This window comes from Clostridium sp. KNHs205 (assembly GCF_000702945.1).
Taxonomy (GTDB): Bacteria; Bacillota; Clostridia; order Lachnospirales; family Lachnospiraceae; genus Anaerocolumna.
On record NZ_JNLE01000003.1, the window covers coordinates 3630391 to 3745733 of the forward strand.

92 protein-coding genes, 2 pseudogenes, 1 riboswitch and 1 other annotated feature (2 of these 96 only partly in view) are annotated in these 115343 nt (G+C 37.7%); of the genes and pseudogenes, 66 read left to right on the top strand and 28 right to left on the bottom strand.

What is annotated here, in order from left to right:
- Together BR73_RS0114940 and BR73_RS0114945 are read left to right on the top strand one after the other, a co-directional pair.
- On the top strand, positions 1-200 hold the 3' end of the coding sequence (locus tag BR73_RS0114940) for a DegV family protein (protein ID WP_033166186.1). It extends 649 nt beyond the left edge of the window; 200 of the gene's 849 nt are visible here — the last part of the coding sequence; its start codon lies off the left edge, out of view; its stop codon occupies positions 198-200.
- A 171-nt stretch (positions 201-371) separates the two neighbouring features.
- On the top strand, positions 372-1277 hold the full coding sequence (locus BR73_RS0114945; protein WP_033166187.1) for an AEC family transporter: 906 nt from the start codon (positions 372-374) through the stop codon (positions 1275-1277).
- A gap of 17 nt (positions 1278-1294) precedes the next feature.
- Here BR73_RS0114945 and BR73_RS0114950 read toward each other — a convergent pair whose 3' ends face one another.
- Complete coding sequence (locus tag BR73_RS0114950) at positions 1295-1630, bottom strand: helix-turn-helix domain-containing protein (protein ID WP_033166188.1); 336 nt, start codon at positions 1628-1630, stop codon at positions 1295-1297.
- A 138-nt stretch (positions 1631-1768) separates the two neighbouring features.
- Here BR73_RS0114950 and BR73_RS0114955 point away from each other — a divergent pair, with 138 nt between their 5' ends.
- The 5 genes from BR73_RS0114955 to BR73_RS0114975 all read left to right on the top strand — a co-directional run bounded on the left by BR73_RS0114955 (position 1769) and on the right by BR73_RS0114975 (position 8033).
- Positions 1769-2476 (top strand): SDR family oxidoreductase, encoded by a 708-nt coding sequence (locus BR73_RS0114955; RefSeq protein WP_242860729.1) that lies wholly within the window; start codon positions 1769-1771, stop codon positions 2474-2476.
- A gap of 178 nt (positions 2477-2654) precedes the next feature.
- Positions 2655-3383 (top strand): histidine phosphatase family protein, encoded by a 729-nt coding sequence (locus BR73_RS0114960; protein ID WP_033166189.1) that lies wholly within the window; start codon positions 2655-2657, stop codon positions 3381-3383.
- Positions 3384-3648: 265 nt separating this feature from the next.
- Positions 3649-4656, top strand: a complete 1008-nt coding sequence (locus BR73_RS0114965; protein ID WP_033166190.1) for a Gfo/Idh/MocA family oxidoreductase — start codon at positions 3649-3651, stop codon at positions 4654-4656.
- Positions 4657-5033: 377 nt separating this feature from the next.
- On the top strand, positions 5034-7208 hold the full coding sequence (locus BR73_RS0114970) for a DNA topoisomerase III (RefSeq protein WP_033166191.1): 2175 nt from the start codon (positions 5034-5036) through the stop codon (positions 7206-7208).
- Positions 7209-7715: 507 nt separating this feature from the next.
- Positions 7716-8033, top strand: coding sequence for an RNHCP domain-containing protein (locus BR73_RS0114975; protein WP_197032670.1), 318 nt, complete (start codon positions 7716-7718; stop codon positions 8031-8033).
- 102 nt (positions 8034-8135) lie between these two features.
- Here BR73_RS0114975 and BR73_RS0114980 read toward each other — a convergent pair whose 3' ends face one another.
- Positions 8136-8546, bottom strand: a complete 411-nt coding sequence (locus BR73_RS0114980; protein WP_033166192.1) for a hypothetical protein — start codon at positions 8544-8546, stop codon at positions 8136-8138.
- A 184-nt stretch (positions 8547-8730) separates the two neighbouring features.
- Between BR73_RS0114980 and BR73_RS0114985 the strand changes: the two genes are divergently transcribed.
- The 15 genes from BR73_RS0114985 (at position 8731) to BR73_RS0115050 (ending at position 23716) form a co-directional block, all read left to right on the top strand.
- Positions 8731-9267 (top strand): hypothetical protein, encoded by a 537-nt coding sequence (locus tag BR73_RS0114985; RefSeq protein WP_033166193.1) that lies wholly within the window; start codon positions 8731-8733, stop codon positions 9265-9267.
- Positions 9268-9709: 442 nt separating this feature from the next.
- Entirely contained in the window at positions 9710-11602 is a 1893-nt protein-coding gene (locus BR73_RS0114990) for a TetM/TetW/TetO/TetS family tetracycline resistance ribosomal protection protein (RefSeq protein WP_051685219.1), read from the top strand.
- A gap of 99 nt (positions 11603-11701) precedes the next feature.
- Positions 11702-11863 (top strand): hypothetical protein, encoded by a 162-nt coding sequence (locus BR73_RS28820; RefSeq protein WP_156034729.1) that lies wholly within the window; start codon positions 11702-11704, stop codon positions 11861-11863.
- A 307-nt stretch (positions 11864-12170) separates the two neighbouring features.
- Complete coding sequence (uvsE, locus tag BR73_RS0114995) at positions 12171-13433, top strand: UV DNA damage repair endonuclease UvsE (protein WP_033166194.1); 1263 nt, start codon at positions 12171-12173, stop codon at positions 13431-13433.
- A 166-nt stretch (positions 13434-13599) separates the two neighbouring features.
- Positions 13600-14118 (top strand): hypothetical protein, encoded by a 519-nt coding sequence (locus BR73_RS0115000; protein ID WP_033166195.1) that lies wholly within the window; start codon positions 13600-13602, stop codon positions 14116-14118.
- Between the two features lie 107 nt (positions 14119-14225).
- Positions 14226-14693, top strand: a complete 468-nt coding sequence (locus BR73_RS0115005; RefSeq protein WP_033166196.1) for a cupin domain-containing protein — start codon at positions 14226-14228, stop codon at positions 14691-14693.
- Positions 14694-14756: 63 nt separating this feature from the next.
- Positions 14757-15548 carry a DUF5301 domain-containing protein gene (locus BR73_RS0115010; protein ID WP_033166197.1) on the top strand — a complete coding sequence of 264 codons (792 nt, stop codon included), beginning with the start codon at positions 14757-14759 and terminating at the stop codon, positions 15546-15548.
- Positions 15549-15699: 151 nt separating this feature from the next.
- Positions 15700-15954 (top strand): TIGR04076 family protein, encoded by a 255-nt coding sequence (locus BR73_RS0115015; protein WP_033166198.1) that lies wholly within the window; start codon positions 15700-15702, stop codon positions 15952-15954.
- Between the two features lie 275 nt (positions 15955-16229).
- Positions 16230-19262, top strand: coding sequence for a glycoside hydrolase family 2 TIM barrel-domain containing protein (locus BR73_RS0115020; protein WP_347463468.1), 3033 nt, complete (start codon positions 16230-16232; stop codon positions 19260-19262).
- A 933-nt stretch (positions 19263-20195) separates the two neighbouring features.
- Positions 20196-21092 carry a YicC/YloC family endoribonuclease gene (locus tag BR73_RS0115025; RefSeq protein WP_347463443.1) on the top strand — a complete coding sequence of 299 codons (897 nt, stop codon included), beginning with the start codon at positions 20196-20198 and terminating at the stop codon, positions 21090-21092.
- An 18-nt stretch (positions 21093-21110) separates the two neighbouring features.
- Positions 21111-21365: a DUF370 domain-containing protein gene (locus tag BR73_RS0115030; RefSeq protein WP_033166200.1), complete on the top strand. Its 255-nt coding sequence runs from the start codon at positions 21111-21113 to the stop codon at positions 21363-21365.
- 39 nt (positions 21366-21404) lie between these two features.
- A complete protein-coding gene (gene rpoZ / locus BR73_RS0115035; RefSeq protein ID WP_033166201.1) occupies positions 21405-21662 on the top strand; it encodes a DNA-directed RNA polymerase subunit omega in 258 nt (85 codons plus the stop codon).
- Between the two features lie 101 nt (positions 21663-21763).
- Complete coding sequence (gene lepB / locus BR73_RS0115040; RefSeq protein ID WP_081848781.1) at positions 21764-22462, top strand: signal peptidase I; 699 nt, start codon at positions 21764-21766, stop codon at positions 22460-22462.
- A gap of 27 nt (positions 22463-22489) precedes the next feature.
- Positions 22490-23116 carry a signal peptidase I gene (gene lepB / locus BR73_RS0115045; protein WP_081848674.1) on the top strand — a complete coding sequence of 209 codons (627 nt, stop codon included), beginning with the start codon at positions 22490-22492 and terminating at the stop codon, positions 23114-23116.
- Between the two features lie 30 nt (positions 23117-23146).
- Positions 23147-23716: an Ig-like domain-containing protein gene (locus BR73_RS0115050; protein WP_033166202.1), complete on the top strand. Its 570-nt coding sequence runs from the start codon at positions 23147-23149 to the stop codon at positions 23714-23716.
- A 202-nt stretch (positions 23717-23918) separates the two neighbouring features.
- On the opposite strand, the gene BR73_RS28825 is transcribed toward BR73_RS0115050, so the two are convergent.
- Complete coding sequence (locus BR73_RS28825; protein ID WP_156034731.1) at positions 23919-24095, bottom strand: hypothetical protein; 177 nt, start codon at positions 24093-24095, stop codon at positions 23919-23921.
- Positions 24096-24457: 362 nt separating this feature from the next.
- Here BR73_RS28825 and BR73_RS0115055 point away from each other — a divergent pair, with 362 nt between their 5' ends.
- From BR73_RS0115055 to BR73_RS0115105, 11 genes are all read left to right on the top strand, one after another.
- Positions 24458-26323, top strand: a complete 1866-nt coding sequence (locus BR73_RS0115055) for an S-layer homology domain-containing protein (protein WP_033166203.1) — start codon at positions 24458-24460, stop codon at positions 26321-26323.
- A gap of 26 nt (positions 26324-26349) precedes the next feature.
- Positions 26350-28281: an efflux RND transporter periplasmic adaptor subunit gene (locus BR73_RS0115060; protein ID WP_033166204.1), complete on the top strand. Its 1932-nt coding sequence runs from the start codon at positions 26350-26352 to the stop codon at positions 28279-28281.
- 14 nt (positions 28282-28295) lie between these two features.
- Positions 28296-29006 carry an ABC transporter ATP-binding protein gene (locus tag BR73_RS0115065; protein WP_033166205.1) on the top strand — a complete coding sequence of 237 codons (711 nt, stop codon included), beginning with the start codon at positions 28296-28298 and terminating at the stop codon, positions 29004-29006.
- Positions 29003-30172, top strand: coding sequence for an ABC transporter permease (locus tag BR73_RS0115070; protein ID WP_347463444.1), 1170 nt, complete (start codon positions 29003-29005; stop codon positions 30170-30172). Before BR73_RS0115065 ends, BR73_RS0115070 begins: the two co-directional genes overlap by 4 nt.
- A gap of 263 nt (positions 30173-30435) precedes the next feature.
- Positions 30436-31788 carry a D-alanyl-D-alanine carboxypeptidase family protein gene (locus BR73_RS0115075; RefSeq protein WP_051685220.1) on the top strand — a complete coding sequence of 451 codons (1353 nt, stop codon included), beginning with the start codon at positions 30436-30438 and terminating at the stop codon, positions 31786-31788.
- 212 nt (positions 31789-32000) lie between these two features.
- A complete protein-coding gene (locus BR73_RS0115080; RefSeq protein WP_033166206.1) occupies positions 32001-32879 on the top strand; it encodes a metallophosphoesterase in 879 nt (292 codons plus the stop codon).
- 128 nt (positions 32880-33007) lie between these two features.
- Entirely contained in the window at positions 33008-33652 is a 645-nt protein-coding gene (locus tag BR73_RS0115085) for a hypothetical protein (RefSeq protein WP_033166207.1), read from the top strand.
- 57 nt (positions 33653-33709) lie between these two features.
- A complete protein-coding gene (locus BR73_RS0115090) occupies positions 33710-34462 on the top strand; it encodes a segregation/condensation protein A (protein WP_033166208.1) in 753 nt (250 codons plus the stop codon).
- A gap of 41 nt (positions 34463-34503) precedes the next feature.
- Positions 34504-35073 (top strand): SMC-Scp complex subunit ScpB, encoded by a 570-nt coding sequence (gene scpB, locus BR73_RS0115095; RefSeq protein ID WP_033166209.1) that lies wholly within the window; start codon positions 34504-34506, stop codon positions 35071-35073.
- Positions 35074-35315: 242 nt separating this feature from the next.
- Positions 35316-36860 carry a spore germination protein gene (locus BR73_RS0115100; protein WP_033166210.1) on the top strand — a complete coding sequence of 515 codons (1545 nt, stop codon included), beginning with the start codon at positions 35316-35318 and terminating at the stop codon, positions 36858-36860.
- 2 nt (positions 36861-36862) lie between these two features.
- Positions 36863-39088, top strand: a complete 2226-nt coding sequence (locus BR73_RS0115105; RefSeq protein WP_033166211.1) for an endospore germination permease — start codon at positions 36863-36865, stop codon at positions 39086-39088.
- Between the two features lie 74 nt (positions 39089-39162).
- On the opposite strand, the gene BR73_RS0115110 is transcribed toward BR73_RS0115105, so the two are convergent.
- Together BR73_RS0115110 and srtB are read right to left on the bottom strand one after the other, a co-directional pair.
- Positions 39163-40824 carry a bifunctional diguanylate cyclase/phosphodiesterase gene (locus tag BR73_RS0115110; RefSeq protein ID WP_051685221.1) on the bottom strand — a complete coding sequence of 554 codons (1662 nt, stop codon included), beginning with the start codon at positions 40822-40824 and terminating at the stop codon, positions 39163-39165.
- Positions 40825-40977: 153 nt separating this feature from the next.
- On the bottom strand, positions 40978-42003 hold the full coding sequence (gene srtB, locus BR73_RS27490; RefSeq protein WP_051685222.1) for a class B sortase: 1026 nt from the start codon (positions 42001-42003) through the stop codon (positions 40978-40980).
- Positions 42004-42342: 339 nt separating this feature from the next.
- On the opposite strand from srtB, the gene BR73_RS0115120 reads away from it, so the two are divergent.
- Positions 42343-42927 (top strand): AAA family ATPase, encoded by a 585-nt coding sequence (locus BR73_RS0115120; protein WP_033166212.1) that lies wholly within the window; start codon positions 42343-42345, stop codon positions 42925-42927.
- Positions 42928-43222: 295 nt separating this feature from the next.
- Positions 43223-44035 carry a DNA glycosylase gene (locus BR73_RS0115125; RefSeq protein WP_033166213.1) on the top strand — a complete coding sequence of 271 codons (813 nt, stop codon included), beginning with the start codon at positions 43223-43225 and terminating at the stop codon, positions 44033-44035.
- On the opposite strand, the gene BR73_RS0115130 is transcribed toward BR73_RS0115125, so the two are convergent.
- Complete coding sequence (locus tag BR73_RS0115130) at positions 44017-45033, bottom strand: phosphotransferase (protein ID WP_033166214.1); 1017 nt, start codon at positions 45031-45033, stop codon at positions 44017-44019. The two genes, BR73_RS0115125 and BR73_RS0115130, sit on opposite strands and share 19 nt — an antisense overlap.
- A 52-nt stretch (positions 45034-45085) precedes the next feature.
- A complete protein-coding gene (locus BR73_RS0115135; RefSeq protein WP_033166215.1) occupies positions 45086-45649 on the bottom strand; it encodes a GPR1/FUN34/YaaH family transporter in 564 nt (187 codons plus the stop codon).
- A 252-nt stretch (positions 45650-45901) separates the two neighbouring features.
- On the opposite strand from BR73_RS0115135, the gene BR73_RS0115140 reads away from it, so the two are divergent.
- Together BR73_RS0115140 and BR73_RS0115145 are read left to right on the top strand one after the other, a co-directional pair.
- Positions 45902-46471 (top strand): hypothetical protein, encoded by a 570-nt coding sequence (locus BR73_RS0115140; RefSeq protein ID WP_033166216.1) that lies wholly within the window; start codon positions 45902-45904, stop codon positions 46469-46471.
- A 178-nt stretch (positions 46472-46649) separates the two neighbouring features.
- Positions 46650-50882 (top strand): 2-hydroxyacyl-CoA dehydratase, encoded by a 4233-nt coding sequence (locus BR73_RS0115145; protein WP_033166217.1) that lies wholly within the window; start codon positions 46650-46652, stop codon positions 50880-50882.
- Here the strand turns inward: BR73_RS0115145 and BR73_RS0115150 are convergent.
- Positions 50845-51591: a D-alanyl-D-alanine carboxypeptidase family protein gene (locus tag BR73_RS0115150; RefSeq protein WP_033166218.1), complete on the bottom strand. Its 747-nt coding sequence runs from the start codon at positions 51589-51591 to the stop codon at positions 50845-50847. The genes BR73_RS0115145 and BR73_RS0115150 overlap by 38 nt on opposite strands.
- A 929-nt stretch (positions 51592-52520) precedes the next feature.
- On the opposite strand from BR73_RS0115150, the gene BR73_RS0115155 reads away from it, so the two are divergent.
- From BR73_RS0115155 to BR73_RS0115175, 5 genes are all read left to right on the top strand, one after another.
- Positions 52521-53558 carry an asparaginase gene (locus tag BR73_RS0115155; protein WP_033166219.1) on the top strand — a complete coding sequence of 346 codons (1038 nt, stop codon included), beginning with the start codon at positions 52521-52523 and terminating at the stop codon, positions 53556-53558.
- 13 nt (positions 53559-53571) lie between these two features.
- Positions 53572-53913, top strand: coding sequence for a hypothetical protein (locus BR73_RS0115160; RefSeq protein ID WP_033166220.1), 342 nt, complete (start codon positions 53572-53574; stop codon positions 53911-53913).
- Between the two features lie 296 nt (positions 53914-54209).
- Positions 54210-55532, top strand: a complete 1323-nt coding sequence (locus BR73_RS0115165; protein ID WP_081848676.1) for a D-alanyl-D-alanine carboxypeptidase family protein — start codon at positions 54210-54212, stop codon at positions 55530-55532.
- A gap of 121 nt (positions 55533-55653) precedes the next feature.
- Positions 55654-55998 (top strand): hypothetical protein, encoded by a 345-nt coding sequence (locus BR73_RS0115170; protein ID WP_156034733.1) that lies wholly within the window; start codon positions 55654-55656, stop codon positions 55996-55998.
- Between the two features lie 122 nt (positions 55999-56120).
- On the top strand, positions 56121-59324 hold the full coding sequence (locus BR73_RS0115175; RefSeq protein WP_033166222.1) for a DEAD/DEAH box helicase: 3204 nt from the start codon (positions 56121-56123) through the stop codon (positions 59322-59324).
- 162 nt (positions 59325-59486) lie between these two features.
- Here BR73_RS0115175 and BR73_RS0115180 read toward each other — a convergent pair whose 3' ends face one another.
- Together BR73_RS0115180 and tyrS are read right to left on the bottom strand one after the other, a co-directional pair.
- A complete protein-coding gene (locus BR73_RS0115180) occupies positions 59487-60476 on the bottom strand; it encodes a hypothetical protein (protein WP_033166223.1) in 990 nt (329 codons plus the stop codon).
- Between the two features lie 30 nt (positions 60477-60506).
- Positions 60507-61742, bottom strand: coding sequence for a tyrosine--tRNA ligase (gene tyrS, locus BR73_RS0115185; RefSeq protein ID WP_033166224.1), 1236 nt, complete (start codon positions 61740-61742; stop codon positions 60507-60509).
- 512 nt (positions 61743-62254) lie between these two features.
- Here tyrS and BR73_RS29425 point away from each other — a divergent pair.
- Both BR73_RS29425 and ltrA read left to right on the top strand, forming a co-directional pair.
- Positions 62255-64066: a family 43 glycosylhydrolase gene (locus BR73_RS29425; protein ID WP_033166225.1), complete on the top strand. Its 1812-nt coding sequence runs from the start codon at positions 62255-62257 to the stop codon at positions 64064-64066.
- A gap of 559 nt (positions 64067-64625) precedes the next feature.
- Positions 64626-65906 carry a group II intron reverse transcriptase/maturase gene (gene ltrA, locus BR73_RS0115195; RefSeq protein WP_035297516.1) on the top strand — a complete coding sequence of 427 codons (1281 nt, stop codon included), beginning with the start codon at positions 64626-64628 and terminating at the stop codon, positions 65904-65906.
- Positions 65907-66020: 114 nt separating this feature from the next.
- Here ltrA and BR73_RS0115200 read toward each other — a convergent pair whose 3' ends face one another.
- Positions 66021-66575, bottom strand: coding sequence for a folate family ECF transporter S component (locus BR73_RS0115200; protein ID WP_033166227.1), 555 nt, complete (start codon positions 66573-66575; stop codon positions 66021-66023).
- A 68-nt stretch (positions 66576-66643) separates the two neighbouring features.
- A riboswitch (THF riboswitch) is annotated at positions 66644-66742 on the bottom strand.
- A gap of 322 nt (positions 66743-67064) precedes the next feature.
- Here BR73_RS0115200 and BR73_RS0115205 point away from each other — a divergent pair.
- From BR73_RS0115205 to BR73_RS0115250, 9 genes are all read left to right on the top strand, one after another.
- Positions 67065-67454 (top strand): hypothetical protein, encoded by a 390-nt coding sequence (locus tag BR73_RS0115205; RefSeq protein WP_033166228.1) that lies wholly within the window; start codon positions 67065-67067, stop codon positions 67452-67454.
- 452 nt (positions 67455-67906) lie between these two features.
- Positions 67907-69790, top strand: coding sequence for a TIGR03960 family B12-binding radical SAM protein (locus BR73_RS0115210; protein ID WP_033167493.1), 1884 nt, complete (start codon positions 67907-67909; stop codon positions 69788-69790).
- Positions 69787-70539, top strand: coding sequence for a TIGR03936 family radical SAM-associated protein (locus BR73_RS0115215; RefSeq protein ID WP_033166229.1), 753 nt, complete (start codon positions 69787-69789; stop codon positions 70537-70539). The genes BR73_RS0115210 and BR73_RS0115215 overlap by 4 nt, the downstream gene beginning before the upstream one ends.
- A 1-nt stretch (position 70540) precedes the next feature.
- Positions 70541-71731, top strand: a complete 1191-nt coding sequence (locus BR73_RS0115220) for a ribonuclease E/G (protein WP_033166230.1) — start codon at positions 70541-70543, stop codon at positions 71729-71731.
- Positions 71709-72191, top strand: a complete 483-nt coding sequence (gene ybaK / locus BR73_RS0115225; RefSeq protein WP_033166231.1) for a Cys-tRNA(Pro) deacylase — start codon at positions 71709-71711, stop codon at positions 72189-72191. The genes BR73_RS0115220 and ybaK overlap by 23 nt, the downstream gene beginning before the upstream one ends.
- 525 nt (positions 72192-72716) lie before the next feature.
- Positions 72717-74069 carry a metallophosphoesterase gene (locus BR73_RS0115235; protein WP_051685223.1) on the top strand — a complete coding sequence of 451 codons (1353 nt, stop codon included), beginning with the start codon at positions 72717-72719 and terminating at the stop codon, positions 74067-74069.
- A gap of 46 nt (positions 74070-74115) precedes the next feature.
- Positions 74116-74440, top strand: a binding site (T-box leader).
- Between the two features lie 66 nt (positions 74441-74506).
- On the top strand, positions 74507-76945 hold the full coding sequence (gene leuS, locus BR73_RS0115240) for a leucine--tRNA ligase (protein ID WP_033166233.1): 2439 nt from the start codon (positions 74507-74509) through the stop codon (positions 76943-76945).
- 191 nt (positions 76946-77136) lie between these two features.
- Positions 77137-77451 carry a hypothetical protein gene (locus BR73_RS0115245; RefSeq protein ID WP_033166234.1) on the top strand — a complete coding sequence of 105 codons (315 nt, stop codon included), beginning with the start codon at positions 77137-77139 and terminating at the stop codon, positions 77449-77451.
- Positions 77452-77680: 229 nt separating this feature from the next.
- Positions 77681-78397, top strand: a complete 717-nt coding sequence (locus BR73_RS0115250; protein ID WP_033166235.1) for an N-acetylmuramoyl-L-alanine amidase — start codon at positions 77681-77683, stop codon at positions 78395-78397.
- Positions 78398-78473: 76 nt separating this feature from the next.
- Here the strand turns inward: BR73_RS0115250 and BR73_RS0115255 are convergent, their stop codons facing one another.
- A complete protein-coding gene (locus tag BR73_RS0115255; protein WP_033166236.1) occupies positions 78474-79301 on the bottom strand; it encodes an AraC family transcriptional regulator in 828 nt (275 codons plus the stop codon).
- Between the two features lie 184 nt (positions 79302-79485).
- Here BR73_RS0115255 and BR73_RS0115260 point away from each other — a divergent pair, with 184 nt between their 5' ends.
- From BR73_RS0115260 to BR73_RS0115320, 13 genes are all read left to right on the top strand, one after another.
- Positions 79486-81057, top strand: a complete 1572-nt coding sequence (locus BR73_RS0115260) for a glycoside hydrolase 43 family protein (protein ID WP_033166237.1) — start codon at positions 79486-79488, stop codon at positions 81055-81057.
- A gap of 736 nt (positions 81058-81793) precedes the next feature.
- Positions 81794-84205: an AraC family transcriptional regulator gene (locus BR73_RS0115265; protein ID WP_033166238.1), complete on the top strand. Its 2412-nt coding sequence runs from the start codon at positions 81794-81796 to the stop codon at positions 84203-84205.
- Positions 84206-84486: 281 nt separating this feature from the next.
- Positions 84487-85506, top strand: a complete 1020-nt coding sequence (locus BR73_RS0115270) for a pectinesterase family protein (RefSeq protein WP_051685224.1) — start codon at positions 84487-84489, stop codon at positions 85504-85506.
- A 174-nt stretch (positions 85507-85680) separates the two neighbouring features.
- Positions 85681-87261 carry an extracellular solute-binding protein gene (locus tag BR73_RS0115275; RefSeq protein ID WP_033166239.1) on the top strand — a complete coding sequence of 527 codons (1581 nt, stop codon included), beginning with the start codon at positions 85681-85683 and terminating at the stop codon, positions 87259-87261.
- 90 nt (positions 87262-87351) lie between these two features.
- Positions 87352-88284: an ABC transporter permease subunit gene (locus BR73_RS0115280; protein ID WP_033166240.1), complete on the top strand. Its 933-nt coding sequence runs from the start codon at positions 87352-87354 to the stop codon at positions 88282-88284.
- 84 nt (positions 88285-88368) lie between these two features.
- Complete coding sequence (locus BR73_RS0115285; RefSeq protein WP_033166241.1) at positions 88369-89244, top strand: carbohydrate ABC transporter permease; 876 nt, start codon at positions 88369-88371, stop codon at positions 89242-89244.
- Positions 89245-89258: 14 nt separating this feature from the next.
- A complete protein-coding gene (locus tag BR73_RS0115290) occupies positions 89259-90353 on the top strand; it encodes a glycoside hydrolase family 88 protein (RefSeq protein ID WP_033166242.1) in 1095 nt (364 codons plus the stop codon).
- A gap of 33 nt (positions 90354-90386) precedes the next feature.
- Positions 90387-91955, top strand: a complete 1569-nt coding sequence (locus tag BR73_RS0115295; RefSeq protein WP_033166243.1) for a glycoside hydrolase family 28 protein — start codon at positions 90387-90389, stop codon at positions 91953-91955.
- A 263-nt stretch (positions 91956-92218) separates the two neighbouring features.
- Complete coding sequence (locus BR73_RS0115300) at positions 92219-92509, top strand: putative quinol monooxygenase (RefSeq protein WP_033166244.1); 291 nt, start codon at positions 92219-92221, stop codon at positions 92507-92509.
- Positions 92510-92887: 378 nt separating this feature from the next.
- Positions 92888-93841 (top strand): EamA family transporter, encoded by a 954-nt coding sequence (locus BR73_RS0115305; RefSeq protein WP_242860682.1) that lies wholly within the window; start codon positions 92888-92890, stop codon positions 93839-93841.
- Positions 93807-94604 (top strand): carbon-nitrogen hydrolase family protein, encoded by a 798-nt coding sequence (locus tag BR73_RS0115310; RefSeq protein ID WP_033166245.1) that lies wholly within the window; start codon positions 93807-93809, stop codon positions 94602-94604. The genes BR73_RS0115305 and BR73_RS0115310 overlap by 35 nt, the downstream gene beginning before the upstream one ends.
- 427 nt (positions 94605-95031) lie before the next feature.
- Positions 95032-95874, top strand: coding sequence for an SAM-dependent chlorinase/fluorinase (locus BR73_RS0115315; protein WP_033166246.1), 843 nt, complete (start codon positions 95032-95034; stop codon positions 95872-95874).
- Positions 95875-96002: 128 nt separating this feature from the next.
- Positions 96003-97943: an AraC family transcriptional regulator gene (locus tag BR73_RS0115320; protein WP_033166247.1), complete on the top strand. Its 1941-nt coding sequence runs from the start codon at positions 96003-96005 to the stop codon at positions 97941-97943.
- A 1404-nt stretch (positions 97944-99347) separates the two neighbouring features.
- Here BR73_RS0115320 and arsB read toward each other — a convergent pair.
- The 16 genes and pseudogenes from arsB to BR73_RS0115395 form a co-directional block, all read right to left on the bottom strand.
- Positions 99348-100409 carry an ACR3 family arsenite efflux transporter gene (gene arsB, locus BR73_RS0115325; protein ID WP_033166248.1) on the bottom strand — a complete coding sequence of 354 codons (1062 nt, stop codon included), beginning with the start codon at positions 100407-100409 and terminating at the stop codon, positions 99348-99350.
- A gap of 4 nt (positions 100410-100413) precedes the next feature.
- On the bottom strand, positions 100414-100770 hold the full coding sequence (locus tag BR73_RS0115330; protein ID WP_033166249.1) for a metalloregulator ArsR/SmtB family transcription factor: 357 nt from the start codon (positions 100768-100770) through the stop codon (positions 100414-100416).
- Between the two features lie 99 nt (positions 100771-100869).
- On the bottom strand, positions 100870-102519 hold the full coding sequence (locus BR73_RS0115335; RefSeq protein ID WP_033166250.1) for an FAD-dependent oxidoreductase: 1650 nt from the start codon (positions 102517-102519) through the stop codon (positions 100870-100872).
- A gap of 16 nt (positions 102520-102535) precedes the next feature.
- Complete coding sequence (locus BR73_RS0115340; RefSeq protein WP_033166251.1) at positions 102536-102859, bottom strand: metalloregulator ArsR/SmtB family transcription factor; 324 nt, start codon at positions 102857-102859, stop codon at positions 102536-102538.
- Positions 102860-102980: 121 nt separating this feature from the next.
- Positions 102981-103478, bottom strand: a complete 498-nt coding sequence (locus BR73_RS0115345) for a GNAT family N-acetyltransferase (RefSeq protein ID WP_033166252.1) — start codon at positions 103476-103478, stop codon at positions 102981-102983.
- A gap of 13 nt (positions 103479-103491) precedes the next feature.
- A complete protein-coding gene (locus BR73_RS29795; protein ID WP_347463469.1) occupies positions 103492-103773 on the bottom strand; it encodes a hypothetical protein in 282 nt (93 codons plus the stop codon).
- The gene (locus tag BR73_RS29800) at positions 103766-104146 is read right to left on the bottom strand and encodes a methyltransferase domain-containing protein (RefSeq protein ID WP_347463445.1); all 381 of its coding nucleotides are present in this window, start codon (positions 104144-104146) and stop codon (positions 103766-103768) included. Before BR73_RS29800 ends, BR73_RS29795 begins: the two co-directional genes overlap by 8 nt.
- Before the next feature lie 199 nt (positions 104147-104345).
- Positions 104346-104786, bottom strand: a complete 441-nt coding sequence (locus BR73_RS0115355) for a MarR family transcriptional regulator (RefSeq protein WP_033166253.1) — start codon at positions 104784-104786, stop codon at positions 104346-104348.
- Positions 104787-105143: 357 nt separating this feature from the next.
- A complete protein-coding gene (locus BR73_RS0115360) occupies positions 105144-105902 on the bottom strand; it encodes an MBL fold metallo-hydrolase (protein WP_033166254.1) in 759 nt (252 codons plus the stop codon).
- A 488-nt stretch (positions 105903-106390) separates the two neighbouring features.
- Positions 106391-108097: a helix-turn-helix domain-containing protein gene (locus tag BR73_RS0115370; RefSeq protein ID WP_033166256.1), complete on the bottom strand. Its 1707-nt coding sequence runs from the start codon at positions 108095-108097 to the stop codon at positions 106391-106393.
- Positions 108098-109177: 1080 nt separating this feature from the next.
- On the bottom strand, positions 109178-109486 hold the full coding sequence (locus BR73_RS29805) for a recombinase family protein (RefSeq protein WP_347463446.1): 309 nt from the start codon (positions 109484-109486) through the stop codon (positions 109178-109180).
- 4 nt (positions 109487-109490) lie between these two features.
- Positions 109491-109646: a hypothetical protein gene (locus tag BR73_RS28830; protein ID WP_156034735.1), complete on the bottom strand. Its 156-nt coding sequence runs from the start codon at positions 109644-109646 to the stop codon at positions 109491-109493.
- 189 nt (positions 109647-109835) lie between these two features.
- A pseudogene (locus BR73_RS26810) lies at positions 109836-111235 on the bottom strand (carbohydrate-binding protein).
- Positions 111236-111383: 148 nt separating this feature from the next.
- Positions 111384-113633, bottom strand: coding sequence for a family 43 glycosylhydrolase (locus BR73_RS0115385; RefSeq protein ID WP_033166257.1), 2250 nt, complete (start codon positions 113631-113633; stop codon positions 111384-111386).
- Between the two features lie 137 nt (positions 113634-113770).
- Positions 113771-114180: pseudogene (locus tag BR73_RS29645) on the bottom strand (family 43 glycosylhydrolase); the annotation flags it as partial.
- Positions 114181-114278: 98 nt separating this feature from the next.
- On the bottom strand, positions 114279-115343 hold the end of the coding sequence (locus tag BR73_RS0115395; RefSeq protein WP_033166259.1) for a non-reducing end alpha-L-arabinofuranosidase family hydrolase. It continues 1302 nt past the right edge of the window; only the last 1065 of its 2367 coding nucleotides appear in the window; the start codon falls outside the window, past its right edge — the gene reads right to left on this strand; it ends in the stop codon at positions 114279-114281.

Here is a 115343-nt window from a genome sequence, read left to right on the forward strand (position 1 = left end):
TAGGAGAGAAAATCAGTGATAAGAACAGCTGCGATGCCTATGTCATTCACGGTAATGTAGAGGAAGAAGCCCTTAAGGTATGTGAAAAATTACGTAGGAATCCTCGTATCAGGAATGTATACCTTATAGGTCAGATAAGTGCTATCGTGGGAGTATATTGCGGCCCCGGTACAGTTGGCGTTTGTTATTCCGAAATCTAAGATTAGAATAGATTATTAAAACAGGCACTGGATCCAACAGGATTTTCAGCTGCCTTTTTTATATCTGACTGACAATACCCAAAATATGAATATGTTGATTTGACTAATTCTATAAATAAAGGTACAATAAAAAACATTCAAATAATATTCAGGCAGAAAGAAGCGAATCAGATGCAGCAATTGATTAATCTGCAGTTTACCATGTTCACAATGGTAGCTGCTGGTGTTATCTTAAAGAAAAAGGGTATCATTGGAGCTCAGGGGCAGGAAAATATTACAGACTTGGTATTGTATTTAATACTTCCCTGTAATATCATTAAATCTTTTATGGTAGAATTCTCGGCAAGCATCCTTGTAACTTTTGCAGGTGTACTTATCATATCGGTACTTATACAGCTTGTCTGCACAATGCTTGGTCATTTACTGTACAATAAAATAGAACCCCCAAAGAAGAAATGTCTCCAATACGGTACAATCTGTTCAAATGCTGGTTTTCTGGGAAATCCGGTAGCAGAAGGAGTATTTGGTACTATGGGGCTGACACTGGCCTCCATCTATCTGATACCCCAGCGGATTGTTATGTGGTCAGCCGGAATATCCGTATTTACCGAATCACCGGATAAGAAAACATTAGTCAAAAAGGTAATTACCCATCCGTGTATCATCGCCTGTATTCTTGGTATTATGCTAATGATTTCGCAAATCAGCTTGCCCGTATATCTGGAATCCTCCCTCTTAACCTTAAGCAGCTGTAATACGGCACTCTCAATGATGATCATAGGAATGATTCTGGCAGATATTAATATAAAACAAATGTTTGATAAACGAGTATTCCTCTTTACAGTAATCCGGCTTATTGCAATACCGGTTCTTGTGTATATACCCTGTTATTTATTACATATAGATTCACTTGTAACAGGCGTTTGTGTGCTTTTGGCTGCAATGCCTGCCGGAGCAACAACCAGTATTCTTGCCTCTAAATACAATGGAGATGCAGCTTTTGCTACTAATCTGGTTATTTTCTCAACCTTAGCTTCCTTAATTACTACACCTATTTGGAGCTTTATATTATTATAAGTAATAAAAAAGAGTATTTATTCATTTTCTTCATGCTTCTGAAGAACTAAACCCCATTCTTTTATATCTAACAGAGATGGTATAAGCAATTCCCCTTGCTTCGTTAAGTAATATACAACGTGAGGAGGATTTTCAGAATACTGGACACGTTTTACAATATTATCCTCCTCCAGCTCTCTTAATGCTCTTGTCAACATAATATTAGTTATTCCAACTACTTTTCTTTTTAATTCATTATAACGTATACCTTGTTTGGAATTAGCCAGATGCCATAACAGCGGTAGCTTCCATTTACCTCCAATAATATTCAATGCGTATATAATTGGACAATTACCTTCATAAATTATGCTCATATTATCTCCTCATAACAGGGCACAAAAATGTGCGTACTTACGATTTAGTTATTTTAGTTTATAATCATTATAAGCAAGCTTGTGAAATCTGTAAATTGTTAATTACATGTATTAAAGGAGGCTATACTGTTGAAAACTATGGTAATTGTAGGCGCAGGAAGATTACTTGGTATGTCTTTGGCCCGGCAATTTGGTGGGAATGGCTATCAAGTTATACTAATTGCCCGTAATGAAAGTAAATTGATTGAGATGACTGTGGAGCTACAGAAACATAACATAAAAGCAGCTTATTATAGTGCTGACATCTACGAAAAAAATCAAATCAGTGAAGTCATTAATGAAATCTATTCTATATATGGTAATATTGATATATTAGAATTTAGCCCGAGAATAGATCATTATGCCCCATCTCCGGTGCTTAGTTTAACTGCTGAACAAGTTAAAGATACATTTACAGGTAATGTTCTTGGAGCAATTCATTGTATTAATGAAGTGTTGCCTGTTATGTTAGAGAAAAAAAGCGGGGCCTTGTTATTTACTTCCGGTCTCTCAGCTGTTTATCCCAACCCTCAAATGGCAGATGCAAGTATTGCTAAAGCCGGTCTTAGAAGTTATATCTTAAGTCTTGAGAAGGAATTAGTATTAAAAGGAATATTTGTAGGACATATTATTTTAGGATTATTTCTAAAATCAGATACTGGCGGTATAGATGACCCTGATATTCTTGCAAAATATTGGTATGATAAATACACCATGAGCATATATGGGGAAGTAATATATCCGCAGAGTGCTACTTCCGAATCAGTTATACGTACCTTAGATTTAAATGATAGAGTACAGTTGTAAGTTTATAGATTTTAAATTATACTTAGAATAAGTAATAATTAATTAGCTTACATCATAATAAGTAAAAAATATTTAAAAGCTATTATTACAGATACAATTCTAAATAAGTATAAAATAAAATCTTTACAAAGTTCATCCAAAAGACTTGCTGCTATTAGCGGCAGAACGAGAGGAAATAATGAAACTAATTATAATTCGACATGGAGATCCCGATTATTCGATAGATTCTCTTACAAAAAAAGGCTGGATAGAAGCAGAGCTTCTATCAAACAGGATACTGCCAATGGATATTAATGCTTTCTACGTATCACCGTTAGGACGGGCAAAAGATACTGCTTCCATAACCTTAAATAAGCTAAAGCGAGAGGCAGAAGTCCTTCCCTGGCTAAGAGAATTTCATGCTCCAATACTGGATGTTAACACAGGAGAAGAAAGAGTTCCCTGGGACTGGCTTCCGGCTGACTGGACAGCAGTTAATGAATTCTATGACAAACAGCTATGGCATACAGCAGAGATTATGAAGAAGGGACATGTCTATGAAGAAGCAATGCGGGTATATTCAGGACTTGACGAAATTCTTAAGAAACATGGTTATGAGCGTGAAGGCAAAATATACCGGGCAGTAAGAGCGAATACTGATTCAATAGTTCTGTTCTGCCATTTTGGAGTTGAATGTGTAATGTTAGGCCATCTGCTGGGAATCTCACCCATGGTTTTATGGCATGGCTTCTGTGCTGCACCTACCTCAGTAACTACACTCATCACTGAAGAACGGAGAAAAGGAATAGCTTATTTTAGAATGGGCTCCTTTGGAGATATTTCTCATCTGTATGCAGGCGGAGAAGAGCCTGCTTTTGCTGCAAGATTCTGTGAAACCTATGATAATATGGATGAACGACATGACTAGGTAACATGGAAATGAGGAAATATAAATACCAAATGCCAGCCAATTTCATTTGTTTATTTACAAGTAATTCTTTTATGTGTCTGTTACATGTAGAAGTAAGCTTTAGACTTGTAACAGGTCTTATAACTTAAATGGGCTTTACACTGAAAAGAGTCCCTTATCTCTAACTGAGTAAGTAAAATAATAATCGAAAGGAAGCCACATTAATATTTACACTTCATGTGGCAGTCTCACAGACTGGTATGTGAGAATTAAAGGTCAAATAATGAAATTAGGAATTGCAGGTTCAGGAATGATAGTGCAGGAATTCCTGTCCATAGCACCATTTCTGCACAATACAGAAGTGTCCGCCATATGCGGCAGAAAAACCAGCGAAAAGAAGGTTATGGAGCTGGCTGGAGCGAACAACATAGACAATGTGTATTTTGATTACGAGGAGTTTCTTAATAGCTCAATTGATACGGTATATGTTGCAGTCACCAATAGTCTGCACTATATATATACCTTAAGAGCTTTGGAAGCGGGTAAAAATGTTATTTTGGAAAAGCCCATAACCACAAATTACAAAGAAGCTCTTGAGCTTGGCAGAATAGCGCGAGAGAAGAAGCTTTTTCTTCTTGAGGCCATCACGACCTTATATCTGCCAAACTTTATGAAAATACGAGAAATGTTACCTTCTATAGGTAATGTTAAAATTGTTCAATGTAATTATTCCCAGTACTCAAAAAGGTATGACAGCTTTAAAGAAGGGGTCATACTGCCGGCATTTGACCCGGCGCAGTCAGGCGGAGCGCTGATGGATATCAATATCTACAATCTTCACTATGTAACTGCTCTGTTTGGAAGACCTAAAGATATTGCTTATTATCCTAATATTGAAAGGGGGATCGATACCTCCGGAATATTGATTTTAGATTATGATACCTTTAAATGCACCTGCATCGGTGCTAAAGATTGTAAAGCTCCCATTGCCTATAATATTCAGGGAGATAAGGGATGTATACATCAAAGCTCTCCCGCCAATGTATGTGAAGGCTTCGAAGTTCTGCTAAACAATGGGGAAAATACATCAATAAATGAGAATAAGCATACACATCGCATGGTAAATGAATTTCTTACATTTGAAAAGATGATAGCAGAAAATAAATTACAAGAGAGTTATCAAATACTTGAACACAGCTTGATGGTCAGCGAGTTGTTAACAGAAGCAAGAGAAAAAACAGGAATTATATTTCCTTCTGATTTTAATGAAGAACTATTAACGATATATTAAGCAATATAAGCAGCTAAAAAGACAGGCTGGTGATACGTTAAAATCTGTTTCAATTACCGATTATCTTAAGATTATCCCAGAAGATGGAAAGACAACAATAGATTTACACTCATGCAAGTTATAAATAGTAAATACGAAAAAGAAAAAAATAAAAGGTAGAAGACAGACTTGATAACTTAAACATGTTTAGTGCCGTAAAAAAGGGTATGTACAGAAGCATCGTATGTATCCTTTTTTATTTTATTAAGGTTAATAACAGTCAGAGAAGACTTATTGGTTATTTTATGTTAAAATATATGGGAATAAAATCAATAGTTATAAAAGGGACTGTTATTAACATAATGGTTCCTATTAGATAAGACAGATAGGAGTCAGACATGAAATCATTAGTAATTGCAGAAAAGCCTTCTGTAGGAAGAGATATTGCAAGAGTTTTAAAATGTTCTAAGAATCTGAATGGTGCTTTAGAGGGTGATAAATATATTGTTACCTGGGGATTGGGACATCTTGTAACCTTGGCAGATCCCGAGGAATACGATGTTAAATACAAGGAATGGAGAATGGATCATCTGCCCATGCTGCCCCAGAAATTTGAACTGGTGGTAATGAAACAGACCGGCAAGCAATATCACACGGTAAAGACCCAGCTTCATAGAAAAGATGTAACTGATATTATTATAGCTACCGATGCAGGACGTGAAGGAGAGCTTGTTGCAAGATGGATTCTTGAAAAAGCTGGCAGCAAAAAGCCGGTTAAGAGATTATGGATATCCTCCGTTACGGATAAAGCAATCAGAGAAGGATTTGCTCATTTAAAAGACGGAAGAGAATATGAGAACCTCTATCATGCAGCTGTAGCTAGGGCTGAATCAGACTGGATCGTTGGTATGAATGCAACAAGAGCACTTACCTGCAAATACAATGCCAGCCTTTCCTGCGGCCGTGTTCAGACACCTACTCTTGCCATGATAGCAAAAAGAGAAGAGGATATCAGACAGTTTAAGCCTGTTCCCTATTATGGACTGACGGGTAAGGTAAACGGTATGACACTTACCTGGAGAGATTCAAAGACTCAAAATAGTACCACAGGTGATAAGAATAGAATAGAGGAACTTTTAAGGAAGCTGGAGGGAAAAGAAGGAGTGGTTACAGAGGTAAATACAACCCTTAAAAAGTCTTATTCCCCAGGATTATATGATTTGACAGAGCTGCAAAGAGACGCTAACCTGCGCTTTGATTTCTCTGCAAAAGAAACCTTAAATATCATGCAGCGTTTATATGAAAATCATAAGGTCTTAACATATCCCCGAACAGATTCCAGATATCTGACAACAGATATAGTAGGAACTTTAAAGGAAAGACTGGAGTCTGTCAGTACAGGACCTTATAAGAAATTAGCTGCTGTATTAACGAGGAAGCCAATATCGGCTAATTCTTCCTTTGTTGATAATCAGAAAGTAAACGATCACCATGCAATTATCCCCACGGAGCAGTATGTGAATCTGGAAAATATGAGTTCCGATGAACGAAAGATTTATGATTTGGTAGTTAGAAGATTTCTGGCGGTATTATATCCTCCTTACGAATATGAAGAAGCCTCAATTAAAGTAAAGATAGAGAATGAAGAATTTACAGCAAAGGGTAAAATTACAAAAAATCTGGGTTACAAAGAGGTTTATGATAACACATCCGAGGATGACAAAGAAAATGAAAGTTTACCGAAAGTGAATAAAAATGATACCTTAAAAGCTATTGTGTTTGTTAAGACAGAAGGAAAAACAAAACCCCCAGCACCTTTTAACGAAGCAACACTACTTTCCGCTATGGAGAATCCTGTTCATTTTCTTGAGCAAAAGGACAAAGAACTTGTTAAAACGCTGGGTGAAACCGGCGGACTTGGAACAGTAGCTACAAGAGCTGATATCATAGAGAAACTGTTTAACTCCTTTTTGATGGAGAAAAAGGGGAAAGACATCCTTATAACCTCTAAGGGAAAGCAGCTGCTGGAGCTGGTACCGGAGGATCTAAAGAAACCGGAGCTTACAGCCTCCCTTGAAATGAAGCTTGCAAAAATTGCAAAAGGAAGCTTAAAGAAACAGGATTTGATGAATGAGATGACAGCATATACAAAAGAAATTGTAGCTGAAATCAAAGACGGAGAAGGTAAATTCAGGCATGACAATCTGACGAATAAAAAGTGTCCGGTCTGCGGTAAGAATCTCCTTGCGGTTAACGGAAAGAATAGCAGGATGCTGGTATGCCAGGACCGTGAATGCGGACATAGAGAGACAATTGCAAGAACCAGTAATGCCAGATGTCCGGTATGTCATAAACGTATGGAACTGGTTGGACAGGGAGATGCTCAAACTTTTGTATGTGCCTGCGGTCACAAAGAGAAACTGGCTGCTTTTCAGGACCGTCGTAAAAAGGAAGGTGCCGGTGTCAGTAAAAAAGATGTGGTAAAATATATGAATCAGGCCAAGAAAGAGGAACAGTTACCTCTTAATACAGCATTTGCAGATGCTTTTGCAAAAATCAAGTTAGATAAATAATTGCATTATAGTGTTGCATTTTAACACTTAAGTATAATTTAGTTATATTAGTTTCTTACCGATACAGATAGACAAAGAAATGTTATAATCAGTTACTATAAGCAGAAGCTGAGACGAGATTTCATAATACAGAGGAATAGACATATATATCTGTTAAGTTATTACTCAGCTAAACAAAGTAAGGAGGTATTATGAACAAGAGTACTACCTGTTTTCATTTCACATACTAACGGGGGATGACGCCGAGTTCGGTGAGATTCCAGATACACCTACTGCCGGATGGTGGTTAAGACCGCCATACATTGACCGATACAAAAACATAAAGTCGGTAATAGTTCGGATAAAGGGATGAAAGAGGTCCTTTTGAAGCAGGAGGCAGAAGTATTCGTTGTTTCCAGAGAATGACGGAGAATAGGTCAATACTTTTATCAAGCCCGAAGAATAAATAGAGAACAAACAGAACCCCGCCTTTTTAATATTTGAAATCAAATATTAGGAGGGTTCGGTGTGAGCAGAAGAACAGAAAATATATCTTTTATATGTATGAATTGCGGCAGAAAGGTTCTGCCCTTATCAAACGGCAGTTACAGGAATCACTGCCCTCACTGTCTGCATTCCTTGCATGTTGATAATATGCCAGGTGACAGAAGCAGTGATTGCGGTGGGATCATGAAGCCTGTAAAGCTCATCCATAACAGCCAGAAAGGCTATCAAATACTGCATAAATGCAGCAAATGCGGATTTGAAAAAGCCAATATTATTGCCGAAGATACTGTTATGCCAGATGATTACCGGATAATTTTAGCACTCAGCAGTAAACACTAATAAATTAAATGTAGTTAAACGAAAAAAGGACGTATTGCAGACCGACTAAAGAGTGTAGGTTGAAATACGTCTTTTATAATTATTCATCTTACTTCCTGATATCTAACAGTTGTAAGGTTTATCGGGATAAGGTTTATCGGGATAGGGTTTATCAGGGTAAGGTTTGTCAGGGTGAGGTTTGTCGGGATAAGGCTTTTTCGAGTCATTTTCTTCTAATTCACTACCACAATTCTCGGATTTTACTTCGCCGTCCTGGTTAGCATTCTGACCGCATTTTTCTGCAATCTGGCCACCCTGGTTTGCATTCTGACCTTCTTTACCGGAAATCTGACCACCTTCAGAGGCTCTCTGATTCAGACCGGCTTCACTGCCTTCATTTGCATTATTATTCGTATTGTAAATAGTGATGTAAATAGAAAGTCCGTCTTTGTCATGTTTAAAAACCACGTTATCTTCCTTTTTATCATCTTTTTTATCATCCTTTGGGGGTTTCAAGCTGTCAAAATCACTCATTAATGTTCCTCCATTTTTTATTTGATGCATTAATATTCTATGATTTGAACTTCTATATTGTGACATAATACGACATGTAATTGTTATTTGATTGAAGAGAAAATACTGTAAATGTCTGGTTGAAACTATAATACTGATAATGTAAAATAAATAAAAACTCTTTATGCAATTGGGAGGAATACTTATGCATGCAGATAATAAAGATAAGTTTTTAAACAAGCATTTGAATAAATATTTGAATACTTTTATTGCAGGTATTTTACTGCTAATGTTAATGTCCATGCTTATGTTTAAAAGTCCTGTTGAAGACCCTGAAATAAATGTGAGCTTTCATGTAACAGATTTGTCCGAGGAAGAATATGATTCTGTAGGTACAACAGGACTTAACAATCCTCAAATTCAAGACTTCAAGAAGGTTAATTTTTCCTTTGAATTCAAACAAAGTGATAACATTGTCAGCAGAAACCTATCTATTCCTGACATACCGGCTATACTCCGGTCCAAGGATGAAACCAGGTACTGGTATGGCAGCAATACAAAACAGGACAACAAGAATATTGTCTTGTATCAGTATGATTTCGTTATGTATACGAAAGGATTAGATAAGAACGGTATTATCGAGTACTTTAAAACAGCTAAAATTCAGACCTCCTGGGTAACGAAAAAAGAAGAACATATAGAAAAAGAGATAGCACTAAAAGACATCATTCAGTATAATTGAAGTGTTTATCTGAATATAATTGAAGTGTTTATCTGAATATAATTGAAGTGTTTATTGGATATAAGAATACTTAAAATGGAAATTTATAGTTGACTTTTGTGGTTTTATATTGTATAAATTAAAATAGATTAAAAAAAGGAGGCTGATTTAAATATGCGTAAGCTTAATAATTCCGAGAACAGAATAATAAAGATGCAATCAGCCGACCTTGGTACTTGTCTTTAGCTAATTATTAATGGTTATGTATATTAATAATTAATTTATGATAGTAAATTATTTGACCACAGTCGATGACTGTGGTTTTTTGCGCTTAAAATTATCAAGATTACCTATGTCAGGCGACCCGCCCGTTCTCAGAAGGGAAGCTGCTGATTACCTGAATTAAACAGATAGGGTTGTTTTGGCAAACTGAAACAATCGCTAAGAAGAAAAGGTGATCATAATGAAAATATTAAATATAGGTATAATGGCACATGTAGATGCCGGTAAGACAACAGTAACAGAAGGTTTTCTATATCATAGCGGAATTAAAAATTTCATGGGTAATGTTGATAATGGAACAACAACTACAGATTCCATGGAACTGGAAAAACAGCGAGGAATGACAATCCGTTCAGCAACAGTGTCTTTTATGATAGAAGAGAATAAAATCAATCTGATTGACACTCCTGGACATATGGACTTTATTGCAGAAGTGGAGAGATCTCTGTCAGTACTTGATGGAGTGATTCTGGTTATTTCAGCAAAGGAAGGCGTACAACCGCAGACACGTGCCATCTTTCATAAAATACAGCAAATGAAAATACCGGCTATTTTATTTATAAATAAAATAGACCGAATAGGCGTTGATTTAACAGAGGTCTACGAACAGATAAAACAGCAGTTGTCAGAACATTTTCTTTTGATGCAGGAGGTCAGATACAGTTATGGAGCTGTTGAACAGACCTATGAAATCCTTCCTAGAAAATACAGTGATACAGAATTTTCAGAACAGATTATTGTACAGTCTGAAAAACTGCTGGAAAAATATATGGACGGAGAAGAAGTTACACAAGAAGAGTATGAGAAAGTTATAAGATCCCGTAATCGCTATGGTAAACTTTATCCTGTTTATCATGGTACTGCTCTTCAGAATATAGGTATCTCAGAGCTTATGGAGGCAGTGGGGAAATGGTTTATGCCAAGGGTTGATAATAAACAGCAATTATCTGCCTATGTATACAAAGTATTATTTGATGACCATAATCATAAACTCACCTTTATCCGTGTGTTTTCAGGGGAACTTATTCTAAGACAAAGGACCTGTGTTGAGAGAGACAGCCAGGATATAATTATCCGTAATCTTTTCGGATTGGAGAAGGGAAGGTTAGTTCCGAAAAATTCAATAACTGCTGGGGATGTGGCAGTAATTATGGATGCAAAGGAACTTAATAGCGGTGACTGGATTGGTGAACGGATTAAATTACCTATGCTATCCCAGACAGAACCATTGCTGAAAGTCGGTGTAAGACCAATTCCTGCAGCCAATAGAAGAGAACTTTTAGAGGCTCTGCAAAAACTAGCTATGGAGGATTCTTATCTGGATCTGAGTATTGATGAAGAAACAGAAGAAATCAAGTTAAAGCTCTTTGGAAATCTGCAAAGAGAGATTTTACAGTCTCTTTTAAAAGAACGATTTCAGCTGGAAACAGAATTTGATAGTGTTTCAACCGTTAAAAAAGATAAACCAATGGATAAAGTAACTTGTATCGTTCCAATCTACAGCCCCGGAAATCTATTGGCAGCCGGAGTAGGCTTGACATTGGAACCCCTGGCAGAAGGCAGCGGATATCAGTATGAGAATAGAGTGTCCTTTGGAGATCTGAGTAAATCTTTTCAAAACGCTGTAGCGGAAGGCGTTGAAAAGGGTATAAGAAAAGGAATTTACGGTGAAGTGGTAGATACCAAGGTTACTTTCATGTATTCTGATTATGACAGTGTTAACAGCACGCCTGCGGATTACAGAAAGCTTGCCGAAAGGATAATTTATCAGGCGTTAAAAGAAATCGGGACCTGTACCATGGAACCAGTTATGAAATATACACTGACAGCACCCCAGGGCTATGAGAAAAGAATTATAACAGAATTGGTACGTATGGATGCCCTAATGGAAGAGACAGAGTATACTCAGACGGAAATGATTATGAAAGGCAAAGTAACCTTAGAAGCCTGTAAAGATTTTTCTGTAGTATTATTTACTTTAACAGAAGGAAGAGGAATATTTGAAACTGCCTTCTGGCAGTACCGGCAGGTGAAGGAAGCAAAAAAAGGAATGAACAGCTTGGTTGAAAATTAATATATTTATGGAATGGAGAACAGAGAAAATGCCTGAGTCATTTTAACCGGGGGCATAAAGACAATGGAGGAAATATGAAGAGATTAAGACTTTGGATGTGTGGATTTATTTGAACATCGCTTTGAAATGGAAAGGATATTATTGGACAGCAATATTATGTCCAAATTAACCATCAAAGTTGTAGAAGATGACAGGACTCTTGGTAAGGAGATAATTATGAACAATTTGTTTTCCTTTAAGGATTTAAATTCAGATATTTAATGGTATCCTAATACTGTAAAAATTAAATTGTTACATGGGGTTTAGAATTACAGAAACATTATACTGAATCACCAATGTCATTGGTTTACAAGCTTGGCATGCAACACCTGAGTTTGTAAACCAAATCACAAAGTTAATACACGGCTGATAGTCAGATATATTAAAATTTGTACCAGGCTTACTAGCTTGTCAAAGATTAGTTTAAGCTTGGAATAATAAAACCCTGGAATTAAAACCTGTATAAATTGAAAATAAGCTCATGGAAAGGTTGCTGTACCATTATTAGTAAGGTACATTAGGTGAAACGATGAGAATAGGTTATGCTTGTCAGACTATAGGTATACCGGGAACAGACTTTAAGAGCTGTATCCTTAGAAATGCAGATGAAACCAATCTAAGAAGCATTATCTCACATAACCTGGAATCCCTTGAGAGGATTCTGGATTATAATATATTTTCAGGAATCAGGTTATTTCGAATTACTTCAGACCTGATTCCATTTGGCTCTAGTCCGGCAAATAAATTAGAATGGTGGAAACTATACGAAGAAAAGTTTGATTTGCTGGGGGATAAGATCAGGCAAAGCAATATGCGGGTTTCTTTGCATCCCGGACAATATACGGTGCTTAATTCACCATCAGAGGACGTGGTAAAAAGGGCAATAGAAGATCTGGAATACCATACAAAAATCTTAAAGGCTTTGGGGATGGATAAGAAGAATAAACTGGTGCTTCATATAGGCGGTGCTTATAATGACAGACAAGAAGCCATACAGAGATTTATTAATAATTTCAAAAATCTTGGTGAACATCTGAAAGATCGTTTAGTATTGGAAAATGATGACAGGATATTTCGAATAGAAGAAGTACTAAACATCGGGGAAAAGGTCGGTGCACCCGTTATTTTTGATAATCTTCACAATAAGATCAATCCAAGCAGCGGGAATTATGACGAGATTAAGTGGATTAACTTATGTCAGGCAACCTGGAAGCAGGCTGACGGACCCCAGAAAATACATTACTCAGATCAGCATCCAAATAAGAAGCCGGGTTCTCATTCAGATACTATTGATGGCGAAATTTTTATGGACTTCTGCCAGCGGCTTAACAGAGAGGATATTGATATAATGCTTGAGGTAAAGGATAAGAATTTATCAGCAATTAAATGCTGCAATATCGTTGCTACAAAACCTTCTGTCAATTTATTAGAAAGGGAATGGAGCCGCTATAAATACCTTGTTCTTGAAAAATCACCGAAAGACTATAATCATATAAGGCAGCTGTTGAAGGTGAAAGAGGAGTATAATGCAGTTGAGTTCTATAAGTACTTAGATCATGCTATGGAACAGGAGATTATAACCGGCAACGGGCTCAATGCTGCTTTGCATGTCTGGGGGTATTTTAAAGAATGTGCTGATGAAAAGGAAAAGATAGCTTTCGGAAAAAGATGCAGTAATTATAAAGCAGGAAAATTATCGTTGAATGGACTAAAGAAATATCTGTGGCAGTTATCCTGTAAATACCAGGAAGAATATCTCTTGAATTCCTATTATTTTTCAGAAGTTATGTAAAGTTGTGGTGTTTGATTCGACATCATTGGTAGTATATGGTATATTATAGGCAGTAGATAATAATATTTATATTAACACATTTTCTAAGTGTGCATAAGCACACAGATAGAATATTTTAATTCACACATTTTCTAAGTGTGCTAAAGTACACAGATAGGAGCCGAACATGAAATTCTCCGCAAGCTATATAGACGCTGTCAAGGATCAAACAAACAGAACCCTGTGGAGTCTTAATAATGTTATTGACAGTATTCCTGATGCCTACTGGGATAAGCTATATTGTGATATGCCCTTATGGAAGCATGTATATCATACGCTTCATTCACTGGATATGTGGTATATAAATCCTTTAAGTTATGAAGAACCAGAGTTTCATAAGCCTGGTTTAAATGATTTGGATGCTGAGACCAAGGGGTATCTGTCAAGAGAGTTACTTAAGGATTATTATGGCAAGGTAAAAGTGAAAATAACCGCTTATCTTCAGACTTTAAATGATGTAAAGCTTCTGGAATACCCGGAAAAATGTCCTTATACAAGGTTTCATCTAATTCTTGCACAACACAGGCATCTGGATATGCATATCGGCATGATTATGGGATATATCATAGCAGGTGAGAATCTTTGGCCTCGTATTCTGGGACTGCAATCAGAATTTCCGGAAGGAGAATATTCTTTGTATTTTTAACTATAACACAAGAGAATATTTATTTTATTTAAGCTATAACAGAAGAGTATTTTTATAACAGAAGAGTATTTTAATGAATTTTAACTATAACCTAAGGAGAGTAGGCTATGAGTGATATTATTCATATTAAAGCAGCGGAAGTAACACCAAAACACAAGAACGAGCATATTGGGTATGAGTACTTGAAACGAGAACTGGTGCCAAAGGGGTATGGGGAGCAAAGTGCCGTATCCCTCTATGAAATACCACCAGGTCAAGCTGCATATCCTTATCATTACCATACGAAAAATGAAGAATCCTTCTATATTATTAGCGGAATCGGATTACTGAAAACTCCTTTAGGAGAGAAGCTTGTATCTGCGGGAGATTTTTTGTTTTTTCCTGCTGATGAAAAGGGAGCTCACAAATTAACAAATGCATCAGATACAGAAGTATTGGTGTATATGGATTTTGATTCCTATAATGATGTGGATGTGGCAATATATCCTGATTCGGGAAAGATAGGAATATGGGGGAAAGGTATCGATAAAGTCTACCGTATTGCAGAGGAAGCAGATTATTATGACGGTGAATAATTACAGGCTTCATCTTTTTTGAAGCAGCACTTTAACCCTATGGGTTCAGGAGGAGGTTTCTAAGTGAGACGGTTTAGATTTCCTAAGGCTAAAGTTATTAAAACAGCCGCTATATTATTGTGTTTATTTGGAATATTATTTGTTATTATTACTTCTACAGGTTTTTATCAGAGAATAATACTCCCAGATAGTGGAGATGTAAAGGTACTGTACCTGTCATTTGTTAAGGAGGGTACAGATAAAGGTAATGTTGAAGTTAATGATAAACAGGTTATTAGTAATATTCTTAAACTGCTGGCGGGGGCAAGAAAATCTTTACAATCATCTGTACAGGATACCCCGTTAACAAAGAGCTATTTTAAAATAAATATAAAAATGCCTTCTGAAAACCAGATTATTTATCTATACAAATATAAGAATTCTTATTATCTGGAAGAACCCTACCTGGCCGTATATAGAATAGCAAAGGCAGATTATAAGAAGCTGTCCGCAACTTATATTTCATTAGCAGACCCTCTTACCCAAGCTGTAGAAACAAGGTATGAAATCAATAGAATGAAATACGGCAAAAATAATGAAACCAATGACGAATTATCAAAGGAAGAAATTGAGTTAGTCGAAGCAGTTATACTAAACGGACTGTTAAAATCGGCAGCTTGGCAAGGGGAAGATATAACTAAAATTGATGAATGTTATGCAATACATAAAGTGTTTACAGATATAGATATAAAAAATAGCTATTATGCTTACTTAATAGAAGATGATATAAGTGTTCTTCAGAACGGAAGTAACGGTTATTATAGTATATTGGACCGTAAGCTTTATGATAAGCTCACAGAGGCATTTGAAAAATAAGTATGATATTAGGGATCCTAATATTCTTTGAAAACTCCATAAAAGTAAAACAACAGATAATAAAAAAATCAGGTTGAAGAGTAAAAGCTTGTCTGGTAACTACGAGTTTAGGAACAAAAGATTGAAGTTCAGATATTTACGTGAGGTTAAGATGGATAAAGTGAAATTAACAATAACAAAATCCTCCTGCAGAAGCGGTTATCATAAGCAGGGAGATGTATTCCTTGTAACAGATATATGTCCTCCCTTATGCCATGAGTTATGGCATTTAATTTATCCTAATGTATATACACTGCTTAATGGTGGAGAGCTGGATTATGGTAATGAAAGAACTAAGTGCTTTGACAGTATCTGCCCTGATGGGGGAAGAGTGCATATTCATGGTGAAGTGTTAAAAGAGAACTGAAAATCTCTTGATATTTCAATTAATGATAATCGGTTATATATTTTATAGAAACTTACTCAGGGAGCAGTGAGATATATTAGTAAAGTAAATCATTGTACTGACAAATGGTAATAGAAGAAGTAAAAATGAATCTGTATATAATTTGACAAGTCAAACTGTATTTAATACATGGAAATAAAACTTTTAACGGGATATAATAGTAATGAATTATAGAAGCTGACCTTTGATTATTACCGTTATTGTGTATACCGATAAAGGAAGCAGAATGAGAGGAAATTATGGAATTCGATTACAGTAAATTAAAAAATCCGGAATTCTTTGCGGAGAACCGTATTAGGGCACACTCCGACCATAAGTATTATGCATCTGAGGAGGAAGTTTTAGAAGGAGTGTCCAGTTATAAATATAATTTAAACGGACTCTGGAAGTTTCATTATGCCCAAAATCTTGAATTATTTATCAAAGGCTTTGAAAAGGAAGAATATAATTGTAAGACCTGGGAGGATATCAAGGTTCCTGCACATATTCAGATGGAAGGCTACGACAGCCCTCAATATGTAAATATTCAATATCCCTGGGATGGACACGAGGAAATAAAACCAGGCGAAATTCCGGTGGAGTTCAATCCAACAGCAAGTTATGTAAAATATTTTAATGTACCGTCTAATATGAAGCAAAATCGTACTTTTATTTCTTTTCAAGGTGTTGAAAGCGGTTTCGCAGTCTGGCTTAATGGTAAATATATAGGCTACAGCGAGGATACCTTTACCCCTTCAGAATTTGAACTTACAGAAAATCTGAAAACAGGGGAAAATAAACTGGCGGTACAGGTATTTAAATGGACCAGCAGCAGCTGGCTGGAGGATCAGGATTTCTTCCGTTTCTCTGGTATATTCCGAGACGTATACCTGTATAGCATTCCTGAAATCCATGTGTCGGATTTGAAAGTTGAGACACTGCTCAAAGATAATTATACCAATGCCGAGCTGGTAATCAGCCTTAAGATTACCGGTCAAACAGAAGGTACTGCAGAAATCAGCCTGTCAAGGGACGGCACTCAGCTGGTAAACAGCAGAGAAACCATAAAAGAAGATATGCTCATTACCATACCAGTAAGAGAACCGAAGCTTTGGAGTGCAGAAAATCCGAATCTATACGAGCTGCATTTAAATATAAAAGACAGCAATGGCAATATACAGGAAGTTATCGTTCAAAAAGTAGGTTTCAGACAGTTTGAAATGAAGAATTCCATCATGCATTTAAACGGAAAACGAATTGTTTTTAAAGGGGTGAACCGCCATGAATTCAGCTGCCGTTCCGGCAGGGTTGTATCAGAAGAGGAAATGCTCCTGGACATTATTACGATGAAGCAGAATAATATCAATGCCATTCGAACCAGCCATTATCCTAACAGCTCAAGACTCTACGAACTCTGTGATGAATACGGTTTATACCTGATAGATGAGACCAATCTGGAGACCCATGGCACCTGGCAGTTGTATTTAAGTAACAGAGGTTCACTTGATACTATCATACCTGGAGACCATCCCGAATGGCTTGAAGTATTGCTTGACCGGGTAAATTCCGTCTATCAAAGAGACAAGAATCATCCGGCTATCCTCATTTGGTCCTGTGGCAATGAATCCTTCGGAGGAGTGAATATCTATAAGATGTCTGAGAAATTCCGAGCCCTTGATAGAACCAGACTGGTACACTATGAAGGAATCGTTAACGATCGCAGATATCCTGAGACCAGTGATATGGAAAGTCAGATGTACCCTTCCGTAGAAGCTATCAAAAAGTTCCTGGCAGAACACAGAGACAAGCCTTTTATCTGCTGTGAATATACACATGCTATGGGAAACTCCTGTGGAGCCATGCATAAATACACAGATCTGACAGATACAGACCCCTTATATCAGGGAGGATTTATCTGGGATTATATCGATCAGAGTATCTTAAAGAAAGACCGCTATGGTAAAGAGTTTCAGGCCTTTGGCGGTGATTTTGACGACAGGCCAAGTGACTATAATTTTAGTGGAAACGGAATCGTCTATGGAGACAGAACACCTTCTCCTAAAATGCAGGAAGTTAAATTCAACTATCAGAATATCAGTATTCACGTAGAAAAAAATAAAGCAACCATAAAGAATAAGAGCTTATTTACAAATACCTCAGAATATAACTGTACAGTATCTCTCTTAAAAAACGGAAAACTAACAGAAGAAACAGTCATGCTAACAAACATAGAGCCTTTAACAGAAGCTGTATATGAGCTTCCGATAAAAGAATATGAGACCCCGGGGGAATATACTGTAACTGTAAGCTTTTGCTTAAAACAGGATACCAGGTGGGCACAGACCGGGCATGAAGTAGCCTTTGGACAGAATGTTTATAAAATTAAAGAACAAGAACAACCTATCATAGGGACAATAAAGGTAATAAAGGGTATATCTAACATCGGTGTAAAAGGAGAGAACTTTGAGGTATTATTTTCCAGGGATATGGGACTATCCTCTTATAAATTTGCCGGAAGAGAAATGCTGAAGGATATTCCAAGACCAAATTTCTGGAGAGCTCCTACAGATAACGATAACGGCAGTAAGATGCCCTTCCGCTACAGACAGTGGAAGCTGGCAAGCCTCTATCAATCACTTCAGAATCCAGAGGGCAGCGTAAATACTGATAACCCTAAGCTTGAAGAAAAGAAGGATTCTGCAGTCGTAACCTATACCTATTACCTGCACACTATGCCCATAACCTCCTGTAACCTTGGTTATGAGGTATTTTCTGACGGAACAATAGAGGTAACCTTATCGTATGATCCGGTTGTAGAACTAAAGGATATGCCGGAGTTTGGTGTAATCATGAAATTATCAGCCGATTATGATAACCTTGAGTGGTATGGAATGGGTCCTGAAGAAAATTATGCAGACCGCAAAAAAGGAGCACGTCTTGGAATCTATCAAAATAAAGTTCAGGATAACATGGCCAAATACCTGGTACCTCAGGAATGCGGAAACAAAACCGGTGTAAGATATGCTAACATCACAGACCATACCGGAAAAGGACTAATAATCAGCGGAGACAATATTGAATTTTCGGCACTCCCTTATACACCGCATGAACTGGAAAATGCAAGACATGCCTATGAACTTCCCCAGGTACATTATACAGTCCTTCGGATGTCAAAAATGCAGATGGGTATAGCAGGTGATGACAGCTGGGGCTCCAAAACCCATGATGAGTATTTGCTGGATGTAACCAAAAAACTGGAGTTTAAATTCAGAATGAAGGGGATCGTATAGCATTATAGGATTTGGGAGTCGAAAGTAAGTTTATTACAAGGGGACGGCAAAATACACACCTCAGAAAGACGAATGCTTCGATTACAAGGTATAAGAAGTCCTAATTCACTGAAGTTTTTGTGCTGGACATATTATAAAACAGATAACTCGCTTGCGCTCAAACAATCTGTTTTAATATAGCACAAAAGCTTCAGTGAAAAGGACTTCTAATACCTTTCCATAGGCGCATTCGTTCTTTCTGAGGTGTGTATTTTGCCTGCGTACTTATATTATATTAAAACATGGCTCTCGATTCGAGGCATAAATCATTCTATTATTAAGAAATATTAATCCGCAAATTGATATAACAAGTTATACTAATAAGGTTGGCGATTAAATCATAACACAGATACATCCAATAATGTTTATTTAGTTTAATTTCAGTTTACAAAGGGCTTAAATTATTAGTCAAAGAAGGAATAAAGATAATATAGTATAAGAAAAAATCTATCTGGAATATCAAAAGAATACTTGATAATGACCGATACCGATAATGAGTTAATATCAGTCCTGTTTATTGGCCCAGTTTATAGTAATTTAGCAGATACACAGATGATTAGGCGGGCTGTTTAGGCGTTTTGCATTGAGAGGTTCCTTATGACACTTAAGCGCCAGAAACTGTGAATAGGATATACAGTGCCACTGTTTGAGCTTGGCAGCTATACCCTGCCATAAAGTTACAGCGAGTTTGGCACTGTATAGCCTGCCAAGAACAGTTTTTGGCGCTTTAGTGGAATAAGGGTTCTCGAACAGCAAAATGAATAAACAGCCCGCCTAATCATCGTCCGTTGCCACAACACCCCCTAATATTCCAAATTCAAACCTTGACTTGTACCCCCGTTTCCATTATAATTAGTTGTAATGCCTTAAAAAGGCAATAATGAAAAATGAATAATGAAAGAACGTGAAAACATGTTAAAGAGTATGACTGGCTTCGGGCGTTGTGAAAAGGCAGATGCAGAACGCAAAGTAGTTGTAGAGATGAAAGCAGTTAACCACAGGTACCTGGATATTAATGTCAAGATACCGAAAAAACTGAGCTTTTATGAGGCTGGGATTCGAAGTATTTTAAAGAAATACATTAGCCGCGGTAAGGCTGACGTGTTTATTAGTTTTGAAGAGCTGAAAAGTAACAATGTCTGTGTGAAATACAATGAAGCTATTGCCAAAGAGTATTATGACAGTCTTAAGAAAATGGCAGAGACCTTTGAGGTGAAAGATGATATTTCGGTTTCCTTGTTATCGAATTATCCGGAAGTCTTAACCTTAGAGGAAGAGGAATCCGATGAACAGGAATTGTGGCACCTTATTGAAGAGGCAGTAACCGGAGCAAGTATTCAATTAGTGGAATCCCGCAGTCAGGAAGGTGAGAACCTAAGCCGTGACCTGTGTGATAAGCTGAATGCCATGTTACAGGTTGTTCACACCATAGAAGGCATGTCACCGCAGATTCTTAATGAATATCGTGATAAGCTGAGAAATAAGGTAGAAGAGCTTTTAGGTGATACCAAGATAGATGAGAGCATTCTTGCTACTGAAGTTACTATTTTTGCAGATAAAATCTGTGTGGATGAAGAAACTGTGAGACTGAAAAGTCATATTGAAAATATGCTTTCCTGTTTAAAGCAGGGAGAAGAAGTCGGCAGAAGACTGGATTTCATAGCACAGGAAATGAACAGAGAAGCGAATACTATCTTATCAAAGGCCAATAATATTGATATTACCAATATGGCCATTGATTTAAAGACAGAAATAGAGAAAATCAGAGAACAGATTCAAAATATAGAGTAATTATAGTGGGGAAGGAAAATGAATCGATTAATTAATATTGGTTTTGGAAATGTGGTAAACTCTAATAAAATAGTCGGTATTATCAGTCCTGAAGCAGCCCCTATAAAGAGATTGGTGCAAAATGCAAAAGATACAGGCAATGCTATTGATGCAACCTGCGGAAGAAAGACCAAAGCCGTGCTGGTAATGGACAGCGGTCATTTGATATTATCCTCTCTGCTTCCCGATACCATAGCAAATCGAATAAATTCCAGGGAAGAAAATAATGATTAAGTATAAAGCATAACTACAAATTGAAAGGCGGAAATAAAAATGTTACATCCATCTTATACCGATTTAATGAAAGTAGTAAACAGTGACGTAGAACCAGGCGAACAGCCGGTTGTAAACAGCCGTTATTCCATCGTACTTGCAACAGCAAAAAGAGCAAGACAGTTAATCAGCGGCTCCGATGCCATGGTTCGTACAGCAACCTCTAAGCCCTTATCCATTGCTGTGGAAGAAATGTATCAGTCAAAAGTAAAAATACTGAATGATGAAGACGCGGGAAAGGAAAGCAAATCCGAATAAATCATATGAGCATTCTCGTTTTTTTTCTCATGTCCGGTTATAATACTAGGCATACAGGAAGAAAAGCGGGAGTGTTTTTATTTACGGGAGCTGTTAAAAAAATGGATGAAGAATTAAAATACGACAGGAATGAAACTGCAGCTGCATTAACTGCAGATGAAATAGAGAACGAAACAGACGTAAGTTCAAATGATAAAGTAAAGGAAGAACTTGATACAGATAATAAGAGGGAAGGTAAAAAATCAGCAACCAATGGTGAGAAATCTTCCTATGGCAAGGATATCCGGGATATGCTCATATATTTTGCCATAATCATTGCAGCTGTATTATTGGTACATAATTTTGTCGGTCAGCAGATTGAAGTAAGTGGGAGCTCAATGGAAGGAACCCTCCATAATGAAGATCATCTCATTCTGGAGAAGATATCCTATGAAACCGGCGATCCACAGAGATATGATATTGTAGTCTTCAGACCATATACGGAAGAAAAGAACACTTTTTACATAAAGCGAATAATTGGTCTGCCTGGTGAGACTGTTCAGATCATAGGCAGTGATATTTATATTAACAATGAAATATTAACCGAGGATTATGGGAATGCTCTCATTGAAGAGGCTGGTATTGCAGCGGAGCCTATTACACTTAATGCGGATGAGTATTTTGTATTAGGTGATAATCGAAATAACAGCAAAGACAGCAGAAATCCTGTTGTAGGTGTAGTTCATAGAAATAGTATTTTAGGCAGGGCCTGGGTCAGAATATGGCCCCTTGATGATTTCGGTGTGCTAAGACACCAGTAGAATCAATGGGATGGAAGGAATACTGATATGAAGGAAGAGAAATACGAAGATAAAGATGTTTCCGTAAAAGGAAAGGAAGAATCGGATAATAACCTCCAGGAAGAAAATAAGAAAGAAAAGAAGTCTTCTAAGACAACAATTATTAAAGATTTTATTTTTTATGCACTCTTATTCATCTTCTGCCTGTATGTCATACCTACATTTATTATACAGAAAACCATTGTAGACGGTCCTTCCATGGAAGATACCCTGCAGGACAGAGATCAGCTTATGGTAGAGAAGATAAGTTACCACTTCGATAACTTAAAAAGGTTTGATATCGTTGTATTCTATCCATACGGCAGAGAAGAGAAAGAGTATTATATAAAACGTATTATTGGGCTTCCCGGTGAGACAGTCCAGATTAAGGGCAAGGATATCTATATCAATGGAGAGATACTGAAAGAGAATTATGGTAAAGATCCAATAACGAAAGCTGGTATGGCAGCTAACCCAATTACCTTGGCAGATGATGAATATTTCGTTATGGGTGATAACAGGAAAGTCAGCTTTGACAGCCGATATGAAGAGGTAGGGCCTGTTCATAAGAAAGATATTGGCGGCAAGGCTATCCTTCGTGTATGGCCGTTGAATAAATTCGGGCTTCTGGAATAGTATATAGTAAAAAGCGAAAAGGAATGAAAGATGAAGAAGCTTTTCCTTCGCTTGTTTCGTTTTCAGGGACCTGTCTCAATTATTTATTATATAGCTTTTGCAGCGTTGCTCTGGTATTTGATAATACCACATACTTCCATTTTTTATAGAACAAATCTTTTCGATCCTTTTAATGCACGTTTGAATATTGAAGACATCACCTTAAGAAAAGGTGATGAATTCAGCCTCTACACTTACAGACTGAATACCAGAGTCTCGTATTCCTCCACAGATATTAAGGTTGCTGATGTCAGTCTTTTTGGTACAGTAACCGCTTACAGGCCGGGTACAACGATAATAAGAGTAAGGTATAGTGATAAAGAACTTAAATGTCGTGTTAAAGTAGTGGCTATGAGCAAGACCAGACTAACACTTACAAAAGGCAGGTCAGCAAGACTTTATATAAAAGGTCCAAACGGCAAGGTAAAATGGTACAGCGGCAATAAAAAGATTGCCACAGTTAGCAGATTTGGCAAAATTACTGCCAAATCAAAAGGCAGGGTTATAATCTACGCTAAGGTTGATGGTAAAGTCTTAACCTGTCAGGTTAGAATAAAATAAAAAGAATGTAAATAGGAGCATTATACTGCAATTATCCCTAATGGTTGATAAAAGCATACCTTTTGGGTAATTTCAGTATAAGCTCCTATTTTGACAATCAGGCAAGTTAATTCTGGGAATTATTCTAGCTTAATTGCTTGTTATATACCTCTGGAGTGTTATTACATCCAGGATTCAACCTCGGAATTTAATATTTTTTTATCTACTCCATTAATATCAAATTCATACTCCAGACCATTATGGATAAAGCTGATCTCGTAGATATATTGATCGGCATTGCTGTCATTATACTCAGAATCTTCATTAGTACTTCTATTTTTAATTTCTTGGTTATTACTCTATTTAAATCTTTTTCATCTTCAACAACTAAAACTCGCATATCATACCTCCTTGATTCATGTAGTAACACTTATTTATATATTAATTTTACACATTCTCTTCTAAAAATCCCTGCAAGGACGAAACCTGCTGCCAATAAAGCATCATGAAAGTATATAAAAAAATTCAACCTATATAGTAGCAAGGAAAAGTGAAAATAATATTAAAATTTTAAGATACCAAAGGATCACTGGATTTATTTTCTTAATTATTTACGTTTTTATTACAGTAAGCTTTCAAAATTCTTAATTTATCCTTAAAAAATTCACCGTTTCTTCACAGAAAAATCACTGTTTGTTTTTAGAATTAGAGTGTATTTTACTGATTGATACTATTTAAGTTGAATGAAAAAGGAGACATCCAATGCATCGAAAACTACTTATGGTTATACTTATTGCTGCAATACTGGCAGCAACGGCTTACCCTGCAGTATCTGTTAAGGCGGACAGCAGTAATGCACAGAAAGTCATTAATGAACTTGGAATTATGAAAACGGATAAAGGCAGCAGTAATGCTTTAACGGCGAAAGTATCAAGAGCAGAGTTTGCTCAAATGCTGATAAATTTATCCGCTAAAAAAGATTACATAACAGCTGAAGCAAATGTATCTCTCTTCAGTGACGTGAAAAAAAGTCACTGGGCTGCCGGTTACATACAAGCTGTAATTGAACAGGGCTATATGTCCGGTTACATAAACGGTTCCTTTAAACCGTCTCAATCAGTTACCTTAAAAGAAGCTGTATATGGGGTAGTAAAATTACTGGGCTACACTAATACAGATTTTACAGGGAATGTCTATACAGGAATGCTGAAATTATATACCAGCAAAGGAATGAATGAAAATATTGCAAAAACTGCCGCTCAAGCGTTAACAAGAAATGACTGCAGTAACCTTTTTTACAATGTGTTAACCACTACAAACAAAGAGGGAAAAGTATATGGAAGTTCATTGGGCTATACCGTGGATTCAAGCGGTGAAATTAATTATCTTACACTGGTAAGCTCTGCCTTAAAGGGACCTGTTATTGTAAAAGATGACTGGAAAGCTCAGATTCCTTTCTCTTTAGCACAGGCGAAATTTTATAAGAACGATAAGACCTCCAGCTTAACTGCCATTGATCAGTATGACGTTGTTTATTACTCTCAAAGCCAGAAAACCCTTTGGGTCTATGACACGAAAGTAACCGGTTCAATACAGTCTGTAGGTACAAATTCACTGGTGCCGGATTCGGTAACCGTAGCCGGTACACAATATACTCTAAGTACATCAGCTGCCAAAGAACAGTTAGCCTCAGGCGGCACCTTTAAAACCGGTGATACGGTAACCCTTTTACTCGGAAACGACAATACAGTGGTATATGTTCTGGGCCTGGATGAACTTAATGTGGATGTAACCGGCCTGGTAATATCAACCGGACGTCATTCTGTAACAAATACAAAAGGAGAGTATGTTAACACCGCGTATATGACAGTGGTAGATGCAAGTGGTGGTACCTTTGAACAGGATTATGACAGTTCCAGTATAAGTTACACAACCGGACAGCTGGTTCGAATAACTTATACCGGCGGAGTTTCCACAGCTGCTTCCTATACACCTGTGATTGCCTTGCCTTCCAGTGTATCCTTTTCAGCAGACGGAACTTCGCTGGGTGACTACAAACTGTCCTCCGGTGTTAAGATATTAGATTATAAGAATGGTTCCTATAACTCTCTGTATTCCAATCGTCTTGCAGGTGCGATGATATCCTCCGGTAATGTAATCTATTACAAATTAAATACCAGAAACGAAATTACGGAGCTTATACTTAACAATGCCAGCGGAGATCTCTATGAATACGGTATAAATCTTGGACTTAAGAGTGGTTCCGGTTCTACCTTTACCTATCAATATCTGCTGAACGGTAAATCCGGTACAGCTTCTTCTTCTGACTTTATCCCAGTGGATTCAGGTCCTTTAGGCTTCTTATTGAACGGAACAGAAATTTCCTCAACTATGAATCTGGTATCTACGGTTGTTAAGTCTGTAGGAACCACTTATATTCAGGATTCATCCGCTAAGTACCTTCTGTCTGAGAAATTACAGGTTTATTTTTATGATGGAGCAGATTACTCTCAGACAACATTAAGCAAGGTGTCCAACTTAACAAAATATAAATTGACTGCTTATTATGATAAGAGCACAGCCCTGGGAGGACGTGTGCGAGTAATTATTGCCCAAAACGCAGAATAACTGACACCGGTTTAGGAGGATAGAAGATGAGCCTGTTTAAGAAAGTAAAAACAGAACAAGGAAACAGTTTAACCAACAGAAAGAAAAATAGAAGAAAAAAACTGATTAAGATAATAATTATTTTAATTATAGTTGCTGTAGTTGTAATAATTGGATACCAGAAATTCATTGCCGGTAAGGTTAGAAAGTCTGATTCTGAGAATACGGTTCAAACCGCAAAGGTTGAGACCAGAGATATTCAGAATGTATTAACTTCCTCTGGTACGATTCAACCGCTTAATACATATGACGTTAAAACGCTGGTTGAAGGTGAAGTGATATCTGCAGAATTTGAAGAAGGGGAGGAAGTAAAGGAAGGGCAGGTACTATACCAGATCACAACTGATACGCTGGATAAAAAAATTGAAACTGCCAGGACTTCTGTTACCAGAGCTGAAAAAAATTACGATAAAGCAGTTGATAATTACGATAAAGCAAAAGCAAGTTATGAAGAAGCACAAAGTGATTATAAGGAAGCAGCAGCGAAATATAAGGATTTAAGCCTTACCTCTGCTGCCGGTGGCATCATAACGGAGCTTATGGTAAAAGAAGGTGATACCGTACAAAAAGGCAGTCAGCTTGCAAAAATCTATGATAACAGCTATATGCTCCTTGATATTTATTTTAACTCTTCCGACGTTACCTCATCCTTGGTAGGAAAGAGTGCTTCCATTAGTATAGAAGACAGTACGGAAAATTTAAAGGGTACTGTAACAAAGATCAGCAGTGTGGAAGAGGTCTTAAGCGGAAACCGTCTTGTGAAGAAAGTTACCATTAAAGTAAAGAATCCGGGCGGTATTACTACAACAACTATGGCTGCAGCAACCATTGGCAGTCTTTCCTCCAGTGAAGAAGGTACTTTTAAGGTTTTAGAAGACAGTGTAATCACAGCGGATAAAGCCGGTGAGATTTCAAAGCTTCTGGTCAAAGAAGGAGATAAGGTCACAGAGGGCGAAACCATAGGTGTATTGGATAAAGAAACCTATAGTGACCAATTAGAATCCTATGAAAAAGCTGTTGAGAATGCCAAAGACTCTATGGAAAATATGGCTGACTCCGTTGAAAGTGCAAAAGAAAGCATTGAAGATGCTGAAAGTTCTCTGGAGGAAGTAATAGATACCAAAACCGATTACAGCATAACCGCTCCAATTTCCGGTAAGGTTATCCGAAAGGATGCACTGGAAGGTGATACGATTAATTCACAAAGCAGTCTTTGTGTAATATATGATCTTTCTTCCGTTACATTTGAGATGTATGTAGATGAGCTGGATGTAAAATCCGTCGCTGTTAACCAGGAGGTCAATATTACAGCCGATGCTCTGGAAAATACTGAAATACATGGAGTTGTAACTAACATCAGCCTTGAGAGTACGACTAGCGGCGGTGTAACCCAATATCCCGTTACCGTAAGAATTGATGAGGTAGGTGAACTGCTTCCTGGAATGAATGTAACCGGTGAGATTGTTATTGAAAAAGCAGAAGGAGTACTTGCAATACCTGCTGATGCTTTAATGCGCGGAGATGTTGTATATGTAAAAGACGCTACAGCGGCAGCCACCGGTAATACAAAAGCAGAAGACGCTGAAGAGGCAGACCAATCATCAAAAGAAAACCTATTTGCAAGCAATATACCGGATGGCTTTAAGGCTGTTCAGGTCGAAACCGGGCTTACAGATGGAGATTATATTGAGATTAAGAGCGGCCTTACTGCAAATGATGAGGTCTATGTTCAGAGAAACAGCTCCGGTGAGACACAGACTATGATGCCCGGTATGTTTAATATTGAAGGTGGCCAAGGGATGCCTGGCGGTGGTCAAGGCGGCAATTGGCAGGGTGGAACCAGCGGCGGAAGCGGCAGAGGAAGTCAGGGTGGTCAAGGCAGCATTGGTGGCGGCTCATTTGGCGGAGGCGGCAGATAAGGAGGTATTGCCCTATGAACGATCCATTAATAAAACTGATAGATATTTATAAAATATATGAAATGGGCAATACGGAAGTAAGAGCCAATGATGGTATCAACTTAACGATATTCAGTGGTGAGTTTGTTGCCATCGTCGGTAAATCCGGCAGTGGCAAATCTACCATAATGAATATTATCGGAGCTTTGGATGTACCAACAAAAGGCCAGTATATTTTAAACGGAGAGGATGTCAGTACTTTAAGAGGTGACGAACTGGCAGAAATCAGAAATAAAACCATTGGTTTTATATTTCAGCAATATAATCTTCTTGCCAGACAAACCTTACTGGAAAATGTAGAACTCCCGCTGTTATATGCGGGAGTCTCCAGAAAGCAGAGGAAAGAACTGGCCCTTGGGGCATTGGAGAGAGTTGGGATAAGGGATAAATGGAAGAATTATCCCAATCAGCTCTCCGGAGGCCAGCAGCAAAGAGGCTCTATAGCAAGGGCACTGGTTGGAAATCCTTCTTTGATACTTGCCGATGAACCTACGGGAGCTCTGGATTCCAAAACCAGCAGAGAAGTCCTTGACTTCTTAAAACAGCTTAATCAAGAAGGTAATACCATAGTGCTGATAACCCATGACCAGTCTATTGCCCTGGAAGCGAACAGAGTAGTAACCTTAAAGGATGGGAAAATCGATTTTGATGGCAGTACCGAGGACTACAGGAGGAATCATACATGAGTATATTTCAGACTTTTAAGCTTGCCATCAGAAGTATTGTGGGGAATAAACTGCGTTCATTTCTGACAATGCTTGGTATGATTATCGGTGTTACCTCAGTTATTACTCTTATGGGTTTAATGAACGGTGTAACCAATTATGTGCTTTCCACCTTTTCCGGCATGGGAACCAATATGCTGACAGTAACCGTAACCAATACAGATACCAGATATGTGGAGGTTGACGAAGTTTATGACTTTGTAAAGGAAAACAACAGTTATTTTAAAGGGGTAACACCTACAGTAACAGGACGGTATACCTTAAAAAACGGAACCACCTCTATAACCTCAACCGTTACAGGAATAGGTGAGGATTATGCAGATTTAAATGACTTTAAAATGTCCTCCGGAAGATTTATCAGTTATGCAGATATAAAAAACAGATATAAAGGAGCCGTTATCGGAACCTATATAGCCAACGAGCTCTTTGACGGTTCAGTAAAAACCGGAGATAATATCCGTATCAACGGTTCTGTTTATACAATAGTAGGTATAAAAGAAGAGGAAGCGGATTCGGAAGAGGGATCTGCAGATGACTGTGTGTATATTCCTTACTCAAACGCTGTAAGAATGGGCAGTACCGGTATTTCCAGCTATTCCTTTGCGGCTGCCTCTGATGATAAAGTAAATGAATGCAAAGAACTGCTTGATAATTATCTTTATGATATCATGAAAGATGAGGATCTTTATACCATTTCTACCATGGCTCAACTTCTTGAGACTGTTACGGATATGACGAATATGTTAGGCTCCATACTGGGAGGTATTGCGGGTATTTCTTTGCTGGTTGCCGGTATCGGTATTATGAATATTATGCTTGTATCCGTCGTGGAAAGAACAAAAGAAATTGGTATCAGAAAATCTCTGGGAGCTAAGAAAAAAGATATTCTCTTACAGTTTGTCATGGAAGCAGCAACCATTAGTATACTGGGAGGTACAATGGGGATTCTGCTTGGCTGGGTTGCAACCACTAACATTGGAACTGCTTTCGGGCTGGAAGCATATCCATCAAAAAGTGCCATAATACTGGCATTTTCCGTATCCGCAGCAATTGGTGTGGGTTTCGGGTTTATGCCTGCCAATAAAGCTGCAAAACTAAACCCCATAGATGCCCTTAGAAGTGAATAAAGTTGGTCTAAAAATAAGAGTTTCATACTAATAATATACAAATAGGATATGGACTAGAGAAATTATATAAGTTGAAGAACGTTTTTTCCTTTGTCAGCTGAAAGCAGATATTTAAGCAAAGAAAAGGAAAAACAGGATTCAGCTTGTATAAATGTGTGTCAAGTCACACAGTCAGGCATTAGTTGAAAAAGATAAGGCGATTTTTTCAACTACGTATTCAGTAATATCAAATTCAAGATTTGATATTCACGAAAGGAGTTAGTATGAAACTTTTCTTTAATTTATCCCCTGGAGCTGGTAAAAGGTCCAAATTATATACAAGGCTCATTTGCTTTGTATTGATTACTGTACTTCTCTTCTCTTATGGGCAGGGATTAAATACTTATGCAGAGACCTCACAGGATACGCAAAAGAGTCAGGAGGCACAGAATAATCAGGATACAGAAAATAATCAGGAACAGAAAAGTGATCAAAACACACAGAATAACCAGAATACAAGTAATCAGAATGCCGCGGCAACGGCAGATGCAGCCGCTCTTGATATTTCCTCTGAATCTGCAGTTCTTATCGAAGGCTCAACTGGAACAATCATTTATGAGAAGAACAAAGATCAAAAAAGAAATCCGGCCAGTATCACTAAGATAATGACCTTACTGCTTATATTCGAAGCATTGGCATCTGGTAAGATTAAATTAGAGGACCAGGTTTCCGTCAGTGAATATGCAGCCTCAATGGGGGGATCTCAGGTTTATCTGGAACCATTTGAAACCCAGGACGTAAACACGATGATAAAATGCATCAGTATAGCCAGTGCCAATGATGCTTCGGTAGCAATGGCAGAGTACATAGCAGGCTCGGAAGAATCCTTTGTAAATATGATGAATGCCAAAGCAAAGGAACTTGGTATGAACAATACCAACTTTGTTAACAGCTGCGGTCTGGATGTCGATAATCATTATTCTACTGCCTATGATGTTGCCTTAATGTCCAGAGAATTGATAACCAAATATCCGCAAATCAGTGAGTATTCTACAGTCTGGATGGATACCATAACTCATACCACTAAAAAAGGTCAGAGCGAGTTCGGACTTACCAATACAAATAAACTGATTAAGAGTTATAATGGAATCACAGGCCTTAAAACCGGTTCTACCAGTCTGGCCAAGTACTGTTTTTCAGCAACTGCCAAAAGAGATGGAATGGATATGATAGCAGTAGTAATGGCTGCACCGGAAACAAAGGTGCGTTTTAGAGAAGCGGCTAAGATGATGGATTATGGCTTCGCGAACTGCAGTATTTATTCCGATGAGAATACGGATCTGGCTGTCACACCCATACCTGTTAAAAAAGGTGTGGCAGACACTTTGAATTACCGCGTAAATGATAAGTTTTCATATCTGTGTCTGAAAGGAACAAATCCTGCCGAAATCACGAAAACAGTAACTATAAATGAAAGTGTTTCAGCACCTGTTAAAGAGAATGACAAAGTGGGAGAGGTTACGTATCAGTTGGATGGCAAGACCCTTGGAAAAGTTGATATCGTAGCAGCTGAAAACATTGCTGAAGCAAAATTTAAAGATTATTTTAAAGCTGCTTTTAAGAAATTATTACTATAAGAAAAAACCGTTATATATAATCCGACAAAATGAGTACAGCTACAGGTTTTTTAAACTATAGACCGCAGAGGAAGTCTGTGTTATAATTGATAACAGGCTTTCTGGCGGTCTATCCTTTTTATGGAAAACCAAAGAAAGGCTTAATGAATGTAAGACAGTAAATATAGACTTAAAGTTCGTAAATATATATAATGAATGAAATGAGGGTTTGAATGCTTAAAATAATTGGAGTCATAATTCTACTCCTTTTACTGATTGAATACCTGAGGAATCTAAGACCTGAAATCACAGAAGAAATAATAAGTTCAGATAAAATACCCGTTTCCTTTGACGGCTGCCGGATCGTTATTATAGCAGATTTACATAACTACAGTTATGGTAAGAACAATGAGATATTAAAAAAGCAGATAGACCAGGTCAAACCGGACTTCATACTGGTTGCCGGAGATATGCTGGTACGAAAAGCAAAAAATAAATACGAAACAGCATACTCACTGCTTAAAAGTCTATCAAAGAAATATCCAATCTATTATGGGATGGGGAATCATGAGCAAAGTCTTGCTTCCCAGCAGGAGGAATATGCAAAGCTATACAGGGAATATGAAAAGAACTTAAAAAAAGAAGGCATTATGTTTCTTGATAATGAGAAAATAACCTTAAGAAGAAAAGGTGAAGATATCAGGATTACAGGTTTATCCATTGGAAAACCCTACTATGGTAAATACAAAAAAGTTATAATGCCGGAAGATTATATTGAAAAATCAGTAGGAAAATGTGACAGGCAATGTTATAATATATTGATTGCCCATAATCCAATGTATTTTACTGATTATGTTGCATATGGAGCGGATCTGGTTATTTCAGGGCATGTTCATGGTGGTATTATAAGGCTTCCTTTTTTAGGAGGAATGCTGTCTCCCCAATACAGGTTCTTTCCGAAATACGATGCCGGACGATTTGAAACTGGTGATTGTACCATGCTGATATCCAGAGGTCTGGGACTTCATACCTTAAAATTCCGTATTGGTAACAGACCGGAATTAATGACTGTAATACTAAAAGTAAAACAAAATATAGAACAAAATAAGTAAATTTACTTATATCTCCCAGGCTTTAAAGTACTGAATATTCATTCTTGTCTTATGCAGTTAAGGGAAACGAAATCAACTTATATAGAAACATCTATGGTAAAATGCAAAAAGCAGGAGGAAATACATTTATGAGAATTGAGTTAATAAGGCTTTTGGCTTCTTTTATAGCAGGTTGTGTCGTAATGATACTTCATGAGTTTCCGAAAGCCTTATTATATAACAGATTAAATCCCAATCAGGATCCTAAAAAAAAGAGAAATATATATAAAATATATCAATATATTGATCCCATAGGTATGCTATTCTGTTTCACCAACCAGATTGGTTTTTCTAAGCCCTATATGTACAGGCTTAAGAACAGAAAGAGTAATCTGATGCTTGGAATCTGCGGATTCTCCAGTCTGTTCCTTGTATTTGCAGCAAGTATGATTTACCTCTATCTTTCAGGTGATTTTACGGCACAGCTCACCATTAATTCAAATGACAGTATACCCACGCTGTTATATCAGATGAGTGTAATATATACTGCACTTATCAGTTTTAGCATGCTGCTGATTAATTTATTTCCTGTATCGACCTTTGATATGGGTTTATGTATAGCTGCGAAATCACCCTCAAGATATTTTACAATTATTAAAAATGATTATTTTATTAAGGTATTATTGATATTTACTATTATCTTTGGATTTCTGTACGATGTATCTATCAGCATTATATTATTTATTCTGCAAATTGCGGACAACCTTAGTAAGGGTTTGCTGCTGATATTTTAGTGTATTAGATTTGTATTATTATTTAATTCGTATTTAATTCTGCCACGAGAGGTATATATGGATATTTCATTTAAGCTGGAAGTCTTTGAAGGTCCACTGGATCTGTTATTACATCTTATTGAAAAAAATAAGGTGAACATTCATGACATTCCGATTGCTCTTATAACGGAACAGTATCTGGATTATGTAAATCATATGGAAACAAAGGACTTGAATGTCATGAGCGAGTTTTTGGTTATGGCAGCTACCCTTTTGAACATAAAATCAAAAATGCTTCTGCCAAAGGATGAAAAACTTGGAAAAGAAGAAGAGGATCCGAGACAGGAACTGGTTGAAAGACTTTTGGAATATAAGATGTATAAATATATTTCTTTGGAACTAAAAGACCGTGAACTGGATGCAGGACGAGCATTCTATAAGAATCCAAGTATTCCGGAGGAAATTAAGAGTTATGAGGAGAAAGTGGATGTTTCACTTCTTCTTTCAGACTTAACCCTTGCCAAGCTGCATCGTATTTTTGAAACTGTTATAAAGCGGCAGGTGGATAAGATTGACCCTATTCGTAGTAAATTCGGACGTATTGAAAAAGAAGAAGGTAATCTCTCTGATAAAATGGATGAAATTCAAAAGTATGCCAGATTGCATAAGACTTTTTCCTTTTATCAGCTGCTCATGGGGCAGAGGGATAAGATTGAAATCATTGTTACGTTCCTTGGAATACTTGAACTTATGAAGACAGGTGAGATCCATATTCAGCAAGACAATCTATTTGATGATATTATGATTACATATAAAGAAGTGGTAGTGTGAGGTAGCCGGTACCAGGCCGGATACACAGAAAAGAGGTTATAATGGAAATTAATCAGGTGAAGGCAGCTATAGAAGCCATTCTGTTTACCATGGGCGAGGCTGTGGAACTGGATAGGTTATCTGCAGCTTTAGGGCATGATAAAGATACCATTCGTAAAATTGTGCATTCCATGATGGATGAATATAGCGCTGAAGAGAGAGGTATTCAAATTATTGAATTAGACGATTCTTTTCAGTTATGTACCAAAACTCAGCTTTATGATTATCTGATAAAGATTACACATGTGCCGAAGAAGCACATTCTGACAGATGTTTTGTTAGAAACCTTATCTATCATCGCCTACAAGCAGCCTATAACAAAACTGGAGATTGAAGCAATAAGAGGAGTAAAGTCCGATCATGCTGTTAATAAACTCATTGAGTATAGTCTGGTGGGTGAAGTAGGCAGAATGGATGCACCGGGACGCCCAATTCTCTTTGGTACAACAGAGGAATTCTTAAGAAGTTTTGGAATTCATTCCTTAGAGGATCTGCCGGTTATTGCTACAGATAAGGTGGAAGACTTTAAGCTGGAAGCCGAGGAAGAGGTTCAGCTAAAACTTGATATATAATATATAAAAGTACCTTATAAGAAGGAAAGAGGCTGGTTTTATAAACCCGGCACATGTATCCTTCAAACACACTCAGGTGCTAACTTGCAGAAGCTGCAGGATTTTCTCAAAGTAATTGACTTTGAAAATCCGACAGCTTTTTTATTTTTGACTTCAGCAAATTAATGACCTTCTGAGTAATCAGCGTATCTTTGGATATAATACCAGATATATGAAAATGATGAAAACCTAAGGAGGCATAAATGACCCTTTTGCATGACGATTATAACCGCATAACGGCACTTTTTTCCAAGAAACTGGATGAAAATATAGATACCCTCTGCGCATTGTTCGAGGACTGTGCCGATGTGGTAAAGAGAAAACTGAGTGTGGGTTCCGTTAATATGGTGGATATATATGTTATCTATGTTGACAACATGATTGACAAAGAATTACTTGAAATGAATACTCTTCAGCAGATATTCAGGGATTTGGAGGATATGCCTGCCACAGGGCAATTTGAATATATCAAGGAAAAGGGTATTCAGACAGTAGATCTAACCGAAGTATCTACAATTCCAGAGATAGTAGGGCAGATACTTTCGGGTGATACTATTATACTGGTAGACGGCTATGATAAGGCACTTAAAGTATCTGTAAGAAAAATGCCCAACCGTGGTGTTCCCACCAGTGAAAACGAAGTTGCTGTGAGAGGCTCCAAAGAAAGTTTTAGTGAAGCTTTCTTTATAAACCGGGTGTTGTTAAGAAGAAGAATAAAAGATACAAATCTTAAGATAAAACAGACGAAAGTGGGTACAAGAACTGCTACTGATGTAGCTATCTGCTATCTGGAAGGAGTAGCAAGACCGGAAGTAGTAGCAGAAATTGAACGCAGATTAAAGAAATATACAATTGACGGTATATTTGACAGCGGAATGTTGGAACAGCTTACTGAACGCAATACCTATTCTCCCTTTCCGGAATTCCAATCCACAGAAAGGCCTGATAAAGCAGCCTCCGCTATTTTGGAAGGCAGAGTCGTTCTAATCGTGGATAATTCACCTATTGTACTGTTGCTGCCCACCACCTTAAATTCCTTTTTCCAGGCTTCTGACGATGCCTATACCAGATGGGAAGTAGCTACCTTTTTAAGGCTTCTCCGTTATATAGGTGCATTTATAACCATTGCCTTACCCGGACTTTATGTGGCAGTAATTAACTTTAATGCAGAACTTTTATCCCCTGCCATGGCCTTGTCCTTTGCAGCTGCCAGAGGTGGTGTTCCTTTTTCGGTGCTGGTGGAAGTAATTATTATGGAAATCAGTTTTCAGATGTTATTGGAAGCCGGTATCAGATTGCCCGGGCCTATGGGCGGAACTCTTGGTATCGTTGGTGGCTTGATTATCGGTGATGCAGCAGTAAATGCCAATATTGTCAGCCCAATTGTCGTTATTGTAATTGCCTTAACAGCAATCTCTGCATTTACGGTTCCCAATGAGCCTTTTGCTTCTGCCTTTCGAATAGTTCGGTATTTTATTTTGATCTTATCATCTTTCCTGGGGCTTTTCGGATTTATCATGGGAGTTATTTTGTTACTGATACATCTGGGCGGATTAAAAAGCTTTGGCATTCCTTATCTGGTTCCTTTTGCTGCTTCAGGAATCAATCAGGGCTCCGATACAAAGGATGGAATGGTGCGGTTCCCTTTTCGAAACCTTAAGAGACGCCCCTTATTTGCCATGAAAGACGAAAGAACCCGGCTGGTTACCAATGAAAACGATGATAATAAGGAGAAGGGAGCGGAGTAATAATGTTTGCAGAAAACGATAAGATATCTTTAAGACAGTTTAACAGGCTTCTTATATTTGAACTTTTCAGCGTATCCGGAATAGTGATACCTAATATTGCGGCAGGTGCGGCGGGAAGGGATGGTTTGCTCTCAATTTGCCTGGGAACACTATATGCTTTTCTTTATGGTTATGTAATTCTTTATCTATGCAGACAGACAGGTGGACGTTATCTTAATTTCTGTGATGATAATTTTGGAAGGTTCGTGACCTTTTTTGTAGGTATACCATACATTATTAAGCTCTTTTTCTGCCTTGTATTCTCTGCACGGCTGTTCGGGCAGATTATTAACCAGACCTTATTGGCTGATACCGATAACAGAATTATCATTTTGTTTCTTTTAATCGTTTCTGCCTATGCCGCTTCAAAAGGGTTAGAAGTAAGAGCAAGGATTACAGAAGTAATTTTCTTTCTGGTAATTGTACCAATCTTCCTCTTTTTGCTTTTAGGACTGCGTAAAGTTGATCCGGGTAATCTTACACCTCTTTTCACGGAGAGTTTTGAAGATATAGGGTTTGGCAGTTATCAAATCCTTATCGCTTATAGTGCTTTGGAATTGATGATATTTTCCATACCTTTGATACACTTTAGACAAGGAGATATTAAGAGAGGGAAGAAGCTCTACAGTTATGTTGCAAAAGCACTTACAATAACCGGAATATTAAATATCCTTATGTATATAGTTACAATGGGTATGTTAGGCAGAATCGAAACAGGCGGCAAACTGTGGTCAGCAATTTATACTTTCCAGATGGTAAGGCTGCCCGGTGGCTTTCTGCAGAGACAGGATGCGTTTATACTTTCTTTATGGCTTCTTGGAATCTTTACCTTAACCGGTGGGTTATTCTATTATTTAAGTTATATTACCGGACATATTACGAAACTATCCAACCGCAACTATTTATTGGTGCCATTTATACTACTAGTCTTTGGAGCCTCCGTCATACCAATTGAAACAGAACAGTTTTTTATGTATTTTAAGAAATATATGATGTACATTGGGATGCCTCAATCCATCATAATACCCTTACTGGTGGCAGGTACTGGTAAGTTGAAGAAATTTATCAATAGAAAAGTTGTTGCCAATACGATCTTAGTTTTATTTATATCCCTTACCGGCTTTACCTTAACAGGCTGCAGTGATATGACAGAAATAGAAGACAGGAACTTTATACAGGCTGTTGGAATTGATATACTGGGTGAGGATATGTTAGAGGTTTATTATATCCTTCCGGATTTAAAAGCACTTACAGAGCAGGGTGCGGAAGACCCAAAGAAACTAACCTTGAATTTTAAGAACAAAGATTTCTCCGAAATAGAAGAAGATTATGGGAGAGAAAATAATAAACGACTTGATTTCAGCCAGCTTAAAACGATAATACTTGGAGAAAGCATAACAAAAAACCAAGAGATTATGTCATCCTTTCTCTCCTATGTAGAGAATAAGTATGAAATCGGACGCAATACATTAGTATTTCTCTCAGATAGTACCGCGAAGAGCATTATTGAGCTAAATGGTGATGTTGAAGGAGGAATTGGTGATTATCTGTCCCAGTTAAGCAGAGTTAATTTAAGAAACAACGGTATTAAAGAAATAGATATAGGCGATTTGATTCTGGCAAGAAATGAAGGTGATTTAAGCGTAATTATTCCGGTGCTTAAAAATGCTGACAAGAAGGTAGTTGTATCCGGCCTTGGAATCTTCTCAGAGGGATCAATCAACTATCTTGCAAATGAAAAAGAAAGTGATTTCATTTATTATGCCAGCGGTTTTGGTAAAAATAAAATCCTGTATCTGCCGCCGGATGAAAAAGACGGACCTCCTAAGTATGTTATAAAAATAAACAGGCTTATACGTACTATGGAATTTTACGAAGAAGCAGGAAAACCTTACCTGTCCATGTTGGTAGAAGGATATGCGTCTATTCAGAAAGGTGCACAACAGCAACAGGATGAAAGTAAGAGTGACACTATTGAGAGAATTGAAGAGGAATGCAATTCCTATGTCAGAGATAATATCGGAACCACAATAAAAGCAATAAGTCTGGGCAATGGTATTGATTTCATTAATTTATACCGAATGACAGGTTACCGGGATCGAAGTATCTGGTTAAATTACCGCGATAAGCAAAAGGAATTCTTAAAAGAGCTGACAGTAAATCTTACAGTAGATTTCCATATACAATAAATTGCGTGAAGTAACTTTCACAGTCAATACGGTCCGAAGACACTTGGTGTGTTATTTGCAGAAAAAGTGCCGTTTCAGTGAAACCATGTATTTTCAATTATCTTGCTGGTAACGGGTTTACTGTAGTAATAGCCCTGCCCGAAATCGCATAGAAGATTTGCGAGGTATTGCCTTTGATTGGAGGTTTCAATACCTTCCGCTGTAATCTTTAAATCCAGATCATGGGCAAGACGTATGATTGTTTCTACTATAATATCAGTATGCTCCTGGTTGGTAATCTCATTTACAAAGGAACGATCAAGCTTTACTATATCAATGGGGAGCTTTTTCAGATAAGTAAGGGAAGAGTACCCTATTCCAAAATCATCCAGTGCTATTCTAACACCCATATCACGAAGAGACTTCAATAATTCGACAGAGGTATCCATGTCTTCAATAAGGGAAGTCTCTGTAACTTCAAAGAGAACTTCACTTGGCTTTACCCCTGTAATGTTCAGTTGGTGCCGTATCTCTCCGGCGAGTCCTTTCCATCGCAGGCTATGACCGGAGATATTAATAGAAATTTTAATGGGAGGATACCCACTGTCCTCCCATATTTTTTTCTGCTTCAATGCCTCACTTAGTACCCATTTATCAATTTCCGTAATCAAACCGCTTTCTTCTGCAAGAGGTATAAAATCCGACGGCGGGATAAAACCGCTAACAGGATGATTCCAACGAATTAGTGCCTCCACGCCACAGATGGTATCAGTGGTCAAAGTGGTAATAGGCTGGTATAAAAGGCTGAATTCTTTATTGATAACTGCCATTCGCAAGGAATTGATCATTGCAATTCGCTTGCGATTAGCAGTTTCAATTTCATAGCTATAATAAGAATAATTATCCTTGGAGGTTTCCTTCACAGAGTACATAGCCAGATCAGCATTCTGTAATAATTTTATAGTAGTTATACCGTCTCTTGGAAATACCGTCAGACCTACGCTGAAAGTAATAAAAAACTCATGTTCATTAATAACCCAGATACGCCTTAATTTAGCAGCAAGTTCATTAAGAATATCCTCTGTTTTGCTTTTATTGCCATCTAATTGCAGCAGTACGGCGAATTCATCACCACCGACTCTTGCAGAAATATCATAATCTGACAGACTTTCCGTAAGCTGTCGTCCAAATTCCACCAAGAAAAAATCCCCTGCATCATGTCCCACTGTATCATTGATATGTTTAAAATTATCAATGTCCAGATACAGGAACGCAAAGGAGGTTCCAGTTATCATATTCTCATCAATCAGCTGTTCCATCCTGTTTTCGAAGGCAAATTTATTTGGCATGGAAGTTAAGGTATCGGTACAGGCTAGTGTCTTTAATTCTTCCTTTAATCTGATAGTTTCCTTGTGAGATTCATTTAAATCCAGCAGATTCTCATGAATCTTTACTTTTGCTTTCTCATAATTGGAAACACCATGATATATCAGAATCGAAATAACACCAGTGGATAAGATTACAAAGAAACTGCCTTTATAAAATTCGAAATTCTTTATTATCCTTATATCATCTGATATCATGTAGATTATTCTACCAGAAAAAACAATCCATAAAATTCCAAAAATAAAATACAGCAAAGATATTTTGATGGTTGTTGCAGAAGGGTTATACTTTATATGTGTAAGGTAATAGGTCTTTATGCGTTTAAAAGCAGAAGGCTTACCGTTATCTTGCTTGTTTGTTGTGTTTTCCATAGGTCACCAGCTCTTTTGAATATTCGGTAAAAAGTTATGTTATATTATAACATCGGATCATGAAAAAGTCATTGAATATATTCATAATAATTCGTTCCTTTAAGCTGTATTTTTTACCACTTGTGATAGTTTTTAACCAAATGATAATTATTATTACTTTTGTGAATACCATTGAATTTTTCCTGCTTCTAAGGCTTCTTTGAAAGTAGGAATAATGGGTTTTGCTCCGCCGTAATAGGTATACCAGTTGTTTGGATAGAGCGGGAGGGGATTATCAACTGCTTTTTGAATATCGACTGTAAGTGCTTCTTCAACCCTTAATTTTCTGGCAACAACAACAGTTCTGTAATTGTCCACCTCATAAGAACAGGTTACCAATGTCAGCAGTTCGTCCTTTTCATTTGCATCAACCGGAATATTATAGATAGATCTGATACGTAATTCATAGATATATTCAAGAAAATCAGCATCTCCGGTGAAGGAGGTTCTTATAAAGTTAAAGAAAGTATTATCAGTATCGGCATCTGCTTTTATTACAGCAATTATTTTCCACTGTCCTTTTTTATAGATACTGTCAAAGTTAATATAGGGATGTTCTTTATAAAATGACAGTTTATCATACTTTAACAGCTGGTGGAACATATTATTTGTTGATTTCATATTGTGTCCATAGATTACAAGGTTCTTTGCATTTTCCTCCAGTACGGAGCCTGTATTAAGAAAGAGACTGCCTGCTTTATCATTCTCTCTGTTGATATTCCTATAAAGATAATATTCAGGGTCCTCTTTACCCGATTGAAGGACCGGATAGTCAATATTGGTTCCGCCAACAGTAAGCCATCCTTTCACATCTTCATTAAGGGCTAACAATTGAGTGAATTCAAGAAGTCTTCCTTGATTATCATATTGTTCTTCAGACGATGCATTTTCAGAGTTATTTGCAAGTGTATCCGCATCAGATGATAATGCAGGTGTTATCAGGCTTTCAGTTGTTGCTCCATCTGCCGCCATTGCATCTTCTTTACCAGCGGCATAGAGAGTTCTGGCTTCATTAACAGCCTTATTAGACAGATAGGGCTTTAGCAGTAACTCATTTCCAATATATAACAGGCACAGAACAAAAATAACTGCTGAAAAGAACCTTATGTAATTGTAGAATTTTTGCGGCCTTTTAATCATAATTAACTCCTGTTTTCGCTTATGGCTATCATCTGTTCCTTTGGAGGGGGTATCCAGATAAGAGAAGAGAGGATTTAGAAAATGCTTTGATTCTCATCCATAGCCATCTACATCAAGTAAATTTGTCCTAAACAGTTATAGCTTTGCGTATTGCTATTATACTATATATTTTTCCTAATGGAAATGTACACTAAGTAAATTTAAGAATTATTCTCACTTTATAGTATTGTTCTATCCAGTCTAGTACAGGTATTGCCATATAATAGAATTTGAGGTAAAATTACTATCATTATTATTTAAAAAATTCTTTAGTGCCTAAGTGCACAGATGGGAGTATAAATGAAAAAGTTAATATTGGTCACTTCACCACCGGCTTGCGGTAAAACCTTTGTATCAAAGGAACTCAGCAAGGCCTTAAAGCATGTGGTCTATCTGGATAAAGATACTTTGATATTGCTTTCAAAACAAATATTTAAAGTAGCAGGAGAGGAATATAATAGAAGCTCTGATTTCTTTGAAGAAAATATACGGAATTACGAATATGAGACCATAGTGGCTTTAGCATTGGAGGCACTGGATTATGATGATATCGCGTTGATTAATGCACCTTTTACCAGAGAAATCAGAGATAAAGCTTATATGAAAGACTTAAAAGAGAAACTGCGGGAGAAAAATGCAAGGTTAGTGGTCGTATGGGTTGAAACTAGTATTGAAGTCTGTAAACAACGTATGATCAGACGAAACTCAGACAGAGATACCTGGAAATTGGAACACTGGGATGAGTATATTGCAGGCTGTAATTTTAATATACCTACGGAATTAGATGATATTGAAACAGTCGATGATCTATTGATATTTAAAAATTCCTCTGATGAAGAGTTCACAAATTCCATGAGTGAATGTGTAAAGCAGCTGGAGGAATAAATATAATAAATAAAAGAGCTTTTGAGGATTAATAGAAAAAGAAAATGAAATATCCGGTAATTTAAGCCATGTAGTTGCAAATTTTACAATAAACGACTAAAATATATATAGATTACGTTGTAATAAGTAATTTTATCATTTCATAATGATTTATTAGTAAGGATTTGTATATCAAGAGAGGAATAAGCTGGAATTCTACTCCTGTAGTGTTCGAAATGATTGGATTACATTACTGCTAATACCTGTTTTCTACACGTGTAGTGGCATGATATTAATGAGATTTGAGGACATATAATTGATAATTGAGAACAGTAATTTTATATTAGAACACATAGCTTCCTCCGGTCAGTGTTTTCGAATGAACAGACTAAATGATTCTGAATTTTCGCTGATTGCAGGAAACAGATATTTGCACCTAAAACAACTGGACATTAAACGAGTTGAACTATCCTGTGGTTCAGGAGAATATGAAGAATTCTGGAAAGAATACTTTGATTTGAACTATGATTATGAAGAGGTTGTAGGCACACTTTTTTCCGGTGAGGATGAATTCTTAAGAAAAGCAGCTGAGTACGGCTATGGTCTTAGAATTCTGAAACAGGAGCTTTTTGAAATACTTATAACCTTTATCATTTCTCAGAGAAAAAGTATACCTGCAATAAAACGCTGTGTAGAGGAACTATCCCTGAAGTTTGGAGAGGAACGAAAGGATACTTCTACAGGCAATGTTTATTATACCTTCCCTACAGCAGAGGTATTATCAAAGGCAAGTAAAGAATCCTTAAGAGAAACTGGTTTAGGATACAGGGATGAATACGTGAGAGGAACAGCTATAGCTGTTATAAATGGAGACATTAATTTAAACAGCCTCCCAAATCTTAACTTTGAGGAGGCTGTAAAAGAACTGATGAAATTGCCGGGAGTCGGCATCAAGGTTGCAAATTGTGTAGCCTTATACGGACTTCATCAAATTGATGCTTTTCCAATTGATGTCTGGATTGAACGGATCTTAAAGGATATATATGACAATCAATTTGAAACCGATAGATACAAAGGATATGCCGGCATTGTTCAGCAATATATGTTTTATTACATACGATCACTGTAAAGTGAAGAAAAATCAAGTTCCTCCCCTATAAAGGGGATGTTCTTGCTTATCAGCTTTTTGCGGTTCTTCATGTAATTCGCTTCCCAAGGACCGGGATTATTCATATCGCAGCTTCTATAGACTACCACATATAACTCAAGTTCCCTTAATTTTAAAAAGTCCGGAAGTGTATCAAGCCAGAAATCCGCCAGTGCATTTTCTTTACGATATCCTTTTAGAAAGTTATTTAAGAAGTTATAGGAATGAGCTATTCGTTCCTTCACATCCTCTATATTAAGCATTGTATAAAACAGAGCAATAGCAATATCACTGATAAAATATTGGTAGGAACTGTCATCAAAATCAAAGACTGTAATCTTACCGTTATCTACAAAAAAGTTTCCGGAATGAACGTCTGTATGGATTAAACCATAACTGTCCTTATCTTTAGGCAGTTTTTTTATGCTTTCTGTCAATTGAAAGAGTTTATCAGCAATAAAATAATCTTCCGGAAGAAGATAATCCTTTGCTTTATAAAAGACAGGGTCTTCATACCAGGAAGGCCTTAAGGGATAAGCTTTATCAGCTTCATAGGTTTTGGTAAGCCGATGAAGTTTACCGATACAACGACCCCATTCTTCATAAAGAGTATCTGTTTTATCTTGGGGTCTTACGTGATTACCAGGTGCTTTTTCAAATGCTGAGGTCAGGAAGTAATCATCCGATCCTGACGGTATTTTTTCAACTAAAAAGCCGTTTTTAGATGCTATAGGCTGACTGACATCAGCACCCATGAGGGACAGATAATTAACCCAGTGCAATTCAGCATTCATCATACCTATTGTTCTGTGAGAGCTATGAGTAATTCGAAGAATATACTCTTTGTCTTTTAAGCTATAACCGTACACATAATTCTCAAAACCTCCGATTTTCTTTAGGCTTTCGTTGTCCATATCGTAGAGTCCGGCAGCTTTCTTAAGAATATCATCGTTAAATATATCGTGTATCTGTTTTTCCATGATTACCTCCATTCCATTGCATTTAACTTTTTACCTGAATAGCAGAAAGTAATTAAACAGGCATGATAGTTTTCCCAAATTCTGCATTTATTATCTGTGCCATTGCATTGTAGATTGCAGAAAGTCCACAGAAGATTCCTACATAACCTGCTACTGTATGAATCGCTTCAGAACCTGTAAAATTAGCTGCACTTAAAAGGAAGAATAGTACAGTAAGTGAACCGAATACGATCTGTGTAATGCGGTTATGTTTTAAGGTTCCAATAAACATAAAGAGTGTAAATACACCCCATAAGCCCAGATAAAATCCCATACTGGTTTTATCTGCGGTATTTGTAAGGGACATAGGATTGGTCCAGATAAGGATCAATGACCACCAGAAAAAGCCGTATGCCGTAAATGCAGTGGCACCAAAGGTGTTTCCCTTCTTAAATTCCATGATGCCTGCAATAATCTGTGCAGCGCCGCCCAATGCAAAGCCCATTGCAACAATAACAATGGATAAGGGAATAAAACCTGCATTATGTAGATTTAACAGACAGGTAGTCATACCAAATCCAAGAAGACCAAGGGGTCCCGGATTTGCAATGGAAGATTGTGTGGATTGTGTTGACATTAATTGTTAACATCCTTTCATAAGTTCTGATTCAGTGACAGGTACAGCCATATCTAAAGGGCTGAAATGAGCACTCCGACATATGTTAACATTTATTTCGCGTGATTTCAACAAAAATCTTTGTTTTGTTTTTTGAACCTAAAATGAGTATAATAGCCAAAAGTGGATATAATATTTAGCATAAAACAACCAACAAATAAATTTGTATCGAAACTGTGATTGTTTCATTGTGAGAAAGGCACGGGTGTTGATATGAAAATATATAACAGGAATAAAAATAAAATCAGATTTTTGGTATTTGCACAGCTATTTATTTTAATTGTATTCATTACCAACGGTATTTTTCCATATACCGCAAAGTCTGCCGAGAAGAATGATAAAGCCGTTCTGAAAGAGGTCATAATACGTATCTTTGAACCGGACCAGAATATGATTCAAATGTACGATAACTGGCAGGCAATGCAGGAGGCAATAACAGCCAGCAAGTGGAATGGAACACAGGCTTTTCCGGTGAAGGAAATGGAAGCTTTTAATGACTACTTCACTGTAGACGGATATGATTCCTTTGTAAGGCAGCGTTTATCCATGACCTGCTTTGAAGCATTAAAATCCGGATGTAAGCTGTCTCTGAAAGATATTGAAATAAGCAAAGATAAAGATAGTACAGGGCATTATACCTTTCGTGTTTATATAGGCTTTACCGGTAAGAATCAGCATAACTCAAAATTATGTATAGAAGGAAAAGCTTATTTTGATGTAACATCTCAGAAAATCAGTTATATTCATATTGATAAAAGCAATATGTTAACAGCTCTTTACTAAAAAACCAGTAAGAATCTTATAATTATACAATCAGCAGCATATTAATGATTGTAATAGATTTACTTAGAAATGAATGACCTCCGAATTTCTGTTCATAATTATAGAAGACTTTATGTTAATAAAGTAAAAGCTGTTTTCAGGCGATAATTAGTGAACAGGAAATTCGGAGGTTATTTTCATGAACAGAATATCAGATTATTACAGAATCGGATTGGATATAGGATCAACTACGATTAAGATAGCAGTATTAGACGAAGAAAACCGTATTCTGTATAAAGAATACAAAAGACACCTGTCCGACCTAAAGAACACCATTCAATCGGTGGTTTCCCTTTGCAGAACCCACATGGGCGACATCCCCTGCAAGGTAATCATAACAGGCTCCGGCGGATTATCCATGTCCAGATGGCTTTCTCTGCCTTTTGAACAGGAGGTTATCGCCTGCACAAAGGCTGTTAAGACATATCTTCCCCAGACAGATACGGTAATAGAACTCGGAGGAGAAGATGCCAAAGTTACTTACTTAAAACCGGTTACTGAACAGCGCATGAATAACAGCTGTGCCGGTGGGACAGGTTCCTTTATTGATCAGATGGCGGCACTCTTTCATACAGATGCTGCAGGCTTAAATGAATATGCCGCCAAAGCCCATACCATCTATCCCATTGCCTCCAGATGCGGTGTATTTGCCAAAACAGATATTCAGCCACTGTTAAATGACGGAGCCAGAAAAGAAGACATTGCAGCCTCCATTTTTCAGGCGGTGGTTAATCAGACTACAACAGGTCTGTCCTGGGGTAAGCCTATTAAAGGGAAAATTGCCTTTCTTGGAGGTCCCCTTTATTTTTTGTCGGAGCTTAGAAAAAGATTTATAGAAACACTAAATCCCGAGGAGGTTTTTCTGCCTGCTGATGGATTATTCTTTCCCGCTATTGGCGGAGCTCTGCTCTTAAAGGAAAAGAAATTTGAAACCGAAGAAATTATTAACTTAAAGGATCTGGAAGAAAGATTACAAGCCTTAAAACAGAGCAAAGAAACCAACACCCTTGCACCATTATTCACCTCCTCTGAGGATTACGAGAAATTTCTTAAACGTCATGAAAAGTGTGATTGTAAACGAATGCCCCTTGCAGAATATACGGGTAATGTATATCTTGGGATTGATGCAGGTTCTACCACACTAAAAGCAGTTCTTATTGGAAACGGCGGAGAACTGCTAAACGATTATTATACCAAATCTGCCGGGGACCCGGTTATAAAAACAGCTGCTTTATTAAAAGAGATTTATGACCAGTTACCTTTGGATGTAACTATCAGCGGTGGCTGTGTTACCGGATACGGTGAAGAGCTTATAAAGCGTGCTTTTCATCTGGATATGAGTGAAATCGAAACTATCGCACATCTAAGAGGGGCGAGGCACTTTGAACCAAAAGCGGATTTTATTCTGGATATTGGCGGGCAGGATATGAAATGTTTAAGGCTAAAGGACGGGCGAGTAGACAATATCCTGCTGAATGAAGCCTGCTCCTCAGGCTGTGGGTCCTTCTTAGAGAGCTTTGCTCAGTCACTGAATCTTTCCATCAGCGAATTTGCAAGCCTTGGGTTGTATTCAAAGGAGCCAGTGGATCTTGGAACCAAGTGTACAGTATTCATGAATTCAAAGGTGAAGCAGGCGCAGAAGGAAGGAGCTGAAGTTTCAGACCTTTCTGCCGGACTCTCTTATTCTGTTATCAAGAATGCCCTCTATAAGGTTATTAAGCTAAGAGATGAAAAGGAACTGGGCAAACACATTGTGGTACAAGGCGGAACCTTTCTGAACGATTCTGTCCTCCGATGCTTTGAAGCGGTTACAGGAAGGGAAGTATTACGCCCCAAAATAGCAGGACTTATGGGTGCTTATGGTGCAGCTCTTCTTGCCAGGGATACTTATCAGGCAGGACACAGAAGTACTTTAATAGGCAAAGAACAGCTCACCGACTTCCGTATACAGACCGATAACACCAGATGCCGGCATTGTAGCAATAATTGTCTATTAACCATTAATCACCTTGGACAGGATCAGGTATACATTACCGGTAACCGCTGCGAAAAAGGCTTAGGAAAGATTAATGGTACGAAAGACAGGATTCCTAATCTCTATGCTTATAAATACAAGAAACTCTTTGCTTATAAACCCCTTTCAAAAGAATCGGCGGTTAGAGGAACCCTTGGCATACCCAGAGCTCTTAATATGTATGAAAGCTATCCTTTCTGGTTTACTTTATTGTCCTTCTTAGGGTTTCGGGTAGTATTATCCTCCCCTTCCTCAAAGGAGATATATCAGAAAGGAATGGACAGTATTCCAGCCGATTCTGTATGTTACCCTGCAAAGTTAACACATGGCCATATCATTGACCTGGTTGAAAAAGGAATCGATACCATTTTTTATCCCTCTGTGGTATATGAAAAAAAAGAATATGAAGATGCAGATAACTGTTTTAATTGCCCTATTGTTATATCCTATGGAGAAGTACTTAAGAATAATATTGAAGCTGCCAAAGGTGTTACTTTCATCTCACCCTTTCTAAATATGAATGATGATAACCAGCTGGCTAAAAATATGTATGAAGTACTAAAGGAGGAATACCAGATACCTCTTAAGGAGGTAAAAGAAGCAGTAATGAGAGGAAGGAAAGAATTCGAAGCCTTTAAGGAGGATATCCGACGCAAAGGAGAAGAAGCCGTTGCTTATCTTTTGAAGAATGGTAAGCAGGGTATTGTTCTTTGTGGTAAACCTTATCATGTGGATCCGGAAATCCATCATGGTATTCCGGAGATGATAGAAAGCTATGGTCTTGGAGTGTTGACGGAGGACAGTATTTCCCATCTGGTTCCGTTGCGTTCCAAGCTTCGCGTAGTGGACCAATGGGCATTTAATTCAAGGCTTTACAGGGCAGCGGAAGCCTTGGGACAGATAGAAGGCCTTGAATTTGTTCAGCTGAATTCCTTTGGCTGCGGCCTGGATTCTGTTACTGCAGACCAGTTAATTGAAATCTTAAATTCCATGGGAAAGCAATATACCCTGATTAAAATTGATGAAGGTGCCAATTTAGGCGCAGCCAGGATCCGTATCCGTTCGCTGATAGCAGCATCAGAAGAGCGGAAGAAAAGCAGCGTAATTACTGAAAGTTATAATTATGGATACCAGAAAAAGCCCTTTACCAAAGAAAACCGCAAAGCTCATACCATTCTTGCACCTCAAATGGCACCAATTCATTTTGAATTGATCAGAGAAGCCGCCCATGCCTCCGGATACCGGATGGAGGTACTTCCGGATAAAGACAATGGAGCCATAGAAGAAGGACTTCGTTATGTGAATAATGACGCCTGCTATCCGGCAGTGCTCATAATCGGTCAGATAGTCGGAGCATTAAAATCAGGTAAATATGACCTTGATAACACCTCAGTCATAGTCAGTCAGACAGGTGGAGGCTGCAGGGCTACGAATTATATGTCCTTCTTAAAGCTTGGATTAAGACAGGCAGGTTTTGAAAAGGTACCTATCATTTCCTTAAACGTAGCCGGTTTGGATGAACAGCCTGGATTCCACCTTTCACCGGTATTTGTGAAAAGAATGATGATGGCAGTAATCTACGGTGATTTGTTTATGAGACTGCTTTATGGCACCCGGCCATATGAAATAGATAAAGGAGCTTCGCAGACTGTCTTTGAATTATGGAAAGAAAGAGTTAAGATAAATGTCAGAAACAGGAGTAAACTTCAATTTGATCAGAATGTAACTGACATTGTGAAAGCCTTTGAAGCAATTCCGGTAACAGATGCCCGCAAGCCAAAGGTTGCCATAGTGGGAGAAATACTTGCAAAATATCACCCAATGGCCAACGATGATATTATTAAGACCCTGGAGGAGGGTGGAGCAGAAGTGGTGCTTCCGGATTTCCTGGACTTCTTTTTCTATTCCCTCTATAATTCCAAATTCAAACACCGTTATCTCAGCGGCAAGAAAACCACGATGAATGCCTGTAGTCTTGGAATTCAATATATATCCTATTACCGCAAGACTATTGTAAAAGAACTGAAAAAAAGCAGCCGTTTCCTGCCGCCGTCCTCCATTCAGGAGTTAGCAGGAAAGGCTGAGGAGTTTCTCTCCCTTGGTAACCAGACAGGGGAAGGGTGGCTGATAACCGCAGAGATGATACACAACCTGGAAAATGGAGTGCCCAATATTCTCTGTGTCCAGCCCCTTGCCTGCCTGCCAAACCATATTACCGGGAGAGGCATGTTTAAGGTATTAAAAGAGAAGTATCCGTCGGCAAATATTATGCCTATCGATTATGATCCCGGAATTTCACAGGTCAATCAGATTAACAGGGTTAAATTATTACTTTCCGTTGCTTTGCAAACAGATTAAGGCTGACTCTTTTTTTTAGAGTCATTATAAAGCCGTCAATGTTGTTTCCGCTAACGGTAAAAGGGATATTATCCGGCATTTCTACAACTGTAGATTCATTTGTATCTGCTTTTACTTTGTAGATTTCATAGAGATTGTCTTTATCCCGATAGCTTAAAGTCTTATTATTAGAGGAATAATCTTCGATTACTTTCAGATATTCTTCCATGGTAATATCCAGCTCCTCCATGATAATTGAATGGGGGTAGCCTACATAACGAAAGTGGCCGGGTTGGTATTCTACACCTGTAACATCCTCTTTGGCTTTCGGATAGCGTTCAATAAATCCATGTTTTGAGGCAATATTTCGAAACTCCTTGCAGACTCCTTTCTTTGGAAAACCGGACATCATCGAGGTCTTATTAATAATATTTGCAGACAAGTCAACAGCAAGACCTGTACTGTGTTCACTATCCTTAATTGGATGAACGGATGCGGTGTTTTCATAACCTTTAACCGGTATGATATCATTGCCGCATTCTAATTCTGTTAAAAGGTGGGAGAGTTCTTTTGCAGCTACATAATCTAACAGTATATTCTGATTCCAGAAATCGATTCCAACCAGTGCAGTGTCATTGGCTGCATATTTTTCTTCTATAGGATGCTCCTCATTTACAAGAATGAGATTTCCTTTATGTATATTCTTATTCTCCAGTTTAATTTTCTTCATAATATAACCTCTTTCGCGAATATGAAATCTTCGATTTGATATTCCTGAATCAGTAGTTGAAAACAGTTCCTTGCTCTCAAACTAACTATCATTTCGCACTTTAACACATCACACAAATACAGTAGTTGCTTACTTCTAATACACTGGTTCTCATTACATGCTGCATCTGCTTGCAGATGTGGTACTGACACAAATCAGGGTTTTTAATTATCCTTTCAATAATTTACATTACTCCATCTGTGCTATAATGCTCACATATAAATATAAAACAAATATAGATATGAATGGAATACAGACAGTGATAACTAATATGTAAGATAGCCCTATATTTATTTTTGCATATATAAATTGAATGTCAGCTTCTCTGCTTCCTAATAAAAAGAAATAAACCTAATACATCTTAATTTACTCAAGCAAGGATAAAGCTCCATACAACTTATGCTCCTATTATAGCAGATGGATATGCCCACGTGTTTTAAAGAGCTCTTATGAAACCTTAAGATTCTCTTATGAAATTATTAGGTATACCTTGAATTATGTTTTTGGTGCAATTATATGGATTAAAATGGTATATACACGGCATATAATCATGGTCAAATATAATAACTTAGCATATTTTTAAATGATAGAAAGATAATAACCCTATATTTAATAGTATCATCCTTTTTAATGCTATTATTGGTCTTTTATTAAAAAGGTATCAATGAAGTATAACTGTTACTTCTGTGGTATAAAAAGTTTTAGCTTAAGAATATGAGTATATCCTCTTTGAAATGTGACCATTTATGTGATCATTTCTTAACTCACCATGCATTTCTTAGATGCAGTTATATAAAACAGAAATTAATTAATTGCAAATCAATAACCCTTGGCATATAATACATTTTAAGTATTGAGTTATTAAATAAAGCAGAAGCGAGGGAAAGACCTTGAAAAGGGTACTTGTTCTAACAACAGGCGGAACCATATTAAGTTTTATGACAGCGGGGGGATTAAGCCCAAGCAGGGAAGATGTATCAGGACTTCTCTATGAAAAATTATTAAAGTTATCAGGTGAATATATCATAGACATTGAAGCAGTCTTTTATAAGGACAGCAGCAATATTGTGCCGGAGGACTGGTACATTGTGAAGGATTCCATAAAGAAAAGCATCGATAAGTATGACGGTATCGTAATACTGCATGGAACAGATACCATGTCTTACAGTGCTGCAATGCTTTCCTATTTATTTGCCGGAGTGGGTAAACCTATTGTACTGACCGGTTCCCAGATTCCATTATCTTATAAGGATAGTGATGGCGGCAAGAATCTCAGGGATGCGGTTATAGTAGCCGGTGATGATAGATTAAAAGGTGTAGTTGTAGTATTCCATGACAAAGTGATAAATGGGACAAGAGCTTACAAGAGAAGTTCCCTCAATAGAGATGCCTACATCAGCTGTAATTATCCATATGTTGGAATAATAAAGGATAATAAATTATTTATTACCCATGAATACACGGTGATGAAGGAAGCTGAGAAAATTGAAGATATAATAATACCGGACCGAAGGAATAAGCAAATCCCTAAAATATTTGTTCTGAAAATGGTTCCGGGGATTGATTCTTCACTAATAGATTATATCATGCAGGGCGGATACCAGGGGGTTATTATTGAAGGCTATGGTCTTGGAGGTATGCCTGTAGACAATAAGGACTTGATGGCTAAGATCGATCAGCTCGTCAGCAAGAAAATACCTGTAATCATGGCTACCCAGTGTGTTTACGACGGTGTTAATCTGGATACCTATGAGGTAGGTATGACAGCTAAGAAAAATGGTATCCTATCAGCCTTTGATATGACTACAGAAGCTGTTTATACAAAGCTTATGTGGGCTATTGGCTGTACGGATAATTATGAGGAACTGGTCAAATTGTTACAGGCTAATCTATGCGGAGAACTGGCTGTCAGATATCATTCGGAATAAGAGGAGGTAAGGGATGCTAATTAAGAGTATATATATAGTATTTGTTACAATATACAGTCTTTTGCTGATATTTGCTTCCTTAAAAAGTTCCGGGGATAAGGGGGCAAGTGTAACCAAGGAAAAAATACTAATGATAACAGGAGGTATATTAACCCTTCTGTCATCCCTGGCAATTCTTAAGTTGTTCTTACCTTATGTAATCCTTTTAAGTTTAGGACTTATATTAATACATATAGCCTCCATATTAAATGGCTACAAACTCCACGGGAAACTTAATTTATCTCATCATATGGTTAAATTTATTATATCTGCGGTAATAATTTTCTTATTTTGCTTTATCAATTTATCAAAATAAGAAAGTACTATTTGTGTATTCTTTATCTTTGAACAAACAGTAACAGCCTTGATTTATGGAATTGTCATAGGAATTTTAGATCTGCAGACCGGTTCGCTTTTGTGTTGAATACTGGGGCATGCTTTTTATAATGCATTATCATTTTTATTGAAGTAATAAAACCAAAAACATAAATGCAACATAAAAGAAAGGTCATAAAAATAATCTCGTCCGGCTTATTTTCTTATAAAATATGGGATATCCTCGAAGTGCATGCAATAGAATAATGATAAGTACATCATAGGATGCTTTCCGATATGAAAAATCGTATTATAGGAATTGCTGCAGCGTTTATTGTAATCCTGGTATTTTCTGCAGCACAATATGAAAGCGTATTGCAGCAATTAACGGAAGACAGGGTTGTTTTAAAGGAAATAAATAATCAAAACAGCAAAAAGAATAAATCAGCAGATGACGGGTTAACTGCTCAGGAAATTGATAAAATCAAGCAGGAAAATCAAGGAGAAACGGATAAATCAGAAACGGATTCTGTAACCGAGGAAGAAGGAATAAAGAAGTCCAGTCTCACTGCCAAAGCTGCCGCTCTGGTTGATGCCAGCAATGGCAGGGTTCTCTATGAAAAGAATGGTTACGAAGAACTTCCCATGGCCAGTACTACAAAAATAATGACCTGTATCATTGCATTAGAGAATGCTAATCTTGACGATGTGGTTACTATTTCTAAATATGCTGCCAGTATGCCTGATGTACAATTAAATGCTGTGGCCGGTGAAAAATTTTATCTGAGGGATTTATTATATTCTCTGATGCTTGAATCCCACAATGATGTGGCAGTTGCAATTGCAGAACATGTAGGTGGTTCGGTGGAATGTTTTGCAATGATGATGAATGCCAAAGCGAAAGAATTGGGTTGTGAGCACACAAATTTTGTAACTCCTAACGGGTTAGATGCCGTCGGTCATTATACGACTGCCGTAGAGCTGTCCAGAATTGCCAGCTATGCCATTGAAAATGAAACCTTCGTTAAGATTATTAATACCCCTTCCTGGCAATTCTCAGAAATAAACAAAGGAAGAGGGTTCTCAGTAAACAATAAAGACAGGTTCCTAACCATATATAATGGAGCTATTGGCATAAAGACCGGATTTACAGGAAAAGCTGGTTATTGCTTTGTAGGTGCAGTGCAAAGAAACGGGAAGACCTTTGTCTCTTCCGTATTAGGCTCCGGATGGCCTCCTCATAAAAATTATAAATGGGCAGATACCAAATCCTTAATGGATTATGGCGTAAATAATTACGAAATACAGCAGGTATTCTATGCCGATAAGCAATTCGATCCGGTAGCAGTAGTAAAGGGAAAAGAAAAATATGCCAATCTTTATTATGAGGGAGACATTTCACTTCTCATGAGAGAGGGAGAAAAGGTCAAAATTGATTATACACTGCCAGCACTATTAAAAGCACCAATTATGTGTGACACGGAAGTCGGTACTGCAAAGTATTATATTGGCGATGATCTGATTGCCGAAATTCCTATACTAACGAAAAATACTGTTGAAGAGATTGATCTTACATATTGTATTGATAAGTTATACAGCTTATGGCAATGCATAAAATGATACTTTTTATTACCATTTTAAAAACTATGTCAAAAATATTTCATTTTTGTGACGAAATTCTGAAACTTTTTCTCCTTTTGCTTCGTCTAATATACATAGGAAAGCAAAAGGGGGAACTCGTGTGAAAAAACAAAAAGACGTTTTTCAACATCCTGATTTGTACGCATGCCAAGATACACAGAATGAAGGAATTGCGAAAAGGCAAATCATGGCTCAAAAAGCCTGTAAATATCATACCTTAAAAATAGGCTTTCTATATGCTGTGCTGTCGTTGTTATTTTTTGTATGGGAATTATATTATATAGTTATCGGAAGTGAAAAAGTAGGACTTATGCTGATACCATTCGTTGGTTTATTTGTTAGCCTGGCAAGGGGAATTACTTTGATGTTAAAGGACAGACAACATGTTCTTGAGAACAGTACAAATAATAATACCATATCAGAATATTGTACGGAATCCTTTTAGTGGAAAATAAAGCTCTTTTTTTCGTTTTTTCTTTGGAATTTCAGCGGATAATACTTAACAAAGTATTTTGTTATGTGTTATAATATAGGGATGCAAAGAATGGACAGAAGAAGGAGTCTGAAATGATACGGTTATCCAGAATGGGAATCAGAAATTTGGCCGCCAGTGAAACGGTATATGCAAGAGGCTTGCAGGACTATAAACAGAACTGCATTGTGAACGCGACCTGGTCAGCCCATAAAAATCAATATCGTATTACTGTTAAGGATACCTTTGAATATCAGGTTGTAATCCAGGTTTTCGAGGACGGGTCCTTTGATAATAAATGTAATTGTCCGGAACACATAAAAGATAACGGGGCTTGCCGCCATGTGGTTGCTGCCCTGTTTTTCGTGCTCAATTATGTGGAACGTTCCTTAATGGAGGAACCGGAAAGTCCGGAAGAGAAATTAGTATACCAGATACTTGGTTATTTCAATAATCAGGAAGATGCTATAACGAAAGGTGAGACCTTTCATATCAAGCCGACATTATCAATTCCGAATATTATAAGAAATGATATGAATGCCGCCATGTTATCCCTTCGAGTGGGAAATCATCATTATTACAAAGTCCAGACAGCAAAGAAATTCCTGTCTGATATGTACAACAAAGAAGCAATTATTATAGGTAAGGAATTTAAGTTCTTACCCGGTGAAAGTAAATTTGACAAGCAGTCACAGAAGATACTGGATTATATAATGGAAATCTATGAGATACAGGAAGGTATAGACAAGCTGTTCTACTCCAGGCTGTTTTCAAAGACCAATGTCATGCTTACAAAAAATATGCTGCTCAGGCTCTTAAACCTTATGGAGGGAATGAAATTTACTCTGGATCTGTACGGAAAGACTTATGAGGATGTAGTATTTACCCAGGACAATCCGGTTCTCAATTATGATTTATCCCTGATAGAAGATGGAATTGTTATGGATTATGCGGAAGGCAGCGGTGTTATCCCTGTAATGCAGTCTGGAGAATTGTTATTTTTTAAGGACTGTCTGTACAAACCAAGTAAGCGTTTCTTAAACAATTATCTTCCCTTTTACAACAACCTTGGTATAAATAAGGAACCCTTGATGTTTAAGGGACAGAATAAGAATAAATTCTTAGAGTCTGTTTTGCCTCGAATTACTGAGACCTTGAAATTAAACGTACCAAAAGAAATTAAAGACCGTTTTATCGTTGCGGATCTGGAACCTGTTGTTTATTTGGACAGGAATAAGAACAATGTCCATGCGGAGCTTAAATTCCGCTATGGTACCTACGAATTTAATGCCTTTGACAATGCACCCATAGACAATTTTATTATTGTAAGACAGCCTGCAAAAGAGGAGAACTGCATAGAATTCCTGGAGAAGCTTGGTTTTCAGCCGAAGCAGCATGGTTTTGTCATGAGAAACGATGATGAAATCTATCAGTTTCTAACCGGCTCCATCAAGGAACTGGCGGAGTTCTGTGAATTATATTATTCCGAAACTTTCAAAAAGATTGGTATTAAGACTCCAGGTAACATGAAAGCCGGTTTAAGAGTAAGCAATGGCTTGAATCTGCTGGAAATGGATCTGAATTACGAGGAAATTCCCGGTGAAGAATTAAAGGACATGTTCCGCTCCTTCCGTTTAAAGAAGAAATATTACCGTTTAAAAGACGGAAGCTTTATCAATCTTGAGGATGAAAATATCTCCGGTATCTGGGAAATCCTTAATAACCTTGGCGTTGCCGGTGATATGAACGGGGAGACTGTCAATATTCCAAAGAGCTCTGCTATCTATCTGAATAATGTTCTGAGTACCAGTAAATATCAGGTAGTTAAATCGGATAGCTTTAATCGTCTGGTAGAAGCGATTATTAATCCCAACAGTATTGAATACGAAATACCGAAGGGAATACAAGCCGAGCTTAGGAGTTATCAGGTAATCGGTTATAAATGGCTTAGAACCCTCTCAAACAATCAGCTTGGCGGTATCTTAGCTGACGATATGGGTCTTGGTAAAACTTTGCAGACCATTGTCTTTATTGCTGCCATTAAAGAAATTGAACCTGAAAAGAAATTCCTTATAGTATGCCCCTCCTCTTTGACCTATAACTGGCAGGACGAAATAGAGAATTTTGCGCCGATGCTGCGTACTACAGTCGTAACCGGTAATCCGAAGGAAAGACAGGAAATGATAGAAAATAATGAAGAGACGGATGTACTTATAACCTCTTATCCCTTAATCCGCAGGGACATTAATTTCTATCAAAAACATTGTTTCCATACAGTATTTATCGATGAGGCTCAGTATATTAAAAATGCTGATTCCCTTAATGCCAAATCAGTAAAATTACTAGAAGCGGAACACCGTTTTGCTTTAACCGGTACTCCCATAGAGAATTCCTTGTCAGAGTTGTGGTCAATCTTTGATTTCATAATGCCGGATTATTTATTCCATCATGCAAGATTTGTGAATCAATATGAAAAACCAATAATGCGGGAAGAGGAAGGGGTATTAGAGGATTTAAATAAAAGAATCCTTCCCTTTATCCTAAGACGAATGAAAAAGGATGTACTTCTTGAACTGCCGGATAAGGTAGAGACCAAAATGCTTACGGATATGCTGGATGAGCAGAAAAAAATCTATATGGCATATGTTGAGAATGCTAAAAATGAGATTAATCTGGAAATACAGGAGAAAGGCCTGCAAAAGAGCAAGCTGAAAATCCTGGCGGCCCTTACCAGGCTGAGACAGATTTGCTGCCATCCCGGCACCTTTATTGAGAATTATTCCGGAGGCAGCGGTAAACTGGAGCTGCTGATGGAAATTATAACGGACTGTCTGGCCAACGGCCACCGAATTCTGGTATTCTCCCAGTTTACCTCCATGTTATCTCTCATAGAGAATGAACTTGAGAAAAGTAACATCAAAAGCTTCTACCTGGAAGGTTCAACAAAAGTTAAGGAACGCAATGAATTTGTCAAACGCTTTAATCAAGGAGAAGGAGAAGTATTCCTGATATCCTTAAAGGCCGGTGGTACGGGGCTTAATTTAACGGGAGCGGATACTGTAATTCATTATGACCCCTGGTGGAATCCGGCAGTGGAAGACCAGGCAACTGACAGAGCCTACCGCATTGGGCAGATGAATTCAGTACATGTAATTAAACTGATAACCAAAGGTACGATAGAAGAGAAGATATATAAACTTCAGCTTAAGAAGAAAAACCTGTCTGATTCTGTAATACAGTCACAGGAGGTGTTTATTAATTCTCTTACGAAAGAAGAGCTGGAGGATATTTTCAGCTAATATTATTTAAATAACCAATATCCAATCTGCAATTTTATATTAGTTAATATGCAGTTGCCATTAGCCAATTTAGTGATTACAGGGAATCTTAGAGCTCCTAAAGACAAAGGAAGAGGGTATAACAAGTTTTATATGCTTGTTATACCCTCTGATTACTACTGTTTATTCTTCATTAACTGCTTCATCAAAATGATCGTTATAGTATTCTTCCATTAATCTGTCCAGATACTTATCATCCATTTCTCCGAATTGTGTCACAACAAGAGCTTTCATTTTCTCAAGCTTCTGAAGGAATTGAACTTCTGCAGCAGCAGAACTGTTAGCAAAACTATTAACCTTTTCTTCTGTGACATTGGAATCTAACCAGTCAATAATTGCATCTGTCAAGTTATTTTCTTGACTGATTTCTTTTTCTACCTTTTTGCTCTTACTATAGGTAGTTATACCGATAATAAAGAAAGCAATAAACACAGCGCTCATAACCAGGTAAGACAACAGACCTGATATGATTGTAATTACACCCAGAGCATTTAATACAACACCAACCAGACCAAGTACAGATACTACCAGGAAAGTAACGGCAGAAGAGCTTAAATCTCTGTATTGTTCTTCTTTTTTTACATAAGTAGCAGATTCTGCAACGGCAGGTCTTGCACTTTCAAAAATTCCCTGAACTTCCTCCTGTGCGAAGAGTTCTTCTGGTATATCCTCCTCTGAGTCTTCTAAATCCTCATAAATTTCCTCAGACTCATCACCGGTAATATCATCGTAAGCAGTTTCAGTTTCCTTGATCTCGGAAGACTCCTCATTATCTGCAGTTTCTCTGACATCTTTCATTGCTGCGGCTTTTAAAGTTTTTTCCGCTTCGACAGCATAGAAAGCGTCATACAATTTCTTAACCTGTTTCTGATCCTTTTTAAGAATCATTATAGCATAGGAAGCTTCTTCCTCTTTGTATTGATATGAAGCATTTTTAATGTTGGAGTATTCCAGAAACTGAATAAATTTCTTTGCAAAGGATTCCTTTTTCGTATCCAGGAATTCTATGGTTTCTTCTGTCTCCTCAAGGTTGTCAACAAGTGGCACACCACAGGTATTGCAGGTGGTGAAGCCGTCAATATATTCTGATTTGCATTCAGGACACCAGGGCATAGACGTTACCTCCTAAGGGATAGATATTTTTTATGCTTCAATTTTAAATGCATGGTATGCTTTTTTACCTTTTCTGATAAGCAGCATTCCATCGGAATCAAGGTCGTTAGCAGTAAACACTTTGTCAAATTCAATTACTTTCTCGTCATTAACAGTTACGCCACCCTGCTGGATATTTCTTCTTGCATCAGAACGGGAGGAGGCTAATTTACCGTCTACCATAAGCGTGATTAAATCAATACCCTGGGCAAACTGATCTTCTTTATAGAAGGTTGTAGGAATATCATCAGATTTTAATCCACCGCCAAATAATGCTTTTGAGGCTTCTCTGGCTTTAACAGCTTCTTCTTCGCCATGAACCAATTTCGTAATTTCATAAGCCAGAACATCTTTCGCATGGTTGATTTCTGCATCCTTAAGAGCACCAAGTCGGCGTACTTCATCCATAGGAAGGAAAGTAAGAAGTCCTAAGCATTCCTCAACCTTTACATCCTCAATGTTTCTCCAGTATTGATAGAACTCATAAGGGGAGGTCTTGGCAGGATCTAACCAAACGGCACCTTTCATGGTTTTACCCATTTTGATACCTTCGCTGGTGGTTAAGAGTTTAAAGGTAAGACCGAAAGCAGGCTTTTGTTCTTTTCTGCGGATTAAGTCTACACCGCCTAAGATATTGGACCACTGGTCATTACCACCAAGCTGTAGCGTACAGTTATACATTTGATTTAGCTTTAAGAAGTCGTAAGACTGCATAATCATGTAGTTGAATTCGAAGAAGGTAAGACCTTTCTCCATTCTCTGCTTATAGCATTCTGCTGTTAGCATCTTATTAACGGAGAAGTGTACACCAACCTCTCTTAAGAATTCTACATAGTTAAGATTTAACAGCCAGTCCGCATTATTTGCAAGGATTGCATTGTCGTTATCGAAATCGATAAATTGTGAAAGCTGTTTATAGAAGCAATCCGCGTTATGCTGAATAGTTTCTTTGGTCATAATGGAACGCATGTCGGATTTACCGGATGGGTCACCGATCATTGTGGTTCCGCCGCCTAATAAAGCAATAGGTTTGTGTCCGGCACGCTGCATATGCATCATAGCCATTACGGTTAAAAAGTGTCCTGCTGTTAAACTGTCTGCCGTTGCATCAAAGCCTATATAAAAGGTTACTTTTTCCTTCCCTAATAATTCTCTTATTTCCTGTTCGTGGGTAGTTTGTTCGATAAACCCACGCTCCAATAAAATATCATAAACATTCTCTGACATTTTATATATTCCTCCTTTAAGTAATTAGTAACATTATATATGAAAAGAAGGAGATTTTCAATTGTTTCAAGGCTTGTATTAAGATAAATTCACAAATTGCCTTATAATTATGCTCCTGCATGTACATATAAGCAGCAGGTTTTCATGATTATCAAACAATTTAATAAAACGCTGAATCAAGATTTTATCCCCTTTCAACTGTAGGAACGCCTTATATCCAAGCTTTTTTTCCTGCTAAATGAAAACTAACAGTCAGCATATATAGTATATTTTGTATTGACTTTGCCGCTGAATTTGTTATAGTTTATTTATATGTAAAGTATTTTAGACATAACGGCATTTGTTTGAAACATTAGAAAAGCTAAAGCCAGATATACAACAGGTTTGTAATCCGGTATTATTAGTAAAGCAAAAGCCGGATTTAAAATTGGATGTTAACAAAAGCAGATAGATGGAAATAGAATAATTTCCACTTCTGATTTGAGTGCGCAAAGGTGCGATTGGAGGATAAAATGGAAAAGGCATACAAAGGCTACCTGTTTGTTCATTTTACAGGAGAGCATGAGAATGGGGAACAGATATATTTTTCTGTCAGTGAAGACGGTTTACACTGGAAAGATTTGAATAGGAACAGACCGGTACTTACTTCAAATGCAGGTGAAAAAGGGGCAAGGGATCCTTTTATTATTCGTTCTGCAGAGGGAGATAAATATTATATCATCGCTACAGACCTTAGAATAGCAAACGGTAAGGGCTGGGAAGTTGCACAGTATTCCGGCAGCAGAAACATTCTAATATGGGAATCCGAAGACCTTGTTAACTGGGCCGAGCCGCGTATGGTGGAGGTAGGGTTACCGGAAGCCGGCTGTGTATGGGCACCGGAAGCAATATATAATGATAAGACCGGAGAATATCTGGTATTCTGGGCTTCCATGGTAAGAGAAGCAGGAGAAGCTAAGGCAAAACAAAGAATATACTGTTCCTTAACAAAGGATTTTATAACCTTTACAAAAGCAGTGAAATACATTGAAAAAGACAATCATGTAATCGATACCACAATCATCAAAGACAAAGAGTATTATTACCGTATATCAAAAGATGAGACTACCAAGAACATAACCATGGACAAGTGTCCGGATCTGATCGATGGTCCTTTTACCCCGGTTGCTTCCGAAGCACTTGATAATATCTTTGGTGTGGAAGGTCCCGCAGCTTTTCCTATTAACGGCTCAGATGAGTGGTGCCTGATGGTTGATCAGTTTGCTACCAATGGCGGTTATATGCCTTTATTTACCAAGGACTTTGCAAGGGGAGACTTCAGGACTTTAAAGACAGAAGAATACCATATGGGAGCTAACAAGAAAAGGCATGGTTCTATCCTTAATCTGACAGCAGAAGAGTATGAACAGCTTATAAAGACCTATGATTGTGCTAACCCGGTATTAGATGGGTTATACGCTGATCCTGATATGCTTAAAGCCGGTGACAGGTATTATCTTTATCCTACCAGCGACGGTTTTACCGGATGGTCAGGGACAAAATTCAAAGTATTTTCATCCATAGATAAGGTCAACTGGACGGACGAAGGTGTAATTATAGATGTAGCCTCAGAGCAGGTTCCCTGGTCTGTAGGAAGTGCCTGGGCACCTGCCATTGCAGAAAGAAACGGAAAATACTATTATTACTTCTGTGCCAAAAGAACAGACAATGTATCCTGTATCGGCGTTGCGGTAGCAAGTCATCCTGCCGGACCTTTTACTGCACAGTCAGAGCCTTTGATTACACCAGAAGTCTTGGCAGCGGAAGATATTTCAATTAGTCAGACTATTGATCCTTCTATTTTTACAGAGGAGGATGGCAGTGCATATATTCTATTAGGGAATGGCGGCGCTGTTATTGCGCAGCTGGGTGAAGACATGATAAGCCTGGTACCTGGAACTATAAAGGAACTGGAAGGTGCCTATGATTTCAGAGAAGCTATTATGGCAGTTAAAAGAGACGGAATTTATCATTTCACCTGGTCCTGTGACGATACCGGAAGTGAAAACTATCATGTAAATTATGGTATAGCTTCGAGCATTTATGGTCCTATTGAATACAAATATCCAATTCTTACAAAGGATGCAGATAAGGGTATTCTGGGAACCGGTCATCATATCATCTTTAAGGAACCGGACAAGGATGAGTACCTTATTGCTTATCACAGATTCTGCACACCACTTGGACAGCATCCCGGAGAAGAGGGATATAATCGTGAGACCTGCCTTGACAGACTGGAGTTCAGTGAAGAGGGATTTATAAAGCCGGTAAAAGTTACGAAATAAGGGTAGAAAAAAGGCTATATAATAAATATATTAAAGACCGCGTCAGCCATATATGGTTTTCGCGGTCTTATTTTTGTGTGCCCGCCATGGGCGGGCTCTTAAGGGTGCAAGTCCCTAGCACACCCAGATAGTGGGAAGTGTATAGTTGAACAGCAAGGGTGTAAACCGTGAGGTTTAATCTGAAAGAAGCTGTAGACAAACCTCTGGTCTGACGAACAGAAATCGCATAAAAGGCTGGGTTCCGAGAGATAAGCTTGCAAAATGAAGCAAAGTCTAATAACTATCACATTTGTAGGAACAAAGTAAATGCGGCAGATATATGGAGGGAAAGAGTTCGTACCTTACGCGGGGAGGTCTCACAGCGGTTTCATCAGCCGAGTAACAACGAACTGTGAGAAGTCAGCATAGCCCATAGTAGTGAAGAAGTCTCTGTAATGGGGATGGAGCGAAGGGGTGAACAATTAATCAGTTGAAGTAGGTTCCGACTTGTAGCCAAAAGCAACATCTGTCGATAACGTCAAAGATGGCAGAGGCAAACGGGACAGAAAGGAAACAACGCATGGACACAAGTAGTCTAATGGAGCAGATATTAAGCAAAGATAATCTTAATACAGCATATCTGCAAGTCGTACGAAACAAAGGTGCCGCAGGAGTAGACGGAATGGAGTATACAGAACTGGGTGAGTACCTTTCGCAGAACGGCGAAATCATCAAGGAGCAGTTGCGGACGAGAAAATATAAACCGCAACCAGTAAGACGTGTGGAGATACCAAAACCAGAAGGAGGAGTCAGAAACCTAGGTGTACCAACGGTAACAGACAGATTTGTCCAGCAGGCAGTAACACAGGTGCTCACTCCAATCTTTGAGAAACACTTTCACGACCACAGCTATGGTTTCAGACCCAATCGGTGTGCACAGCAAGCAGTCCTGACAGCATTAGAAATGATGAATGAGGGACACAGCTGGATTGTCGATATTGACCTTGAAAAGTTCTTTGACACAGTAAATCATGACAAGCTGATGACGATTATCGGAAGAACAATTGAGGATGGAGACGTTATTTCTATCATTCGAAAATTCTTAGTCAGCGGAGTCATGATTGATGATGAGTATGAGGACTCCATTATTGGAACACCACAAGGAGGAAATATATCACCGCTGTTGGCAAATATCATGCTTAATGAACTGGATAAGGAAATGGAACAAAGAAGTCTGGATTTTGTAAGATACGCTGATGATTGTATTATCATGGTCGGAAGTGAACTGGCAGCAAACCGAGTAATGAAAAGCATTTCAAAATTTATAGAAAAAATACTTGGATTAAAAGTAAATGTCAGCAAGAGCAAGGTGGATAAGCCGAAAGGTATCAAGTATCTTGGATTTGGATTTTATTATGACTCATTTGCCAAGCAATATAAAGCCAAACCACACGCAAAGTCAGTAGCGAAGTTCAAGGCAAGAATGAAGCAGTTAACTTGTCGAAGTTGGGGAGTCGGTAACGATTATAAAGTGAAGAAACTGAATCAGCTTATTCGAGGATGGATAAACTATTTCAAAATCGGGAGCATGAAGAAACTGTGTGGAATACTGGATAAGAGTATGAGATTTCGACTTCGTATGTGTATCTGGAAACACTGGAAAACCCCACAGAACAGAGCGAAGAACCTTATTAAGCTCGGTATTAGTCGCGCATGGGCATTCTCAACAGCATACACAGGTGCTAGAATTGCGTTTGTATGTCAGAGAGGTGCAATGAATGTAGCGATAACAAAAGAGAGACTAACCCGATTTGGATTAGTCTCAATGTTAGATTACTATTCTGAAAAGTGTACTTGTTAAGTTGATTGAACCGCCGCTTGCGGAACCGCATGAGCGGTGGTGTGAGAGGTCGAAAATTTCTCAACTAGAGAAATTTTCTCCTACTCGATTATTAAATATTATTTTTATTAAATATTATAGGCTTTCTTTTCGGTTGATCTTTAATAATGCCGGTAATCTTGTAAGTACAAAATAAAGCATAGCAACATCAATGGGGAGCATGATGATACTCTTTAATGCTCTCATGGGTAAGAGCGCAAGGAATGCCTGACCGTAAAGGTCTGAGAGCCAATAAGTACTTAACAGGATATCAACACAAATTACAAGTATTACTTTGATGAATGCAATCCTCTTAATTGTGATCCTTTTACGGTAGAAACCAAAACCATAAATTAACCCGGTAATAATTGCATTAATGGTAAAACCGGGATAAAAGGGTCCTTTCGGTGCCAGAATGTAATTGAGTATATCGCTTAACGCACCCAAAATGCTTCCTGCAACAGGGCCAAAGAGCATACTGCCTAAGGCTATGGGCAGATAATTGAAGCTGATACGTATAAACTGACCTAACATTACGGTACCTAAAAGTCCTAAAACAACACAAATAGCCAGCAATAAAGAGCAGGTTATCAGAGTATTCAGCTTCTTGAGTTCCTGTGAAGATTCTTTCAATGTCTTAAAAATGAACATAGTACTACCTCCTTTTCTTAATAGTCGCAAAAACTTATGCTACATTGAGAAGGCAGAACCTGTCATGTAGCAGCGGGATGCGAATTTCGTACCGCAAGTTTTACCTTTTCGTCCACCGGACAACTCCCCGTTCCGATGACACTTAACGCACGAAATCCTACTCTGCTATATTTGTTTTTGACTTGAAGATACTATATCAGAAAAACCTATTGCAGGCAATAGATAATATTCTAAAAATTCCAGGTTTACCGATAGAAGTTCTATGTAAAATAACGATTAGCAACAGTTATAATATAAGACACCAACCATAGTTATAAGCTAAAGCATATTTTTAAGGAAGTTAGATACTTTCTGTTCTAAGATAGTCACCATAAGGAATACAATGTTCTAGGCTGGATGAACTCTAGAAAGCGTTTATAAAAAAATGGACTAAAACGCTGTACTAGCCCTAAACAGTGGTTTGGCATTCTTATAAGAAAGGATGAGGATATGGATAAACAGGAAGAATTTATGATCCCTAACAGAGCGGAGTACATAAAATTAGCAAGAGAAAGTTGTTCAAGAAATCAATCTGGGAACTTAAATGGAAAAGTACATACGGCATATAAGAACAAGGAAAAGCTGATGCGGGAAGAATTCTATCCGGCCGGAGTTGACGTACCAACCGACAGGCCCGGACAGACAGTTAATATGAAACTCTTCCTGGTTCGTCTGATTTGCGCATGTTTACTGTTTCTAACAGTAATTCTAATGGATCAGTTTGATTTTAGTATCAAGGAAGTAAATGTTAAGCAAATTGAAGAACTGGTTTCTGATAATGTTGGGGTGGAAGAGGCACAGAATTTCTTTGTCACTTTCCTGGATAAATTACGCCAGTAGATTATTTCTAAAAATAAGTATTTTGCTATAATTAATATACTTTATTCAAGGCAAAAGTCAAAGGAAAGGCAGCTGTATATAGTCAGGTCTGCCTTCCCTTTTTTTATTCATTTTCATTCAATGTTCCATTTTACCAGTGTTTAAAATAGATTGTATTTTTACAAGTCATAGTCTATAATGGTTTGTAAGCTATAAACAGCACATTGATTCACATAATTATATTATGTAAACCAATGTGTTTTTCTAAGAAAAGAGTGAATGAAAATTTATTATTGAAAGGCTGCCATACTAAAATTCTTTCGCTCTTATTATTTATGGCAGTGTTGCTGGTATATCGGCGATATGCAGTAGGTGTAAGGTTGAAATATAATTTCAAACCGCATATTTGTGCCTGCGAAATCCCCAGCACAAATTCTGATGCACAAAATGCATGTAAAGGAATGGAGAATAAAATGAAAAAACTGGCTTTATCAGATGAAATTCTAATGACCATAGACAAGCCTGCCAGATACATCGGCAATGAAACGAATATGGTCATAAAAGATACAAATGCAGTTGATATCAGATTCTGTATGTGTTTTCCCGATGTATATGAAATTGGAATGTCTCACTTGGGAATACAGATTCTATACGATATGTTTAACCGCAGGGAAGATACTTATTGCGAAAGAGTATACTCACCCTGGCCCGATCTGGACAAGATAATGAGAGAGAAGAAGATCCCTCTGTTTGCCTTGGAATCACAGGAGCCCATAAAGAAATTTGATTTTCTGGGTATAACTCTTCAATATGAAATGTGTTATACCAATGTTCTGCAGATTCTGGATCTGTCCGGTATACCTTTGCTGGCAAAAGACAGAACCGAAGAGGATCCTTTTGTATTAGGCGGAGGCCCCTGCACTTATAATCCGGAGCCTCTAGCGGATTTCTTTGATTTCTTTTATATCGGTGAGGGTGAGACTGTTTATGACCAGCTCTTAGACCTTTACAAGGAGCACAAGCAACAGGGAGGAAGCCGTAAGGAGTACCTGGAGAAGGTTGCACAAATTGACGGAATCTATGTCCCCTCCTTGTATGATGTAACTTACAAGGAAGACGGGACCATTGAAAGCTTTCGGAAAAATAATGACCATGCAAAAGATAAGATCAAAAAGCAGGTCGAAATGAAACTCGAGAACACCTATTATCCCAAGAAACCTTTGGTTCCCTATATCAGAGCTACCCAGGACAGGGTGGTACTGGAGATCCAAAGAGGTTGTATCAGAGGCTGCCGTTTCTGCCAGGCCGGTATGGTGTATCGTCCGGTTAGAGAACGAAGTATGGACTTCTTAAAAGAGTATGCAACGGAAATGCTCAAAGCTACCGGTCATGAAGAGATTTCCTTAAGTTCCTTAAGCTCCAGCGACTTTTCAGGCTTACAGGAACTGGTATATTTCCTGATTGAAGAATGTGGTAAACAGAAAGTTAACATATCCTTGCCTTCTCTTCGTATTGATGCCTTTGCTTTGGATGTTATGAGCAAAGTCCAGGATGTTAAGAAAAGCTCTCTGACCTTTGCTCCGGAAGCCGGTTCCCAGAGACTTAGAGATGTTATCAATAAAGGACTTACAGAAGAAACCATACTAAATGGTGCAATGGAAGCCTTTAAAGGTGGCTGGAACAGAGTAAAGTTGTATTTTATGCTTGGCCTGCCCACGGAAAATGAAGAGGATATTGAAGGAATTGCTATTCTTTCCGATAAGATTGCAAGAGAATACTACACCCTTCCAAAGGATCAGAGAAACGGAAAGATTGGCATTACTGCCAGTACTTCTTTCTTTGTGCCAAAACCCTTTACTCCCTTTCAGTGGTCAAGAATGGATACTGCAAAGGAATACTTAAACAAACAGCATTTCCTCCGTTCCAAGTTCAATGAACAATTAAACAAGAAAAGTATCAAATATAATTGGCATGAAGCAGAATTAAGCGTTTTAGAAGGTGTATTTGCCAGAGGTGACAGAAGGGTCGGACAGGCTTTACTGGCAGCTTATAAGGAAGGCTGTCTCTTTGATTCCTGGTCAGAATTCTATGACAACGATAAATGGGAAAAAGCCATTGCTGCTACTGGTATTGACATAGATTTCTATACCTGCAGGGAAAGAGAAATAGATGAAATACTGCCCTGGGATTTTATTGATGCCGGTATTACAAAGGCATTCCTCGCCAGAGAGTACAAACAGGCGAAAGAAGCAAAGCTTACTCCCAACTGTAAAATGGCTTGTTCCGCTTGCGGAGCTACAGTATTTGGCGGCGGTATCTGCTTTGAAACAAGAGAGCAGGAGGTAAGTGCAGAATGATGGTACGTATGAAATTTGTAAAGACAGGTCCCGTAAAATTCATCGGGCATCTGGATATCATGAGATTTTTTCAAAAAGCTGTAAGAAGAGCAGAACTTGATGTTGAATATTCACAGGGCTTTAATCCTCATCAGATTATGTCCTTTGCTTCTCCTCTTGGAGTAGGACTGACCAGCCAGTCAGAGTACGTAGATGTATCCTTTAATACTCTTGAGGAGAAATCCGTGGTATTGGACAAATTAAATGCAGCCATGAACGAGTTTATTAAAGTAACAGATATGGTTATGCTGCCGGAAGGCTTTAAAAATGCAATGGCAAGTGTTGCAGCTGCAGATTATCTGGTATCCTTAAAGGACGGTTATGATTTCCTGTCAGCGGAAGAATTCAGGCAGAAATTCACAGAGTTCATGGCAAAAGAAGAAATCGTAATACTCAAAAAAACAAAGAAAAGTGAAATTGAAACGGATATAAGACCTTTTATTTATTCCTATAGTTATACCCCTCAGGAATTCTTTGTAAATCATTCTGATACTAATGATCTGGCGGAAAGTTATGATAACGGTATTAAGGTATATCTTAAACTATCCTCCGGCAGTGTTAATAACCTTAAACCGGAACTGATTTTTGAAGCCTTTGCAGCCTTTGCCGGAATTGAATTCAATGAATATGCTTTCCAGATTCACCGTTATGAATTGTACCAGGAAAGTGCTTCAGAAGAAAAATCCTTCGTACCCTTATCAGAGGTGTAAAATGAAACATAAACTTATAATTACCAAGGATGCGGACAGGATTCTCTCTAGTTTACACAATGAGAAAGAGATGATTCAGGTTAATGCCTTCAGCATAAAAGAAGACAATATTCTCGGAAACATCTATATTGGTAAGGTGAAGAACATTGTAGCTAATATCGCAGCTGCTTTTGTAGAGTATGAAAAAGGCAAAATGTGCTACCTTTCATTAGCTGAACTTAAAAATCCTGTATTTATCAATCCGAAGAAAAACAATAAGCTGGTAGTTGATGATGAAGTACTGGTTCAAATATCAAAGGCAGATGTAAAGACGAAAGCACCGGTGGCAATTACAAACCTGAACTTTACAGGAAAATATCTGGTACTGACCCACGGCAACAATCTTATCGGAATCTCCGGTAAGATTGTTGATGAAAGTGAAAGAAAACGTTTAAAAGCTCTGATGGAAGACTTCAGGCACGAGGAATATGGCTTTATTATAAGAACAAATGCCGTAAACATTGACGATGAAGTCTTAAGACTGGAGGCTCAGACACTTATTAAGCTCTATGGTGAAACCTTAGAGCATGCCAGATATAAGACTCCTTTCTCTTTGATCCATAAGACCTTACCCGGTTATCTTTGTGATATACGGGACGGATTATCAGAAACTCTGACAGAGATTATTACCGATGATAAGAATCTATATGAGGAAATATCCGGTTATCTGAAGCATTATCAGAAAGAAGACAGCTCAAAGCTTAAGTTTTATGAGGATCCCCTGTTATCTTTAAAGAAGCTATACAGTATTGATTCAGGGCTTGAGAATGCCCTGAAGAAAAAGGTATGGTTAAAATCCGGGGGTACAATAATTATTGAGCCTACAGAAGCTTTAACCGTCATAGATGTAAATACAGGGAAAGCAATTTATGGTAAAAGGCAGGTACAGGAAACCTTTTTGAAATTGAACCTGGAAGCAGCGGAGGAAATTGCAAAACAGATCAGGCTCCGTAATCTTTCAGGAATTATCATAGTGGACTTTATTGATATGGAGGATAAAAGTGCTAAGAGTAATTTAATGCATGCTTTTGCCGAATATCTGAAGAAAGATCCGGTAAAAACTGTGTTAGTCGACATGACAGCTCTTAATCTGGTGGAAGTGACAAGAAAGAAGGTGCGCAAACCTCTTTATGAACAAATCAGGGAAGAATAAAACAAATGCTGTAAGACTGTTAGAACAAGCCGGTATACCATATGAAACCTATGAATATAAGCCTGATGAGAATAATTTATCCGGCGAACATGTAGCTGCCCAGCTGGGTGTTCCTCCGGAACAGGTCTTTAAGACTCTGGTGGCGAAGGGAAAAGCAGAGATATATGTATTCTGCATTCCGGTAAAAGAGGAACTTAATTTGAAAAAAGCTGCCCTTATAACCGGTGAGAAGAAGATAGAAATGGTCCCTCAAAAGGACCTTCTGGGATTGACCGGTTATATAAGAGGCGGTTGTTCACCTGTTGGTATGAAGAAGAAATACCAGACCTTTATGGATGAAACCGCACAGCTATTCGATGCTGTGATTGTCAGTGCGGGAGTAAGAGGATGCCAGATGGTTGTAGAACCCTTTGTTTTGATGGAATTTATACAAGGAACTTTTGCAGATCTTACAGATTAATACAGATAGGAACAGGAATCTATACTTTAATGTATATATATGAATACATTAACCTTTGCTAAACTTTATAATAATATCTAAGATAATTTTGTTGTTTCTTTTTTGCAGGTGTAATAATGCTCATATAAGTGCATTTTTACACCTGTAAACGGTTAAGAAACTAATTTCAACTTATAATTTCTATTTGTTTATCAGGAAAGGTGCATATGAATAAGAATCCAGGTATAATAATAATGTATATAGCTTTTTTCTTATTAATTATTTGCATAATTTATATGATATTCCGTTTACGATATTTCTATCTTCATGAACATTTTAAGTGTCCGGTTTGCTATCATGAATTCAAGCCATCTTTACTGAAAATGCTCCTATCTCAGAATGCTGTAGAGGGTAAGATCATAAGGTGTCCTAATTGCAAAAAAGTAAAATATATGGAGCCTCAAAAAGACTTTAAGGGTAAAATATTTTAATTACCAGTGGCTGGGGCTGCATTGTCATAATAAATATATCAAAGGAGCATGTAATATGTCTTATCATCCTAAGAAACTGCTGCTGTCATCATTCATACTAATATTTATATTATTATCTCTTATGGGTACTGCCTGTAGCAGTAACAGGCCAATCCCCATCGAATCAGGTACGGACCTCTCCATGTATATAACTACTGATATTCATTACATAGCAGATTCGGTACATGATAACGGCAGTGCCTTTCAGAAATACTGGAAGACCGGAGATGGAAGACAATTAAATTACATAGACGAAATAGTCAGTGCCTTTGGAAGTGAAGTGGAAAAAGAAAAACCCGATATACTTATAGTAAGCGGGGATCTGACTACCAACGGTGAGAAGGAAAGTCATTTGGCACTTGCAGAGAAATTTAAGGAAATAGAAGAAGCTTCCGGAACAAGCATCTATGTAATACCCGGAAACCACGATATCTCAAATCCCTGGGCAAGAGGTTTTAGTGAAGATAAGAAATTTAAAGTACCTTCGGTGGATTCCTCGGAGTTCAAAGACATCTATAAAGATTTCGGTTTCGGTGAGGCAATTTCAAGAGATAATTATTCACTTAGTTATCTCGCCGCCCCTTCGGAGGATGTATGGCTGCTGATGCTGGATACCTGTGAGTATTATCTGAATGATAAGACCAACACTCCCGTTACCAACGGAGAGCTGGGTGAAGATACCTTAAAGTGGATTGAAAAGTGCAGTAAGCTGGCAAAAGAGAAAAATGCACGTATTGTGACGGTTATGCATCATAATCTTTATAATCACAGTTCCAGAATACACTATGGATTTACCCTTGATAACCACATAAATGTTGAAAATACCTTCAGAGATAATGGACTTAATCTGGTTTTTAGCGGACATTTACATATTCAGGATATTAAATTCAACGGGGAGGAAGAGAACAGGATATATGATATTGCTTCCAGCTCTATGGTAATGTATCCATTTCAATACGGTGTTTTAAATTATTCACCGGAACGCGGTTTTGATTACAGAACGGATAGAGTTGATGTTGAGGGCTGGGCCAGGGAAAATGGAAAAACAGATGAAAATCTTCTTAATTTCTCTGCATACTCAGAAGACTTCTTTACCAATGCTTCTTTTACGAAAGCCTATAATGTCGTAGCTGAGACCGGCTTGTATACAGTGATTGAAGCCGGATATATGGCGGAAACAATGAAATTATTAAATCTGAATTATTTCAGGGGAACCACAGGACTTATAAAGGAGCAGATTGAGAATTCCAGAGGATATAAATTGTGGATTGCTGCCGATCAGGTAGAAGCACTGGAAACCATGAGAGCATATATTCTTAGTATGATTCCTCACAATGATATTGATAATAATAAAATGCATATCAAATAGTACTTGACCTTTCTAAGAACCAGTGTTATGATGTGTCAATAAAAAAGCAAATACGTTGAGAAGGATTATTAACCATAGTATAATTACCAGAGACTTGTTGGAGGGTGCGAAACAAGAATTAGAGCATGGTGAACTCACCTTGGAGTAGCTGACTGAACGATTTAGTAGGTTAAGCCGGAAGCCCACCGTTAGAGGGGATAGATATAGAGCTTTATTGGTATCGATTATTAAGAGTGGTATAACAGTTAACTTCTGTCTCTTTTTTGAGATAGAAGTTTTTTTATTTCTTAACCAATAAACCTGTATCAAATTGAGTGCATGCAGCTGCATGAATTAGAGTGGTACCGCGAAAGTCTCCCTTCGTCTCTGAAATGAGAAAGGGAGACTTTATTCATTTATAGGGAAAACCTGTGAATGCTTATAGAAAGGAGTTATAAATGGGTATCGCTTACTCAAAAGAAACTGATGCCAAATGGCAAAGTAACTGGGAAACTTCCGGGTTATATAAATTTAATCCGGAATCTGAAAAGGAAAAATTATATTTACTGGAAATGTTCTCATATCCCTCAGGAGCAAAACTTCATTTGGGGCATTGGTGGAACTTCGGCCTTTCTGATATTTGGGGCAGAATGAAACGAATGCAGGGGTATCAGGTCTTTCATCCCATGGGCTTTGATGCTTTTGGCCTGCCGGCAGAGAATTATGCCATTCAGACGGGAGTTCACCCTAAGATATCAACTGAAGCCAACATAAAGACCATGGAAAAGCAATTAAGAACCATTGGCGCTACTTATGATTGGGATTATGAAATTAAAACCTGTGAACCAGAGTATTATAAATGGACTCAATGGATATTTTTACAGCTCTATAAAAGAGGTCTTGCCTATCGCAAAGAGGCTCCGGTAAATTGGTGTCCTGGCTGTAATACTGTTCTGGCTAATGAACAGGTTATTAATGGCTCGTGTGAACGTTGCAGCACTAAGGTAGAACAAAAAGAACTGACGCAATGGTTCTTTAAAATTACAGATTACGCAGATGAACTCTTAGAGGGGTTGGATTCTCTTAACTGGCCTGCCAAAACAAAGGCTATTCAAAGAAACTGGATTGGCAGAAGCAGCGGAACGGAAGTGAAATTTGCAGTTGAAGGTTTTGCCGGTATCATCGAGGTGTATACAACCCGTGTAGAAACACTGATGGGAGTAACTTATCTGGTGCTTGCCCCGGAACATCCCCTTGTAAATACAATAACTACCCCCCAGCAGAAAAAGTCTGTAGAGGAATATCAGCAGAGGACAGCATTTTTAACAGAAATAGACAGGACCTCCTTAACAAAAGAGAAGACAGGTGAATTTACCGGTGCATATTGTATTCATCCTATTACAGGAGAGAAGCTTCCGGTTTGGATCAGTGACTATGTTATGGGCTCATACGGAACAGGGGCTGTTATGGCTGTACCGGCTCATGATGAAAGGGATTATGAGTTTGCAGTTAAATATCAGCTGCCAGTTATAGAAGTAATAAAGAGTATTGATAAGGCTCATACTGTAGGGCTGCCCTTTACGGATAAAGGTGTTCTTATTAACAGTGGTGCCTATACCGGACAGGATTCTGATACAGCGAAAGAGGTAATTGCAGAGGAACTAATTTCAACAGACAAAGGAAGACGTAAGAAAAATTATCGATTACGTGACTGGCTGGTGTCTAGACAACGGTACTGGGGAGCACCGATACCCATTATATACTGCGAAAAATGTGGTATTGTACCGGTTCCTGAAAATGACCTTCCCGTTGAACTGCCTTTTGATGTTGATTTTGTACCAGGCGGCAAATCCCCGTTGGCACAGCATGAAGAATTCAAGCATACCACCTGTCCTTGTTGCAAAGGTCCTGCTGTTCGTGAAACAGATACCCTTGACACCTTTGTTTGTTCTTCCTGGTATTACTTAAGATATATTGATCCACATAATGTTCAAAACCCCTGGGATATGGGTAAAATGAAACAGCTCATGGCGGTAGATAAATATATAGGCGGAATAGAACATGCTGCCATGCATTTACTGTATGCCAGATTTATATATAAAGCATTGAGAGACATGGGATATACAGAAGGGGATGAACCTTTTCTGAATTTGGTGCATCAGGGGATTATTCTGGGCAGTGATGGTCAGAAGATGAGCAAATCCAAAGGAAATACAGTATCTCCGGATGAATATATAGAACAGTACGGTGCAGATGTCTTCCGTACGTATCTGGCTTTTGGCTTCTCCTATCTGGAAGGCGGTCCCTGGAGTGATGCTGGAATAAAATCAATTGGAAGTTTCTTTGATAAAATGAACAGGATAATTGAATGTTATCTGGAAACTGCCAAGTCAGACAAAGGGGAAGGGGAGTCTGAGCTTGATACTATCCGTCACAGAACAATCAAAGCTGTTACAGAGGATGTGGAAAGATTTCAATTTAACACGGCAATAGCCCGTTTAATGGAATTTCGAAATGCCATAGCAGAATATCAAAGGAAAGAAAGCCGCAATACGGTCTTTGAACTTGATATCCTGACGGATTTCATAAGACTGATATCCCCTTTTGCACCTCATTATTCAGAGGAAATCTGGGAGATACTTGGTAATAAGACGTCAATTTTTGACAGCAGCTGGCCGGAATATAAAAGGGATAAATTGACCGGCAAGACAATAGAGCTCGTTATTCAGATTAATAGTAAGAACAGATGCAGAATACAGGTTGAAGCAGATGCTTCGGAAGAGACAATTAAGGATTTGGCACTGAAACGGAAAGAGATTGAACAGGAGATTAGAGATAAAAATATTCTTAAGACAATCTATGCCAAAGGAAGATTAATCAACTTTGTTGTCAGATAAATAACTGGATAACGGGTGACGCATTTTTACAAAAGAATAAATCGAATATTTTATTAAGAATGGCGCAGTAAAACTGCGCTATTCTTTTAAAAGGACTGTAGCGAAGGAGAATATTTGCTCATCTACATAAAAACTCCATATAACTTAATTATACTATTCTCAAAGAAAATATTAAAACAGGAGTATTTAAAATGGGAATATTAAAAAATAAAAACCATGAAAATAATCATGGAGTGAAATCTGCAAAGCATTCACCTGGTAAACATATGCTTCATATGGTATTGTGCTGTGGGTTACCTATACTCATCCTTTCACTGTTACCTTATATTGCCAGGATCAGTCCTGCAGCGTCTCGAATATTAGGTTATGTGGCTCCATTTATTTGCCCGGTAATGATGGGACTAATGATATTTATGATGCTTCGAGGTAATAAACACAGTTGCTGTGAGGATTCAAAAGATACCAACAGGCAGGAAGCAGCGGAGCAGATAACGGGTAATAAATAAGTAACAGCGTTGTCATAATAAAAGGTATTGGAATAAAAGTTATTGGCATAACCGATAAGGGATTCAGACTGTTTTCTATGTTCTGAATCTCTTTTTTGATATATAAGATTAGAAGCTTTTTATTAATATAACTGCTGTCAGACTTATATTAAAAACGCTGACATAAGATTATGACTTATATCAAAAACGCTGACATAAGATTATATATAATAATTTTAGGTGTGCTGACATGAAAAAAAAGCTTATTACAGTAGTGGCAATATGTTTAACATTAGCCATATTAACCCTTTTTTATAATAATGGAATAAATCTGGTTCAGAAATTATTGAACAAATCCGATCCGGTAACAATTGTGCTTGATCCTGGGCATGGCGGTTTTGACCCTGGTAAAATTGGAGTTAATAAGGCATTGGAAAAGGATATAAACTTAAGCATCTCCTTAAAACTCAAATCACTATTAGAGGATAAAGGAATTAAGGTTATAATGACCAGAGAAGATGACATTGGGCTTTACAGCAAAAATGCTTCGGATAAGAAGCGGTCTGATATGAGAAACCGTGTGAAAATAATAAATACTACGGATGCGCTTTTAGCTGTCAGTATCCATCAGAATAGTTTCTCACAGGAGGCTATCAAAGGCTTGCAGGTATTCTATTACCAGGGTTCAGAAAAGGGGAAGCTGCTGGCAGAAACCATTCAGGATTACGCTAAAAATACCTTAAAGGACGGCAATCACAGGGTTGCCAAAGCAAACAGTTCCTATTACATGCTTATAAATTCAAAATGTCCGTTGGTCATAGTAGAGTGCGGCTTTCTCTCCAATCGAAAAGAAGCAGCTTTATTGCTGGCGGATGACTATCAGGAAAAGGTTGCCTATGGAATAATGTTAGGACTGCTTTCCTATATTCAGCAGAATACCGGTGATAATAAAGTAGCAGGAGACTAACAAATGACAGCTGCAAGAAATGGCATAATATAATATCATTTTGGCATGAATATTTAAATCTCTGGAGTTATGATATCTACATATTGGTAAGTCTTTCACAGCTTTTATTACGGTAAGCAGTTGGTGACATCTTATATACCTCTTGAAAAACGCGGTAAAAGGTACGCATACTCTCAAAGCCTGTCTGAAATGAAACTTCTGTTACTGTAAACCGGGTATTCTCCAGCAGATACTGTGCCTCCTGCAATCGCTGACGGTTCAGGTATTGCTGAAAGGATATTTTAAGCTGCTTGTTAAAGGAACGCGACAGATAATATTTGCTGGTATTTAGCCGTTCAGCTACCAGGCTAAGTGTAAGGGGCTCGTTATAATGATTATCAATGATTACCAGTGCATTATGGACCAATTCCAGGTCAGCAGAATAGCTGTCAGACCGGGATGAGGTTTTATCAAAGGTAAGTATCTCCAGCAGCCGGCACATGGTTAAAGAGAGATAGGCCTTTTGCTTTGTGTCAAGATGCCGGGATTCAAAGGATTCCCTTAAATCCAGCATACCCTGCAGGCAATAGGGAATATCTTTGTGAAGTATATTGTTCTGGAGGAAGGGATTAACAGGTTTTGCCGAGGATAAATCGATTCCTGGTATATCCAAAAGATACCTGTCAAAAATCAATATGATAATACGGCTGCTATCAGGGGTACAAAGGCTGTGTATCGTATTAGGAAAACAGACTGACATATCACCCTCATTAAGGACAGAGCTTTTATTCTCGATGGTTACGGTAATTGAGCCGGATAATACAAACAGAATTTCCAGCTGTTTATGTAAATGCGAAGGATAGGTCAGATTAATGGATTGATAACATCGAAAAGCATCCTTGTTGTTTTGATAAAAGGTATTCATAAGGTCTCCATTGGTTATTACATTTTTGATTTATTGTAGCATTTTTACATTACCGGGACAAGCTATGTGAGGAAAATTTCCAGCAGTTATTTTATGAATTTTGTGTTGTTTAGTAAGTAATATCTCATAAACACAAAATGAGGGTTTATATAGCAATAAAATCAAAAATTAACAGGAGGATATAATGAATTCAATAAAACAAGTAGTACCGCCTCTTAGAAGAGCGGATTTACAAAACGGCAGTTATCAAAACCCCTTACTCTACGAGGATTACTCAGATCCCGATGTAATCAGGGTAGGAGATACCTATTACATGACAGCATCCAGTTTCAACTTTATGCCTGGACTCCCAATAATGATATCTAAAGATCTTGTAAACTGGAAGCTGGTGAATTATGCCGTACGCTGTCTTCCCTATAAAGATTACGAAAAGCCTGCACATGCAAAAGGTATTTGGGCTCCAAGCATACGATTTCATAAGAACAGATTCTATATTTATTTTGGAATGCCTGACGAAGGAATATTTATGACCAGTACAATGGACCCTCTTAAAGAATGGGCGCCTCCGGTGTGCCTTAAGCAAGGCAAAGGGTTAATTGATACCTGTCCGTTTTGGGAAGAGGATGGCAGGGGATACCTGGTTCATGCATATGCAAACAGCCGAGCCGGTATCAAGAGCAAACTGGCTATCTTTGAATTAAATGAAGCTGGAGATCAGCTATTGGGAGAAGACAGAATTATTTATGACGGCACATTAACTCAGCCGACAATCGAAGGCCCCAAAGTCTATAAAAAGAATGGATTCTATTATATATTTGCACCTGCCGGTGGAGTAAAATACGGCTGGCAGACTGTATTAAGAAGTCCCTCCATCTATGGTCCTTATGAAGAAAAAATTGTATTGCAGCAGGGAGATACAGACATTAACGGTCCTCATCAGGGAGGTCTTGTAGATACACAGGAGGGAGAGGAATGGTTTCTTCATTTTCAGCAAAAAGGAGCTTACGGAAGAATACCTCACCTGCAGCCTGTTAACTGGTCAGACGGCTGGCCTGTTATTGGAATTGACAGTAACAGCGATGGCATCGGAGAGCCGGTTAAGGAATACAGAAAACCTTTAGAGGTGCCGCCAGATTACTTAAAGGAGTATTGGGCAGCTGAGGATTTTTCAGCCTCTGAGCTTTCACTTCCCTGGCAATGGATGGCTAATTACAAAAAGGAGTTTTTTTCTCTAACAGAAATACCTGGTTCTCTGGTACTGTATCCCGTTAATACTACGAATGAGACTACTGCTCTATTGTGGAACAGTGCAAATGTATTGACCAGGAAAATCGACAGGCTATCCTTTCGGGCTGAAACAAAGCTTGATATCAGTGAACTTACCAATGGCAGAAGCGGTATTGTAATTATAGGTAATCAATATGCGGCTCTATGTATAGAGAAAAATGAACTGGAGACCAAGTTGATTTATCTGGAATCAGAAGGTGAAGGAGAAAGCCGCAGGGAAATCATAAAAAAGGAAGTTGTAATTAATAATTGCAGCAGTATCTGTCTAAGCCAGACATTTTATCCGGATGAATACTGTGAATTCAGGTATAAAATCCATGAGGAAGCCTGGAGCGCTCCGACAAAGAGATTCACTCCTGAAGGAGCTGTCTGGGTTGGCGTCAGAACAGGTATTTTTGCAATAGCGGATGATAACTGCGGTAAAGGAAGGGTTCAATTTGAATACTTTGAAATGACAGATTTTAATTAAATTTGAAATTTTACCATATCAATGAAAAGAATATATTCAGCGCAGCTACATAGTGATTTTTAAATAATTGTATATGTAAAAATAAGAGTATTCATAATGCAAAGATGTAAGGCCTTAAAGAATGCTCTTATTTATAATTCAGGCATCAGAAACTGTTAGAATGCTCTTATTTATAATTAGCCATTCTAACAGTTTCCGATGCCTAAATTATTGATTTGTTCTTCTTTTTCTATTTTTAATTCTTAATTAATATCCTTATTATCCTTTTGATTAGATTTTATATAATATCCTTTGAAAAAGATGGTATATTGGTTTAAAAAGAAAATGAAAAATACTAATAATTTCTTATAATAAAAAGTATGTAAGTGCTTTCATTATAACTGGTAAATTGAATAATTAACAGAATATGTCTTACTATTAAAATTTCAAACATATATTTTCAATCTGAATTAGCAAACAGAGCTTTGAGTATAAAAATCATGTATTTCTCAAGAATTCTTAATATTACTATTCTGCCTTAATTGTACAAGTAGTACATGTTAACACCGCTTAATATCAGTGATTCTATTAAAATTATAAACCGATTTAGTAAATAAAACGAAAACAGGTGAAAAACCATTGACTAATTTGTTAATAATTAGTAAGATAATAATGTAAGTATTTACATATAAATTACAGCTTTTATTTATTTGTGATAAGATTTTATACAAACATCTATCTGTGAGGGGGGATTACAATGGATGAACAAAGAGGAAATTCACGTAAGAGTATATTCAAAGAGAAGTATAATGACCGTTTTTTGCTGCGTCTGGTCTGTTCTTATAGTTTTCTTCTTGTCATTATTCTGATACTGGGTTTAATTATGTACTATTACAGTATTAACAACGTTAAGAAAGATTTACTGAAGGAAAATCAGGTGAATCTTGAGAAGGCTGTTACCGATGTGGACAACAGTTTTAAGATCATGTCTTCCATCAATTCTCAAATATCCAATAATGCAGAAATCGTTAAATTAATGCATAACAGTACAACAGACCACAATTATTATCTTCAAGCCTGGGATGCTAAAAAAAGCCTGCAAAATTTATTATCCATACAGAATATGACTTTCTTTGAGGATGTCTTTCTTTATTTCTATGAGACGGATTACGTGCTTTCCGCCAATGAATTTGAGAAAAGTATCCTGTACTATCAATATAATAAAAGGTATAAGAAAGAGTATTACCAGGAATATCTCGCCTTGCTGACAGACACAGCAGCTTATGGAAAACCACAGAGTCTAAAGAAATATACCGATGTAAGGGATGATTTTCTGCTATATACATACCCTATGTCCATTTATAGAAATTATACAAAGGCACCGGTCACCATATGCTACCGTATCAACAAAAATTATTTCAAAGATTTATTTGCAGGAATTAATACCTATGATACTGGTTTCTTAAGTATTACCGATAGCAGCGGCAGGGAGATATTCCGTTTATCAACCTCTTCTTTTTCTGAAATGGCTATACTAGATACAACTAATCTATTAAAAGAAAATAAAAATACCGGCTATACTACGTTAAATCATGAAAAAATGCTTATAACCAGAGTATCCTCCAATAACAATCTGTGGAGCTATTATCTTGTGCAGCCTTCTACCATGGTATTCCACAATCTGGCTTTTATTCAGCGAATATACTGGGCTGCAATTATTTTAGTCCTTGCGATTGGTTTGTTTCTGTTAGTGCTCCTAAGTTGGAAGAATCTCAAACCTATTAAGCAGTTGGAGTCAAGGCTTATGAATTCTTTCTCAGGTGAAGAAGGAACATTGAAAGTAAAGGAAAGGGATGTTATCTATTCCATCGACCATTATGTTAATTTGCTGATTGATAAGAAGATTACTTTGCAGGAGACCCTAGAACATCAGAGACCTATCATATTCTCAGCATATCTCTCAAGATTGATGAAAGGTCTTTCCGATACTCCCATTGAAACGGAACAGATTGCCAAGGTATTAAATCTCAATAACGAAAACAGTAATTACCTGGTATTATATCTGGGGGTCTATCTGAATGAGCTGGAATTCTATATAGATGATTTTGCCCAAAACAAAAACAGCTTTCAGGAGATTATAAAAGAGGTGCTGGAGAGAAATTTTGAGGACAGGGTATTGTTATATGAAGCTGATTTTCAGTCCTATGCTGTACTTATCCAGATGAATTCCCAGGCAGAAGGGGCAGGGGATAATTGTGCTGACACCGCTTTTTATGACAGGGCAAGAATACAATTTCACAAAGCATATCGTGAGCTTAAGGATACCTTATCACTTGTAATATATGGCGGCATCAGTGAGGCTTTTACAAATCTCTATCAGACCTGGCAGGCATCACAACATGCTATGGAGGCGCTTAGATACGCCGGGCCGGAGCATATTCTTCAGTTATATCATGAAATCAATAAGGATATGGATCAATACAGTTATACCATTGAAATGGAAAGCCAGCTCCTGCAATTTATTACAAACGGTAAAGAAAATCAGATGCTTAGCCTGCTCAAGAATATCTATCTGGAGAATTTCGTGGAACGTTCCCTATCCATTACCATGAGCAAATGGCTGCTTTCAGACATTAGAAATACACTGCTTAAGATACGTTTTATGCTGCCGAACAATTTTGAGTCGGATAAGATAAGTGATTTGGATGAGAAATTCAATCAGAAGAAAAGCTTTGAACTCATCGAGGATATTGCCAGGGAATTATGCCAAATCTACGTGCTGAGGCAAAGACAGCAGGGACTCATTGAAAAGATACAGGACTATATTCAGGAGAATTATAGTGACAGCACCTTATCTTTAAGTAAGATTTCCCAGGAATTCAATATTTCAGAAAGTTATTTCTCCCTGCAGTTTAAGAAAGTTACGAATCAGAACTTCTCAGACTATCTGGAGAATATCCGTATACAGCAAGCTGTTAATCTGCTTCAGGGAACGGATATGAATGTTAATGATATAGCTGAAAAGACAGGATATACCAATTGTGTATCCTTTAGACGGGCATTTAAAAGAGTTATCGGAACGAATCCGGCAGCACTTAGAACCCAGCCTTCCTATACGGAGGTACCTTATGGGTTTGAAGCATTTGAACAACCACAAAGCCTGGTATAAAATAGAAAGAACACTATGAAAATAACACTATAAAAAAATTATTAATTTATTAATGTGTTATGAAGCTATTAAATGGCTGTATAGGTTAATTAGTTTTCTATTTAAGCAGAGTTATAAGATTTCTCTTCCGGATATTAAGGCAGCGTATAATTGCACTTTATATACGGAAGAGATTTAAACTTTATAAGAGCAGAAAGTTTATCAAGGGATGCAAATTAATTCAGCTCAGATTATTTTACACGCTAAGGCTTATTGAATAAGACAGAAACGAGGATATTACTATGAAAATTGTAGTCTCAAAAGATGGGAACGGTGATTTTACTACTATTGGTGAAGCCCTGGAAGCGATCGATAAGAGAAAGGAAGCAACAGTAGCAATTGACAATAGAGAGAATGCAACAGCCACAATTTTTATTGGGGAGGGAATATATAAAGAAAAGCTAGTGATTACAACACCATTTCTTACACTTGAAGGAACATCACCGGAGAAGACGATTATCTGCTATGATGATTATGCGAAGAAGCAGGACAGTACCGGAGAACCCCTTGGTACCTTTGGTACATCTGTTTTAATGGTGGATTCAGATAATGTTACCATAAAAAACCTGACGATTCAGAATACTGCCGGGGCCGGAGGACTTGTGGGTCAGGCAATTGCTTTGTATTTGGAGGGAGATTATATTGAAATTAATAATTGCCGTATTCTGGCTTCCCAGGATACGGTTTTTACCGGTCCGCTGCCGCCTTTTCCCCTTCAGCCTGGCGGCTTTAAAGGGCCCAAAGAGACGAGTCCCAGAATCCATAAAAGGCATTATTTTAAGGGCTGCTATATTGAAGGGGATGTAGATTTTATTTTCGGCAGCTCCACTGCTTATTTTGATAACTGTGAGCTTTTTTCCAGAAATAACAGAGACAGAGAAATGACAGAAAATATGGTATATGGTTATGTTACTGCACCGTCTACTACAAGGGAAAGTCTGTATGGTTATGTATTTTACTGTTGTCGGTTTACCGGAGATTGCCCTCCTGATTCCGTTTATCTTGGCAGACCCTGGAGAAATTTTGGGCGGGTTGTGTTGATTGACTGTGATTTAGGTGAGCATATCAAAACAGAAGGCTGGTCTGACTGGGGAAAAATTGATGCACGGGATACGGTTTATTTTGCCGAATATGGTTCCAAGGGAAAAGGAGCAGGTGGATTTATCAGGGGAGAAAGAGCAGACTGGTCTAAAATACTGCAAAAAGACGATTTGCTTTTGTATACAAAAGAGCAGGTTTTATGCGGGTTTTATAAGCAATAATGACGAACCACAAATAATGTATCCCCTAAAATAAATATTGTTCCTTGTTAAAAGTACATAAAAAAGGCTATGATGAAACCAGTTTAAGAGACAAAAAACATATAATTCTTAAACGGCAATATCAAAGAGAGAATAATTTCGATATTGCATAAAATCAAGGAGGGTATTTGTTATATGAGAAGAAGTTTAGCAAAAAAAATACTGACAACAGGTTTAATTCTTTTGACAGTGTTATTCCCGGTTGCATTAGCCGGATGCGGAAAGGACGGAAACAATTCAAATTCCGTTTCCACCTCAGACAATAGTAATGCAGGTAAGTCAGACAGTAATACTGACAGCGGGGATAAGGAGGCAGCAGCTACAGAAGCTGCCGGTACAGAGGAAGTAACAAAACCGGATAAGATTACGATTATGGTAGATGGAACACTGCTTGATAAAGCTTCCGGCCAGGATGCTTTTGCTGCAAGATTCAAAGAAATCACAGGTGTAGAACTGGTTATCATCCAGCCTGACCATAACACTTACAGTGATCAGGTCGCACTTGCTTTTACCAGTGATTCTGTCCCCGATGCTTTAATTTTAAGTAACCAGTTATATACTGCTTACGCTACACAAGGAGCACTTTGGGATATGTCAGAAGCTTGGAACAATTCAGCTGCCAAAGCTTCCGGTCAGATGAAAGAAGCTAATATTGAAGCACTTAAAATTGATGGTTCTCTGTATGGCTTTGCACCTGCCAGCGGTAACGGCTGTATTACTTATGTAAGGCAGGACTGGCTGGATAATTTAGGTCTTCCTGTTCCTACTACATACGATCAGTACATAGAGATGCTTCGTGCATTTACAGAAGATGATCCTGATGGCAACGGTAAAAAAGACACTTATGGTGTTACTGCCGCAGGTATCATTGGACCTGAAATTCCTTATACCAATTATTTACCTGAGTTCTGGCAGAATGCTTATCCTGATTTCTATCAGAAAGCCGACGGAACCTGGGCAGATGGATTCAGGGAAACTGCAAATGCTGATGCTCTTGGCAGATTAAAAGATGCATACAGTAAAGGTTATATTGATATGGAAGTTGCAACTAATACCACTTCAGCCTGCCGTGATAAGTTCTATGCAGGCAATACAGGTGTATTTACCTACTGGGCAGGAAAATGGAATATGACACTGGAACAGAATGTTCAGTCAACCTATCCCGATGCAAAGCTTACTGCACTTCCTCCTATTGCTGAGTTAGGCAATTATATTGAAAGACAGCCGCCGGTATGGGCTATTACCAGTGCCAGCAAGAATCCTGAAGGTGTATTTAAATATCTTATTGAATCCATGGTTGATGGTGGTGACGGACAGATGTTATGGACTTATGGTGTAGAAGGCGTTCATTATGAAAAGGATGCAAGCGGAACCTACAAGCAGCTTCCTGATCCGGAAGTTCCGGATAATACCTTCTTATCAGCGCATATTGATCCTGTATTAACCACAAGACAGTGGGAAGATCCTTTATACTCCATAAGGGATGAGCGTGTTAAGACCTCCGCTGAGTTATTCCAGGCTAACAGTAAGATTGCTCCGCTGATTGTACCTACAGAAACCATGTCCGCCTATATGGCCACTCTCTTAGATGCAAGAAGCATCATTGTATCTAAGGTGGTAACCGGTGATATGTCTGTAGAAGACGGAATTGCTCAATACGAGAAAGAGCAGGGGGCATTATCTGATTCTATCGTAGCAGAGTTAAACAGTAAATAACAGATTGCAGACTTTACAGGGACTGTTGAATATGAATACTGACAAGTGTTTATTCTCAGTCCCTGTTACATTAAAGACGGAAGGATATCTATGAAATTAACAACGAAACAGCTAAAAGGAAACAGCAGGTTTAAAAATATATGGAAATACCGTTGGTTTTATATCATGATTATTCCTGTAATCATATTGTCACTAATGTTTTTTTACTATCCCATGCTTGGAATACGGTTTGCATTTTTTGAATATACACCATTTAAAGGACCGAATTTCAAAGGTTTTGCTAATTTTGAAGAACTTTTCTCCAATCACCAGTTTTGGGTTGCTTTTAAAAACACTATTATCATCAGTACTACGAAGCTGGTTTTAACCACCTTCGTATCTGTAGTCGTTTCCCTTTTATTAAATGAAGTAGCAAATCTGGCAGCAAAGAAATTCTTCCAGACACTTATATATCTGCCCCATTTTCTTTCCTGGGTGGTAGTTGCATCCATCTTTTCTATTATCCTTTCACCCCAGCATGGATTTATGAATGAAGTATTGATTCAAATCGGAATCATTGATAAACCCATTTATTTTATGGCTGAAAGCGGCTGGTGGCGTAAGGTTTATTATGTAGTAAATATCTGGAAGGAAACAGGTTGGGGGACTATCATATTCCTTGCTACCTTAACAGGAATAGATCCTCAGCTTTATGAGGCAGCTGCCATTGACGGAGCAAACAGATGGGATAAAATGCGTTTTATTACCTTGCCCAGCCTTGCCCAGACAATCATTATCGTATTAATTCTCAATCTGGCTAAGATTATGAATCTCTTTGAATCGGTATTCGTATTATATAGTCCGAAGGTTTATGATGTGGCAGATGTTCTCCAGACTTATATCTACCGGCAGACTCTGACGACACCTCTTCCCAATTTCGGTTATACTACAGCAGTTGGTCTCTTTTCATCGGTAATAGGGTGTATCCTGGTATTACTGTGCAACCATACCAGCAAGAAAGTACGCGGAAGAGGAATTTTATAAGGTCAGGCTGTCTATTGCTTTAAGTATACACAGCTACCTGGAGACTTAATGCCGTTAAAAGCGGCGGAATAAGAGGAAAATAGGATGAATCAAAACAGCAGTTATTATAAGAAGCGGAAAATCAAAAATATCTTAAATATTAATCTTTTAATTTATATTATATTTATTTTAATAACATTGGTAACCGTTGTGCCCTTATTAAAAATATTTGTAGATTCTATTGATGCGACGGCCAATTACGGTATTAACCTTTGGCCCAATAAGCCGGTAATAAGCGGTTACAAGATTATTGTATCAACAGTTGCACTTTATAAACCCTTTCTTGTATCTGTCTACGTTACATTAGTCGGAACATTGCTGGGGCTTGCAGTATCCACCATAGCAGGTTATGTATTGATGCAGTATGAGATGCCGGGAAGAACCTTTTTGAGTTATCTGTTACTTTTTACCATGATATTCCATGGTGGTATGGTTCCTACTTATCTGGCTATGAGGGATTATCATTTAATAAACAGCTTATGGGCAATTATTCTTCCAGCCAGCTTAAATGTCTATAATACTGTATTAATGAGGAACTTTTTCGAGGGAATTCCTAACAGTCTATTTGACGCCGCCTCCATTGACGGCTGCTCCCCAGTGAGAATTTTCCTCTCTGTAATATTACCCTTATCAAAGGCTGCCCTTGCCTCCATCGGTTTGATGTTTGCAGTTAGTTATTGGAATGAGTATACCAACTTTACCATTTACATATCAGATGCTAATTTAAGAAATTTTCAGGTAATGCTTCGTAATCTTATTATTGAAGATACCTCTCTGGCAGCTGCCTCCTCGGCAGGTGTATATCAGAACACCGTTAAAAGTGCTGCTATTATGGTAGCCATCATACCCTTTATGATTCTGTATCCTTTCTTACAAAAGTACTTTGTAAAAGGAATCAATATGGGTGCTGTAAAGGAATAAGAAAAGAGGATAGTATGCTAATAGATAAATATATTACACAAGTTCTTGATAATTTTCCCAAGTCAGATAATATATGGAAGTATGAAGACGGCTGTGTCTTAATTGGGTGCGCTTATTTATATCAAGCCACAAAAGAGGAACGTTATAAACAATTCGTGTTGGATTATCTGGATCAGTTCATTGCTGAGGATGGCACTATTAAGGGCTATGACATTAGCAAATATAATCTTGATAATATAAATTCCGGAAAAGTATTATTCAATGCTTATTCCTGGACGGGAGAAGAAAAGTATAAGAATGCCATCGAAGTTCTGATGGAACAGATCAGAAAACAACCCCGAACAAAAAGCGGTAGTTTCTGGCATAAGGCAATCTACCCGGATCAGGTATGGCTGGACGGGTTATACATGGCGCTTCCCTTCTATATGATGTATGAAACAAAATTTAATAATATGAAGAATTATAATGATATCATAGACCAGTTTGTAGCTGCCAGAAAATTCTTGTTTGATAAAGAAAAAGAACTGTATTATCATGGCTGCGATGAGTCTAAGACCATATTCTGGGCGGATAAAGAAACAGGAAGATCAGCGAATTTCTGGATTCGTGCACTTGGCTGGTATCTGATGGCACTCACTGATGTACTTAGTGAGATGAATGAAATGGTTTTTGAACAGTATGTAATCCTTGAGGAGCTTTTAAGAGAAGGGGTAAAGGGTATCTTAAAATATCAGGATCCTGCTAGTAAGATGTTCTATCAGGTAATAGATCATCCGGAGGTTCCGGGAAATTATCTTGAAACTTCCGGGTCTACTATGATTTCTTATGCTATTTTAAAAGGCTGTTCTTTAGGTGCGCTTCTTAAAGAGAAATATCTGTCGTCCGGTGTTGAAATTTTTGAATCTATCGTTAATAACCGCTTGAGAGAAGAAGACGGAACAATAAAACTTACAGGCATTTGCTCCGTTGCAGGACTTGGTCCCGAAAGTGATACAAGACGAGATGGGAGTATCCTCTATTACCTTTCTGAACCCATTGTGGAGGATGACAGGAAGGGTATCGGTGCCTTAATGATGACTTATGCGCAAATCAAAATGCTGCATAAATAACCTGACGTAAGAATTCGCTTAGGAGGCAGAGATTTGGAACTTCAAATACTTTTCAAGACAGCAAGAAGTGCCGTGTTTGAAATACAAGAGGGTGGAGTATTTTATACCAATAAAAATTATAGGTTCTTTTTAAATGATAAGGAATACGGAAATACAGAACGGGTCATAAACGGCATATACGAATTAAAACCTGATAGCAGGTATAAGCTTACGGTTAAAAGTGAGCAGAGTGAAAGCAGTATATTTTTTCAGACAGAGAAGGAATCCTTTAGTTTAGATGTCAGGGATTTTGGGGCGAAAGGAGATGGAATCTCTGATGACACCTGCTTTATACAAGCTGCGATTATGTCCTGTCCAATAGACGGAAGAATCTTTATTCCGGCAGGAACCTATCGTATTACTACTTTATTCCTAAAGAGTAATATAAAACTGGAATTAGGAAAAGGAGCCATCTTAAAGGCCTTTACCGAAAGAGAAAAACGGCCCATAATACCCGGACGCATACAGAGCTATGATGAAGAGGATACCTGCTACCTGGGAACCTGGGAGGGAAATCCCTTGACCATGTTTTCTGCAGTTATTCAGGGTATGAACCTGGAAAATGTAGTAATATACGGACAGGGAGAGATTGACGGTAATGCGGACATAACCAACTGGTGGGATAAGCCTAAGGAAAAGAACATGGCCTATCGGCCAAGGCTGATATTCTTAAGTAATTGCAAGAATATCGTAATCGAAGGGGTAGTATTAATTAATAGCCCCAGCTGGACCCTGCATCCTTATTTCTGTTCAGAACTTAAGTTTATCAGATTAAGTATATTAAATCCTAAGAATTCACCCAATACGGATGCTCTGAATCCGGAATCCTGTAATAATGTTGAAATCACAGGGGTATTCTTTAGTGTTGGAGACGATTGTATTGCAATTAAATCCGGCAAGATTTATTTTGGCAGAAAGTTTAAAACGCCTTCTCAAAATATAACCATTCGACAATGCTGTATGCAGGATGGACATGGTTCGGTAACAATAGGAAGTGAGAATGCAGGTGGTGTCAGAAATATAACTGTCAGAGACTGCCTTTTTCTTCATACGGACAGAGGACTGCGTGTAAAAACCAGGAGAGGCAGAGGAGAGGATGCAATAATTGATAATATCGTATTCGATAATATACGAATGGACGGTGTAATGACTCCCATTGTTATAAACTGCTTTTACTTCTGTGATCCGGATGGGCATTCAGACTATGTACAAAACAAGGCAGCATATCCAGTAGATGAAAGAACACCGGTAATCAAAAAGCTTGCCTTCCATAATATCGATTGTATCAACTGCCATGTGGCAGCTGTCTATATATATGGTTTACCGGAGAGAAAAATTGAAGAGCTGCAATTTGAGAATGTAACTGTTCAGTTTGACGAAAAGGCTATAAAGGGATATCCGGATATGATGGATGACCTTGAGGAAACAAGCCGTTTGGGAGTATTTATTCAAAATGTAGAGAAGCTGACCCTGTCAGAGGTTACTATTAAAGGTCAGGATGGAGAAGCTTACCATCTGAAAAATATTGATAATATTAAAGGATTGCAGAATTTAAAAGCTTAAACATATTAAACATCTTCATAATTCAGAATTCAAAATAATATAGTAGCTTTAATAATCATTCTTAGTAGAGCTTCTGAGTATAAACCGTATAGCATCTAATCTTGTAATATGAATTAGAACTTTCATTGGAAGAGCCAATTGACAGGAATAATGATTCATGATATATATAGTTGTATATACAAATATTTCTGATATAAGATTTACTCAGCTTAAAATCTATATTCGAATTAGTGTTTATATTACTAGAACAGAGGAGACATACTATGATTAAAGTAGTAGCGAAGAATTATATCAAGTCAGATAAAGTAGATGAGTTCGTTACATTGGCCGGTCAATTGGTAAAGGATACAAATAGCAAAGATAAAGGCTGTATCGCTTATGATGTATTTCAGGATTTAACCGATTCAAACATCTTTACCTTTATTGAGGAATGGGAAAACAAAGAGGCCTTGGAGCAGCATATGTCTGCAGACCATTTTAAAGAAGCTATGGTTCAGTTTAAGTATCTGATGGAAAAACCAGGAGATGTCAATCTGTATAAAAAGGTAGACTAGTATAAAAGCGGAAGGCTTTCATGATCAAATTGTACTAAGAATTATTATACATACCCTGCCAGCAACAAGGATCGTGCTATTATACTCCATGCTGGCAGGGTATTAGTTTATTACCAAATAATATAACAGCTTTTTGATATCTTGATGAAGGTTCGTATATTAGGCATAAATTTATCTATTCAAAAGAAAATTTATTGAGTTCGGTAATTTATTATGATATATTACTTATCATAAATTGCTATTAAACATTTAATATAATTGGCAGTGTATGTAGAAACTTTATGTTTATTATTAAATTAATACATTAGCTGGCCTGAGCAGTATACATTAAAAGAAGCAGTAACCAATACATAAGAAAGGCTGTATGAGGTCTCCTGTTTGAATATACAACTGGAAACTACATTAATGACAACTATGAATGACCAAAAAAAAGCAAAACTTTATGCTCTTGGAACAATTATATTATGGGCATCTGCATTTTCACTTACTAAAATTGCTCTAAAACATTTTACCGGGGATACTTTGGGATTATTACGTTACCTGGTAGCTTCTGTCTGCCTTCTTATAATAGGGGTGTTTCTTAAAATTGGACTCCCGGAGATTAAAGATATACCGAAATTCTTCCTATCAGGAGCATTAGGTTTTACTATTTACATGCAGGTGTTTAATCAGGCACAGAAAACACTGACATCAGCTACAGGCAGTATTCTTATTGCCACAGCACCGGTTATTACTGCATTATTAGCAGGTATTTTCTACAAAGAAAAGATTAAGCTGAAAGGGTGGCTTGCAATATCGGTGGAATTCATCGGAATACTGATACTGACCCTTTGGGATGGTGTATTTACCATGAACAAAGGTGTATTTTGGATGCTGGGTGCGGCATTTTGTATTAGCTGCTATAATTTATTTCAAAGATATTACCTCAGGAAGTATACCGCTCTTCAGGCCACTGCCTATAATATATTCGGAGGAACCATATTGCTGCTTTTCTTTCTGCCCAAAGCAGGTAATCAGGTATTACACGCACCAACGTATCAGTTGCCGGTAATTTTGTTTCTGGGAATTTTCCCAAGCTGTCTGGCATATATCTGGTGGGCAAAAGGATTATCCCTGGCTGTAAAAACCTCCGATGTTACAAATTTTATGTTCGTTACACCTTTTATTGCTGCATTAATTGGTTTTCTAATGATTGGAGAAACCCCTACCAAGGCAACCTTCCTGGGAGGAACCATTATAATTCTGGGATTACTACTTTTTCAAAAAATTAATTCAACTTCAGGAGGTAATAAGAAGAATGAGACTGGCCTTAGCACAAATGAAAATGAATAATGACAGCGAGAGAAATCTGCACAAAGCGCTTTCTGTTATGGAGGAAGCAGCAGTAAATAAAGCAGATATGATATTCTTTCCGGAGCTCCAATTCACGCCTTTCTTTCCTCAGTATCAGGGACTGGACATGGAGCCGCAGGCACTTGAAATAAATCATCCCTTTGTTACCGAACTCAGAAACAAGAGCCGGGAATTAGGGATATTCCTGTCACCTAATTTTTATCTAAAGGAAAAGGGACACAATTATGATGCCTCCTTAATGATTGATAATACCGGAAAGCTTTTGGGAATATCCAAGATGGTACATATAACGCAATGTGAAAATTTTTATGAACAGGATTATTATACGCCTTCAGATGATGGCTTTAAGGTATATGACACTCCTTTTGGCAAGGTTGGTATTGTAATCTGCTTTGACAGACATCTGCCTGAAAGTATTCGTACCTGTGCAGCTCTGGGAGCAGAACTTATTTTAATACCCACAGCCAATACAATCGGTGAGCCCATGGAGCTCTTTGAATGGGAGGTAAGGGTTCAGGCAATGCAGAGCAGTGTCTATATCGCTATGTGTAACCGGGTGGGAAAAGAAGATAATATGTATTTCGCCGGACAATCCCTTGTTGCCGATCCCATTGGCAATACTCTGATAAAAGCAGGAGAAGCCGAAGAAATCCTGTATTGTGACATTGATTTGAAGCAAAGCAGTATTATACGTAGCGAGAGACCCTATTTCAAACTACGCAGGACAGAATTCTATCAGTAAGTTTATGATATGAATATATACCTTTTTTGACCAATATGAAATTTCTACATTTAAAGAACTGTTACGAAAATTGAGTTCAAATTTACCCAAATGAATTTGTGGGTTGTATAAAGAATTACATGTTTCCTGGGGAGATTTTATTACTGTGTTTTAATCTGTTCGGATCAAAGGAAATATACCTTGGGATTTGTTCGGATCAAAAGAAATATACCTTGGCAAATATGCAGGAGTATACAGGAGAATATTTATTCATTAATATATAAAAATACTCATGTATTAATTTACTCTAGCCGAATAACAAAAAAATATGCTATTCTTTCATATGGGTATTTCAAGATACTAGAGTATTAAATACCTTTTATTAAAGGTTAAAGTCATCTAAGAGTTAAGAAAAGGTGGCATTTGATAGAAAGAAAGGATACAAACTATGGAAAAACCAATTTTAGTTTTCCAGACAGACTTTACTTATAAAGAAGGTGCCGTGTGTTCCATGTACGGTGTCGTTAAAACAGTAGACCGCAGCTTAGAGATCTTTGACGGAACCCATGAAATTCCTCATTTTGATACCTGGAGTGCTTCTTACCGCCTTTATCAGTCGGTTGGTTTTTGGCCGAAGGGAACTATTTTCGTTTCGGTAGTGGATCCGGGGGTAGGTACTGCAAGAAAAGCCTGCATTGCAAAGACAAAAGATGGCTATTATATCGTAACACCGGATAACGGTACATTAACCCATATGAAGGAATATGCAGGTATTGAAGAGGTCAGAGAAATTGACGAGACCGTTAACCGGCTTCAAACAACGTTAGGTACCAGCGTATTTCATGGTAGGGATTTATTCGGTTACTGTGCTGCAAAACTTGCCAGCGGTATCATTTCATATGAGGAAGTCGGTCCGGCTTATCCTGTTGAGGATATTGTTATACATCATATACCTAAGCCGGTAATTACCGCAAATAAGGCAGCAGGAATATTAGAAAGCAGTGATCCCAACTTCGGGAATTTGTGGAGTAATATACCAGTGGCGGAGATGCTTCAACAAGGCTTTGATTATGGGGATGTGTTAAAGGTAATCATCAGGCATAAAGATATTGTGGTTTATCAAGAGAAGCTTCCTTTTGTTAAAACATTTGGTTTTGTTGAAAGGGGTAAATCCCTGATTTATACCAATGAACTGATGAAGGCTGGAATAGCTATTAGTTTAGGAAATTTCCGGGACACCTTTCATGTCAGTTACGGATTTGACTGGTCTGTTGACTTAATAAAAGACTGAGAATTCAAGGATAAAAAACAGTTTTAGTATTACTTCCATATACAAAAATAATATAAGATGCTATAATATGTTAGAGTTATCTAACTAAAGGTATTATTTTATCTTATATTTATGGAGGAACTGTTGTTGTGAACAGAGAAGAACAGAAGCCATCTATTTTTACACAGGAGAGTCTTACCTGTGCATTGCGTATATGGGAGCAGGTTAATATCTCTCTTTTAGATATCCGACACAGGCTAATCACACCAGAAGATCCAATACTCCGGTATCGACTTCCTGCCAGTGCCTTTTTATTTACTGCCGGAAGAAAAGCGGAGATATTGATAGAGGAGACTTCTTACTGCTCGGAGAATTTCGGACTGTGTCATGTGGGGAAAGGGATGGAGTTATCCCTTCGACCTATGGAGGTATGGCTGGAGTACTATCTGGTATTGTATCGTTACAGTGAGCCGGTTACACATAAAAAAGAGATTAACAGATTACTGGAACAAACGAATCCATTTAGGCAGCAGTATGGATTTACGCCGAATAATCCTGTTTTTATCTCGGAATTACTTTGCAGAATGTATGAAGTATGGAAGCAGCCCAGTCCCTTGGAGCGCTTCTATGAAAAGACAGCCTTCTATCAATTAGTGTATGAGATTTACAGAGAACTTGAACAGGGCAAAGTAAATGTACTTCAGCCTGATGTTGTCTCAATGACGAAAAGGTACATAGATGAACATTTCCGCGAATCAGTTTCCATTCAATCCATAGCGTCAGTGTTTGGGATAAGTGACAGCCACTTACGCAGATGTTTCAAAAATGAATATGGAGAAAGTCCTCAGGAGTATTTAACCAATGCAAGAATGCTATCAGCCCGTAAGTTACTGCATAGCAGCAGTCTGCCTATACGAAGTATTGCGACTGCCTGTGGTTTTCCGGATGAATTTTATTTCAGTAAGTTATTTCTAAAAACTACGGGGATGACCCCCAGAGATTATAGAGCGAAAATACCAAGTTATCGGAACGATTTCTCCATGGAAAATGCATCCTCCTATTCCTATAATGAGAAAGGCCAAGTTAGTCATGGCAAACTCAGAAAAGAAGGAGATGTTTACATGTTAAAGCAAATGAAGAATAAGACCTTAGCTGCCGCAGCGCTTTCAATGGTGATACTGCTTTCTGCCTGCAGTAATGGAACACCTGTTAATACAAAAGGGACAGAAACAAGCCCCACTCAGGCAGCAGCAACCGAAGCAATAAAGGACACAGAGACAGAAACCAGCACAAGGACTATAAGCACCGTTAAAGGAGATATCGAGGTACCGGCAAACCCTGAGAGGGTAATAGCCACCTATGGAATGGGTGATGTACTTGCTTTGGGGGTTAAGCCAGTTGCAACCTATGATGCAACCGGAACCGCTTATGAAAAAGAAGTTGCCGATCTTCCTGTATGGGCAAGCTTTGAATCAGAAGATATTATGACATATGAGCCGGATTTAATTCTTGTAGTAAACGAAGAGCAGTACGACAAAGTATCAAAAATTGCTCCTACCATAATTATTCCGTTTACAGAGCTCAGTATGGAGGAAAGAATTACCTTTCTTGGAAAGGTTCTAAATAAAGAAGCAGATGCAGTCAAGATATTAACAGATTTTAATCTGAAAATAGAAGATGCCAAGAAACAGCTTTCAGAAAAAGGAATTATGGACAAAACCTTTAGTATATTTGAAGGCAGTGACAATGGCGGTGTATGGGCATACGGCGATAAGTGGGGACGTGGTGGAGATCTGATTTACAGCCACATGGGATTTAAAGCTCCCGAGATTATACAGAATGAAATCATAGGCAAAGACCAATACCATGATGTTTCACTTGAAGTTATTAATGAATATGCCGGCGATTATATTATATTCAGTGGTGAACTGAATGAGTTAGAAGATAACCCAGTTTGGCAGTCAATTCCCGCTGTTCAGGCAAATCATATAATACCGATTGATTATACACTTTTCTATGATATTGATATATATTCTTCAGGAATTCAATTAGACTATCTGCTGGAGAAGCTATTAGAAGTATCAGAGTAATAGAAAAATACGGGTATGTTCTGGTATTAAGGAAATAGAGTTGGTAATATTAATGGTGTAATTGCAATGGTATATAGTATTTAAGGAGAGTTTATTTTAATTTTAATGGTTACAATATATATTGTTAGTGGTAATAATTAGCTCCCTTTGCAGAATCAGTAAAAATGCAAAACTGTACTGTAAAGAGGAGTTTCTATAGTGCAGATATTATTTCTGAATATTATGTAGAAAATAATTACGTTTTGTATAAGAGATTTATTATTATATGATTGCGAATAAAGGGTATAGAAACAAAATATCAATGTTAATTATTTAACAATGTATAAATTGTAATAAAAAAGTACATATTTATGATATAGAATTTTTGGTTATATATGGTTTATAATACGTGGAATTCTTTAAATTATCGATTTAATATTGGATATCTATAAAACACAAAAATTCTTTAAAGGATTGTATTAAAGTAAAGTATAAAATACTAAAAACGAGTTAATTTTTTGAATTATAAAGGATTGAGTGAAAAGCTTATGTGAATATAATTGCATAACTTGACTTTAATAAAAGGCGGCATTGGTACATATTGTGCGTCTGGAAATGTGTTATAATATAGTATGATTATTTTTATTTCAGAGTATTGTTTGGTAAATTGTTATTCATACAATATTGGAGAAAAATATCAAAGCTAAAAGAAAAAAGCAAAAGATTGTTTGCATATAAAAAAAGAGATAGTATATTAATTTGTCTGTAATTAAGTTATTAAACAGTTTGATACTAAAAATTTAATCATGTATTAAAAAGCCAAAATTATACTGGATTACCCCTTCTTATAAGAAATCGCCTCAACTATTCGTTAAACTTGCGTTTTGCGAATAGTTGAGGGTGTAATACTACGTTGTATGACTGATCCTAAATATAAATTTTATAACCCCAAAAATAGAGTCAAATGATATTTGGTTAATAATATCAATTATTTAAATTCACAACTTAATACTGTACTCTTTTTATCTTATATTACTCTAGATATCTTATATAATTAATGAAATAAATATGGATCATAGTTTCTTTGTGAACCATATTTATTTCATTTTATGTGCTATGGAACCAAATTTAATTCATTTTCTATATATGAGAATAATTATGAAAAATTTTGTTTTTACTCTTATAATTTAGTTTTTGAAGATAGGCAATATCATCTTTTGCCATTGTCTCTCTTGCATTTGCAAGAACCTCTTCTTGATTATTTCTTCAGCTCTTCTTGTTCGTCTATATGACTTAAACTCATGAACACCATCTTTTTAAATTTATTTAATACAGTTGAAATTCGCAGTAATTAGGGTCAACACTTACTTCACAAAGACCGGTTGAACAGCAAATTTACGGTTCGTAAATAGTCATTTTTTCTAATTAATAATTGGTTATTGGTTGCGGGAACCAATGTTTCGTTTTATTAACAAACTTCACGAGTAAAAGCATAACAGGAACCTCAGTCAGCACGCCTACTGTACAGGCAAGCACTACCGGGGAAGTTGGTCCGAAAATTGCAATTGCTACTGCCACTGATAATTCAAAAAAATCAGAAGCTGCAATCAGAGCTGCAGGTGCTGCAATGTTATGGGGTTGTTTTGTCCATTTGCATATCTGATATGTAAAAGTGGCCGAAATAACATTTTGTAATATAAGCGGTACGGCTATTAATAGAACATATAATGGCTGTTCTAAAATGATATCTCCCTGGAATGTAAAGATAATTATTAGAGTCAATAACAATCCCAAAGTCGTGATACCATCAAATTTGGTAACAAATTTTTCGTTGAAGTATTCTAAGCCTTTCTTCTTTATCATTAAAGCTCGTGTAAGAAAGCCACCAATTAACGGAACTACTACAAATAATACGATGGAAAATATAAGCGTATCCCAAGGAATCTGTACATTGTTCACACCTAACAAGAATTGAACTAACGGTACAAAAAGTATCAATATAAGAAGATCGTTTACCGATACCTGTACAAGAGTATGTGCCGGATCTCCTTTTGTCAAATTGCTCCATACAAATACCATTGCAGTACACGGAGCTGTACCTAATAGAACTGCGCCTGTAACAAAATCTTGTGCTAAACCTGCAGGTATCAATGCTTTAAATATTACAAGAAAGAATAGTGATGCAAGCCCAAACATCAAAAAAGGTTTAATCAACCAACTACTACCGCTGGATATTACGATACCCAATGGATGTTTACCAACATTTTTTAATGCCTGAAAATCAATCTTCATCATCATTGGATAAATCATAATCCAAATAAGTACTGCAATGGGAATGTTTTGCCCAGCAAACTGCATTTTGTTTAATACTTCAGGAACACCAGGTAAAAATCGTCCAATCAATATACCTGATACCATACAGAGCAATACCCAAACTGAAAGGTATTTTTCAAAAAACTCGATACCTTGTGCTTTTTCTTTTTTCATTTCTCTAACTCCTTTTATGAGGTTGTTTATTACAATTGCATAAGCCTTGTGTCTTGCATTTCTGATATGCTTCCTGATCTGATGAAAAGGTTGGAAGTTCGATAAGCTTTTGCTTCAGATATTCCCATAGCGCTTTGTTTTCCTGGATAAAGTCTTTATTTAAGCGGTAATAGGTCCATTGAGCATTTTTATAACTGTCGAGTATTCCGCTCCTTTTCAATGCTGACAAATGACGCGAGGCATTCGATTGAGTCATTCTAAGAGATGATTCAATTTCACAGACACACAATTCATCTTCCAATATCAACGACAGAATACGTAATCTACTTTCTTCAGATAAAGCCTTAAAGATTTCTACCATGGTATTTTCCTTCCTGTTTCTTAGATACATGAGCATATGCGCATATATGCATATATATGCTAATAAAAAACTTTTGTTATAATACTTAATAATTTTTATTTATTTTTTGCTTTTAGAGTGTGTTTTACTGTACTGCTTCTGGCCTCCAGATAGGTTATATACTTTTTTTAATCCTCTGCCCATGAGAATGTTTTGGGCTGCATTACCTGTCACACCTTTATTACAGTAAGTTACTACTACTTCTTCTTGTTCTATGTCTGGTAATTCGCTTCTTAATTTTGAATGTGGAATACTCTTTGCCGATTCAATATGGTTCTTTTCATACTGTGTGACTACTCTAGCATCAATCAAAGTATACTTCTCACCGGATTCAATCAACTCATCTAATCCCTGTGCAGTCAACAAAGGTCTGCCTTTGTGAATTGCATTATCAAGAATCATGCCGGTGTACATTACAGGATCTTTTGTTGTTGAAAAAGGGGGAGCATAAGCTAAATCTAAATGGAACAGGTCTTCTACTTTCGCTTTAAAAGAAATGGCTGTGACAAATACATCAATCCTTTTATCAACACCCTCATATCCAATGATTTGAACACCAAGAAGTCTGCCGGTTGCCTTATCCGCAATCCCCTTGATTACCATTTCTTTGCCGCCCATGTATTCCGGTTTATTCGGTTTTATATTATGGCATACGACTACATCATAACCTAGTTCATGAGCTTCACGTTCTGAAAGACCCGTTTGTGCTACTGTCAAATCAAATATTTTAAAGATTCCAGTTCCGAGTACTCCTTGAAATTCGAGATTACCTCCTGTCATGCTATCGCCAGCAATTCTACCGGTCTTATTGGCGGTAGAGCCTAAAGGTCTGTAAACCGGTTTACCTGTCACAACATGAAATTGTTCTATACAATCACCACAGGCATAAATATTTTTTCGGTTGGTCTCCATTTTGCGGTTTACTTTAATAGCACCCGTTTCTCCAAGTTCTATACCTGCCGCTTTTGCTAGTTCAATATTGGGCCGGACCCCTGTAAAAAGTAGGACCATATCAGCTGTAAGTCTCGTATCATCTGATAATATAACATGGTTTTCAAAAATCTCTTTCACGGAGATATCTGTCATCACGGAAATCTCTTTATCTCTTAAATGTTCTTCAACATAAACAGCCATATCTGGATCTAACCCTGGCGTGACCTGTGGTAATCTTTCTATTAATGTTATGTTAATTCCAAGACTCTTTAGGTTTTCACACACTTCAAGTCCAATAAATCCTGTGCCAACAATCACTGTAGATTGAGGATGATAGCTATTGATATATTCCTTAATACGATTCATATCATTTATGTTGCGTAATGAGAATACATGTTTAAAGTCTGTACCTTTTATTGGCGGAATAACAGCTCTTGCTCCTGTTGCCAGCACCAGTTTATCGTAATTATCGTTGAACACCTCATCTGTTAAAAGGTTTCTAATCTCAATTTTTTTCTCTTCTGGATGGATAGACAAAACTCCATGAAGTGTATAGATATCTACGTTATATTTACTTTTAAAGAAAGCAGGGTCACGTGGAGTTAGTGCATCAGCACTTTCAATCTCTCCCCCAATATAATAAGGCATTCCACAACCGGAGTAAGATATAAAGTTATCCTTTTCATATATAATTATTTCTGCTTCTTCACTGTTTCTTCTGGCTTTCGCTGCAGCAGATGTTCCGGCCGCTACGGCACCAATGATAATAATACGCATTGATATTCCTCCTTCATTAGTCGCAATCACAGGTTACTTCCATATCAAGTAATACAGCTGCTTGCATGATGTCTTGTAATAAACTATTTGCTTTCGCAAATCCTTTCTGACTAAGCGAATAATACATCCACTTACCTTCTCTTCTACAATTAATTAATCCCGACTCACATAAAAGTTTCATATGATGAGATAAAGTTGATTGGGATATATGCATTACCTCTAATAAATCGCAAGCACATTTTTCTCCGCTTTTTAATAGATCAATTATCATTAATCTATTGGGGTCACACAAGGCTTTAAATACAGTAGCATTTTGTTCATATTCATATATTTTATCCATAGTATCACCTCATATCTATTCTTATCGATATGTTGATTATATTACTCATATCGATATTTGTCAATATGAATAATAAAAAATAGACTGCCCTTGCAGTCTATCTTAAGACGATTAGTTCCAATTAGTTGCCTACTTTGTTACTTCTTCTTTCTACTAATACAACATCATGCCATTTACCATTATCCATCATACCAAGTTTTTCTCTATAACCAATCTCTCTGAAACCACATTTTTTATGTAAGTTTAGGCTTGCAATATTCTCTCGAATTATTCCTGATTGCAATGTCCAATAACCATTTTCTTCAGATAATCTAATAAGCCCACTTAGCAGTTCTGTTCCAACTTTCTGTCCACGACATTCAGGAGATATGTAGATACTAAGTTCAGCCACACCTGCATATACACACCGGCTAGAAACAGGAGATAATGCTGCCCATCCAAGAATTTTATCTCCTTTTCTTGCAACTAATCGGCATTCTTTGTTATGTCCATTATTCCACTCTTCCCAACTTGGTGTTGAATTTTGAAATGTTGCTATTTTCGTACTGATTCCTTCTGTGTAGATAGCAGCAACCTGGTCCCAATCTGTATCCTTCATCTCATCTAAAATATAGTCCATCTTCTTAGTCTCCTTATTTATATGCCTTAACATGGGCGCCGGCAAATGCACCGTCAAGTACGGATCCATCTATTTGTGAATAGATATCACCAAGTTTTTTTGATTCAGCAATGTCTTTCATAACTTCTTTTGTGTATATATTAACTGGAGTAATCTCAATTTCTTTAAAACCTACTTGATTGAGAATTCTTTTATAATCATCAACTGTTAATGCTCCGGAAATACAGCCTACCCATAGTTGTATATTTTCTTTGATCTCATCCGGGACAGCTTTTAGTTGTACTATATCAGCTATTGCTAGCCTTCCTCCTTCTTTTAATACTCGAAAGGCTTTCTCCTAGTGCAGCTTCTTTGCTTTCTGTTAGATTAATTACACAATTAGAGGTAACAACATGAACGGACTCATCCTTCAGAGGGATATCTTCTATGTAACCTTTTATGAACTCGACATTTTTAGCATCGCTTTTTTCTTTATTTTGGTTTGCTAAATTTAGCATGTCATCCGTCATGTCAAGGCCATATACTTTTCCGGTTTCTCCAACATATCTCGAGGAGATAAGTACATCTATACCTCCGCCACTACCTAAATCTAATACAACTTCACCCGGTTGTAAGTTAGCTAGCAACAAGGGATTTGCACAGCCCAAGGATGCATCAATCGCTTCCACTGGCAACCCTTTGATAAATTCCTCTGAATAAAGTACAGATTCCTTAGCAGTATCACCACAGCATGATTCTCCACATCCGCAAGAGTTATCCTTTCCTTAACTTACTTTCCTGGCGATACCACCATAATATTCTTTAATTTCATCCTTTTTGCTTTTCGACATACAAGCACCTCTTATTGTCTTTCATCTTATAAAATATTTAGCAACACCTGCTTGCTTCAACTGCACTTGCTAGTAGTTGTAGGCTTTCTAATACCTGATTCCTTTTATCCTCCGGAATGGTTCTAAAAACGCTTTGAAAATAGCTATTCATATTCTCCTCTGTGTTTTTAAACACAGTTCTTCCATTATCCGTTAACTGAATGATTACATACCGTCTATTTTCTGTATCCAGTTCCCTAAGTACAAGATCAGCTTCTACAAGATTGTTTATTGTTCGGCTCATAGTACTTTTATCCAGTCCCAATAAATCAGCTAACTCTACTAAGGTTATTTTTCCTCTTCTACCAATCTCAACAATAGCATGACACTGGGCTATACTTATACCGCAGCAAGAGGCATCACTTTTTTCTAAAATACCTAAATCTCTTACTAAAATTCTTAAAAGTTCTCTTAATGTATTATTTCCTTGGTTTTCCATTTCTATCACCTCATAACTATATTAACATACAACAGTTGCATCTTGCAACTATTATTTTTATAAAAGTCTCAACTTCATATCGTGGTGTTATAAAATTGAGACTTTAATCATTTGTTGTACCCATAAATCTAAATTTACAGAGTATAACCTTATTTATTTAATCTACATTTAGATATTTAATATAACTCAATAATACTATTTGTATATTCAATCAGAATATAGATGGGATATTCTTTGAATTCTGTTTTCCATTGTTGTATTGTACCCAGAAGTCAAAAGTAAAGCCAGACCTGCTTTCTTTTCTTTCAGTACAAGAAAAAGAAGTTACTTATTTTGTTGCATAACACACTATCAGTTTTAGAGTTTATCGATTGAGTAGCAAATAGCACTCTTTCCATCTCCAAAAAGATGTTGTTTGTCTACTCCACCAAACCATTCATAGTCCTTATCACCTTCGCCTTTGGTTTCTATTAAATCAGCAACACCATCTCTTAATGCAGTTAACAAAGAAATATTGTCCACTTCTTGTGCATGACCATGTAGAATATAATCAGCCTCTTTCGTCACATACATAATTTTATCGAGATTATTCAATAAGTCCTTTAACATTTTACTTTCATTAAGCTGCATCCAAAGTCCATGGTTAATACCATCCCCTGTAAACAAAATTCTATCCTCTTTTAGTAAAAGGCAGATACCTCCAGGCGTATGTCCAGGTAACGATATAATATCAAGCGTTAGCCCACCAAGGTCAATAACATCACCATCCTTAATAGGTTTAAATGGTGGCATATATAAATTGTTTTTCTTACAAGATTCAACGAATTCCTGAAACGCCATATGTTCTTTCGCAACCTCACTATCATCTGGATTCATATACGCCTCGTCAAAAAATACATTCCCAAATATATGGTCACAGTGTCCATGAGTATTTACTACCATGAGAGGCAAATCTGTCAAAGTACGAACCACATCATACACATTCTCATATCCGTTCATTGTATCTATAACTAAAGCCTTTTTGTCTCCTACTACCAAATAACCAGTAGCTTCGCCACCATCATCCATCAGATAAATATGATCATTCAATTTCTTAACTTTAATTCTTTCAAACATTTAACTTCTCTCTTTCATATTATTTGTCTATGTACTACGCATGACCTCTAAACTTAATGAGAAGTATCATAACTTCTCAGTTTGCTTTTATCCAAAATCAACAATCCAGATGAACATCCTATTATTGCTATAATATGTATTTCCAATATATCACTTTATGGATAATATTACAAATTATATACGATAATATTATCTACATTATTATCTGATAAAAACGACAAAACTAGTTAAAGGAGAATGTCATTTCCATTCCTCTTTTAATTCGCATTTCGTCCCTACCGTCCTTGATTGTACGCTTTATATTTTCATCCATTGTACATTTTAGAAAAATAATAGTTTCATTGAACTCTATACAATCATTTCTAATTTTTTCTATTACGCTTTTATAAATTTCCTTTCTCTCACCGTGCCAACCATATGTAAAAACCACCGTATTAATAGCTCTACAAGAAAGATAATTCAGAAGGTATCTTCTTACCTTACCAGCATTACTCATGTTTGCTTGATAATACTTCATTATGATATTCTTGTGGTGAACGACCGGTAGCTTTCCTAAAAAATCTTGTAAAGGAGGCTGCTGTTTCGTAACCGACCATTTTAGCAACTTCGTAGATTTTAACATTTTCATTTTCCAATAGTTCCTTCGCTCTTTTTATCCGGACACTATCTATGTATTCAGAAATGTTAACCCCCATGACCTGTTTGTAAAGTCTGGATAGGTAAGACGGGTTTAAAAAGACCTGCTCTGCAAGTCTTACCAGAGAAAGATCTTCATCCATATGCTTCTCAATGAATTTTTGTATATAGCTGATTGCTTTATATGCTCTCTTTTTTTGCTCTTCGCTCTGAAGAGAGAAAATCAGATCAGATAGTTGATATAGATATGCTACCGCCTCTTCCCAGGATTCAAATTTATCGATCCGCATCAGTCTATTCTGATCGAGGTGGAAGGCGATTTTTTCAGTAAGCTTGCAGCGGTTGATATAAGACAAAAGAGTTAAGGAAATCCTATAATAGGCTTCTATAGCTGCATTGCTGTTTTTACTCTTCATTAATTTTAAAGGTATTACCCATTCTGTTAAGGTTTCAAAAAACTTGTCCTTTTGTCCTGACTCAAGATATAATTCAATGATTTCCATTCCTTGCTGCCTAATCATCAGCTCCAGTACTTTGATATCGGCTTCCAGTTCAGGCACCTCCGAACTGGTATTGATAATATCGCTTTTAAGTTCATTATCTACTAATAGCATTTCTATATTTGTGCCGATTCGGTAATTCAGTAATTGACTCAGAGAATAATATTTTTTTGATAGGTGCTCCCACCTGCAGGGTTCACCACTTAATACAAAACTGATGGAGGTATCCAGAGACTCACGGCACACAGACTGAATCACCTCAAGGGTCCCTTTCAGGAATGAAATCGTTTTTTTATAATCAGCTATCAGTTCTGTTTGAAGCTGGCTTATTTTAAGTAAATCCTTCGGTTGCAGGAACAAAACAAATCTATAACTTTCGTCCATTACACAGACACTTGTAACCCTGGTGCTCAGATACTGGTCAATCATTAGTCTTACGGAATACAGGTATTGCATTTTGCTGCTATAGGATAAATCAGTTGGAAAATTGTCAACATGACCCAATAGCAATAATACCGGCTTGTCCGGATTCATTGAAATTTCAAGTTGTTCAAATTGGGACCTCGTTATATTTGCTGGCGGATCTTCATGGAGCAAATGTAATAAGAAGTCCTTCTGAAATAACTCAAGTGCCATATTCATCTGTTCGTTAGCCGTATGGATCAATTTCTCTATGTTTATTCCATTCTGTATGTCATTAATGGCATTTTCAACAGCCTTTATCAGTTTCTCGTGTTTTTCTGTTTTTCTGATATAACTTATGCCATTGGGCTGATTTACTTTATATATATATTTATATTCATTATAACGGGTAAGAAATATAACCCTGCATTGAGGCCAATTCCTATATATTACATCCCGCAATTGCAAACCATCAATCTCAGGAATTCTAATACCTGTAAGCACGATATCAATTCTGGTTCTGTTCAGCCATTTTATTGCTTCTTCGCCTGAATATGCCTTATAGACATCTAAATCCATATTTTCTCTGTTTATAAATACTTCATATAACCCATTTACAATAAATTCTTCCTCATCCACAATCAGTAATCTGTACATATTTATACCCCCTCGGTATTTTGATATTTAATATTGCCTATTGCTCCCCCAATTAAATATAGAAATCTGTAAAACCTAACAAGTCATCTACCAGTTTAACAAGCCGATGACAGTTGATAATTTTAATCACCCCCAATTCTTACTTATTGCACATAAGTGTACTTTTCAAAGTTAACACCAGCATAATCATGACAGTTACATTAACCATATAATTATGTTTGTTCATGTTCAGTTTTTTAAAAGCTGATAAAAAGGATATCCATTGATTATCCCTTTTTAGAAATAAGTTCGGCTCCATATGTTATGAATGAATTTAGAATGAGCCCTTGTATTTTTAATTTTTGTATTCACTAAGATGCCTTGTTAGCAGAATGAGATTTTCATCCCCTATTCTGGTCATGATTTTTTTGCTGATAAACTAATATTAAGAAAAAGGGGATTAATTAATGATTGTAGCTGCTTTATTCAGCCGCTGCATAAGAATCTTCTGATGGTATACCTGATTTATGTGTCTCTTAGTTTCTAGCCACTTTGGATGCCAGTAATATTATACCGCCATATACATATTTTTACAATGCATTTCAGATAAGTATCCATGAATAACAATTCTTTTGCAGGATTGGTAACTGACCTGTTAACCGTTCAGAGAGAATAAACCATTATTGATATAATTATGGGTGAAATTGATTCCGAAGTGAATATTTATGTTACATGACGGATTAGAACTTACAGATCGTATTAACATATGGAGAATACGTATGAGCATATTAAGTAATTTAGGATTTTGGGTTTTTATATTGTTCTATGGAAGTTATTTGAGTAAACAGCTGTTGCTGAAACAATAGGGAAAGCAAGTGACCGGCTGGGACGAATGGTTGTCGAATCCCAAGACCATTACCCGTAACAGTCTTAATTTACATTGTCTCTAGATAAGCTTTTATTTGTCTGAATGATAAGAACTGTAAGTACAATTCAAATATTTTTCTTACAACCTCAGCCTGCTCTGGAACAATAGCAATTTCGCCATTAACACAGGTATACCCCATAAAATTCTTATATTTCGTAAAGATATCACCTCTTTCAAATTTTCGTTGAAAACCCCACTGAATGTTTCGCTGGTATTTCTACTTTCATCCTGTGCAAGCATGCTCCTAAGTGTAATTCAAATTTCATTTTCAAATACATATTTATACTCCTTTCACGCAGATATCTCACTATTTTTATAACTTCTACTGTATCTCTTGATACTCTACTGATGGATTTTGTTATGATATAATCAATTTTCCCTTTTGCCACCTTCTTTAGCATTTTGTCCAGTCCAGTTCTTCCACTCCTCCTTAAACCGCTTTTTCCTGCATCATAAAATACACCGGTAAAAATCCAATCCAAATGCTCAGTAATCATCTTTGTATAGGATTTGATTATCCGACGCTACTGCTCTTCTTAATTCTTTATCCTTGTAGGTAGACTGTGGAATGCTGTCACAACCAAGTACATTTTTATCAGGCATACCATCAAGCAACCGTGTACCTCGCGCCTTCCAGCTCATTTCCTAATACATCCGCAGTAGTAGAATCCTTTTTCTTGCTAATATCCAGTATTGGAGTACCGGAAAAACCAAAAAAGATTGTAGGATGTATGCCATCCTGCAGGACGTATTGGGAATATATTGACCATTCTTGTTTCGAATGGCCAATCGAACAAACGATGTCAAATCGCCGGTAGTTTATACCGCACTTTATCCAGGGAACGTCATTATAATACCGAGTAAATATTGTTTGAGCAGTGAAAAATCGAGTGCGTCAACGGTACCACTCGCATCTAAATCAGCCAATGTTGGATTTCCAATCGTCTCTAATCCTAAAAGGTGTTTTTTCATCGACACTAAATCAATGGAGTTTATTTCCCATCGGAATTTAAATCACCCAAGCTTTCTGAATTGCTTCCTGTACCAAATTTAAACCAGTTCAGGTTGAATAAGTATCCGCTTCCTCCCGTAAATTTCAGATATAAGTCATGCTTTCCGCTCACCCCTCTAACTTTGCACGTTGCAGCCGCCCAAGTCTGCCAATTCCCTGTCCCGGCAACCGGACAAGTCCCTATCAAAGTCCCGGTAAGACTATCCAGCCTGATCTCAATATTCCCTCCGCTGGTGGCACTGGCTGCTCTAGCCTGAAAGCTTTCTGCACCATTGCCGAAATCGATATTGTTGTAGATTGCATAATCCCCATTCTCAATATACCCGATATTCTGTCCGCCTTCGTTACAAGTTTCGGTTTGGATTCCCGACTGGCTGTCGTAACTCTCTGCTTCGATCTGTGTGAATGCCGATCTCGGGCCAGGAGTTGGGGTTGGGGTTCCATAATCCGTAAATCCATTCGCACACGCCATTTGTGAAAAGTTCCACAAGCTTGGTTTCCAAACAGTCCAATCGTGACCTCTTCCTGGAATTTGATAATAGGTGCAAGGGATATTATTGCTCTTACAAAAATTAGCTATGCCGTCACTGTAAGATAAATTATCATTGGTTCCAATACAAAGGAACAATAGCTTCATCTGCTGACGGGTAGCTGCCGGATCTGGAAACAACTTACTGGTCGGATAGGCAACAGGTCCACCGCCTGAAAAACCTCCTACATAGGCGAATTTGTTCATATTTGTACACCCAATATTATAGGATTGCGGACCACCATACGAAAGACCGGCAATTGCTCTGTGAAGGCGGTCAGTATAAACGGAATAGTGTGAATCGATGTATGGTATAAGGCTGTTGAGTATATCATCCGGAAGCTTATCATCAGATATTGATGATGTATTAGCATTTGGTGTTACAATGATAAATGGCTGAACATTGCCGTCGGCAATAAGATTGTCCATAATGACATTGGCTGCGCCTCCGCCTGTAAACCAATCACCTTCACTCCCGCCGTAACCGTGCAATAAATACAGGACGCTGTATTTGCTGCTTGTTGAATAACCTGGAGGCAGGTAAATTCTCGCCTTCCTCTGGCTGTTTGTCGCTGATGATTGATAAGTAATGCTGTTGACCTGCCCGTGTGAAATGTTGTTTCTGGCTTGGTCATATCCAGTTGGCGGCAAGGTTGGGAGCGCTGCCGCCGCCATGGGTTTTAAAGGCATTGCCAAAAGTACTATAAGAAAGAAAAAAGCTGGTACTATTTTCCTGCCAATTTCATTCATTAAGTTTTTTAGTCTCATTTTTATTTCCCCTCTCTTTTATATCGCCCGGTATCCCAAAAAAGATACACAGCAGTATGATTAGATTACACTATCTTAAAAGCGAATAAGGTAATTTCGGAATATCACCCAGCAGGTACATTTTAAAAACGGCAAAATCGAGTGCATCAATGACCCCGTCAAGATTTATATCCCCTGTGGCAAGGTCATTTTCTACAGGAAAATCCTTCATGGATCCAAGGAGATACATTTTCATCAACCCATAGTCTGTTGTATCCACACTCGCATCTCCATTAAGGTCTCCAACCGGGTATTGGGGAGTAGATGTCGGTGTGGGAGTTACACCTCCACTGGTAAATTTGAACCAGTTTAAGTTAAATAAGTATCCGCTTCCTCCCGTAAATTTCAGGTATAGATCATGTTTCCCGCTTACCCCGCTAACACTGCATGTTGTATTAGTCCAAGTCTGCCAATTGCCAGTTCCTGAGACTGCACAAGTCCCTACTAAAGGACCGGTAAGACTATCGAGCCTGATCTCAATATTGCCTCCGCTGGTGGCGCTGGCTGTTCTAGCCTGGAAGCCTGCCGCACCGCTGCCGAAATCGACATTGTTGTATACAACATAATCTCCATTTTCAATATAACCGACATTCTCCCCGCCTTCTATACAGGTTTCAGTTTGGATTCCTGACTGGTTGTCGTAACTCTCTGCTTCGATCTGTGTAAAGGCCGATCTTGGGCTAGGGGTCGGAGTAGGGCTGGGGGTCGTGGTAGGAGTCGGAGTGTTGCTACCCGGTACATCATTTAATCTGAACCAGTCAACATCCATATGGCCTGAACTTCCGGAAGGATTAAAATTCATAATAGCATACTGTTCACCTTGGAAAGTTCCATACTGCCAATCAAAGCCCATCGTTATTGAGGTTCCAAGCTGTTGCCAATCTCTACTATCATCTTTCCAATAAAACTTGGCTTGCTTGTTACTAAAATTCATTTCTATCCGGAAATATAAAATATTTGCAGTTATATTATTAACAGTTGCCTTTACGCTATCTTCCTCCGACATTATTATGCGCTTAGGATCCTTGGTCACAGCAATATAACCGCGCGGATCGCCTAACATTCCCAATCCGCATATATCTCCAGGCTGCATGGCACTGCAATCAATTTTAATAGTGCCGGAACTTGTCAGACCCTGGCCTTTTTGAGTTAAACTGTTTCTGGCATGCCAAAAATCGGAAGCCGTAGTAGCTTTTAGTCTTAAGGCAGATCCGGTCAGGGACCATTTTGAATTATCCGGATTATGATTCCACATCCACTGAAGTCCTAAAGTACTGCCATTAAATTCATCTGAAGCTGCCGGTACCTTGACAGGTTTATTTTGAATTGGTTTGGTATAAGTCGATTCAACCTCACCTATATGTCTTGGTCTGCCGAACATTGGCCAGTCATTCTGCCAGGTAATAGGGCAGATTCTGGTAGGGCGGCCGATTGCACCGTCATCCTGATGAAGATAACCCCAGTAACTTCCATCGGGCAAATCAACAATACCTCCCTGATGTCCGCCTTTTCCGGCCGTACACAGGGTAGTAGTTTCACCATAAGGCCCCCAGATATTCGATGCCCGGGAGCATACTAATCTTTGTGCCGGCACAGCGTTAAATAAATAATATTTGCCATTATGTTTCGCTATATGTGAACCTTCAACATTATTGTAAGAAAAAATTGTCCGCGATGACCCCGTTGTAGTACTTAAGCTCGAATTCAACTGTATCATACTGATCTGGTTTTGCCAGGCTCCGCCATAGGCCAGATAGGGAGTTCCGTCATCCTCAATAAATAAAGCAGGATCAAAATAACTGCCGCTCAATTGATTGTAATTCCATGGGCCCGCTACATCTTTGGCATAATAAATACGGGTATTTTCGCCGTTAATAGTAACCACCACATAAAACGTACCGTTCTTATACGCGATAGAAGGAGCAAAACATCCCCCGCCGTATTTAACTCCGCCCTGCATATTATACGCATTATTGCCGGTGAATGAGGTAATGCAATGACCGGCAATTTCCCAGTTAACCAGATCTTGAGATTTTAAAATAACCAGACCCGGTACATTGACAAAGGTGGAACTGGCTAAATAAAAATCATTACCAACCCTGATTATACTGGGATCTGGATAGTCAGCGTATAATATCGGGTTTTTAAATGTGCCGTCTTCATTGTCAGACTGCCAGGCATATACGAAAACCATTTGCGAAAGCGATAGACACAATATCAATAAAAAAGCAATCGCTTTATTAAATCTAAAGCCGCTTTTTCGTCTCCAACTACTTAACATACTAAAACCTCCTTAAATATTACCTTTTCAATTAATTGATCCATCATTTTTTTTCATAAAGTTAAGCATTTCCGCTGGAGTCCACCACGTCCAATCTGATGCATAATCAGGCTCATTTTGGAAGGAAATAGCATACAGACTTGATCCAGACCCACACTTCTTTGGTATGTTCTTGCATCACCTGAAGAAGCACCATTCGCTATCGCAAGAGCCCTATTGTGGTAAGCAATGTACCAATTTCCCTTAAATGAGAATATGGACTGATGGTTATTGTTGCCTTCATTTTGAGGAGAATTCGGCAATACAGTCCCTTTGTATTGGAATTCTGTCATTGGATTGTCACTCATCATATAGTCTATCTTAGCAGCCCCTTGGGAAAAATCCGTAGAATAGGAAAAGTAATATTTCCCATTGTACTTATGCATGTAGGAAACCTCAAAGAAACGCGGAGCTACAATCTGCGACGCTGACCCGTTAACACAGATCATATCACTACCCAGCTTGATTACCCTGTATTCCCCTCACCATTTCCTCCAAAATACATATAATACAGTTATCAAAGAGAGAATTAACGAAATGCTTCTTTTGGAAACCTTCTTTTTTAACATACCCGTTTCCTCCTGGTTTTTTATTTTACATGCCAACTCACCAGCCGAGGGCTTGAATCATTTTTTCAGCATATCGCTTGCCTAGGGTAACTGATGAATCATGACTAAAATGGAGACGGTATTGTGTATCGCCAGAGTCTACTACCAGACCACTTGCAGAGACTACCGAGCAATTCGTAATCAGGGAAGGCAGTTGGTTTACCAACGTATTGTGACCTGCACAAGGACCACTGTAAAGCAGTTCACCGGCGAGGAAAGGAACATTCCCCAGGTTCAGATCTTTTCTAAGATCTTCCACCAGTGTTTTTACTTTGCCGGGCCAACTCGGGTCGCCGCTGTTGGATTCACCCTGGTGGAAAATAATGCCTTCAATGACGCCTCCCTTTTGCTGTGCTAGTTTTGCACGGTTGATAATCCAATTATATTTGGTACCTCCCGACTTCATAAATGTCTCGATTTTTTCACCGCTGATGGCGCAGGGTATCAGTCCGATCGTATCACCCGCTGGGACTTTCTGTATCATGGTCTTGCCAAACCAGTCTCCAGGACCGATTGCATCAAGCCAGGAAGCATGAAGGGGTGGAGATGCCACATCCCACTGATCGGTTACCCGTCCGAGTGCAGCATTATTATCATACCCCAGTACCAGCACACGGGAATCTTCCACTTTATCAGAAGCTTGCGCTAAAGCATAACCTGCCATATTGGATTGACCTAATAACAGAAAACAGTGGAATTTAGCAGCACTTGGAGTTGGAGTTGCCGTCGGCGTAGGTGTGGGATTTTGTCCGGGGAAAGTATTTATAATACCCAGTAAATATTGTTTGAGCAGTGAAAAATCAAGTGCATCGACGCCGCCACTCGCATCTAAATCAGCCAGTGTTGGATTACTAAGGGTTTCCACTCCCAAAAGGTGTTTTTTCATCGACATTAAATCTGTTGAATCTATTGTCCCATCGGAGTTTAAATCACCCAAGCTTCCCGGATTACTTCCTGTAGCAAATTTGAACCAGTTCAGGTTGAATAGGTATCCGCTCCCGCCTGTAAATTTCAGATAAACGTTATGTTTTCCGCTTGCCCCGTTGACACTGCTCATTACATC

Excerpts from the sequence above, each read along its gene's own strand:
- BR73_RS0114945 (WP_033166187.1), top strand. The coding sequence starts at position 372 with ATGCAGCAATTGATTAATCTGCAGTTTACCATGTTCACAATGGTAGCT.
- BR73_RS0114950 (WP_033166188.1), bottom strand. The coding sequence starts at position 1,630 with ATGAGCATAATTTATGAAGGTAATTGTCCAATTATATACGCATTGAAT.
- BR73_RS0114955 (WP_242860729.1), top strand. The coding sequence starts at position 1,769 with ATGGTAATTGTAGGCGCAGGAAGATTACTTGGTATGTCTTTGGCCCGG.
- BR73_RS0114960 (WP_033166189.1), top strand. The coding sequence starts at position 2,655 with ATGAAACTAATTATAATTCGACATGGAGATCCCGATTATTCGATAGAT.
- BR73_RS0114965 (WP_033166190.1), top strand. The coding sequence starts at position 3,649 with ATGAAATTAGGAATTGCAGGTTCAGGAATGATAGTGCAGGAATTCCTG.
- BR73_RS0114970 (WP_033166191.1), top strand. The coding sequence starts at position 5,034 with ATGAAATCATTAGTAATTGCAGAAAAGCCTTCTGTAGGAAGAGATATT.
- BR73_RS0114980 (WP_033166192.1), bottom strand. The coding sequence starts at position 8,546 with ATGAGTGATTTTGACAGCTTGAAACCCCCAAAGGATGATAAAAAAGAT.
- BR73_RS0114985 (WP_033166193.1), top strand. The coding sequence starts at position 8,731 with ATGCATGCAGATAATAAAGATAAGTTTTTAAACAAGCATTTGAATAAA.
- BR73_RS0114990 (WP_051685219.1), top strand. The coding sequence starts at position 9,710 with ATGAAAATATTAAATATAGGTATAATGGCACATGTAGATGCCGGTAAG.
- uvsE (WP_033166194.1), top strand. The coding sequence starts at position 12,171 with ATGAGAATAGGTTATGCTTGTCAGACTATAGGTATACCGGGAACAGAC.
- BR73_RS0115000 (WP_033166195.1), top strand. The coding sequence starts at position 13,600 with ATGAAATTCTCCGCAAGCTATATAGACGCTGTCAAGGATCAAACAAAC.
- BR73_RS0115005 (WP_033166196.1), top strand. The coding sequence starts at position 14,226 with ATGAGTGATATTATTCATATTAAAGCAGCGGAAGTAACACCAAAACAC.
- BR73_RS0115015 (WP_033166198.1), top strand. The coding sequence starts at position 15,700 with ATGGATAAAGTGAAATTAACAATAACAAAATCCTCCTGCAGAAGCGGT.
- BR73_RS0115025 (WP_347463443.1), top strand. The coding sequence starts at position 20,196 with ATGAAAGAACGTGAAAACATGTTAAAGAGTATGACTGGCTTCGGGCGT.
- BR73_RS0115030 (WP_033166200.1), top strand. The coding sequence starts at position 21,111 with ATGAATCGATTAATTAATATTGGTTTTGGAAATGTGGTAAACTCTAAT.
- rpoZ (WP_033166201.1), top strand. The coding sequence starts at position 21,405 with ATGTTACATCCATCTTATACCGATTTAATGAAAGTAGTAAACAGTGAC.
- lepB (WP_081848781.1), top strand. The coding sequence starts at position 21,764 with ATGGATGAAGAATTAAAATACGACAGGAATGAAACTGCAGCTGCATTA.
- lepB (WP_081848674.1), top strand. The coding sequence starts at position 22,490 with ATGAAGGAAGAGAAATACGAAGATAAAGATGTTTCCGTAAAAGGAAAG.
- BR73_RS0115050 (WP_033166202.1), top strand. The coding sequence starts at position 23,147 with ATGAAGAAGCTTTTCCTTCGCTTGTTTCGTTTTCAGGGACCTGTCTCA.
- BR73_RS28825 (WP_156034731.1), bottom strand. The coding sequence starts at position 24,095 with ATGCGAGTTTTAGTTGTTGAAGATGAAAAAGATTTAAATAGAGTAATA.
- BR73_RS0115055 (WP_033166203.1), top strand. The coding sequence starts at position 24,458 with ATGCATCGAAAACTACTTATGGTTATACTTATTGCTGCAATACTGGCA.
- BR73_RS0115060 (WP_033166204.1), top strand. The coding sequence starts at position 26,350 with ATGAGCCTGTTTAAGAAAGTAAAAACAGAACAAGGAAACAGTTTAACC.
- BR73_RS0115065 (WP_033166205.1), top strand. The coding sequence starts at position 28,296 with ATGAACGATCCATTAATAAAACTGATAGATATTTATAAAATATATGAA.
- BR73_RS0115070 (WP_347463444.1), top strand. The coding sequence starts at position 29,003 with ATGAGTATATTTCAGACTTTTAAGCTTGCCATCAGAAGTATTGTGGGG.
- BR73_RS0115075 (WP_051685220.1), top strand. The coding sequence starts at position 30,436 with ATGAAACTTTTCTTTAATTTATCCCCTGGAGCTGGTAAAAGGTCCAAA.
- BR73_RS0115080 (WP_033166206.1), top strand. The coding sequence starts at position 32,001 with ATGCTTAAAATAATTGGAGTCATAATTCTACTCCTTTTACTGATTGAA.
- BR73_RS0115085 (WP_033166207.1), top strand. The coding sequence starts at position 33,008 with ATGAGAATTGAGTTAATAAGGCTTTTGGCTTCTTTTATAGCAGGTTGT.
- BR73_RS0115090 (WP_033166208.1), top strand. The coding sequence starts at position 33,710 with ATGGATATTTCATTTAAGCTGGAAGTCTTTGAAGGTCCACTGGATCTG.
- scpB (WP_033166209.1), top strand. The coding sequence starts at position 34,504 with ATGGAAATTAATCAGGTGAAGGCAGCTATAGAAGCCATTCTGTTTACC.
- BR73_RS0115100 (WP_033166210.1), top strand. The coding sequence starts at position 35,316 with ATGACCCTTTTGCATGACGATTATAACCGCATAACGGCACTTTTTTCC.
- BR73_RS0115105 (WP_033166211.1), top strand. The coding sequence starts at position 36,863 with ATGTTTGCAGAAAACGATAAGATATCTTTAAGACAGTTTAACAGGCTT.
- BR73_RS0115110 (WP_051685221.1), bottom strand. The coding sequence starts at position 40,824 with ATGGAAAACACAACAAACAAGCAAGATAACGGTAAGCCTTCTGCTTTT.
- srtB (WP_051685222.1), bottom strand. The coding sequence starts at position 42,003 with ATGATTAAAAGGCCGCAAAAATTCTACAATTACATAAGGTTCTTTTCA.
- BR73_RS0115120 (WP_033166212.1), top strand. The coding sequence starts at position 42,343 with ATGAAAAAGTTAATATTGGTCACTTCACCACCGGCTTGCGGTAAAACC.
- BR73_RS0115130 (WP_033166214.1), bottom strand. The coding sequence starts at position 45,033 with ATGGAAAAACAGATACACGATATATTTAACGATGATATTCTTAAGAAA.
- BR73_RS0115135 (WP_033166215.1), bottom strand. The coding sequence starts at position 45,649 with ATGTCAACACAATCCACACAATCTTCCATTGCAAATCCGGGACCCCTT.
- BR73_RS0115140 (WP_033166216.1), top strand. The coding sequence starts at position 45,902 with ATGAAAATATATAACAGGAATAAAAATAAAATCAGATTTTTGGTATTT.
- BR73_RS0115145 (WP_033166217.1), top strand. The coding sequence starts at position 46,650 with ATGAACAGAATATCAGATTATTACAGAATCGGATTGGATATAGGATCA.
- BR73_RS0115150 (WP_033166218.1), bottom strand. The coding sequence starts at position 51,591 with ATGAAGAAAATTAAACTGGAGAATAAGAATATACATAAAGGAAATCTC.
- BR73_RS0115160 (WP_033166220.1), top strand. The coding sequence starts at position 53,572 with ATGCTAATTAAGAGTATATATATAGTATTTGTTACAATATACAGTCTT.
- BR73_RS0115165 (WP_081848676.1), top strand. The coding sequence starts at position 54,210 with ATGAAAAATCGTATTATAGGAATTGCTGCAGCGTTTATTGTAATCCTG.
- BR73_RS0115175 (WP_033166222.1), top strand. The coding sequence starts at position 56,121 with ATGATACGGTTATCCAGAATGGGAATCAGAAATTTGGCCGCCAGTGAA.
- BR73_RS0115180 (WP_033166223.1), bottom strand. The coding sequence starts at position 60,476 with ATGCCCTGGTGTCCTGAATGCAAATCAGAATATATTGACGGCTTCACC.
- tyrS (WP_033166224.1), bottom strand. The coding sequence starts at position 61,742 with ATGTCAGAGAATGTTTATGATATTTTATTGGAGCGTGGGTTTATCGAA.
- BR73_RS29425 (WP_033166225.1), top strand. The coding sequence starts at position 62,255 with ATGGAAAAGGCATACAAAGGCTACCTGTTTGTTCATTTTACAGGAGAG.
- ltrA (WP_035297516.1), top strand. The coding sequence starts at position 64,626 with ATGGACACAAGTAGTCTAATGGAGCAGATATTAAGCAAAGATAATCTT.
- BR73_RS0115200 (WP_033166227.1), bottom strand. The coding sequence starts at position 66,575 with ATGTTCATTTTTAAGACATTGAAAGAATCTTCACAGGAACTCAAGAAG.
- BR73_RS0115205 (WP_033166228.1), top strand. The coding sequence starts at position 67,065 with ATGGATAAACAGGAAGAATTTATGATCCCTAACAGAGCGGAGTACATA.
- BR73_RS0115210 (WP_033167493.1), top strand. The coding sequence starts at position 67,907 with ATGAAAAAACTGGCTTTATCAGATGAAATTCTAATGACCATAGACAAG.
- BR73_RS0115215 (WP_033166229.1), top strand. The coding sequence starts at position 69,787 with ATGATGGTACGTATGAAATTTGTAAAGACAGGTCCCGTAAAATTCATC.
- BR73_RS0115220 (WP_033166230.1), top strand. The coding sequence starts at position 70,541 with ATGAAACATAAACTTATAATTACCAAGGATGCGGACAGGATTCTCTCT.
- ybaK (WP_033166231.1), top strand. The coding sequence starts at position 71,709 with ATGAACAAATCAGGGAAGAATAAAACAAATGCTGTAAGACTGTTAGAA.
- BR73_RS0115235 (WP_051685223.1), top strand. The coding sequence starts at position 72,717 with ATGTCTTATCATCCTAAGAAACTGCTGCTGTCATCATTCATACTAATA.
- leuS (WP_033166233.1), top strand. The coding sequence starts at position 74,507 with ATGGGTATCGCTTACTCAAAAGAAACTGATGCCAAATGGCAAAGTAAC.
- BR73_RS0115245 (WP_033166234.1), top strand. The coding sequence starts at position 77,137 with ATGGGAATATTAAAAAATAAAAACCATGAAAATAATCATGGAGTGAAA.
- BR73_RS0115250 (WP_033166235.1), top strand. The coding sequence starts at position 77,681 with ATGAAAAAAAAGCTTATTACAGTAGTGGCAATATGTTTAACATTAGCC.
- BR73_RS0115255 (WP_033166236.1), bottom strand. The coding sequence starts at position 79,301 with ATGAATACCTTTTATCAAAACAACAAGGATGCTTTTCGATGTTATCAA.
- BR73_RS0115260 (WP_033166237.1), top strand. The coding sequence starts at position 79,486 with ATGAATTCAATAAAACAAGTAGTACCGCCTCTTAGAAGAGCGGATTTA.
- BR73_RS0115265 (WP_033166238.1), top strand. The coding sequence starts at position 81,794 with ATGGATGAACAAAGAGGAAATTCACGTAAGAGTATATTCAAAGAGAAG.
- BR73_RS0115270 (WP_051685224.1), top strand. The coding sequence starts at position 84,487 with ATGAAAATTGTAGTCTCAAAAGATGGGAACGGTGATTTTACTACTATT.
- BR73_RS0115275 (WP_033166239.1), top strand. The coding sequence starts at position 85,681 with ATGAGAAGAAGTTTAGCAAAAAAAATACTGACAACAGGTTTAATTCTT.
- BR73_RS0115280 (WP_033166240.1), top strand. The coding sequence starts at position 87,352 with ATGAAATTAACAACGAAACAGCTAAAAGGAAACAGCAGGTTTAAAAAT.
- BR73_RS0115285 (WP_033166241.1), top strand. The coding sequence starts at position 88,369 with ATGAATCAAAACAGCAGTTATTATAAGAAGCGGAAAATCAAAAATATC.
- BR73_RS0115290 (WP_033166242.1), top strand. The coding sequence starts at position 89,259 with ATGCTAATAGATAAATATATTACACAAGTTCTTGATAATTTTCCCAAG.
- BR73_RS0115300 (WP_033166244.1), top strand. The coding sequence starts at position 92,219 with ATGATTAAAGTAGTAGCGAAGAATTATATCAAGTCAGATAAAGTAGAT.
- BR73_RS0115310 (WP_033166245.1), top strand. The coding sequence starts at position 93,807 with ATGAGACTGGCCTTAGCACAAATGAAAATGAATAATGACAGCGAGAGA.
- BR73_RS0115315 (WP_033166246.1), top strand. The coding sequence starts at position 95,032 with ATGGAAAAACCAATTTTAGTTTTCCAGACAGACTTTACTTATAAAGAA.
- arsB (WP_033166248.1), bottom strand. The coding sequence starts at position 100,409 with ATGAAAAAAGAAAAAGCACAAGGTATCGAGTTTTTTGAAAAATACCTT.
- BR73_RS0115330 (WP_033166249.1), bottom strand. The coding sequence starts at position 100,770 with ATGGTAGAAATCTTTAAGGCTTTATCTGAAGAAAGTAGATTACGTATT.
- BR73_RS0115335 (WP_033166250.1), bottom strand. The coding sequence starts at position 102,519 with ATGCGTATTATTATCATTGGTGCCGTAGCGGCCGGAACATCTGCTGCA.
- BR73_RS0115340 (WP_033166251.1), bottom strand. The coding sequence starts at position 102,859 with ATGGATAAAATATATGAATATGAACAAAATGCTACTGTATTTAAAGCC.
- BR73_RS0115345 (WP_033166252.1), bottom strand. The coding sequence starts at position 103,478 with ATGGACTATATTTTAGATGAGATGAAGGATACAGATTGGGACCAGGTT.
- BR73_RS0115355 (WP_033166253.1), bottom strand. The coding sequence starts at position 104,786 with ATGGAAAACCAAGGAAATAATACATTAAGAGAACTTTTAAGAATTTTA.
- BR73_RS0115360 (WP_033166254.1), bottom strand. The coding sequence starts at position 105,902 with ATGTTTGAAAGAATTAAAGTTAAGAAATTGAATGATCATATTTATCTG.
- BR73_RS0115370 (WP_033166256.1), bottom strand. The coding sequence starts at position 108,097 with ATGTACAGATTACTGATTGTGGATGAGGAAGAATTTATTGTAAATGGG.
- BR73_RS28830 (WP_156034735.1), bottom strand. The coding sequence starts at position 109,646 with ATGAGCTGGAAGGCGCGAGGTACACGGTTGCTTGATGGTATGCCTGAT.
- BR73_RS0115385 (WP_033166257.1), bottom strand. The coding sequence starts at position 113,633 with ATGTTAAGTAGTTGGAGACGAAAAAGCGGCTTTAGATTTAATAAAGCG.